The organism is Phyllobacterium pellucidum (assembly GCF_013327855.1).
Taxonomy (GTDB): Bacteria; Pseudomonadota; Alphaproteobacteria; order Rhizobiales; family Rhizobiaceae; genus Phyllobacterium; species Phyllobacterium pellucidum.
Map to the genome: position 1 here is coordinate 284,428 of NZ_JABUMX010000001.1, position 113,455 is coordinate 397,882.

At 58.7% G+C, this 113,455-nt stretch carries 109 protein-coding genes, 3 tRNA genes and 1 pseudogene (2 of these 113 running past the window's edge); 62 read left to right on the forward strand and 51 right to left on the reverse strand.

The window, feature by feature from the left end:
* Both HQ945_RS01360 and HQ945_RS01365 read left to right on the forward strand, forming a co-directional pair.
* A protein-coding gene (locus HQ945_RS01360) for a DUF930 domain-containing protein (RefSeq protein ID WP_113280181.1) crosses the window boundary here: on the forward strand, nt 1-841 show its 3' portion. The gene continues 95 nt to the left of window position 1, outside the view; only the last 841 of its 936 coding nucleotides appear in the window; its start codon lies off the left edge, out of view; the stop codon is at nt 839-841.
* 113 nt (nt 842-954) lie between these two features.
* Entirely contained in the window at nt 955-1,527 is a 573-nt protein-coding gene (locus tag HQ945_RS01365; RefSeq protein WP_036814795.1) for an HdeD family acid-resistance protein, read from the forward strand.
* A gap of 9 nt (nt 1,528-1,536) precedes the next feature.
* Here the strand turns inward: HQ945_RS01365 and HQ945_RS01370 are convergent, their stop codons facing one another.
* Both HQ945_RS01370 and HQ945_RS01375 read right to left on the reverse strand, forming a co-directional pair.
* Nucleotides 1,537-2,214: a pentapeptide repeat-containing protein gene (locus tag HQ945_RS01370; protein WP_162737143.1), complete on the reverse strand. Its 678-nt coding sequence runs from the start codon at nt 2,212-2,214 to the stop codon at nt 1,537-1,539.
* Nucleotides 2,215-2,399: 185 nt separating this feature from the next.
* Nucleotides 2,400-2,810, reverse strand: a complete 411-nt coding sequence (locus HQ945_RS01375; RefSeq protein WP_091949195.1) for a cupin domain-containing protein — start codon at nt 2,808-2,810, stop codon at nt 2,400-2,402.
* 218 nt (nt 2,811-3,028) lie between these two features.
* Here HQ945_RS01375 and HQ945_RS01380 point away from each other — a divergent pair, with 218 nt between their 5' ends.
* On the forward strand, nt 3,029-3,454 hold the full coding sequence (locus tag HQ945_RS01380) for a hypothetical protein (protein ID WP_174207598.1): 426 nt from the start codon (nt 3,029-3,031) through the stop codon (nt 3,452-3,454).
* Here HQ945_RS01380 and HQ945_RS01385 read toward each other — a convergent pair.
* Nucleotides 3,446-4,477, reverse strand: a complete 1,032-nt coding sequence (locus HQ945_RS01385) for an HAD family hydrolase (protein ID WP_425500616.1) — start codon at nt 4,475-4,477, stop codon at nt 3,446-3,448. The two genes, HQ945_RS01380 and HQ945_RS01385, sit on opposite strands and share 9 nt — an antisense overlap.
* 195 nt (nt 4,478-4,672) lie before the next feature.
* Between HQ945_RS01385 and HQ945_RS01390 the strand changes: the two genes are divergently transcribed.
* Complete coding sequence (locus tag HQ945_RS01390) at nt 4,673-5,263, forward strand: ankyrin repeat domain-containing protein (protein WP_027232430.1); 591 nt, start codon at nt 4,673-4,675, stop codon at nt 5,261-5,263.
* Nucleotides 5,264-5,307: 44 nt separating this feature from the next.
* Entirely contained in the window at nt 5,308-5,817 is a 510-nt protein-coding gene (locus HQ945_RS01395; protein WP_027232429.1) for a YHS domain-containing (seleno)protein, read from the forward strand.
* An 8-nt stretch (nt 5,818-5,825) separates the two neighbouring features.
* On the opposite strand, the gene HQ945_RS01400 is transcribed toward HQ945_RS01395, so the two are convergent.
* Nucleotides 5,826-8,042, reverse strand: coding sequence for an adenylate/guanylate cyclase domain-containing protein (locus tag HQ945_RS01400; RefSeq protein ID WP_113280184.1), 2,217 nt, complete (start codon nt 8,040-8,042; stop codon nt 5,826-5,828).
* Between the two features lie 209 nt (nt 8,043-8,251).
* Between HQ945_RS01400 and HQ945_RS01405 the strand changes: the two genes are divergently transcribed.
* The 8 genes from HQ945_RS01405 to HQ945_RS01440 all read left to right on the forward strand — a co-directional run bounded on the left by HQ945_RS01405 (nt 8,252) and on the right by HQ945_RS01440 (nt 16,890).
* Nucleotides 8,252-9,490 (forward strand): adenylate/guanylate cyclase domain-containing protein, encoded by a 1,239-nt coding sequence (locus HQ945_RS01405; RefSeq protein ID WP_228018621.1) that lies wholly within the window; start codon nt 8,252-8,254, stop codon nt 9,488-9,490.
* A gap of 125 nt (nt 9,491-9,615) precedes the next feature.
* Complete coding sequence (ppk2, locus tag HQ945_RS01410; protein ID WP_113280185.1) at nt 9,616-10,536, forward strand: polyphosphate kinase 2; 921 nt, start codon at nt 9,616-9,618, stop codon at nt 10,534-10,536.
* A 187-nt stretch (nt 10,537-10,723) separates the two neighbouring features.
* The gene (locus HQ945_RS01415) at nt 10,724-12,685 is read left to right on the forward strand and encodes an elongation factor G (protein ID WP_027232426.1); all 1,962 of its coding nucleotides are present in this window, start codon (nt 10,724-10,726) and stop codon (nt 12,683-12,685) included.
* Between the two features lie 322 nt (nt 12,686-13,007).
* Nucleotides 13,008-13,472, forward strand: a complete 465-nt coding sequence (rplM, locus tag HQ945_RS01420) for a 50S ribosomal protein L13 (protein ID WP_027232425.1) — start codon at nt 13,008-13,010, stop codon at nt 13,470-13,472.
* Nucleotides 13,473-13,474: 2 nt separating this feature from the next.
* On the forward strand, nt 13,475-13,951 hold the full coding sequence (gene rpsI / locus HQ945_RS01425) for a 30S ribosomal protein S9 (RefSeq protein ID WP_027232424.1): 477 nt from the start codon (nt 13,475-13,477) through the stop codon (nt 13,949-13,951).
* Nucleotides 13,952-14,080: 129 nt separating this feature from the next.
* Nucleotides 14,081-15,034 (forward strand): agmatinase, encoded by a 954-nt coding sequence (gene speB, locus HQ945_RS01430; RefSeq protein WP_113280186.1) that lies wholly within the window; start codon nt 14,081-14,083, stop codon nt 15,032-15,034.
* A 73-nt stretch (nt 15,035-15,107) separates the two neighbouring features.
* Entirely contained in the window at nt 15,108-16,043 is a 936-nt protein-coding gene (gene argC, locus HQ945_RS01435) for an N-acetyl-gamma-glutamyl-phosphate reductase (protein ID WP_113280187.1), read from the forward strand.
* Nucleotides 16,036-16,890 (forward strand): aminoglycoside phosphotransferase family protein, encoded by an 855-nt coding sequence (locus tag HQ945_RS01440; protein ID WP_113280188.1) that lies wholly within the window; start codon nt 16,036-16,038, stop codon nt 16,888-16,890. Before argC ends, HQ945_RS01440 begins: the two co-directional genes overlap by 8 nt.
* Here the strand turns inward: HQ945_RS01440 and arsK are convergent.
* On the reverse strand, nt 16,879-18,093 hold the full coding sequence (gene arsK, locus HQ945_RS01445) for an arsenite efflux MFS transporter ArsK (RefSeq protein WP_113280189.1): 1,215 nt from the start codon (nt 18,091-18,093) through the stop codon (nt 16,879-16,881). The two genes, HQ945_RS01440 and arsK, sit on opposite strands and share 12 nt — an antisense overlap.
* Nucleotides 18,094-18,258: 165 nt before the next feature.
* Between arsK and HQ945_RS01450 the strand changes: the two genes are divergently transcribed.
* Together HQ945_RS01450 and HQ945_RS01455 are read left to right on the forward strand one after the other, a co-directional pair.
* Nucleotides 18,259-18,498 carry a type II toxin-antitoxin system Phd/YefM family antitoxin gene (locus HQ945_RS01450; RefSeq protein WP_027232419.1) on the forward strand — a complete coding sequence of 80 codons (240 nt, stop codon included), beginning with the start codon at nt 18,259-18,261 and terminating at the stop codon, nt 18,496-18,498.
* Nucleotides 18,495-18,878, forward strand: coding sequence for a type II toxin-antitoxin system VapC family toxin (locus HQ945_RS01455; RefSeq protein WP_091922478.1), 384 nt, complete (start codon nt 18,495-18,497; stop codon nt 18,876-18,878). Before HQ945_RS01450 ends, HQ945_RS01455 begins: the two co-directional genes overlap by 4 nt.
* A gap of 4 nt (nt 18,879-18,882) precedes the next feature.
* On the opposite strand, the gene HQ945_RS01460 is transcribed toward HQ945_RS01455, so the two are convergent.
* On the reverse strand, nt 18,883-19,980 hold the full coding sequence (locus tag HQ945_RS01460; RefSeq protein ID WP_113280190.1) for a COX15/CtaA family protein: 1,098 nt from the start codon (nt 19,978-19,980) through the stop codon (nt 18,883-18,885).
* A 158-nt stretch (nt 19,981-20,138) separates the two neighbouring features.
* Between HQ945_RS01460 and HQ945_RS01465 the strand changes: the two genes are divergently transcribed.
* Nucleotides 20,139-20,354 (forward strand): DUF2842 domain-containing protein, encoded by a 216-nt coding sequence (locus HQ945_RS01465; RefSeq protein WP_027232416.1) that lies wholly within the window; start codon nt 20,139-20,141, stop codon nt 20,352-20,354.
* A 13-nt stretch (nt 20,355-20,367) separates the two neighbouring features.
* Here HQ945_RS01465 and HQ945_RS01470 read toward each other — a convergent pair whose 3' ends face one another.
* Entirely contained in the window at nt 20,368-21,387 is a 1,020-nt protein-coding gene (locus HQ945_RS01470; RefSeq protein WP_162737142.1) for a polysaccharide deacetylase family protein, read from the reverse strand.
* A 161-nt stretch (nt 21,388-21,548) separates the two neighbouring features.
* On the opposite strand from HQ945_RS01470, the gene HQ945_RS01475 reads away from it, so the two are divergent.
* A complete protein-coding gene (locus tag HQ945_RS01475; RefSeq protein ID WP_113280192.1) occupies nt 21,549-22,679 on the forward strand; it encodes a GNAT family N-acetyltransferase in 1,131 nt (376 codons plus the stop codon).
* 12 nt (nt 22,680-22,691) lie between these two features.
* Here the strand turns inward: HQ945_RS01475 and HQ945_RS01480 are convergent, their stop codons facing one another.
* A complete protein-coding gene (locus tag HQ945_RS01480; RefSeq protein ID WP_113280193.1) occupies nt 22,692-24,839 on the reverse strand; it encodes a GumC family protein in 2,148 nt (715 codons plus the stop codon).
* Between the two features lie 240 nt (nt 24,840-25,079).
* Between HQ945_RS01480 and HQ945_RS01485 the strand changes: the two genes are divergently transcribed.
* The 5 genes from HQ945_RS01485 to HQ945_RS01505 all read left to right on the forward strand — a co-directional run bounded on the left by HQ945_RS01485 (nt 25,080) and on the right by HQ945_RS01505 (nt 29,973).
* The gene (locus HQ945_RS01485) at nt 25,080-25,625 is read left to right on the forward strand and encodes a polysaccharide biosynthesis/export family protein (RefSeq protein ID WP_091922470.1); all 546 of its coding nucleotides are present in this window, start codon (nt 25,080-25,082) and stop codon (nt 25,623-25,625) included.
* A gap of 7 nt (nt 25,626-25,632) precedes the next feature.
* Nucleotides 25,633-26,778, forward strand: a complete 1,146-nt coding sequence (locus tag HQ945_RS01490; protein ID WP_113280194.1) for a glycosyltransferase family 4 protein — start codon at nt 25,633-25,635, stop codon at nt 26,776-26,778.
* A gap of 63 nt (nt 26,779-26,841) precedes the next feature.
* Nucleotides 26,842-28,383 (forward strand): undecaprenyl-phosphate glucose phosphotransferase, encoded by a 1,542-nt coding sequence (locus HQ945_RS01495; RefSeq protein WP_113280195.1) that lies wholly within the window; start codon nt 26,842-26,844, stop codon nt 28,381-28,383.
* Nucleotides 28,380-29,633, forward strand: coding sequence for an O-antigen ligase family protein (locus HQ945_RS01500; protein WP_175584942.1), 1,254 nt, complete (start codon nt 28,380-28,382; stop codon nt 29,631-29,633). The genes HQ945_RS01495 and HQ945_RS01500 overlap by 4 nt, the downstream gene beginning before the upstream one ends.
* A gap of 88 nt (nt 29,634-29,721) precedes the next feature.
* Nucleotides 29,722-29,973, forward strand: coding sequence for a hypothetical protein (locus HQ945_RS01505; protein WP_113280196.1), 252 nt, complete (start codon nt 29,722-29,724; stop codon nt 29,971-29,973).
* A 13-nt stretch (nt 29,974-29,986) separates the two neighbouring features.
* Here the strand turns inward: HQ945_RS01505 and HQ945_RS01510 are convergent, their stop codons facing one another.
* On the reverse strand, nt 29,987-32,143 hold the full coding sequence (locus HQ945_RS01510; RefSeq protein ID WP_113280197.1) for a mechanosensitive ion channel family protein: 2,157 nt from the start codon (nt 32,141-32,143) through the stop codon (nt 29,987-29,989).
* A gap of 348 nt (nt 32,144-32,491) precedes the next feature.
* Here HQ945_RS01510 and HQ945_RS01515 point away from each other — a divergent pair, with 348 nt between their 5' ends.
* Nucleotides 32,492-32,773, forward strand: a complete 282-nt coding sequence (locus HQ945_RS01515) for a hypothetical protein (RefSeq protein ID WP_027232407.1) — start codon at nt 32,492-32,494, stop codon at nt 32,771-32,773.
* A 351-nt stretch (nt 32,774-33,124) separates the two neighbouring features.
* Nucleotides 33,125-33,802 carry a DUF1194 domain-containing protein gene (locus HQ945_RS01520; RefSeq protein ID WP_113280198.1) on the forward strand — a complete coding sequence of 226 codons (678 nt, stop codon included), beginning with the start codon at nt 33,125-33,127 and terminating at the stop codon, nt 33,800-33,802.
* An 83-nt stretch (nt 33,803-33,885) separates the two neighbouring features.
* Here HQ945_RS01520 and HQ945_RS01525 read toward each other — a convergent pair.
* Nucleotides 33,886-33,962, reverse strand: a tRNA-Pro gene (locus tag HQ945_RS01525).
* Nucleotides 33,963-34,619: 657 nt separating this feature from the next.
* Between HQ945_RS01525 and HQ945_RS01530 the strand changes: the two genes are divergently transcribed.
* From HQ945_RS01530 to HQ945_RS01550, 5 genes are all read left to right on the forward strand, one after another.
* Nucleotides 34,620-35,285: a nitroreductase gene (locus HQ945_RS01530; RefSeq protein WP_091922990.1), complete on the forward strand. Its 666-nt coding sequence runs from the start codon at nt 34,620-34,622 to the stop codon at nt 35,283-35,285.
* 437 nt (nt 35,286-35,722) lie between these two features.
* A complete protein-coding gene (locus HQ945_RS01535) occupies nt 35,723-37,405 on the forward strand; it encodes an arylsulfatase (RefSeq protein WP_091949606.1) in 1,683 nt (560 codons plus the stop codon).
* A 205-nt stretch (nt 37,406-37,610) separates the two neighbouring features.
* Complete coding sequence (locus tag HQ945_RS01540; RefSeq protein ID WP_113281885.1) at nt 37,611-39,683, forward strand: ATP-dependent helicase; 2,073 nt, start codon at nt 37,611-37,613, stop codon at nt 39,681-39,683.
* Nucleotides 39,684-39,822: 139 nt separating this feature from the next.
* Complete coding sequence (locus HQ945_RS01545) at nt 39,823-40,074, forward strand: hypothetical protein (RefSeq protein WP_027232403.1); 252 nt, start codon at nt 39,823-39,825, stop codon at nt 40,072-40,074.
* Nucleotides 40,075-40,089: 15 nt separating this feature from the next.
* On the forward strand, nt 40,090-40,404 hold the full coding sequence (locus HQ945_RS01550; RefSeq protein WP_091918932.1) for a hypothetical protein: 315 nt from the start codon (nt 40,090-40,092) through the stop codon (nt 40,402-40,404).
* A gap of 142 nt (nt 40,405-40,546) precedes the next feature.
* On the opposite strand, the gene HQ945_RS01555 is transcribed toward HQ945_RS01550, so the two are convergent.
* From HQ945_RS01555 to HQ945_RS01580, 6 genes are all read right to left on the reverse strand, one after another.
* On the reverse strand, nt 40,547-41,104 hold the full coding sequence (locus tag HQ945_RS01555) for a MerR family transcriptional regulator (RefSeq protein ID WP_027232401.1): 558 nt from the start codon (nt 41,102-41,104) through the stop codon (nt 40,547-40,549).
* Nucleotides 41,105-41,241: 137 nt separating this feature from the next.
* Nucleotides 41,242-41,562, reverse strand: coding sequence for an integration host factor subunit alpha (locus HQ945_RS01560; protein WP_008128366.1), 321 nt, complete (start codon nt 41,560-41,562; stop codon nt 41,242-41,244).
* Nucleotides 41,563-41,685: 123 nt separating this feature from the next.
* On the reverse strand, nt 41,686-42,657 hold the full coding sequence (locus HQ945_RS01565) for a beta-ketoacyl-ACP synthase III (RefSeq protein WP_027232400.1): 972 nt from the start codon (nt 42,655-42,657) through the stop codon (nt 41,686-41,688).
* Complete coding sequence (plsX, locus tag HQ945_RS01570; RefSeq protein WP_091918934.1) at nt 42,654-43,739, reverse strand: phosphate acyltransferase PlsX; 1,086 nt, start codon at nt 43,737-43,739, stop codon at nt 42,654-42,656. Before plsX ends, HQ945_RS01565 begins: the two co-directional genes overlap by 4 nt.
* A 200-nt stretch (nt 43,740-43,939) precedes the next feature.
* Entirely contained in the window at nt 43,940-44,509 is a 570-nt protein-coding gene (locus HQ945_RS01575) for a YceD family protein (RefSeq protein WP_113281886.1), read from the reverse strand.
* 11 nt (nt 44,510-44,520) lie between these two features.
* On the reverse strand, nt 44,521-45,078 hold the full coding sequence (locus tag HQ945_RS01580) for a ubiquinol-cytochrome C chaperone family protein (protein WP_027232397.1): 558 nt from the start codon (nt 45,076-45,078) through the stop codon (nt 44,521-44,523).
* A 125-nt stretch (nt 45,079-45,203) separates the two neighbouring features.
* On the opposite strand from HQ945_RS01580, the gene HQ945_RS01585 reads away from it, so the two are divergent.
* Nucleotides 45,204-45,731, forward strand: coding sequence for an outer membrane protein assembly factor BamE (locus HQ945_RS01585; protein ID WP_027232396.1), 528 nt, complete (start codon nt 45,204-45,206; stop codon nt 45,729-45,731).
* 78 nt (nt 45,732-45,809) lie between these two features.
* Here the strand turns inward: HQ945_RS01585 and HQ945_RS01590 are convergent, their stop codons facing one another.
* The 11 genes from HQ945_RS01590 to HQ945_RS01640 all read right to left on the reverse strand — a co-directional run bounded on the left by HQ945_RS01590 (nt 45,810) and on the right by HQ945_RS01640 (nt 57,251).
* Complete coding sequence (locus HQ945_RS01590; protein ID WP_027232395.1) at nt 45,810-47,963, reverse strand: sodium-translocating pyrophosphatase; 2,154 nt, start codon at nt 47,961-47,963, stop codon at nt 45,810-45,812.
* Nucleotides 47,964-48,540: 577 nt separating this feature from the next.
* Nucleotides 48,541-49,047 carry a transcription antitermination factor NusB gene (nusB, locus tag HQ945_RS01595; RefSeq protein ID WP_027232393.1) on the reverse strand — a complete coding sequence of 169 codons (507 nt, stop codon included), beginning with the start codon at nt 49,045-49,047 and terminating at the stop codon, nt 48,541-48,543.
* Between the two features lie 2 nt (nt 49,048-49,049).
* Nucleotides 49,050-49,511 carry a 6,7-dimethyl-8-ribityllumazine synthase gene (gene ribH, locus HQ945_RS01600; RefSeq protein WP_027232392.1) on the reverse strand — a complete coding sequence of 154 codons (462 nt, stop codon included), beginning with the start codon at nt 49,509-49,511 and terminating at the stop codon, nt 49,050-49,052.
* Between the two features lie 33 nt (nt 49,512-49,544).
* On the reverse strand, nt 49,545-50,159 hold the full coding sequence (locus HQ945_RS01605) for a riboflavin synthase (protein ID WP_113281887.1): 615 nt from the start codon (nt 50,157-50,159) through the stop codon (nt 49,545-49,547).
* A 10-nt stretch (nt 50,160-50,169) separates the two neighbouring features.
* Nucleotides 50,170-51,267 (reverse strand): bifunctional diaminohydroxyphosphoribosylaminopyrimidine deaminase/5-amino-6-(5-phosphoribosylamino)uracil reductase RibD, encoded by a 1,098-nt coding sequence (gene ribD, locus HQ945_RS01610; protein ID WP_174207600.1) that lies wholly within the window; start codon nt 51,265-51,267, stop codon nt 50,170-50,172.
* A gap of 4 nt (nt 51,268-51,271) precedes the next feature.
* Nucleotides 51,272-51,754, reverse strand: coding sequence for a transcriptional regulator NrdR (gene nrdR, locus HQ945_RS01615; protein WP_027232389.1), 483 nt, complete (start codon nt 51,752-51,754; stop codon nt 51,272-51,274).
* Nucleotides 51,755-51,911: 157 nt separating this feature from the next.
* Complete coding sequence (gene glyA / locus HQ945_RS01620; RefSeq protein WP_027232388.1) at nt 51,912-53,204, reverse strand: serine hydroxymethyltransferase; 1,293 nt, start codon at nt 53,202-53,204, stop codon at nt 51,912-51,914.
* A 281-nt stretch (nt 53,205-53,485) separates the two neighbouring features.
* Nucleotides 53,486-54,763 (reverse strand): L,D-transpeptidase family protein, encoded by a 1,278-nt coding sequence (locus HQ945_RS01625; RefSeq protein WP_027232387.1) that lies wholly within the window; start codon nt 54,761-54,763, stop codon nt 53,486-53,488.
* 329 nt (nt 54,764-55,092) lie between these two features.
* Nucleotides 55,093-55,608, reverse strand: a complete 516-nt coding sequence (gene ldtR / locus HQ945_RS01630; protein ID WP_027232386.1) for a transcriptional regulator LdtR — start codon at nt 55,606-55,608, stop codon at nt 55,093-55,095.
* A 162-nt stretch (nt 55,609-55,770) separates the two neighbouring features.
* On the reverse strand, nt 55,771-56,199 hold the full coding sequence (locus tag HQ945_RS01635) for a DUF6163 family protein (RefSeq protein WP_027232385.1): 429 nt from the start codon (nt 56,197-56,199) through the stop codon (nt 55,771-55,773).
* On the reverse strand, nt 56,196-57,251 hold the full coding sequence (locus HQ945_RS01640) for an enoyl-CoA hydratase/isomerase family protein (protein WP_113281889.1): 1,056 nt from the start codon (nt 57,249-57,251) through the stop codon (nt 56,196-56,198). Before HQ945_RS01640 ends, HQ945_RS01635 begins: the two co-directional genes overlap by 4 nt.
* Before the next feature lie 154 nt (nt 57,252-57,405).
* Between HQ945_RS01640 and hemB the strand changes: the two genes are divergently transcribed.
* From hemB to HQ945_RS01665, 5 genes are all read left to right on the forward strand, one after another.
* Nucleotides 57,406-58,443, forward strand: a complete 1,038-nt coding sequence (gene hemB, locus HQ945_RS01645) for a porphobilinogen synthase (protein WP_027232383.1) — start codon at nt 57,406-57,408, stop codon at nt 58,441-58,443.
* A gap of 79 nt (nt 58,444-58,522) precedes the next feature.
* Nucleotides 58,523-58,993 (forward strand): RDD family protein, encoded by a 471-nt coding sequence (locus HQ945_RS01650; protein ID WP_113281890.1) that lies wholly within the window; start codon nt 58,523-58,525, stop codon nt 58,991-58,993.
* A gap of 70 nt (nt 58,994-59,063) precedes the next feature.
* Nucleotides 59,064-59,477, forward strand: a complete 414-nt coding sequence (locus HQ945_RS01655) for a hypothetical protein (RefSeq protein ID WP_113281891.1) — start codon at nt 59,064-59,066, stop codon at nt 59,475-59,477.
* A 110-nt stretch (nt 59,478-59,587) separates the two neighbouring features.
* Nucleotides 59,588-60,334, forward strand: coding sequence for an arginyltransferase (locus tag HQ945_RS01660; protein ID WP_113281892.1), 747 nt, complete (start codon nt 59,588-59,590; stop codon nt 60,332-60,334).
* 62 nt (nt 60,335-60,396) lie between these two features.
* Nucleotides 60,397-61,296, forward strand: a complete 900-nt coding sequence (locus tag HQ945_RS01665; RefSeq protein ID WP_113281893.1) for a DMT family transporter — start codon at nt 60,397-60,399, stop codon at nt 61,294-61,296.
* A gap of 71 nt (nt 61,297-61,367) precedes the next feature.
* Here HQ945_RS01665 and HQ945_RS01670 read toward each other — a convergent pair whose 3' ends face one another.
* From HQ945_RS01670 to parC, 4 genes are all read right to left on the reverse strand, one after another.
* Nucleotides 61,368-64,511, reverse strand: a complete 3,144-nt coding sequence (locus HQ945_RS01670; protein WP_091918952.1) for an efflux RND transporter permease subunit — start codon at nt 64,509-64,511, stop codon at nt 61,368-61,370.
* Nucleotides 64,508-65,716, reverse strand: a complete 1,209-nt coding sequence (locus tag HQ945_RS01675) for an efflux RND transporter periplasmic adaptor subunit (RefSeq protein WP_027232378.1) — start codon at nt 65,714-65,716, stop codon at nt 64,508-64,510. Before HQ945_RS01675 ends, HQ945_RS01670 begins: the two co-directional genes overlap by 4 nt.
* 26 nt (nt 65,717-65,742) lie before the next feature.
* Nucleotides 65,743-66,456, reverse strand: coding sequence for a TetR/AcrR family transcriptional regulator (locus HQ945_RS01680; RefSeq protein WP_051615122.1), 714 nt, complete (start codon nt 66,454-66,456; stop codon nt 65,743-65,745).
* A gap of 106 nt (nt 66,457-66,562) precedes the next feature.
* Entirely contained in the window at nt 66,563-68,851 is a 2,289-nt protein-coding gene (parC, locus tag HQ945_RS01685; protein WP_113281894.1) for a DNA topoisomerase IV subunit A, read from the reverse strand.
* A 202-nt stretch (nt 68,852-69,053) separates the two neighbouring features.
* Here parC and HQ945_RS01690 point away from each other — a divergent pair, with 202 nt between their 5' ends.
* Nucleotides 69,054-70,250: a hypothetical protein gene (locus HQ945_RS01690; RefSeq protein WP_113281895.1), complete on the forward strand. Its 1,197-nt coding sequence runs from the start codon at nt 69,054-69,056 to the stop codon at nt 70,248-70,250.
* A 153-nt stretch (nt 70,251-70,403) separates the two neighbouring features.
* On the opposite strand, the gene aspS is transcribed toward HQ945_RS01690, so the two are convergent.
* Nucleotides 70,404-72,194 carry an aspartate--tRNA ligase gene (aspS, locus tag HQ945_RS01695; protein WP_027232375.1) on the reverse strand — a complete coding sequence of 597 codons (1,791 nt, stop codon included), beginning with the start codon at nt 72,192-72,194 and terminating at the stop codon, nt 70,404-70,406.
* 150 nt (nt 72,195-72,344) lie between these two features.
* On the opposite strand from aspS, the gene rnd reads away from it, so the two are divergent.
* Nucleotides 72,345-73,505: a ribonuclease D gene (gene rnd / locus HQ945_RS01700; protein WP_027232374.1), complete on the forward strand. Its 1,161-nt coding sequence runs from the start codon at nt 72,345-72,347 to the stop codon at nt 73,503-73,505.
* A gap of 86 nt (nt 73,506-73,591) precedes the next feature.
* A complete protein-coding gene (locus HQ945_RS01705; protein WP_113281896.1) occupies nt 73,592-74,515 on the forward strand; it encodes a DMT family transporter in 924 nt (307 codons plus the stop codon).
* Between the two features lie 44 nt (nt 74,516-74,559).
* Here HQ945_RS01705 and ppx read toward each other — a convergent pair whose 3' ends face one another.
* Nucleotides 74,560-76,071, reverse strand: coding sequence for an exopolyphosphatase (ppx, locus tag HQ945_RS01710; RefSeq protein WP_091918965.1), 1,512 nt, complete (start codon nt 76,069-76,071; stop codon nt 74,560-74,562).
* Nucleotides 76,068-78,263: an RNA degradosome polyphosphate kinase gene (locus HQ945_RS01715; RefSeq protein WP_027232371.1), complete on the reverse strand. Its 2,196-nt coding sequence runs from the start codon at nt 78,261-78,263 to the stop codon at nt 76,068-76,070. The genes ppx and HQ945_RS01715 overlap by 4 nt, the downstream gene beginning before the upstream one ends.
* Nucleotides 78,264-78,462: 199 nt before the next feature.
* Here HQ945_RS01715 and HQ945_RS01720 point away from each other — a divergent pair, with 199 nt between their 5' ends.
* Nucleotides 78,463-78,708: a zinc-finger domain-containing protein gene (locus HQ945_RS01720; RefSeq protein WP_027232370.1), complete on the forward strand. Its 246-nt coding sequence runs from the start codon at nt 78,463-78,465 to the stop codon at nt 78,706-78,708.
* A 29-nt stretch (nt 78,709-78,737) separates the two neighbouring features.
* Nucleotides 78,738-80,009 (forward strand): FAD-dependent monooxygenase, encoded by a 1,272-nt coding sequence (locus HQ945_RS01725; protein ID WP_113281897.1) that lies wholly within the window; start codon nt 78,738-78,740, stop codon nt 80,007-80,009.
* 245 nt (nt 80,010-80,254) lie between these two features.
* Here HQ945_RS01725 and HQ945_RS01730 read toward each other — a convergent pair whose 3' ends face one another.
* The 5 genes from HQ945_RS01730 to HQ945_RS01750 all read right to left on the reverse strand — a co-directional run bounded on the left by HQ945_RS01730 (nt 80,255) and on the right by HQ945_RS01750 (nt 85,579).
* Nucleotides 80,255-81,058, reverse strand: a complete 804-nt coding sequence (locus HQ945_RS01730; RefSeq protein WP_027232368.1) for an amino acid ABC transporter ATP-binding protein — start codon at nt 81,056-81,058, stop codon at nt 80,255-80,257.
* Nucleotides 81,059-81,071: 13 nt separating this feature from the next.
* Entirely contained in the window at nt 81,072-82,226 is a 1,155-nt protein-coding gene (locus tag HQ945_RS01735) for an amino acid ABC transporter permease (protein WP_027232367.1), read from the reverse strand.
* Nucleotides 82,227-82,228: 2 nt separating this feature from the next.
* Entirely contained in the window at nt 82,229-83,425 is a 1,197-nt protein-coding gene (locus HQ945_RS01740; RefSeq protein WP_091918971.1) for an amino acid ABC transporter permease, read from the reverse strand.
* Between the two features lie 102 nt (nt 83,426-83,527).
* Complete coding sequence (locus tag HQ945_RS01745; RefSeq protein WP_027232365.1) at nt 83,528-84,556, reverse strand: amino acid ABC transporter substrate-binding protein; 1,029 nt, start codon at nt 84,554-84,556, stop codon at nt 83,528-83,530.
* 237 nt (nt 84,557-84,793) lie between these two features.
* Entirely contained in the window at nt 84,794-85,579 is a 786-nt protein-coding gene (locus tag HQ945_RS01750; protein WP_091949059.1) for a phosphatase PAP2 family protein, read from the reverse strand.
* A gap of 86 nt (nt 85,580-85,665) precedes the next feature.
* On the opposite strand from HQ945_RS01750, the gene HQ945_RS01755 reads away from it, so the two are divergent.
* From HQ945_RS01755 to copM, 3 genes are all read left to right on the forward strand, one after another.
* Nucleotides 85,666-86,841: a cystathionine beta-lyase gene (locus tag HQ945_RS01755; protein WP_174207601.1), complete on the forward strand. Its 1,176-nt coding sequence runs from the start codon at nt 85,666-85,668 to the stop codon at nt 86,839-86,841.
* A 55-nt stretch (nt 86,842-86,896) separates the two neighbouring features.
* Nucleotides 86,897-87,244, forward strand: coding sequence for a hypothetical protein (locus HQ945_RS01760; RefSeq protein ID WP_091918977.1), 348 nt, complete (start codon nt 86,897-86,899; stop codon nt 87,242-87,244).
* Between the two features lie 87 nt (nt 87,245-87,331).
* The gene (gene copM / locus HQ945_RS01765) at nt 87,332-87,712 is read left to right on the forward strand and encodes a CopM family metallochaperone (RefSeq protein WP_174207602.1); all 381 of its coding nucleotides are present in this window, start codon (nt 87,332-87,334) and stop codon (nt 87,710-87,712) included.
* A 60-nt stretch (nt 87,713-87,772) separates the two neighbouring features.
* Here the strand turns inward: copM and HQ945_RS01770 are convergent, their stop codons facing one another.
* Nucleotides 87,773-88,111 (reverse strand): BRA0787 family protein, encoded by a 339-nt coding sequence (locus tag HQ945_RS01770; RefSeq protein ID WP_027232361.1) that lies wholly within the window; start codon nt 88,109-88,111, stop codon nt 87,773-87,775.
* A 396-nt stretch (nt 88,112-88,507) separates the two neighbouring features.
* Between HQ945_RS01770 and HQ945_RS01775 the strand changes: the two genes are divergently transcribed.
* The 5 genes from HQ945_RS01775 to HQ945_RS01795 all read left to right on the forward strand — a co-directional run bounded on the left by HQ945_RS01775 (nt 88,508) and on the right by HQ945_RS01795 (nt 91,711).
* Entirely contained in the window at nt 88,508-89,341 is an 834-nt protein-coding gene (locus HQ945_RS01775; RefSeq protein ID WP_174207603.1) for an FkbM family methyltransferase, read from the forward strand.
* A gap of 184 nt (nt 89,342-89,525) precedes the next feature.
* Nucleotides 89,526-89,852 carry a hypothetical protein gene (locus tag HQ945_RS01780; RefSeq protein WP_051615116.1) on the forward strand — a complete coding sequence of 109 codons (327 nt, stop codon included), beginning with the start codon at nt 89,526-89,528 and terminating at the stop codon, nt 89,850-89,852.
* 170 nt (nt 89,853-90,022) lie between these two features.
* Nucleotides 90,023-90,508: a hypothetical protein gene (locus tag HQ945_RS01785; protein WP_091918985.1), complete on the forward strand. Its 486-nt coding sequence runs from the start codon at nt 90,023-90,025 to the stop codon at nt 90,506-90,508.
* Nucleotides 90,509-90,727: 219 nt separating this feature from the next.
* Nucleotides 90,728-90,904: a hypothetical protein gene (locus HQ945_RS01790; protein WP_153667724.1), complete on the forward strand. Its 177-nt coding sequence runs from the start codon at nt 90,728-90,730 to the stop codon at nt 90,902-90,904.
* A gap of 624 nt (nt 90,905-91,528) precedes the next feature.
* Nucleotides 91,529-91,711, forward strand: coding sequence for a hypothetical protein (locus HQ945_RS01795; protein WP_091918987.1), 183 nt, complete (start codon nt 91,529-91,531; stop codon nt 91,709-91,711).
* 12 nt (nt 91,712-91,723) lie between these two features.
* On the opposite strand, the gene HQ945_RS01800 is transcribed toward HQ945_RS01795, so the two are convergent.
* A complete protein-coding gene (locus HQ945_RS01800) occupies nt 91,724-92,710 on the reverse strand; it encodes an MlaD family protein (RefSeq protein WP_174207604.1) in 987 nt (328 codons plus the stop codon).
* Between the two features lie 264 nt (nt 92,711-92,974).
* On the opposite strand from HQ945_RS01800, the gene HQ945_RS01805 reads away from it, so the two are divergent.
* The 4 genes and pseudogenes from HQ945_RS01805 to HQ945_RS22750 all read left to right on the forward strand — a co-directional run.
* Nucleotides 92,975-93,874 (forward strand): LysR family transcriptional regulator, encoded by a 900-nt coding sequence (locus HQ945_RS01805; RefSeq protein WP_174207605.1) that lies wholly within the window; start codon nt 92,975-92,977, stop codon nt 93,872-93,874.
* Nucleotides 93,875-94,046: 172 nt separating this feature from the next.
* A complete protein-coding gene (locus HQ945_RS01810; RefSeq protein ID WP_174207606.1) occupies nt 94,047-94,466 on the forward strand; it encodes a hypothetical protein in 420 nt (139 codons plus the stop codon).
* 79 nt (nt 94,467-94,545) lie between these two features.
* The gene (locus tag HQ945_RS01815; protein WP_174207607.1) at nt 94,546-95,004 is read left to right on the forward strand and encodes a hypothetical protein; all 459 of its coding nucleotides are present in this window, start codon (nt 94,546-94,548) and stop codon (nt 95,002-95,004) included.
* Between the two features lie 12 nt (nt 95,005-95,016).
* Nucleotides 95,017-95,269 (forward strand): annotated as a pseudogene (locus tag HQ945_RS22750) (tripartite tricarboxylate transporter substrate binding protein); the annotation flags it as partial.
* 5 nt (nt 95,270-95,274) lie between these two features.
* Here the strand turns inward: HQ945_RS22750 and HQ945_RS01825 are convergent.
* The 4 genes from HQ945_RS01825 to HQ945_RS01840 all read right to left on the reverse strand — a co-directional run bounded on the left by HQ945_RS01825 (nt 95,275) and on the right by HQ945_RS01840 (nt 97,276).
* Nucleotides 95,275-96,654, reverse strand: coding sequence for a glycosyltransferase WbsX family protein (locus tag HQ945_RS01825; protein ID WP_174207609.1), 1,380 nt, complete (start codon nt 96,652-96,654; stop codon nt 95,275-95,277).
* Between the two features lie 38 nt (nt 96,655-96,692).
* Nucleotides 96,693-96,769 (reverse strand) — tRNA-Arg (locus HQ945_RS01830).
* Nucleotides 96,770-96,819: 50 nt separating this feature from the next.
* Nucleotides 96,820-97,125, reverse strand: coding sequence for an ETC complex I subunit (locus tag HQ945_RS01835; RefSeq protein ID WP_027232353.1), 306 nt, complete (start codon nt 97,123-97,125; stop codon nt 96,820-96,822).
* Nucleotides 97,126-97,199: 74 nt separating this feature from the next.
* Nucleotides 97,200-97,276, reverse strand: a tRNA-Pro gene (locus HQ945_RS01840).
* A 350-nt stretch (nt 97,277-97,626) separates the two neighbouring features.
* Here HQ945_RS01840 and HQ945_RS01845 point away from each other — a divergent pair.
* The 3 genes from HQ945_RS01845 (at nt 97,627) to HQ945_RS01855 (ending at nt 101,970) form a co-directional block, all read left to right on the forward strand.
* A complete protein-coding gene (locus tag HQ945_RS01845; protein WP_174207610.1) occupies nt 97,627-100,074 on the forward strand; it encodes an arylsulfatase in 2,448 nt (815 codons plus the stop codon).
* Between the two features lie 6 nt (nt 100,075-100,080).
* Nucleotides 100,081-100,482, forward strand: a complete 402-nt coding sequence (locus tag HQ945_RS01850; protein ID WP_113281908.1) for a hypothetical protein — start codon at nt 100,081-100,083, stop codon at nt 100,480-100,482.
* Between the two features lie 258 nt (nt 100,483-100,740).
* Nucleotides 100,741-101,970, forward strand: a complete 1,230-nt coding sequence (locus tag HQ945_RS01855) for an MFS transporter (RefSeq protein ID WP_113281910.1) — start codon at nt 100,741-100,743, stop codon at nt 101,968-101,970.
* 14 nt (nt 101,971-101,984) lie between these two features.
* On the opposite strand, the gene hdaA is transcribed toward HQ945_RS01855, so the two are convergent.
* Genes hdaA through HQ945_RS01870 form a run of 3 tightly spaced genes read right to left on the reverse strand, consistent with a single transcriptional unit; the run spans nt 101,985 to nt 104,438 of the window.
* A complete protein-coding gene (hdaA, locus tag HQ945_RS01860) occupies nt 101,985-102,677 on the reverse strand; it encodes a DnaA regulatory inactivator HdaA (protein WP_113282068.1) in 693 nt (230 codons plus the stop codon).
* 32 nt (nt 102,678-102,709) lie between these two features.
* The gene (locus HQ945_RS01865) at nt 102,710-103,909 is read right to left on the reverse strand and encodes an AI-2E family transporter (RefSeq protein WP_113281911.1); all 1,200 of its coding nucleotides are present in this window, start codon (nt 103,907-103,909) and stop codon (nt 102,710-102,712) included.
* On the reverse strand, nt 103,896-104,438 hold the full coding sequence (locus HQ945_RS01870) for a CDP-alcohol phosphatidyltransferase family protein (RefSeq protein WP_113281912.1): 543 nt from the start codon (nt 104,436-104,438) through the stop codon (nt 103,896-103,898). The genes HQ945_RS01865 and HQ945_RS01870 overlap by 14 nt, the downstream gene beginning before the upstream one ends.
* Before the next feature lie 173 nt (nt 104,439-104,611).
* Between HQ945_RS01870 and purM the strand changes: the two genes are divergently transcribed.
* Nucleotides 104,612-105,688, forward strand: a complete 1,077-nt coding sequence (gene purM, locus HQ945_RS01875) for a phosphoribosylformylglycinamidine cyclo-ligase (RefSeq protein WP_113281913.1) — start codon at nt 104,612-104,614, stop codon at nt 105,686-105,688.
* A gap of 8 nt (nt 105,689-105,696) precedes the next feature.
* Nucleotides 105,697-106,308, forward strand: coding sequence for a phosphoribosylglycinamide formyltransferase (gene purN / locus HQ945_RS01880; protein WP_113281914.1), 612 nt, complete (start codon nt 105,697-105,699; stop codon nt 106,306-106,308).
* Between the two features lie 30 nt (nt 106,309-106,338).
* Here purN and HQ945_RS01885 read toward each other — a convergent pair whose 3' ends face one another.
* The gene (locus tag HQ945_RS01885; RefSeq protein WP_113282069.1) at nt 106,339-108,444 is read right to left on the reverse strand and encodes a molybdopterin oxidoreductase family protein; all 2,106 of its coding nucleotides are present in this window, start codon (nt 108,442-108,444) and stop codon (nt 106,339-106,341) included.
* Nucleotides 108,445-108,572: 128 nt separating this feature from the next.
* On the opposite strand from HQ945_RS01885, the gene HQ945_RS01890 reads away from it, so the two are divergent.
* Complete coding sequence (locus HQ945_RS01890; RefSeq protein WP_113281915.1) at nt 108,573-109,220, forward strand: glutathione S-transferase family protein; 648 nt, start codon at nt 108,573-108,575, stop codon at nt 109,218-109,220.
* Nucleotide 109,221: 1 nt separating this feature from the next.
* Here the strand turns inward: HQ945_RS01890 and HQ945_RS01895 are convergent, their stop codons facing one another.
* Nucleotides 109,222-110,064, reverse strand: coding sequence for an EamA family transporter (locus HQ945_RS01895; protein WP_113281916.1), 843 nt, complete (start codon nt 110,062-110,064; stop codon nt 109,222-109,224).
* A 309-nt stretch (nt 110,065-110,373) separates the two neighbouring features.
* Between HQ945_RS01895 and HQ945_RS01900 the strand changes: the two genes are divergently transcribed.
* The 4 genes from HQ945_RS01900 (at nt 110,374) to HQ945_RS01915 (ending at nt 113,164) form a co-directional block, all read left to right on the forward strand.
* Nucleotides 110,374-111,234 (forward strand): 23S rRNA (adenine(2030)-N(6))-methyltransferase RlmJ, encoded by an 861-nt coding sequence (locus HQ945_RS01900; RefSeq protein WP_113281917.1) that lies wholly within the window; start codon nt 110,374-110,376, stop codon nt 111,232-111,234.
* 53 nt (nt 111,235-111,287) lie between these two features.
* Entirely contained in the window at nt 111,288-111,725 is a 438-nt protein-coding gene (locus HQ945_RS01905; protein ID WP_027229775.1) for a hypothetical protein, read from the forward strand.
* 22 nt (nt 111,726-111,747) lie between these two features.
* Nucleotides 111,748-112,494 (forward strand): ribonuclease T2 family protein, encoded by a 747-nt coding sequence (locus HQ945_RS01910; protein ID WP_113281918.1) that lies wholly within the window; start codon nt 111,748-111,750, stop codon nt 112,492-112,494.
* 73 nt (nt 112,495-112,567) lie between these two features.
* On the forward strand, nt 112,568-113,164 hold the full coding sequence (locus HQ945_RS01915; RefSeq protein WP_113281919.1) for a glutathione S-transferase N-terminal domain-containing protein: 597 nt from the start codon (nt 112,568-112,570) through the stop codon (nt 113,162-113,164).
* A 55-nt stretch (nt 113,165-113,219) separates the two neighbouring features.
* Here the strand turns inward: HQ945_RS01915 and HQ945_RS01920 are convergent, their stop codons facing one another.
* Nucleotides 113,220-113,455 carry the final stretch of an outer membrane protein gene (locus HQ945_RS01920; protein WP_027229778.1) on the reverse strand. 409 nt of this gene lie beyond the right edge of the window, so only the last 236 of its 645 coding nucleotides appear in the window; its start codon lies beyond the right edge, outside the window; it ends in the stop codon at nt 113,220-113,222.

Genomic DNA, 113,455 nt, shown 5'->3' on the forward strand with positions numbered 1-113,455 from the left:
GGGATTGCCTATGCCCTCGCCGGTCACAACGCCCCCGCAGGAGGTAGACGTGACACTTGTGCCACCTCCGCCGCCACCGGCACCGCCGCACCCCAAGCCCCAGGAGAAGCCGCCTGAAACGGCTAAACCTGCCAAACCGGTCGAGGTGTTCGAATCTGCTGCCGCAAAGACCGACCAGAACGTGAAGGAGCCGCAACCGGCGCCGTCAGCACCGAGTGATCCTGTCGAAGACCCGACTGACAAGCCTGCCGAACCGGAAAACAAGGCCGCTGCGGGTGGCAAGTCCACAGAAGCCGCGCCGAGCGCACCGGACCGGACAAGCCCGGACGGGCTTGCTGCGGCCGATGCCAAGGCAGCCGAGGCGAATGCTGCTGCCGCGCCGAATCCGGCTCCGTCTCCAACCGCGTCTACCGCCCCAAAGCCGGATGAAAGCAAGAAACCGGCTGCGGCCAAGCCTGCGTCGCGACGCGGCAAACTTGTGGTGGCGCGCGAACTCTACTCCGCCGGGGCGCTGTTCGATCCGCGCGTCATGCAGGCGCTCGGGCGGTTGCCGCCGCGACAGCGCATGAAGCAGGTGTGCATGATAGAGGCGCTGGAACAAATCCGCCGGCAGAGGCCGGGAACGGACATACTTGTTCCATTTGGCGCGAGCGGAAGCAGCTATACCGCCACGACACTCGATGCCATCGGTGGTGCGTTCCGCAACGGTTCTAACTGGTACGACCTCGACTTCCATTGCAAGGTCGATAATGAGGGAACCAAGGTGGTCGCTTTCAGCTACGCGATGGGTAGCCTCGTGCCGAAAAGCGAATGGGTCAGGCGGCAGTTTCCTCTCGATTAGATCCTGATGATGGCTCTCCGCACGCACCGTTACTGTTACGTACTTGTTCCGACAGCGTAACCTCGCGAAAGTCGCCACATTTCAGTCGATCAATTTCCATCTGGAGAGCAACGATGTCGATGTCATTGGATCAAGCAGCCGAAGTCTATCGGGAAGCCATGCGGGCGACCGTCAAGCGGTACTCCCTGTGGTATCTGATCGAAGGAATATTGCTCGTCGTTGCGGGCGTTCTGGCGATCATCTATCCGGTGTTCTCATCCGTCGCAGTTATTCTGTTGCTTGGCTGGTTGCTTATTTTCAGCGGCATCCTGCAATGCATAGGGCTGTTCTATGCCCGCCATGTCCCGAATTTCTGGCTGCAGCTCATTTCCGTCTTCCTTGCCGTGCTGATCGGTTTCCTGTTCCTGCGCGATCCGGCGCAGGGTCTCGTTACAGTGACCTTGCTGCTTATCGTCTTCTTCATGATCGAAGGCATATCGAAGGTGGTCTTCTCCCTGACGATCCGGCCCTTCCCGCATTGGGGTTGGGTTCTCGTCAGCGGCATCATAGGCATTCTTCTGTCGCTGTTCCTGCTGATAAGCCTGCCGGTTACAGCGCTCTGGCTCATCGGTTTGCTGCTCGGCATCCAATTGATCAGCGTCGGAGGGGCGCTGGCGCAGCTCGCCTGGAAAGTACGCCATAGTTGAGGCGATTTCTCAGTTGTCGCGATCGTCGGGCGGGCACGGCCATCCCGACGGCGGGTTGAGGCCGGCAGGCAATTTGGTTTTGGCGTCACCGCAGGCGAGTTCGATCTGTCCCTGTTCCAGCCCCTGCGCCGCCGAGAGATCGAGCCCCTCGATCCGCGTCAGATACATGAAGGCATGGTCGAAGATGATCGGTCCTTCAAATGTTGCATGACTAAGGTCTGCCCGAGACAGATTGGCCAGCGAGAAACGTACGCCGGTCAGGACGGCGTCATCAAAATCGGCGCGTCCAAGCTCGGCCTTTTCGAAGTTCGCTCCCGTCAGCTTGGCCTTTGCAAACCCGGATCGTTGCAGTTCCGCACTGGCGAAGTTGGCGCCTTCAGCGGAAATGCCGGTAAAATTGCTGCGGTAGGCCTCGACCTTGGAGAAGTTGGCCTTCTCGGCTGCGGCACCGGCCAGCGAAGCCCGCACCAGTGTCGCCTTTTCCAGGTTTGCCGATTTGAGGTTGGAGTTGCTGAGATCGGTAGAGGCAAAATCGGTGCTGAAGAGCTTGGCACCTTCGAGTTCGCTGCCGGGAATCATGATGTTGCGCTTTGTGCAATCGGTCCAGTCCAAACCCGGCGCTGCGGTGGAACCGCAATCTGCCGCCAACGCAGGTCCCAGCGGCAATATAGTGCAACCTATCAACATGCAGGCGGCGAGGAACGCGCTCCGCCGCTTTACCGGAGCTGAGACTTCCATCACCACTTCCATTGAGACGCTCATACCGCACTCCGATTCTGTCACGCCATGGCAGCCAAGATAGCGCAGCGCATTGCCGAAACCAATTGATCCAACAGGCAAAAGCGCGTTGCCGCCGGGCCATGCGAGTGCTGCTAGGGCACCACCGCATCGAGTTCCGGCAAAAGGACAACGCTTTCCTGCTCGTTTGGATCCGTCCGAGCAATAATTGCCGTGCAAGGCGTGTTGCTGAGATTGGCCGGTAGATGCGGCACGCCTGGAGGAATATAGAAGAGCTCGCCCGCATGGACGACGATGTGTTCCTTAAGCCCTTCGCCGTACCAGGTATGCGCCTCACCCGACAGCATATAGATCGCCGTCTCGTGGGCCTCGTGCATGTGCGCCTTGGCCCTCGCACCAGGCGGGATTGTCAATATATGCATGCAAATTCCCGTCGATCCGACCGTCTCGGCGGCTATTCCTTCAAAGTAATTCAGTCCCTGCTTGCCGCCGTAGGTGTGATGCGGTTTGACCAGCCTGCACGTCGGTTTGGATTTTACGTCCATCATCGCCTCCAAGAGAGGTAAGGGAAAGTCATGCACGTTTTAACCGCCAGCATAGCATGCAATGGCTGGGAAACCGCTGTGAAAACTGCCGTGGTTCACCCTCGCGGGTGATGCGGCGAACCGGCGGTTCGATCAGTATCCATCCGCAAGCCAATGATTCGTCTTACTCATTATGCGTGCCCTGCGTCAGACCCTCGGTTGAATGTCAGGAGAACTGCATGCCGGACAGACACGAATTCTGTCGTATCGAGATTTGCGGTCGCACATTTACCGGTACCGTCCACGCTGACGGTCCATACCTCAAACTGCTCGAGAGCCGCACCTTCGGTTATGGCGCCCCGCTGCGCTCGCATCTGGTGCTGTCGAAGGTCCCAGGGAGGCGCTATTACGCCATCTGCAGAAATTTCGAACCGCTCATATCGCTTCCCCTCTTCCTCGATGAGGATGTGGAACTGCTTGCCAGGGAATTTGGCATACCGATCGATGACAGATCCCGGCACTATTCATTTGAACGCAGCCCGGCCTCGCGAGCGCTGAAGCAATGGTCGTTGCAACACCCTGAAATCGCTCGCGCCTGTTCGGGCCTGACGACGCTCGTCCCTCGCTGGTACCAGGCAGGCCGTCGCCGCCTCGCATCACTTTGACGGCGGGAAAATCACCTTCCAGTCGTTCTTCATGCTGACGACCTGCCAGCCCTTTGTGACTGCTTCATCCCAGCCTTTGTCGAACTTCGCCAGCTTGTCGGTGCGGTCGTAGGCATATTCGCGCTCGGCGTCGTCATGATGGATATAGACCGCCAGCCTCGCACCGCTTCCCGCGGTTGTATATTCAAGCATCTCCCGGTCGCCGTCGGAGTTGCCGATGGCCATGATTGGCCAGCGTCCAATGAAGCGATTGATACCCACGGGCTTGCCGGGACCGTCATCGATGAATTCGACCTTTGGTTCCTTCATCAACTCAGGCTTCCCGTCAGCCCCAAGCTGATATTTAACGACACCGGAGGAACCAATCACCTGCTCGGGCGGCACGCCATAGATCTTGTCGGCAAAGACGCGCATGAACTCAACGCCTCCGCCCGACACGATGAAGGTGCGGAAACCATTGTCGCGCAGGTAGGCGAGCAATTCGAGTTGCGGCTGGTAGACGAGTTCACCGTAGGGCTTTTGACGGACCGGATGTTTTGCCGTGGCAAACCAGTCGGCGACGGTCTTTGAAAATGCCTCTGTACTCATACCGGCGTGGGTCGCCGCCATGATTTCGAGCATGCCTTTCATGCCGGAGGCCTCGACCCCGGCGAGATCGTTGGCAAGAACGGACTTAAAGGGCTCCGTGTCCTTCCACTCGGGATGCTCCGGCGCCAGACGCTTGACTTCGTCCAAGGCAAAGAAAAGTTCAAAAGGCACAGGCTTTTCTGCCCATAGCGTGCCGTCATTGTCGAAGACGGCGATGCGGTCGACGGGCGCTACGAAATCGGCCGAACCATCGGTCGTGACGCGCTTGACGAAATCGACGATGGCTGTGCGGTTTGGCCCATCGTTCCAAGACGGCAGCGGGTCGGACTGTGCAAGGGCTGAACCCGCGTTTAGGAGCAGAAATACGAAAAGAACTGCCCAAACCCTGGCGAGCCCATGAACGCGAACCCATCCCGATTTTGTGAAATTTCCCACGGCGACCCCTCCCGGCAACAGGTAACTTTCACTTATAAACGCTCGCGGCCGGCACAACTGGAAGTACGTAACTGTTACAATACGAACAGCGCCTTTCGGGTGAAGCAAAAGCCTAATCCTTGTCCGGTGGGTATCGCCGTGATAATTTATCGTCATTCCGCTCAAGAGAATCCGAGATAGGGCGGAGGATGTGGGATGAAGATTCTTTATGGTTCCGTTCTAGGTATCCTGCTTGGGATCACAGCCGCATGGGCGGGTCCGCTGCACGATGCTGCCAGGGACGGGGATGTCGCTCGCGCGAAACAACTGATCGACCAGGGCGCAAAGGTGGGCGAACCCGATGAAACGGGCGAACCGCCATTGGTCATTGCTGCATTGAATGGTCGCAAGGATGTGGTCGTGCTATTATTGGAACGTGGTTCCGATATCGAGATCCGTAACAAGGGCGGCCTGACCGCTTTGCACGCTGCTGCCTATGGCGGCCATCTCGACGTGGTGGAATTGCTCGTTTCGAAGGGCGCTGCAGTCAACGATCAGAAGAACTTTTATCACATGTCGCCCCTGCATGCCGCCTCCGAGGAGGGCCATGCAGATATCGTTGCATTTCTCCTGGCGAACAAGGCCGAGGTCGAGGCAACGGAACGGAATGGCTACACGCCTCTAAGCCAGGCGGGCTGGCGTGAACATTGGGATGCAGCCGACCTTTTGATCAAGGCGGGTGCTGTCTGCCAGAAGGCCGACCTTGTCGGCGAGCGGCTTTACGACGAATGCACCAAGCGCAAATAGCGCGACGTTGCGGGCCGTCCAGATTCATGAATTGGAGGATTGGAATGTCAGATCACAGGCGGAGACACGCGATAGCGTTGGCAGCGGCCATTGGCATGCTTTCGTTCGCACAGCCCGTTGTGGCCGAGGAATTCGTCAACACCGGATATTTCGGAGACGTGGCGATAAAAGGGTACGATCCGGTCGCCTACTTCACCCAGCATGACGCCGTGCAAGGCAACCCGCAATATTCATATCATTGGCTGGGCGCGACCTGGCAATTTGCCAACGCCGAAAACCGCGACCTGTTCAAGGCGGATCCCGGCAAATACGCCCCGCAATATGGCGGCTATTGCGCTGACGGCGTTTCCTTCGGCACGGTAACGACCAACATCGATCCCAAGGCATGGCGCATAATCGAGGGCAAGCTTTACATCAGCTACGACCCCGGTACGGCAGAGGGCTTCGAAAAAAGCCCGACCAAGCTTACCGACTCGCAAAAGCACTGGTCGGAGGTCGAGCAGACACTTGTCTCTGAAAAGCAGGACAAGAATTGGGAAGCTCCAGCCAATTAGAGCGTTGGCTATAAGGGCGCCACGGAAAAATACTTCAAGGATTGTGGCGTGACCTGGATATAATCCAAGTCGCGCTCGTCCGTTGTCGTATTGCGGTAAACATAGCCGCAGACGGTGCGGTCGCGAAAATACCCCGGGTATTTTTCGCAAAGCCGGTTGCCCTGAATTTCAACGGCACCCGTGATGTTGGTATTGGCGCTCCGATAGGCGGTATTGCCTGCACTGTCGAAAAACTGGACGAACTGCGTACCGTTCCGGTGCTTGCCTGCCCATTTCTTGTTGTTGACCAGGTCGTTCAACTGGGATTCGCTCAATTGGTCGGCCTGATTTCCCTGGAAATCGAAGGGCCATTGCGGCACCCGCGCGGCCTTCAAGCCGGCAAGATGGTAGTCCAGATCCTCCTTCTGCCAGTAATCGTAGAGATAGCTGTAATAGGTCAGGTTGGCGTCCGGGAAGAGCGCCATCAACTTCGCCTTTTCTTCGGCCGCCGGCGTCAGCTTCCCCTCATCGACATAGGCGGCGGCGAGATATTCGCGCGCCGGCTCCGCCCGGGGAAGAGAATCGCGCGCCGCCTCAAGCAAGGGGATGGCGCGCTCGTTCTCGCGCGAGGTGTAGTAGACAATCCCTGCAAGCAGTTTGAAGCTGGGTTCCGGCGACGGGTCGAGCCGCAGCGCGCGGTCCATTTCCGTCACCGCCTGCCCGCGGCTGCCGGTTTGCGCAAGAATGAGAGCAAGGTTTGCCACAGCTTCGGGGTCATTGGGCTGGGTTGCGACGGCCCGGTTGGCGGATTCCCGCGCCTCCACTTCACGGCCATCGACGAGTTGCAACAGCGCAAGCACGGTATGGGCCCGGGCATTGTTGGGGTCAATCTTCAGTGCCTCGCCAGCCGCATCATAGGCAATCTTGCGGGCAACCGCAGCCGACCAGAGGAAATTGTAGTCGTTGCGCCATACGTCGACGGCGACGCGCGCTATGCCTGCATGGGCGTTGGCAAAGCGTGGATCGAGATCGATCGCCTTCTGATAATATGACAGGGTTCGCCGGTAAGTCTCAACATCCGCATAGAAAAACCCTTCCTGCTCGGCCCGCATGTAATAGTCGTACGCTTCGAGATTGTCGGTGGGGATGCGCGCGAGTTGGTCCCGCTCGCCCTCGCTGAGCTTCACTTCGAGCGCGGATATGATCTTGCCGATCACATCGTCCTGTACGGCGAAGAGATCGGCATATTGCCGGTCGTAGCGCTCGGCCCAAAGGGAAAGTCCCGTTACCGCATCGATGAGCTTGACGTTGATGCGCAGGCGGGTGTCCGCCCGTTGCAGGGTGCCTTCAAGAATATAGTGCACGCCGAGTTCCGAAGCGACGTCCTGTATCTTGTTTGCCGAGGTGCTGACGGCGAACACGGAATGGCGCGCGATGACGAAGAGGCCGGATACTTTCGAAAGTTCGGTGATGAGATCATCCGTCAGGCCTTCAGCAAGATGATCATGTTCAGTGTCTCCGCTGACATTGATGAACGGCAGAACGGCTACCGACGGTTTGTCGGGCAAGGGATAGGCAAAACGCTGCACCGGCGTCGCTGGCCATATCAGGGTCCAGGGCTTGAACCACAGCGCTCCCCCGGCAAGCACAAGCGCAAGGAGCGCGGCCGCGGCAGGCACCCGCCAGTTGAACTTCTTTTTAGGCGCTCCAAGCGTCTTGCCCGCAGCGGATGGATCGAGCACGACACGATAGACGCGCACCGGTTCGGCAATGCTCTTTACCTTCTGTTCGCCAAGAGACACATAGCCGACGGGCAGTCGCGATTTGACGTGATCGTAAGTGGTTCCGGAGATGGCGATGCCCCCAGGCTCGGCAAGTGCCTGGATGCGATCGGCGATGTTGACGCCGTCGCCATGAATATCGTCGCCCTCAACGATGATATCGCCAAGATTGACGCCGATGCGAAAATCGAGGCGATGACCGGCGGGTTCTCCTGCGTTTCTCTTTGCTTTCTCCTGCTGGATCTCCACCGCACAGCGCAAGGCATCGACGACGCTATGGAATTCGACCAGCACCCCGTCGCCCATGGTCTTGACCAGACGGCCGTGGTGCTTGGCAATCTTGGGTTCAAAGACTTCGTACAGATCGCTCTGGAACCTTGCGCGGGTTCCTTCCTCATCGATCTGGCTCAAGTGGCCATAGCCGGCAACGTCGGCGATGAGCACGGCAGCTAGGTGACGTTCCATTTCACCGTTTTTCCCCGGAGCACAATGTCACTCCTTCTCGCATCTTATCGCAGGTAGGAGGCAGAGGCCATTACGCTCAAATGGGTGAGCACGAAGCCGGCCTGCAGGAACAAGGTCGAGCGCTATTATTTACCAGCTCTGCTTTAATCCATCGGTCCGCGCTCTATTTAAGGGTGTAGCCTAGACTAACGATGACGGAGAAATTCACAATGCAAGCCCTATCCACTGTTCCTCCGCTCGTTGGTGACCTGGCCTGGCCCGCCAAACGGCGCAAGGTGCTCGACTGGCTCGTGCATGCAACCCGTGAAGAACGCTTCATCGACAATATTTTCGTCGAGCTGTGCAATCGCCTTATGGAAGACGGCGTGCCGGTCGCCCGCTCGACGCTGCATCTCAGAACCCATCATCCCCAGTGGCTCGGCGCGCGGATTCTCTGGAAGACCGGCTTGGACAAGGCCGATATCCAGACATTCGGCTACGGCATCGAGGAAACCGAACGGTATCGCAACAGCCCGATCGACCAGATCAGGAGTGGCGTGCGCGAAATCAGGTGGCGACTCGAAGAGGATAGCGGGGAAACCTATCCGCTCTATAACGAGTTGCGGTCAGAAGGCCTCACCGACTATATCGCCTGGCCGCTTTACCACACCCTCGGCAAGGAACATGTCGTCACCTTTGCCGCCGACGCGCCGGGCGGTTTCAGCGACGAACACGTGGCCTACCTTACCGACCTGTTGCCTGCCCTCGCACTCGTCAGCGAAATTCGGTTGAAAAATCGCCTCGCGCGTACGCTGCTTGAAACCTATGTCGGTCCGCACGCGAGCGAACAGATTCTTGCCGGCGCCACGACGCGCGGCAGCGGCGTAACGGTCGGCGCTGCCATATTGATCTGCGATCTGCGCGATTTCACCGGAATATCCGATCTCTGGCCGCGCGACGACGTTATCGAATTGTTGAACGGCTACTTCGACGCAATGTCCGAGCCCATCGCCCGCCATGGCGGCGAAATATTGAAATTCATGGGCGACGGGCTGCTTGCCATATTCCCGCTGAGCGATCCCATGGCCTGCCGCAATCTGCTGCAGGCGATCAACGAAGCCCAGACCGCGCTTGCGGCGCTTAACGAGGATCTCGTTGGCAAGGGCCGCAACCCGCTCGGCTATGGCATCGGGGTCCATGTCGGCGATGTGATGTACGGCAATATAGGCTCGCGCAGCCGGCTTGACTTCACTGTGATCGGCCCGGCCGTGAATATCGCCTCGCGCCTCGAGAGCCTGACCAAGGAAATCAAGCGTCCGGTCCTTTTGTCGAAGGCGTTCGTGGAGATGGCCGATTGCGGCAACGAATTCGAAAGTCTTGGCTCGCACAGGCTGCGCGGGCTTGAGCGACCATTCGACGTGTTCGGATTGAAGGAACACGACAAGGCCGCCGTGCTGTCGCCCGCATAGAGGAGCGACAGGGCCTCGCGCCGGTTCACAATTGTTTCAAAAATCCTTCATGAGGGCGTGGCATAACCGACGGCACAGTAGCAAAATGTGCTCCGCCGTCAGTTGGCCAATCCCGGAGAGGCGATATGAACAATTCCAAGGAACATTCCGATGCACAGGACTGGCTTGAAGCTGAGCTAGCCGACACGCTTGACGAGGATTACGAACTGGAACTCTCCGAGCCGGCGCTTTCGGAGGAGATCCGCAAGATTTATCGCAAGTCTCATCCGCCCTCAATTCCGCGCATCGACTACTTCCGTGCCCTGCTCTTCCTGCAGTCGGAACTGATCAAGCTTCAGGACTGGGTGGCTTACCACAAGGAAAAGGTCGTCGTGATCTTCGAGGGTCGCGATTCTGCTGGCAAGGGCGGTGTCATCAAGCGCATTACGCAGCGCCTCAACCCACGTATCGTCCGCGTCGTTGCGCTGCCTGCTCCGTCGGATCGCGAAAAAACCCAGTGGTATTTCCAACGCTACGTGCCGCACCTGCCGGCAGGCGGCGAGATCGTGCTCTTCGACCGTTCCTGGTACAATCGCTCCGGGGTTGAGCGTGTCATGGGCTTTGCTGGTGAAGACCAGGTGCAGGAATTCTTCCACGACGTGCCCGAGTTCGAGCGCATGCTGGTTCGCTCCGGGATCAGGCTGGTGAAATACTGGTTCTCGATCACCGACGAGGAACAGCAGATGCGCTTCCTTATGCGCATCCACGACCCGCTGAAACAGTGGAAACTTTCGCCGATGGACCTAGAGTCGCGCGTTCGCTGGGAATCCTATACCAAGGCCAAGGAAGAAACTTTCGCCCGCACCAACATTCCCGAAGCGCCGTGGTACATCGTCGAGGGCAATGACAAGAAACGCGCACGGCTCAACTGCATCGATCATCTCCTCAGCCGCATCCCCTACGAGGAGGTGCCGCACGAGGACATCGCCCTTCCCGAGCGCGTGTTCAATCCGGACTACGAGCGCAAGGTCCTGCCGCCCGAACTCTATGTGCCGGCGAAATATTAGAGCGCTTCTCTTGTTTAGATGGAAACATTTCGGTTTCTCGAACGGCGGCACACTCCACCAAGCAAGGAACGCCTCGAGCCGGGTCAGGCAACCATCTAAATCAGCGCGTGTCCCTAGCGATTTTGGCCCGTGTAGGGCATCATCCTTCCAGCGGAGATTTTGTGATGCTGGCAGAGGGAGGATCGCCATGCGCTGCTTTACGGTACTCGGACCTTCGCAAACTGGAAAATCCACGCTCGTGGACAAACTCGGCTCGCTTGAAGGTTCCCCACGAAAATCTGTTTCTCCTTATGGACTTGGCCTGACGGAATTCGAGTTCGGTGGCGAGGCGTGGTGCGCGCTGGACACGCCCGGATCAGGCGAAGCGATTGCTCATGCCCACCACGCTCTTCTCGCCAGCGATGCCTGTATCCTGTGCGTTTCAACCAACCCGGAAGAAGCCGTCCTTGCTGCGCCATACCTGCGCGCGATCGAAGCGTCGGGTACGCCTTGCATCCTTTTCGTCAACAAGATGGATGAGCCGCGCGGGCGACTGCGGGACGTTGTCGCCGCGCTGCAGGATTACTCCAATCACACACTCATCCTTCGCCAGATTCCCATTCGCGAGGGCGACAAGATCGTCGGCAGTTGCGACCTGATTTCCGAGCGCGCATGGCGCTACCGCGAAGGTCAGCCATCGTCGTTGATCGAAATCCCTCCAGACCTCATCGAGCGCGAACATGAGGCGCGCGCCGAACTGCTTGAACACCTTTCCGAATTTGACGACTGGCTGCTTGAGGAATTGATCGAAGACCGTGAACCGGCAACGAATGCCGTCTATGCGATCTCCTCGCGGGTCCTGCGCGAAAACCGGATCATTCCGGTGCTCGTCGGGGCCGCAAGCCACAGCAACGGCATCATGCGCCTGATGAAGGCGCTCCGCCATGAAGCGCCGCAGGCTGACGTGCTGCGCAAGCGGCTATCGGCAGGGGGAAGCATTTCCGAAAGCGCTCTGGTCGCCGTCGGGTTTCACGCCTACCACCGCCAGAATGTCGGCAAGACCGTTCTCGTGCGCGCTTTCACCGACGGTTTGAAACAGGGCACCATGCTTGCGGGCGCACGGCTCGGCCCGGTGCAGGATCCGGGCACCGGAAAGCCGATTGCCTCGGGTGCCGCGTCGGCGGGTGATGTCTTTGCGACGGTCAAGTCGGATCACCTGCCCGTCCCCTCGCTGCTTGGCGCGGATGCAGCCGTCGACGCCCCGAACTGGACCAATGCACCCACGCCAATGATGGAGCGCATACTGGTTCCAAGCAGCGAACGAGATGAAACCAAGCTCTCCGAAACACTGGCAAAATTGGCCGAAACCGATCGCGGCATCAAGGTTGCCCAGGAAGAAGGAACCGGTGCGCAATTGATCAGTTCCCAAGGGCCCGTCCATCTGCGTGACATTTGCCGGACCTTGGCCGAAGTCTTCCACGTGGATGTCAGCGAGAAGCCACCGAGCCCGGTCTACCGCGAGACGATCTCGAAATCATCGGATGTCCACTATAGGCACCGTAAGCAGACGGGCGGCGCCGGACAGTTTGCCGACGTGAAGTTGAGCGTCAGGCCCAATGGGCGCGGCGAAGGCTTCAGCTTCGCCGAAACGGTCAAGGGCGGCGCAGTGCCACGCAACTTCATACCGGCGGTCGAGGCAGGTGCGCGGGAAGCCATGGACAAGGGTCCCCTGGGGCTGAGGGTCATCGATGTCGGTGTAACGCTCACTGACGGCCAGCACCATTCGGTCGATAGTTCCGAATTCGCCTTCCGCGCGGCCGGAAAGATGGGTGTGCGCGATGCGCTTGCCCAGGCTTCGTCCGTACTGATGCAGCCGATCTATCGGGTCGAGATCAAGATCCCCTCGATCTATTCCGGAAGCCTGGTGCCGATCATATCGTCCTTCAAGGGACAGGTGCTCGGGTTCGACCGCGACGACAAGGCCAAGGGTTGGGATATATTCCGGGCCCTCATTCCGGGCAGCGCCCTCGATGAACTTGCGCGCACATTGCGCTCGGCAACGCAGGGCATCGGGACGTTCGCCAAGACATTCGACCATTTCGAGGAAATGTACGGCAAGGAAGCGGATGCGATAATCCAGGCGCAAGGCGCGCACGCGAACGAGCATTGACTGGCGGGTTGCGTGCCTGCTGCAAGCGCTGGCGGGCACGACCCCAACCTGGCGCATTTCAGCTTGGGGCGGGCACCGCGAGAGCCAAAAAATATGCGGTAATATAGTACCTTTTTTCTAACATATTGTTTTTTAACACTGTTTTGCTAAATATGGCGAAATCTAGTGCTTGACGTGTTTGCCGGGGACCTATATTGAACCTCTCGACTGCGGTGGGTCGTTTCCCGCCGCTTTTCATTGTTGCCGGAATTTTCGAATTTCGCGCAACGCAAGCAACAAGAAAAGCCTTCCTTCGTGAAGGATGATCTCAAGGACGAACACAATGGCTACCTTCTCTCAGAAGCCGGCAGAAGTGACGAAAAAGTGGATCCTGATTGACGCCGAAGGTCTCGTCGTCGGCCGTCTCGCCACTCTCGTCGCCAACCGCCTGCGCGGCAAGCATAAAGCAACCTTCACCCCGCACGTTGACGATGGCGACAATGTCATCATCATCAATGCCGACAAGGTCGTCTTCACCGGTAAGAAGTTCACCGACAAGGTTTACTACTGGCACACCGGCCATCCCGGCGGCATCAAGGAACGCACTGCCCGTCAGCTCCTCGAAGGCCGTTTCCCGGAACGCGTCGTCGAAAAGGCTGTTGAGCGCATGGTTCCCCGCGGACCGCTCGGCCGTCGCCAGATGAAGAACCTGCGCGTTTACGCTGGTTCCAACCACCCGCACGAAGCTCAGTCTCCCGAAGTCCTCGACGTCGGCGCGCTGAACAGCAAGAACAAAAGGAGCGCATAAGAATGGCTGAGCTCAATTCGCTCGAAGCTCTCGGCACCATTGCCGCCAGCACGCCTGCCGCAGCGCCGGTCCATGTCCAGAAGCTTGACGCAAAGGGTCGCGCCTATGCGACCGGCAAGCGCAAGGATGCGGTTGCCCGCGTCTGGATCAAGCCGGGTTCCGGCAAGATCGTCATCAACGACAAGGAATACGGCAAATACTTCGCACGTCCGGTTCTGCAGATGATCCTGCAGCAGCCGATCGTTGCTGCCAACCGTGCCGGCCAGTACGACATCATCGCCACCGTTGCCGGCGGCGGTCTTTCCGGTCAGGCCGGTGCCGTTCGTCATGGCATTTCCAAGGCCCTCACCTACTTCGAACCCGCTCTGCGCGGCGTTCTGAAGAAGGGCGGCTTCCTGACCCGCGACAGCCGCGTTGTCGAACGCAAGAAGTACGGCAAGGCCAAGGCCCGTCGTTCATTCCAGTTCTCGAAGCGCTGATCTCGGCACTTCAATTGGACAAGAACAGAAAGCGGGCCTTCGGGTCCGCTTTTTTGTTGCGGTCGCCGGCATATGACGGTTATCGAGTAAAAGCTTTGCCTAGCCCCACTGCCCTGCCTGGAGAATTCAATGCCATCGAAATCCATCGACCACGCCTTCACAGCGCGCGCATTGACTGGCGCGGCGAGCGATCCGACCCATGCGGGCGCACTCTCCTTCATGCGTCGCCGCTATACGAAAAACCTCAACGGCGCGGAAGCGGTGGTGTGGGGCATCCCCTTCGATTCGGCGGTCTCCAACCGGCCGGGCGCACGCTTCGGTCCGCAGGCGATCCGTCGCGCTTCGGCGATTTTCGACAATGACCCGCAATATCCGTTCCATCGCGATCTCTTCGCTGATCTTGCCGTCATTGACTATGGCGATTGCCTGCTTGACTACGGCAACCACCAGAAGACGCCCGCTACCATCGAACGCGAAGCCGCGAAGCTCATCAAGTCTGGCGCCTTTCTCGTTTCGCTCGGCGGCGATCATTTCGTCACCTGGCCGATACTGAAAGCCCACGCAGCGAAGTACGGACCGGTCGCGCTCGTGCAGTTCGATGCGCATCAGGACACCTGGTACGATGATGGCAAGCGCATCGATCACGGTTCTTTCGTCGGGCGCTCCGCGCGCGAGGGCGTGATCGACGCCGCCCATTCGATCCAGGTCGGCATTCGCACCCATGCACCGGACGATTGCGGCCTGAAGATCGTCTATGGCTACGAGGTCGAGGAACTCTCGGCTGCGGAGATCGCCAAAGCGATCATCGCGCGCACCGCCGGCAAGCCGGTCTACCTCACCTTCGACATCGATTGCCTCGACCCGGCCTTTGCACCGGGCACCGGAACTCCCGTTGCCGGCGGACCGTCTTCGGCTAAGATCCTCTCGGTGCTGCGGCATCTGACGGAACTCAACATCGTAGGCGCCGACGTGGTCGAAGTCGCGCCCGCCTATGACCATGCGGATGTAACGGCCATCGCAGGTGCCACAATCGCGATGTATTACCTTGGTATGCTGGCGGAGAAAAAAGCGCGACGAGGCTGATTGCGATCAGCTTAGACATTGAATCCGCTTTTCTCGCCAACTATCTGAATTCAAAGCTTCCAAGGGCAATGACATGAAACCCAAGATCTTCATCGACGGCGAACACGGCACAACAGGTTTGCAGATCAGGACGCGCCTTGCTGGCCGCGACGATCTCGAGGTCCTGTCGATTCCGGAAGCCGAACGTCGTAACCGCGATATGCGGGCCGACTACCTGAAGGAGGCCGACGTCGCCATATTGTGCCTGCCGGACGACGCTTCGAAAGAAGCCGTCTCAATCCTCGAGGGGCACAATTCGACCAAGATCATCGATACCTCGACGGCACATCGCGTGCATCCCGACTGGGCTTACGGTTTTGCCGAGCTCGACCGCGCGCAGCGGCAGAAGATCGTCGACGCCCGGCTCGTCGCCAATCCCGGTTGCTATCCGACCGGAGCGATCTCGCTGGTGCGCCCGCTGCGTGATGCCGGCATTCTACCCGCCGACTATCCGGTCACTGTCAACGCAGTTTCCGGCTACACCGGTGGCGGCAAGCAGATGATTGCGCAGATGGAGGACGCGGCCAACCCGGACCATATCACGGCCAACAATTTCCTTTACGCCATGCCGCTCAAGCACAAGCACGTGCCGGAACTGCAGATGCATGGCCGCCTCGAGCGCCGTCCTCTGTTTTCGCCCAGCGTCGGACGCTTTCCACAAGGCATGATCGTGCAGGTGCCGCTGTTCACAGCCGACCTCGATGGCAATCCTTCACTGGCCGACATCCACGCGGCGCTTGGTGCCCACTATGAAGGCCAGGATATCGTCCAGGTCGTTCCGTTTGCCGAGAGCGTGCAACTTGCACGGCTCGATGCCGAAGAACTGCGCGACACGGACATAATGAAATTGTTCGTCTTCGGCTCGGAGGATCAGGGACAGGTCAATCTGGTTGCGCTCCTCGACAATCTCGGCAAGGGCGCATCCGGCGCGGCCGTGCAGAACCTCGATCTCATGATCGGCCATGGGTGATACGGTGAATGAGACGTTTCCCGCCGAGTGGAACGTCTCCTCCCCTGAACTCCTCGCCGAAACGCCCACAAGCCGCATTACCAAGGTGCGGCTCCCTGATGGAACGCCGGCCATCGTCAAGGCTTTGACGCCGATCGGCCTGAAGGACGAGCTGCCTGGCGTTCATTACCTCGACTGGCACGACGGCAGCGGTGCGATCCGCGTCCTTGCGATCAAGGACAACCTGCTGCTGCTCGAATATGCCGGCCGACGCACCCTTCTCGACCATCTCAACGAATTTGGCGATGAAGCGGCGACTGCTATCGCCGTCGAGGTGTTGCGCAAACTCCTGGACACACCGCACGACGACCGAGCTTTCGCGACCGACCTCATCCCGATCCGCCGGCAGTTTGCGAGCCTCTTTGCCAAGGCGAAAAGCGACCACAGCAATGGCATCGACAGCCTGTTCGTGGAGGCGGCACGGATCGCAGACGAGTTGATGAACAAACCAATGAACGTGCAGCCGCTGCACGGCGATGTCCACCACGAAAACATTCTCTTTGGCGACAGGGGTTGGCTGATCATCGATCCCAAGGGCCTTCTCGGCGATCCGATGTATGACGCGGCCAACATGTTCTACAACCCGCTGGATCGTCAGGATCTGAGAGCAAGCGAGACGCGCGTCGCGACCATGGCGCGGACGTTTTCGCGCGCCTTCGATCGCGACATTCGCACCATTCTCGGTTATGCCATGGCCCACGCGGCACTTTCCGCCTCCTGGCACACGGAAGATCAAAATTTCGAGGAGGCCGAGCGCAGTCTGGCCGTCGCGCGGGCGGTACGGAGTGTACTCACTTCACTGGTATGAACGGCGTACAAGGCGCGCGACCATCAGGAAGGTGACGACACCGCAACATCCGACAAAGGCGGCAATGGCGAGCGCCGCATGCGGACCAAACTGCTCAAGGATAAACGCGAAAATAAAGGGCGCCGTTGACGACACAGTCAGGCGCGCAGCGGTGATCTTGCCGAGAATTTCGCCGTAACCTCGATGCCCGAACAGGGCGAGTGGGAGCGTTCCCTGGACAATGCTGTTCAGTCCCGAGCCCATGCCGAAAAGCATCGCGAACAATACTGCGCCGGCGATCAGCGGCACCGGCGGCGGCAGGAGCAGCATGAGGAATGCAAGCGGGATCAAGGCCGTGGAGAGGATAGCCACGGCGAGCGCCGAGAACCGATGACCGAGCACCATGTTGACGAGACGGCTTGCAAACTGAGACGGCCCGAAGATCGTGCCGACCAGCACCGCTGACGTGCCGAGCCCCACCGCCGCCAGAACAGGAACGAGGTGCACAAGCATAGCGGAAAGGGCAAAACTTCCGAATGAGAAGCCGCTGGCAATGAGAATGAGGGCAGAACGGCGGCTTGCCAGAGGCAAGGAGCCGGCATCGAAGGTTGCAGGATCAGATGACGCCTCCGGTCTCAGCATCGGCGATCGTCTGGTCATCTGGGATAGCCAGAAATGGATCGGAAAACAGATGCAGAGCTGGAGGCCGGCGTAATACAGGAAGATTTCGCGCCAGGTGAACCATTTCAAGAGCCCTGTCGCCAAGGGCCAGAACAGCGTCGAGGAAAAACCGGCAATGAGCGTCAGTAGCGTAATTCGGCGAGGAGCCGCTTGCGGATCGATCTGCACGAGAACCGCAAAGGCCGTGTTGTAAAGAATGAACGGCGTGGCGATGCCCGTCGTCACCAACGCAGGAGCAAAGATGCTCCAGTTTGGCGCCCAGGCGCAGACCAGCAATGACACTGCGGCAGCAAGCGAACCAAGCGTCATGACCCGCCCCGCGCCCAAACGATCGGCCCAGCGTCCCGACCAGGGTGAAATGATGCCACCGATGAGCAGCGTCCCGGAGAATGCAGCGAACAGCCATTCGCGCGAGCGCGCAAACTCCTCGCCCATCGCCGGCGCCAGAATGCTGAAACTGTAATAGAGCGTGCCGTAGCTGATGATTTGCGAAACGCCGAGAGCGCTGACAGCGGCCAGTGAGCGTCTCGCACTTAGGGTCATTCTATTCGTTTCCACATGTTGTCCCGCTTCTTGCGAGCGGCAGCCAAGAACTACACTGAGTCCCGTTCGCGGAAAACGGTTCCGTACAAAATCTCGTGCCTGACCAACTTGACCAAGCGCCCTATGGGCCTTACATTGGTCAAGTTAGTCAAGAGGAAGCCGCCAATGAACAAAGTCAATCTGTATGACGCAAAAACCAATCTTTCCAACCTTGTTGACCGTGCAGCGGCTGGTGAAGAAGTGGTGATCGCCAAGAACGGCGTGCCATTGGCCAGACTGGGACCATTGCCGAAACAGAAACAGTCACGGCACCCGGCAAAGGCACTCGGAATATCCTATATCGCGGAGGATTTCGATGCTGTGGATGATCAGACTGTCGAGCTCTTCAGTGGCGGCAACGCATGAACCTTCTGCTCGATACCCACGTGCTTCTCTGGTGGGATGCCGGGGCCTCAGAGATGGGCGCTACGGCGCGAGCGGTCATCGCAAACCCTGATAATACAGTCTATGTAAGCGCAGCATCCGTTTGGGAAATCGCAATCAAGAGCGCCAAGGGTAAATTGCGCTTCAACGGCTCAGCCCACGCCGCCATCGAAGCTAACGGCTTTTTGCCGCTGTCTATGTCGACCGCACACGCAGAATTGGCGGGCCGGCTCGAATGGGCCCATGCCGATCCGTTTGACCGCATGCTCGTGGCACAAGCCCAATCGGACGGACTGATCCTGCTGCACGCCGACGCCGTCATCCACGAATTCCGCGAAGTCGCACAACTCTGGGCGCGATGATCAGCTATCTTCCCGCGATTACCTCGGTCTCATGTGGATAGCTGCCCTTTGTGGCGCGCCAGTGCGCGACCGAAAACCCGAGCAGAACGATTGCAAAGCCTTGATGAAGAAGGCCAAGGCCGATTGGCACCATCATCAAGAGCGTCGTGATGCCGATCGCCGCCTGCAGCGCGACAATCACCGCGAGAAGCACGGCGCGGCGTGCATGGGTCGTGCCCGGTGCACTGCGGCTGACTGAGACGGCCTGCCAGATCGCCACGAGGAAGACGAAATAAGCAAAGCAGCGATGGACGAACTGCACCGTCTTCGGATTCTCGAAGAAGTTGTGCCAGATCGGCTGGATCGGGAAAAGATCGCCCGGAACCATCGAGCCATCCATCAACGGCCAGGTGTTATAGGATAGTCCCGCGTCGAGACCCGCGACGAGCGCACCAAGATAGATCTGGATGAATACCAATACGACAAACCAGCCGGCAAAGCGCTGGATCGCGCGCTCCGCCGGGGCTTCGGAATATACGGCAAGACCCCGCGCCACATACATTACCGCCGCAAAGATGATGCAGGCGAGCGTCAGGTGAGTGGCCAAACGATATTGGCTGACGTCGACGCGGTCTACGAGCCCGGACGCTACCATCCACCAGCCAACCGCACCCTGCAGCGCGCCGAGGGCGAGGATACCGACCATGCGCGGCTTCAGGCGGCGCTCCAGACGGCCGGTGAGCCAGAAGAAGGCGAGCGGCAAGGCGACCAGAAAGCCGACGCTGCGTGCGAGAAAGCGATGCGCCCATTCCCACCAGAAAATCTGCTGGAACTCGGAAAGGCTCATGCCCTTGTTCAGCCGTTCGTACTGGGGAATCTGGCGATACTTGTCGAATTCTTCGATCCACTGGTCGTGACCGAGGGGCGGAATGATGCCGTGGATCGGCTTCCATTCTGTGATCGAAAGACCGGAGCCGGTCATGCGCGTGGCTCCGCCGACGATGACGATCGTGGCGAGGACAATAAGGACCAGATAAAGCCAGATCCGCACGTACTGGCGGTTGCGAGCTTCGCGATCCTGAATGAGGCTGATCGCGCCGGCGCTGATTGTCTGATCGGTCATCGCATACTCCTGTCGGTCGCGGATAGGTGCCGCATAAAGGTGGCGAAGACAAGCTGGGTTCGCGCGACACGCCGTCGCGTTTTTCCAGTATGGCGGGCTTTTTGGCTTTCCGATCCGGTTTTTAGGCGCTACAGGAAGCGCTGAACTTGGAGAATGCGATGCCGGTCCGGCTGAAGAAACTTATTGGTACATTTCTGCTCGTGGCGCTGGTATGCGTCTACGCCATCATCGCGACGGTCTTCGCGGTTGCCCTCCTCGCCAATGCCAGCCCCTGGATCCATCTCCTCTATTTCTTTGGCACGGGGATATTGTGGGTCGTCCCGGCAATGTTCATCATCAGCTGGATGGAAAAGGCGCCGAAGAAGAAGGCCTGAGCCTGGCGCGTCCTTAATCGCCCTGCACAACCCTGCGACCGGCATTGGCAATGGGTGTCGTCACCCCGCTCATCATCGTCTGGGCATAGACGAGTTTCTGGAAGCGACCGTTGATCGATATGCGTGGCAGTGCATGCAGATTGGTTCGATGTTCGACATGGATCGTGCCATGGCGCGTCGTCACCGCCGAAACGAAGCGCTCGTCCTTCGCTATCTCGGCTTCACGCCGGCCGGCCGCCTTGGCGGACCCGTATGGAAACGCGAAGTGGACAGGGCGCTTGCCGAGATGATCGCCGATCATATCCGCCGATTGGCGCATTTCCTGGGCCACCATGCGGGGGGTCAGACGCTTGAGATTGTAGTGGTGCACCGTGTGGCCGCCGATCGTGCACAAGGGATCGGCCGAAATTTGCTGCAATTCCTTCCAGGTCATGACGTCCTGATCTGCCGCAACGCCGCACAATATACCGGCTTCGGTGCACATTTCGCGCAGGACCGGCAATTGCTCCAGTTCCGTCAATGTATATGAGAAATATCGCATAAGGCCATGAAAAGCCGCGCGTTTCTGAAGGACCGTGGAGCAGCGCCACTCCGGCCCGCCCGGCACCTTGATGTGTGTCGTCTGCGCGACCAGCTTTTCAACGACTTCCCACCAGAGCACTGCTGCGCCTTCAATAAAGCCCGGCGCCACATAGACCGTAAATGGGACGTGATACTTCTGGAACACGGGATATGCATGGTTGAGATTGTCGTTGTAGCCATCGTCAAGCGTTACCGCGACAAAACGCCGATCGCTGCGAACGCCGTTCTGAACGCGATCGGCCATCTGGTCCATCGACACGAACTCGGTGCCCTCCGCTTTCAGCGAGACAAGAATCTCGTCGAGAAATTTCGGGGTGATGGACAGCGAGCGTGTTACACCGAGCGGACTTATGCAATCGGGACGGACGCGGTGCAGCATGATGATCGAACCAAGCCCGCCAAAGCGATTGCGCGCGCCTTGCGCGAAACCACTATGCCAAGCCAGTCGCATCACGGCTTTGCGTAATAAATCAGCCGTGTGGACCATTCTTTCACCAATTTACGCTAATCAAGAATAATCGGAGGGTTGTTTTCAGGAATTCATGCAACCTAAATGTTTAAAAAATACTGATCAATGAGTCCTCTTTAACTTTCTCCCCGACGGAAAACAATATGGCTCCTTCCCGGCTTGTGCCTCGAATCGTTGTCGATGCCAGCGAAGCAACGACTTTATGGAATGCCTTTGCAGGTGAACTTCTCGCGGGTGCTGCGCAGACTGCACACTGGTTCTCCTGCTGGCAATCATCCGCCAATTCCGATTGTCTCGTTGCGGCACTTTTAATGGACGGCGCCCCTGTACTCCTCCTGCCGCTGGAGGTCGAGCGACGAGGAAGCTTGCGCATTGCGTGCTATGTCGGCGGACCCCACGCAAACTGCAATTTTCCCGCACTTTTACCCACGCTCTCGATCACTCAAGACGATCTCAACGGTCTCTTTCAGGCGTTGCACAGGGCGAGGCCCGACATCGACATCGTTACGCTGTCACGCCAGCTCCCCGAGCTTGCCGGGGCTGCCAATCCACTTATGCAGTTGCAACATCGCACAAACCCCAATATCAGCCTCGCCATCCGGCTTGATGGCAGTTTCGAGACCGTCCTCAACCGCCACAATTCAAAGCGAAAGATGAAGAAGCATCGGCACGTGGTCCGGCGCTATGACGACGCAGGGGGCTTCAAGATCGTCACGGCTGCCAGCGCCGCCGAAAGCAGGAACATGCTCGACGATTATTTTGCCTGGAAGTCTGATCGCCTGGCGCGGGCAGGCATCACGAACACCTATGAGCCGAAGGGCGTTAAGGAGTTTTTTCACCACTTGTTTGCCGACGAAACAAATGCCGCCTCGCCGCGTTTTCAGTTGCGGGCTCTGGAAGTCAAAGGCAAATATCGGGCGGTTCTCGGCAAATCTCACGCCAAGGGAATGACCTTCATCGACTTCGTCGGGATCGCCGACGACGAACTCGTCAGTACGAGCCCGGGTGAATTCCTGTTCTATAAGGATATCGAGGAAAGCTGCGGCGCTGATCTCGCCATCTATAGTTTCGGCATCGGGGACGAGCCGTACAAGCGCAGCTGGAGCGAAATCGAGACGCCAACCTACGACAATGACATCAGCTTGACTGCCAAGGGACGCTTGTTCTCGCTCTATCTCGGTGCACGCGGCTCAGTGGTGCGCCGGATCAAGCAGAACGAAAAAGTCTGGGCGATGGTCAAGACGGCCCGCGCGAAGCTCCGCGGCCAATCCTAGCAGGGCCGAGCGCTAGGCAGAGCGAACAATCCTTCCGCCATCGAGCCGCAACTGTTCCTTGTTGAATGCGGTCAGAAGTTCCGGCTGCAGGAGCTTGGCGTCAAACACCGCCTTTGCTGTCGCCACCACATCAGGATCATCGGGGTCGACGACGCAGAGGATAAGCTCGGTGCCGTCGGCTATGATATGTTTCAACTCCTTGACGGTGGCCGCACCACCATCGATCACCACAAGATCATATGCCGATTGCAAGGCATTGAGGATCATGGGCAGGCGACCCACCGATTGCATCGCCTTGGCCGGGTCGTGATTGCCAAGCGGAATGACCTCGGCCTGCGAATAGTGATCGGGGTGGATCACATCGCTGAAATGCTTGTCGGATACGAGCAGATTGGTGATGCCCGGAAGGTTCTTCTCATCGAGCATGGAACGGCCAATCTCGCCGGAGCCGGTCATGTCGATGAGGATGACCCGCACGCCGCGGTCGGCAAGCTCGCGGACCAGCAGTATGGTGAGGGCCGAAGCTTCATCACCCTCCGGGGAAACAACGACCGCTCGCGCCGCCCCACTTGCCATCAGCCGGGCGGCCACATTGGCAACTCCGGAATGGTCCGCTTGAACCGGAACAGTGAGTGCCTCCTTCGCCGGAGGTTCGATTGCTGGCCGCGGGGTTTCTTCCGGCCCTGAAATCGCGAGCGTCGCCGGACTGAGCGGGAGTGCGGGAGGCACGGGTTCCGGGAGGGCCTCCCGCGCACTGTAAGCAGGGCGCAGGGCCGCTCCGGTAAACAGCGCATGCAGCAGGGTGAAAATGCTCAGCAACAGCAGCGAGGCGACGAATGCCGCAATGGTCATTGGCATGATCTTCGGAAAATAGGGCTCAATTGGCCGGTCGGCCCGCGAAAAAATGCGGGCATCCGCAGGCATCGAGCTGCGGTCGATCCGCGACGAGGCCTCGCGGTAGCGGGTCAAGTAGGATTCGAGCAATTGCCGCTGGGCTGTGGCCTCGCGCTCAAGCGCGCGCAACTCCACCTCTTCTTCGCCGGCCCTCGACGATTGCGCCTTCAATTCATCGAGCGAGCGGATCAGTTGGGCTTCGCGCAGGCGCGACGTCTCAGCCTCGCTTTCGAGCGAGCCCTGAACCTTGCGGGCTTCCAGCCGGATCTGCTGGTTGAGATCGGCAAGCTGCGAGCGCAATGCCTTGATGCGCGGATGTCCGCTCAGAAGCGTGGATGACTGGTCGGCAATGTCATTGTTGAGTTGCACCTGCCGCTCGCGCAGCCGCTGGATCAGGGGCGATGCCATCACGTCTGGCAGCGTTTCGACAGCTGCACCATTGGCAAGCGCCGTACGCACGCTTTCGGCCTTTGCTTCGGTCGCAGCGCGATTGGCACGAACACGCGACAATTCCGAGGAAAGCTCGGATAATTGCTGCGTTGCAAGCACGGCATTGTTCTGGCCGATAAGGAGATCGGACGAACTGCGGAAAGCTGCGACTTTGGCCTCGGCTTCCTTAACGCGCTTGCTGAGATCGTCGATTTCAGGTTGCAGCCAGCCCGTGGCGTCTTCGTTCGATTGCGACTTCGATGCCTGCTGAGTGGCAATATATTCGTCGGCAATGGCGTTGGCGACCGCGGCAGCGAGCGCCGGGTCCTTTGACGAAAACTGGACGACGATGACGCGTGAGTTCTGTACTGCATAGACGACAAGCCGATCGCGCACGCCCTGAAGAATATAGTCGTCGCGGGTCTCTACGTCCGGGTTCTTGCCAATACCCACCTCGCCGAAGAAGCGTCCGATTGCCGATGGCTCGGCTCCAGCGGAAAGTTCGGGATTCTTGCCGAGGTCGAGCTTGACGATGACGCGCTTCAGGAGATCGGAAGAATTGATCACCTCGACCTGGCTCTTGATGCCCTCCTGATCGATGACCGCCCGATCGTCCGCCTGCTGCGTCGTCGGACGGGTGAATATCGACTCCCGCGTCTCGATGAGTATCCGTGTTTCCGCCCGATATTTTGGCGAAACGGACGACAAGGCAGCAAATGCCAACCCCGTCAGCAGAATTGAGCCGAGGAGGATGCGCCACTTGCTTCGCCAAAGGCTGGCGAACAAGGCACCTATATCAATGTCTACATCGTTACCGACAGTGCTCGCCCCGGCCATTCATGCAACTCCACTTCGATCGGCGACATGGTAAATGCCTATGGTAACCAGCGCGTTAAGAATATCTGCTGCGAATGCATGATCAAATTGAGGCATACTATTCTTAAGCACATGAAGCGCCGGCCTTTGCCGATATTTTACCAGCCATTAACCCTAATGAATTGATAATCCCAGCAAGAATCGAGAATTCTCGTTGCAACTGTCGTTAGGGTTCAGGCCGTGTCCAGCAAACAGATCTTAATGGTCGCCATTGGCGTGCTATCGATGACGCTCGGTGGATGCGCCAGTTACCGGCCGGCTCCCCCTGCTTTCAACGCAGCGATCAACAAGCCGTACGTCTTGGATGCCGGCGACCGCATACGTCTGACCGTCTTCGATCAGGAGGGTATCACCAATACCTATAGCGTAGACCAGGCCGGCTATATTTCGGTTCCGCTTGTCGGCAGCGTTCCTGCCCGCGGCAAGACAATACAACAGATAGAGGCGGCGGTTGCCGCCAAACTTCGCAAAGGCTTCTTGCGCGATCCTGACGTGGCAGTGGAGATCGACCGATATCGTCCTGTCTTCATCATGGGCGAAGTCGGCGCAGCTGGCCAATATTCCTACGTTCCCGGCATGACCGCTCAAAAGGCGATTGCCGCTGCCGGCGGGTTCACGCCGCGCGCTAACCAGGCGGATGTCGACATTACTCGTCAGATCAATGGCGAGAGCCTGACCGGCCGCGTCATCATTTCCGAACAGGTGCTGCCCGGCGACACGCTCTACGTGCGCGAACGGTTCTTCTGATCCTGTCATGACGAACGAGAAATCGCTGCGGATTGTCCACTGCTTTCGCGCTCCCGTCGGCGGGATATTCCGTCATGTTCGCGACCTCATCGATGCGCAGGTGGCCGCGGGGCACAAGGTTGGCGTCATCTGTGACGCGTCCACTGGCGGCGCCTTCGAGGAAGCGCTGCTCGACGAGATGCGCGGCAAGCTTGAACTTGGCCTCGAGCGGATCGCCATGCAACGCCAGATCGGTCCCGGCGATGCCATTGCCGCGTTCCGCACCTACAAGATCATCGCCAGGATGGCTCCCGATGTCCTCCATGGCCACGGCGCAAAAGGCGGCACCTATGCGCGCCTTTTCGGATCGATGCTGCGGCGGTTTACCGGCACGAAGGTCGCGCGCTTCTATTCGCCTCACGGCGGGAGCCTCCATTTCGATCCGGCAACCATGCAGGGCCGCGTCATTTTTCGCGTCGAGCGGCTGCTGGAACGGATGACAGACCGGATCATATTCGTGTCTGCCTATGAACAAGGCGTCTATTCCAAGAAGATCGGTGTCCCGCGCTGCGGACATGCACTGATCTATAATGGCCTCAAGGACAGCGAGTTCGAGCCAGTCCCTTTGGACGGCGATGCGGCGGACTTCCTTTTCATCGGCGAGATTCGCGAACTGAAAGGACCGGATATTTTTGTAAGCGCGCTGGCGCAGGCGAGCGCCGCATCCGGGCACACGTTGAAAGCCGTCATGATCGGAGATGGCAACGACCGCGCCGCCGTAGTCGAGCAGGCGCAAAGGGACGGTTTGGGCCCGCACATCCGCTTTCTCATGCCCATGAAGGCGCGCGAAGCCTTCAGGCTGGCAAAGGTAGTGGTCATTCCCTCCCTTGCTGAGGCCCTGCCCTATATTGTGCTGGAAGCACTCGCCGCCGGTCGTCCTGTCATTGCCAGCCGGGTTGGGGGAATTCCTGAAATCCTTGGCGAAACGTCGCGCGCGCTCGTCGAGCCGAACGCCGAGGCGCTGGCGAAAACCATGACGCGCGCCATCAGCGATCTTCCTGCTTTCAAGGTGCTGCTTCCCGATATACACGCCCTTCGCGAGAAATTCGGCGTAGCAAACATGGCCGCACGCCTGGAGGCTGAGTACTTCTCAGCGCTTGCAACACAAGATTAGTTTCTTTTCTGTATTTCAGGGCGATCCGTGCTAATGAGGGCCGCTACAACTTCAGGGTCAATCATGAAAGACAGAAAAGCCGACCACGGGTTTTCGCGCGATGCTGTGCGCAGCGTTGCTTCGCGGCCCGCCAAGCCGGTCGAGGAGAAGGCTAAACTGAGCCCCATCGCTCACGCCATTGCCTCCCAATATGCGCGCAATACCAATTCTCCCGTCATGATCAGCGGTGTCATGCGCATGATCGAATTCGCAATCATTGCGTTTGTCGGTTTTGCCGTCTTCGTCATCTATGTCGGCTCGCCTGCGAATTCGTTGATGCACTACACGGCGGCGATATTCGCAACGGCAACGCTAAGCATCCTCTTTCTCGAGTTTGCGGACAGCTACCAGCTTGCGGTCATGCGCGATCCGTTTCATACGATCGGCCGCCTTGTCTTGAGCATTTCCGGTGCTTTTGCCCTGATCTCGCTGGCTGGTTTCTTCCTCAAGGTCTCCGAGGATTTCTCGCGCCTCTGGTTCGGGGCCTGGTACGTGACGGCGCTCGTCGCCTTTGTCGGTTTTCGCCTCGTGATGTCGAGGTTGATCCGCCGCTGGGCCCGCAACGGCAAGATGGAACGCCGCGCGGTGATCGTCGGCGGCGGCAAGCCTGCCGAGGAGCTTATCCGGTCGATCGAACAGCAGCCATACAATGACATTCGCATCTGCGGGGTCTTCGACGATCGCGACGCCAAGCGCTCGCCTGCCGTCGTCGCGGGCTATCCCAAGCTCGGCAATATTGCCGAACTCATCGAGTTCGCCCGTATCGCCCATATCGACATGCTCATTGTTTCGCTGCCGATCACGGCCGAGGCGCGCGTCCTTTCCCTCTTGAAGCAATTATGGGTGCTCCCGGTCGATATCCGGCTTTCCGCGCACAATAATCACCTGCAGTTCCGCCCCCGCGCCTATTCCTATATCGGCTCGGTCGCGATGATCGATCTCTTCGACAAGCCGATCAACGATTGGGATTCGGTGGCAAAACGTGCCTTCGACATCTTCTTCAGCCTGTTGGGACTTATCATATTCAGCCCCGTAATCATTGGCACGGCGATCGCCATCAAACTCGAGAGTAAGGGTCCGGTGATTTTCAAGCAGCAGCGGCACGGCTTCAACAACGAGTTGATAGAGGTGTGGAAATTCCGTTCGATGTTCACCGACATGTGCGATCCGACCGCCCGCAACGCCGTGGTGAAGGACGATCCGCGCGTGACCCGCGTTGGCCGTTTCATCCGCAAGAGTTCGATCGATGAATTGCCGCAGTTCTTCAATTCGCTGATGGGCACGCTCTCGCTCGTCGGCCCGCGGCCGCATGCCGTCTATGCCCACACCCGCAATCTTCTTTATCATGAAGTCGTCGACGGTTACTTCGCCCGCCACCGGGTGAAGCCCGGCGTCACCGGCTGGGCCCAGATAAATGGCTGGCGCGGCGAGGTCGATTCCGATGAAAAGATCAAGATGCGTACCGAGTTCGACCTCTACTACATCGAAAACTGGTCGCTCTGGTTCGACCTCAAGATCCTGTTCCTGACGCCGATCCGCCTCCTCAACACGGACAACGCCTATTGAGCGCAATCACAACCCCGAGTGAAGCTGACAAGGCGAAGCACGCGCTAAAGAACCGCGCCCTGATCGGGCTTATCTCGACGTTTGCTGTAGGGCTTGGGGTGTTTCTGAGCGGCTTCGTCATCGACGAGCCGGCGCCCTATGAACTCTATATGGCAGGGCTTATCGGCATTTGGGCGTTGTTCGGCCTTCGGCTGTCCCGCACCGTTGCCGTGCTGCTGGCGATCCTTGTGGTATTCAATGTCGGCGGCGTGATTTCCATGGGCCAGATGCCCGAACTGAAGACAGCGCCAATGTATATTGCCGTATCGCTGTTTCTTTGCATTACCGCAGTTTTCTACGCCGCCATCATCAATGCCAATGAACGAATCCTGTCGGTGATGTTCAAGGCCTACATTCTTTCAGCCGTATGCACATCGCTACTCGGCATTCTCGGCTATTTCGACGCGTTTCCCGGCGCGGACATATTCACCCGCTACGGCCGCGCCATGGGCGCATTTCAGGACCCCAACGTCTTCGGGCCATTCCTGATGCTGCCGCTTGCCTGGCTGGTTCACGGCGTTCTGGTCGGTGATCTGCGAGCCTTGCCCGTCCGGCTCGTTCCGATCCTGATCATTACGCTCGGCGTGTTCCTTTCCTTCTCGCGCGCGGCCTGGGGCATGGCGGTGTTCATGATCGCAGGCGTTGCCTTCGTCCTCTTCATTCGCAATCCCAGTCCGAAATTTCGCCTGCGGATCATCGTCCTTGCCGGCCTTGCGGTCGTGCTCGTTCTGCTTGCCGTCCTCATCGCCCTGCAGATACCAAGCGTCTCCGAGCTCTTCACGGCGCGCGCGCAACTGGTCCAGGATTATGATGAAGCCCAGTTCGGACGCTTTGCCCGCCATTGGTATGGGCTGTTGATGTCGATTGATCGCCCGCTCGGCATAGGTCCGCTCGAGTTCGGCCCAATCTTCGGCGAAGACACGCACAATATCTGGCTGAAGGCTTCGCTCGACTATGGCTGGATCGGCTTCATCAGCTATCTGACCCTGACCATGCTGACGCTCGGATTTGGCCTTCGAATTCTCTTTCGCGAGCGGCCGTGGCAGCCCTATTTGCTGTGCGCCTACCTCGCCTATGTCGCCCATGTGGCAATCGGCAATATCATCGACACCGACCACTGGCGCCATTTCTGGCTGCTTGTCGGCATTATCTGGGGCTGCGTCGCGCTGGAAACGCGCTACCAGAACCGAAGGTCGAGTTTTCCGGCATAAGGCTGTGGCAATTTAAACATTTTGATTTATAAATCTTCTCCAGGCGTTCGGGGGGAAATGAGACGCCAATATCGAGGGTGGACCGCCGTTGACCTTTTTCGACGATGACAATCCTAACTATTCGAAAGTGGACGGCGAACTCATGCAGTTCGCCCTCGACAATGCCGCCAAGAGGCTCGGACTTTCAGACAAGAATGATCCCGAGCTCAATACGCTTGCACGTTTCGTCAGGGCGGCATTCATCATCGGCAACCGCAACGCAACGGCAATGGCTGAATTTGCGGTCGATGCCGTCATTATGCGGCGCAAGCGTATCGGTGCAGACACTATTGCGCCCTGAACCGAACTAAGCTTCAGCCTTCCCCTTCAGCTGCCTTCGCCGCCTCTGCCGCCTTCTTGCGGTTCAACGTGTCGCGGGCGGCCGCGGCGGAGGTCGCGGAGTGATCCTCGTTTCCGGCAACCTGGACGGTCGGAGAAGCGAAACCAATGCCATTTTCGGCAAAGGCTTCGCGGATCATCGCATAAGCGCGGCGGCGAATCGTGGATTGATGCCCCGGCTTGGTCATCATGGCAAAGCTTAAGTTGATGCCGTAGTCGCCGAATGCTTCCACGCCCTTCATCTTTACGGTTTCGATTATCTGTGGACCCATTTCCGGATCGTCGAGCAAGGCAGCCCCTACCCCCTTCACCACCTTTTTGACCTTGGCAATGTCCGTGTCGTAGTTCACGGATATCAGGAACTTGTCGATCACCCAGTCGCGGCTCATGTTCTGCACCGCGCCGAGCGTGCCGAAAGGAACCGTGAAGATCGGACCCCTGTGGTGTCGCAGCTTTACCGAACGAATGCTGAACGACTCGACAGTGCCCTTGTAGCTGCCGCTCTGGATATATTCGCCAACACGAAACGCATCGTCGGTCATATAGAAGACGCCGCTGATGACATCCTTCACCAGCGATTGCGAGCCAAATCCGATGGCGACGCCAAAGATGCCGGCACCGGCGATCAATGGCCCGATCTCGACGCCGAGGCCGGAAAGCACCATCATGACCGCGATAGTCACGATCAGCACGGCGAGGAAATTGCGCAGGATCGGCAGGAGTGTCAGCAGACGGCCGCTGCGGGCAAGCTCGGCCTCATCGCCCCCTTCGATGCGTGCACGTTCGATACGCCGATTGATCAGGCCCTTCGCCAATTGCCAAAGAAGATCGGCGGCAAGCAGAATGACGACGCCGCTCAAGACCCCACGAATGAGGCGTGTAGCGCTTTCGTCGCCCATCAGGCCGCTTGCGCGGAACCTTGCAACCGATGCGAGCCAGGCGACCGCGATGATAATGACGATGGCTCGCGCGCCGCGCTCCATGAGCACTTCGAAAATCGCACTGCGCGACTTGGCCGCCTCTTCATCGCTCCCGAAGAAGGAGCGAACGATGGCGCTCGTCGCCCGCAAGATCGGGGGAAGCACGAGCGCGTAGATACCGACCCAGAGCAAAAGGCCCAGGCCCGCGATCCAAAGCAGCCAAAGGACGCACAAGTAGAAGGTGAGCAACCATTCCTTTAAACGATAGACCTTTGATTCCGTTTGCGTTTCCGGGCGGCGCCATACTGCTTCGATCCCAATTGCAAGCAGACCAAGGCCGAGAATGTAGACCAGAAGACTTCGAACGTTCGGCGTGAAATTCAGAACGTCCATCAGGCCGGCCAAAGCCCAACCGGCGAAGAAAATGAAGGCAAATGCACCGACGCGCGGATACCAGAATTTCGCCTTGACGTCGTCCATGGGGATCAAGCGCAGTTGCGGGTGCACGCCGTCGCTCGCATAGGCGCGGTGCGTGCCGAGAAGGACCGCCGTTATCTGCATGATGGCGCGCCAGGCGATGAGCGCAATCAGCAATGGTAGAACCAACTGGGAAAGCAGTGGCGGCCAGGTGAAAGCAAGAAATGCGCCGACGCTGGCGATTGCAAAGACAACGAGCGGCGCAATGGCGATGAATATCGCCTTGCCGATTACGTGATGGCGCGCGGTGGTACGGGCCTCGGTGACGTTGGCAAGGCTGCGTTCATGGGCACGGCCAACCAGGCGTCGGAAAATAAACTCGGCGCCGAATCCAAGCGCGGCAAAGCCCGCGAACAGAACGAGGATGGCCCCCGGTCCGCGACCATGCACTTCGGTCATGATCGTGTCGCTGGCTTCCTCGAACTCACCCGGCACTTCCGGAATAGCCTCGCCGATCCCACGTAAATGCGCGCGGATCGCGTTGGACCACTTCATGAAATCATTCGCCGACGCGCCCATCGACCCTTCCGTTGCCGGCGCGGCATTCTTTTTCTCGAGCCACGCCTTGACCTCGGGATCATCGAGGAGCTTCAAAATCTGTTCGACTTTCGCTGGAGGCGGCGCAGGCGCTGTCTGCGCGCGGGCAGTTGCGGCACAGCCTATGAAGGCGATCAGGCCCAGTGCAAGGAGCGCGGCCGCTCTCGCAGCCCATACCCGAAACACGACACTACCCATCAATCCGCCCCCAACAAAATTTCTCTCACTATGCCCCACAATATGCCGAACTGCCTTACGAATAAATTGCTGTATCAATGCACCCGAGCGAACCCGGAATCGCCCGCCGAAGCGGTCATGCTGGCAAGGGAGATCAGCCATCAATTGCCGGGCCCGCTCGGGTGGGGCAATCGGAGGGAGGCACCCTGGTTGCCCGTCCGATGTTCGGTCAAATAAAGTGCCGCGTCAAAGTTGTTACAGTAACATCGTTGCAATTCGGCATAGTGCCGAGCATCTTCTTGGCGACGGCAATAGCCTGTTCGGTCGGATCTCCACCTGAATAGATCCACTTTTGCTTGGGGTTAGAGCATGAAATTCATCTTTGCGGCTCTCGTTGCTTTCTTCTGCATCGCAAACCTGGCTGAGGCGCAAACGATGGAAAAGAACATGCTGGAGCGCCGGACCGCCCGCGCGATCCGCAACGCGGGATTCTGGTGCGATCAGGTATCGAACGCCTATGTCGACAAGGTATTGTCTTCGACGGGCCCGACGGTCGTGCGCGTCACCTGCGACGACAAGACCCGGTTCGAGCAATATAAGTTGACGATGACCAAGGACAACAAGATCGCGAAGATCGAAGTCTGGAAGTAACGCCACGTCGAAGCGACGGCCGACGCTAATGGAGGCGAATCAAGCCGTCTACGTTCCCCCGGGGCTACATGCCCGCCGTGCGCAACAACATCAGGATCGATACCCATAGGACCAGCATGCTGGTGAGACCGATGACGTAGTAGTTTGGTGAGTGTTCCATGAGAGCGCTTGTACAATGCCGAGGTTTTTAAATTGCTAAATCGCACCACTACAATTTGAACCACTCATAATTTTTTTGCCGACTTGTCCAAATGCGTCGCCCGCCCCTTTAACCCATTTGGGGGGAGAGTGTTCGTCCATCGTGCATGTTACGATGACGGCTTCCGTCAGAGCGCACCACGGGGGTGGTCCATGCATAAGGCGTTGCTCTTTGCGGTGGTGACCTTGGCTGCCATCGTCACTTCTTCGCGGTCGCACGCATGCGTCGATACCGCGCTGGTGCTGGCGGTCGATGGCTCAGGCAGCATTAGCGACGAGGAATACGAATTCCAAAAATCCGCGATCGTCGCTGCGTTCCGGGACAGGCAGGTCCTGTCTGCCATAAGGGCATCCGGCACCGTGGCGGTTGCAGCGGTCTTTTGGGGAGACGGCGAGTTTCCAGCGCAGATCATCGACTGGGCCGTCATGGACGGCATCAAGCCTTCGCAAAAGTTTGCCGACGAGATCGAGAAAAGCGAGCGGGTGGTCTTCGGCAACACCGATATAGGTGACGGTCTTTGGGTCGCGCTCGAGCTCCTGTCGGGATCGCATGCGTGCGCGAGACGGCGGATCGTAGATATTTCCGGCGACGGCATGGAAACGACGAGACCCCGACGGAGGCGCTCGGTTTCCCTGCTTCAGGCACGCCAACGTGCGCAGGAGATGGGTGTTACCATCAATGCTCTGGCGATCTCCGATGAAGAGACCGATCTTGCGGATTATTACAACGACCGGGTCATCCTCGGGTCCGAGCGGTTTGTGATGAACATACGAAAATTCGAGGATTTTGCGCGAGCGATCAGACTCAAACTCATCAGGGAATTGTCCTGACCTGCCGCGCGGAATTGCCGACAACATTCATGCGGCGAAATCGCCCGTGGGGACGAGCTGCTCAACACCTATTGTGGAGATAATGGTCGGAGTGGCGGGATTCGAACCCACGACCCCTTGACCCCCAGTCAAGTGCGCTACCGGGCTGCGCTACACTCCGAACCGCTGAAAGCCCTAGATTACTGGACTTTTTTTAGCAATACCCCAAACGTAAGAAAAAGAACAAACTGCACACTAATGCACGCCGTGGAATAGACCGGCACCAAATGTCCCACGACGCTCCAATGGGACGCCGTGCATGATCGCTACCTTCTCCACCAAGAATCCCTCGGCATCAGGTTGTGTGGATCGTCGTGAGCCGACAGAATCCCATCTCCGAATCACTTTGCCCCAAGACCCCAACAGCCATGCAGCCACCTCGAAAGCGGTATCGCCCCAAGCCCGACAAGCGCGATCAAGCGACCAGGATCTCCGATTTTGTCTCCAGCCTTAGATCAGCCAATCCGAAGCTGACTTCACGGGACATAGCATCCCTTCTGGATATTTCGCCCTTTCATCCTCCATCCGCGGACAATTGGTCTTCAACTGCGGTGATGAAAATAATTCGGCAGCTTGAACTGGGCCAGGCTGACAACGCCAGGGCGTAAGAACATAGAAGCCCCTAATGTTGGCGATGCTCGATAGGACCAAGGGTGGGTGGCGATGCCCTCACACGCATGAGGTCGCTAAACGTTTGATCTAGGCCTCCCAGACCACGGTGTGACTACAACCTCCATTGCAAAAAAAGTAAAAAACGCATCGCGTTATGGAGGCGATCATGGATGTGTATGAGGCAGTTGCAACCCGACGAGCGGTGCGCGGATTCAAAGACGAGCCTGTGTCGAGGGAATTGCTCGAGCGCGTGCTGTCCGCCGCGGCGTGGGCTCCGTCTGGATCGAATATCCAGCCGTGGAATACCTATGTGATGACCGGCGCGCCGTTGGCTGAACTCAAGACCGACGCCGTCGAGCGCGTGGCCCACGGCGACCCGTGGGACGAGCGACAGTACGAGATGTACCCGTCCGTGTTGAAGTCCCCCTACGCCGAGCGCCGATCCGCCTTCGGCAAGGAGCGCTACAGCGCGCTCGGTATTGCGCGCGAGGACTGGGAGGCGCGCCAGCGGGCAGCCATTGCCAACTGGAACTGCTTCGGTGCGCCGGCCGCGCTGTTCTGCTATATCGACCGCGATCTGGGCCTGCCCCAATGGGCTGACGTCGGCATGTATCTGCAGACCGTGATGCTGCTGCTCCGCGCCGAAGGACTGCACAGTTGCACGCAGATGGCGTGGTCGCAGGTTCGCGAGTCGGTCGCGGAGGCCCTGTCACCTCCGGAAGGTCTCATCCTCTTCTGCGGCATGTCGATAGGTTACGAAGACCCCACGGTGAATTACCCCCGTACAGGCCGCGCGCCACTCGCCGAGACGGTCACGTTCGTCGGCGGTTAGTTGCTTACATCACGTACGCGACCCCTTCGTGCTCGAGCCCGACGGGAGGCTGGCGTTTCGACGCGTTTGCGGATTATCTAGGGCGCCTGGAGCAGCTCGCGGTCCGCCAGACGTATACTACTGTAAATTACTTCCAAACCAGCCACACCGGCGTCATGGTGCTGATTACGCGCGAACAAATGCCCCGCAAGGCAGTATCGGGCTTTGCCACCGTCGCGTGAATGATCGAAGACAGCTTTATTCTTTTCCCAGGCCCGGCTCGCATAAAACGCCACCGGGAACAGAGACGCGCGCGCGGCACGTGGCTCACATCGCCATTGTCAGCTCTATCACCGCGTTTTGCGTCGAACTTGTCCTTTCAGCGCCTTGGCCATCCTGCAATGGCCCTTCGAGGGAGTAGAAGAATGAGAACGACACTGAAGAGCATGACGGCAGCGATAGCTGTTGCCGGTGGCCTTTTGGCTGGCACGGCGGCGGTACACGCGCAGGACGCCAAACCCAATATCCTTTTCATCATGGGGGACGATATTGGCTGGATGCAGCCGAGCATCTACCACCGCGGTCTGATGGTTGGAGAAACGCCCAACATCGATCGCATCGGCAATGAAGGCGCAATGTTCACGACCTACTACGCCGAGCAGAGTTGCACGGCAGGACGCAACGCCTTCTTCACCGGAATGCACCCGTTGCGAACGGGCATGATACCGCCACAACTGCCCGGCAGCCCGTCTTACCTCAAGCCAGGCACTCCATCGCTTGCATGGTTTCTACGCGACCTCGGCTACAACACGGGTGAGTTCGGCAAAAACCACCTTGGCGATCATACGGACGCCTTGCCGACAGCGCACGGTTTCCATGAATTTTGGGGCTATCTCTATCACCTCGATGCCATGCAGGGGGTAAGTTTCCCTGATATCAACAAGACCCCGACCGAGCAGACGATAGCCCCGCCCTGCCGGAACACGCCAATCCCTGGTCTCAAGGAAGACCCAGCTGCGGTCGATCCGAAAACGACGACGTGCTTGATGCCGCCACGACCCGTACTGGCTTGCAAATCCTCGGATGGCACCGGCGCCAACCAGACCTGCACCGACGAGGGCCCGCTGACACTGGAGCGCTCGAAGACGGTCGACGAGGAAATATCGAGCCACGTCATCGATTTCCTTGATCGCAACGATCCGAAGAAGACCAACAAGCCGTTCTTCGTCTGGTACAACCCCGCGAGAATGCACATAACCACCGTGCTTTCCGACAAGTATCTCGGGATGGTCGGCGAACCCGGCGGCAAGGACTGGGGTGTAAACGAGGCAGGCATGAAGCAGATGGACGACAACATCGGCTACGTGCTCAAGAAGCTCGAGGAAATGGGACAACTCGATAATACGATTGTTGCATTCACCACCGACAATGGTGCCGAAACGATCACCTATCCTGACGGCGGTACTACACCCTTCAAGGGTGGCAAGCTGTCGACCTGGGAAGGCGGGATGCGGGCGCCGCTCGTTGTGCGCTGGCCTGGCCACATCAAGCCCGGCACGGTGAAAAACGACATGTTCGCTTCCCTCGACTGGTTGCCGACCCTCGTTGACATTGCTGGCGGTCCTAAAGGCAATGAATTGAAGAGCGAAATCGAGAAGGGAACATATCCCGGGATTACCAAGACCACACTCGATGGCGTCAATCAGCGCGACTATCTTGAAGGAACGTCGGACAAGTCGGCCCGCGATACATTCTTCTACTATTCCGGCAAAGACCCGTCAGCCGTCCGCTACAAGAACTGGAAGATGTACTTCGCGATGGTATCCGATGCTCCGCAGGGATTCCTGACCGGTGTCATTCCGTATAGCTGGACACAGGTCGTCAATATCAAGCGCGACCCGTTCGAAACCTCTGTCGGCGATCAGATAAAGACGCTTTTCGGTATGGGCGGGGCAATCTCGGCTCCGGCGACTGCCTACGTCTACGACTGGAACATGCTCCCGATCGGCCAGGCATTGTGGCTCAAGGAACTCCAGAGCTATATCGACTTCCCGCCAATGCAGGACCCGGCGAGCTATAACCTCCAACAGGTGATCCAACAGGTTCAGGCGATGAAGCAAGCGCATCATCCAAGTGAATGACACGAATAATGCGGACGTCCCCTAGGGGCCGTCCGCATTCGGCGATTAGCCACTTCGGCTCAATTCACCTTTGCCGTCGATATTCTCGCGACTGCACGCCAAACGCGAAAGTTCTTCATTTGTTCGCAGGCCAAGCTGGAGTAGTCTTGCGCAACGACTCACCGCTGCCGCAACGCAGCCGACCGGCCTGCCGCAATGAGGGACTATGGGCGCTGCCTATCTGGAGAAACTTAACCCCGAACAGCGGCTTGCCGTCGAATATGGAACAGACTTGCTTCCATCGACCATTGGCGGGCCGTTGCTTGTCATTGCCGGCGCCGGATCCGGTAAAACCAACACGCTTGCCCACCGCGTGGCGCATCTCATCGTCAAAGGTACCGATCCAGGGCGCATTCTTCTGATGACCTTCTCACGCCGGGCTGCCTCAGAAATGGCGCGACGGGTAGAGCGTATCTGTACGCAGGTGCTGGGCGCAAATGCCGGAGTCTTGACCGACGCGCTGGCCTGGGCGGGCACGTTTCATGGCATTGGCGCGCGCCTGCTACGCGATTATGCCGAACAGATCGGCCTCAATCCCGATTTCACGATCCACGACCGTGAAGACAGCGCCGATCTCATGAACCTTGTTCGCCACGAACTCGGTTTCTCTAAGACGGAAAGCCGTTTTCCGACCAAGGGAACATGCCTTGCCATCTATTCGCGCGTCGTCAACTCGGAGGTACCGCTCGCTGAGGTGCTGCAGGCATTCTTTCCCTGGGTGGCCGGGTGGGAGAAACAGCTGCGCGAGCTCTTTGCCGCCTATGTCGAAGCCAAGCAGCTGCAGTACGTACTCGATTATGACGACCTGCTGCTCTACTGGGCGCAAACCGTCGGCGATCCGATGCTCGCGGAAGATATGGGCTGCCGTTGGGATCACGTTCTCGTCGATGAATACCAGGACACCAACCGGCTGCAGGCCTCGATTCTTTTGGCTTTGCGGCCGGCGGGCGTCGGCTTGACCGTCGTTGGCGATGACGCGCAATCGATCTATTCATTTCGCGCAGCGACCGTACGCAACATCCTGGATTTCCCTGCCACCTTCACCCCGCAGGCGAGTATCGTCACCCTTGACCGTAACTATCGCTCGACCCAGCCGATCCTTGCCGCAGCCAACGGCGTGATCGATCTGGCGCGGGAACGCTTTACCAAGAACCTCTGGAGCGAGCGCGAGTCGGCGGAGCGGCCGCGCATGGTGACCGTCAAGGACGAGGCGGACCAGGCCCGCTACATCGTCGAACAGGTACTCGAAAATCGCGAAACGGGAACCTTGCTGAAACAGCAGGCCGTGCTTTTCAGGACGTCGCACCACAGCGGCCCATTGGAAGTCGAACTGACGCGCCGCAACATTCCTTTCGTCAAGTTCGGCGGCCTCAAGTTCCTCGACAGCGCCCATGTGAAGGATATGCTTGCCTTGCTGCGTTTTGCACAAAACCCACGCGACCGCGTTGCGGGCTTCCGGCTTATGCAGATCATCCCAGGCGTCGGCCCGACCTCGGCGCGCCGCGTTCTCGATGAAATGGCCGAGCAGCCCGATCCGCTCGGCGCGCTCGCGCAGATCGCCCCTCCTCCCCGTGCGGGCAATGACTGGTCAGCTTTCGTCAATGCGCTGAACGACTTGAAGCGCGGAACGACCGGCTGGCCTGCCGAACTCGAGCGTGCGCGCGCCTGGTACGAACCGCATCTCGACCGCATTCACGAGGATGCCGAAATACGCAAGACGGATTTGCTGCAACTCGAACAGATCGCCGCGGGCTATGCGTCTCGCGAGCGTTTCCTCACGGAACTCACCCTCGATCCACCGGATGCGACGAGTGACCAATCGGGCGTCCCGCTGCTTGACGAGGACTACCTTATCCTGTCGACGATCCATTCCGCCAAGGGGCTGGAATGGAAATCCGTATTTATCCTCAATGCTGTCGATGGCTGCATTCCGTCCGACCTTGGCGCTGGAACGACGGCCGAACTCGAGGAAGAGCGCCGCCTGCTCTATGTGGCGATGACGCGCGCCAAGGATAGCCTCCACCTCATCCTGCCGCAGCGTTTCTTCACGCACGGCCAGAATTCACTCGGCGATCGTCATGTGTACGCATCACGCACGCGCTTCATCCCGGCAACGTTGCTGCAGTATTTCGAGAATCGGCCGTGGCCGGTGCACAACCGGGATCAGGAGGCGCGCGCCAAGGATGTTCGCAGCCAACGTGTCGATGTCGCCGCAAAAATGCGGGCAATGTGGCGGTAGGTTTCCGTCCTCGACGTTAGGTTGATGCGCTGTAAAATCCAGGGATGAAAGAGCAAAACGACCGGCACGCAGGCAATTAGCGCGGAACATTCGCGAGGCGCGGTCGTTATAGCTGTGTCAGTAATAGGAGCTCCCAAAAATGGCAATGTTTTCAAAGAATGCGGACGATATTCAAGGTGATGTCGAGGCGCAGATCGCTGCCCTGCGCAAGGAAATTTCCAAGATCTCCGCAAGTCTTCCCGATTTGACCAGCGAACGATTTGATGAAGTAAAGCGCATTGCAACGAAGCAAGCGAAACATGCAGCCGCCACAGCGCGCGAAAATCCCGTGGCTACCATCGCAATCCTGGCTGGCGCAGCGGTGCTGGTCGGCTTGCTCGCTCGGCGATAGAAGGACCGAAGCGCCATGGATGAAACAACCATTGAGAATGAGGCGGACAAGGTTCGCCTCAAGGCCGAAATTGCCGAGTTGAAGCGCGATCTTGCCGCCATCACCAAGACCTTGGCTGACAAGGGCGTGGAGCTGCTCGACGATTTTAGCGACGACGATGATGACGACGAGACATCGACGCTCGACGATCTGCGGGAGCGCGGTCGCCGTGCTGCTATCGGACTCGGGCATAAGGCGCGGCAGATCGCCGATACGCCGACCCAGAACTCGGTTTCAACGCTGATGATCATCGCCGGACTTGGCGTCATCATTGGTATGCTGGCGCGTTAAAAAATTATGAGGGTTCTTCGGAACCAATCCGCCAGATAGGCATTTAATAGGTGCTGGTTCCCAACCAGCAAGGCCGCACCCCACGGCCCAACCCCCAAGTCCCAGCTTTCATTCCGATGAAAGCTGGGCTTTTTTTGTGGGCTTATCGAACCTGATCGAGCAGACGTTTGCACTCCAAGAGGTCGAACAAGGTCTCCTGCAGAAGCGTGCGGTTGTCCTTGGAGAGGCGCTTGCCATCGGCCGCAACAGGCCCTTCCTCCTCGCCCTTGATCAGGCCGAAGAGCCGGCGCCCGTGGGCCGCAGGTTTCGGCGTTCCCATGACCGCGGCTTCCTCCGCAGCATCGACCCGATCCTGTTCGGCTGCTAGCGCTTCCTCCTGGCGGGCATTGGCCTGCTTTTGCTGGCTTATTGCTTCCGCTGCCGCCGTATCGCCGCTGCCAAGCGCAATGATGAACTGCGTTCCGTTTTCACGTAGAAGACGCTGCACGCCCTTGATCGTATAGCCCTGATCGTAAAGGAGGTGGCGGATGCCCTTGAGGAGGTCCACATCGAGCGGACGGTAATAGCGCCTGCCCCCACCGCGTTTCATCGGCTTTATGTGTGTGAACCGCGTTTCCCAGAAGCGCAGGACATGCTGGGGCAGATCGAGATCTTCCGCGACTTCGCTGATGGTTCTGAATGCGTCGGGGCTTTTGTCCATGTTTTCACCCTTTCAGGAGAAAATCTGATTCGACCTCCATTTTCAGCGATTTGCAATGCATAATTCAAGCGGAACGCGAGACTACCTCACAGCAATCTCGCGTAAAAGGACGCTTAAAGTTGCGGAATCGCCCGAATTCAGGCTGATTTCTTTTTGCGTGTCTGGTGGGAGCGGAGAATCCGCTGCTTGAGCACGTTGGATGCCTTGAACGTCATTACCCTGCGCGGCAGGATCGGGACTTCTTCCCCGGTCTTCGGATTGCGCCCGATGCGTTCATTCTTGTCCCTTACCTGGAACGTGGCGAACGACGACAATTTAACTGTCTCGCCACGAACAATTGCGTCACATACCTCATCGAGGATTGTTTCGACGAGTGAAGCTGACTCCGTTCGCGAAAGTCCTACCTTGCGGTAGACCGCCTCGGCCAGATCAGCACGCGTAATGGTCTTACCCCCCATACGATCTCAAAGCTCTCGTTTGTTGCAAATCTACCAGGTGATAGCGGAAGTTATAGGATGAAAACCGATCGGGCAAGCAGCTTGGAAGAGTTCGTCGACCAATCCACGGACCCGGTCGTCCTGCTACCAGCGTAGCAGAACTGCACCCCACGTAAAGCCCCCGCCCATGGCCTCGAGCAGCACGAGATCGCCTTGCTTGATACGCCCGTCCGCAACAGCCGTCGCGAGTGCTAAGGGTACTGAAGCGGCTGATGTATTTCCGTGCCGGTCAACCGTGATGACAACCTTTTCTTCGGCCAGATGCAGCTTCTTTGCGGAGGCGTCGATGATGCGCTTGTTGGCCTGGTGCGGCACGAACCAGTCGATGTCCTCGGCAGTAATTCCTGCCTCGGAAAACGAGGCTTCGATCACGTCCGTGATCATGCCGACCGCATGCTTGAAGACCTCCCTGCCCTCCATCCGCAGGTGGCCGACAGTCTGGGTCGTCGACGGTCCGCCATCGACGTAAAGCTTGTCCTTGTGCGAGCCGTCGGAGCGCAAATTGGCCGTCAGCACGCCGCGATCGGAGGTAAGCCCACGGCCTTCATTGGCCTCAAGGATGATGGCACCGGCGCCGTCACCGAACAGCACACAGGTCGTGCGGTCATTCCAGTCGAGGATGCGCGAGAATGTCTCGGAGCCGATCACCAAAACGCGCTTTGCCATGCCGCCGCGAATATAGAGGTCGGCTGTTGCAACCGCGTAGACGAATCCGGAGCAGACCGCCTGCATGTCGAATGCAAAACCGTGCGTCATGCCCAGCCGGGCCTGGATATTGACCGCCGTAGCCGGAAACGTGTTGTCGGGAGTCGATGTTGCGAGAATGATGAGATCGATATCTGCCGGCGTCATGCCCGCATTATCGAGAGCGGCGCGCGCTGCTGCCTCGCCCAGCGATGCGGTGGTTTCACCCTCACCCGCAATGTAGCGCTGCCTGATGCCGGTGCGCTGGACGATCCATTCGTCCGAAGTTTCGACAATGCCTTCGAGATCAGAATTCTTTACCAGGCGCGCCGGCGTGGCCGCCCCTATACCTTTAACAACGGAACGGATCATTTACTTCCCTGTTCTATTTCAACCTCGGCGTCGCTTTCGGTTTCATCCTTGAAAGCCACACCGACCGGGCTCTTATGGAAATGGGTAAGATCCGCCGCGATCTTGTCCAGAAGCTTGTTGTGCGCCATGTCATAGCCGACGTCGATCGCCGAAGCAAAGCCGAGAGCATCGGTACCGCCATGGCTCTTGATGACGACGCCGTTGAGACCGAGGAAGACGCCGCCATTGGTCTTGCGCGGGTCCATCTTCTCCCGCATGCGATCAAAAGCGCCTTTGGCAAAAAGGTAGCCGATCTTGGCCATCAGCGTGCGGTTCATCGCATCGCGCAGATACTGCGTATATTGCTTGGCCGTACCTTCAGCGGCTTTCAGGGCTATGTTACCGGCGAACCCCTCGGTCACGACGACATCGACCGTACCCTTGCCGATATCGTTGCCTTCGACAAAACCGTAATATTCGAGCGTCGGCAAAGGTATCTCGCGCAGGATGCGCGCAGCATCCTTGACGTCGTCCTGTCCCTTGATCTCCTCAACGCCTACGTTGAGCAGGCCGATCGTCGGACGCTTGATTTCAAAAAGCGACCGGGCCATCGCCGCGCCCATGACCGCATAATCGACGAGTTGCTGAGCGTCGGCGCCAATCGTTGCGCCAATATCGAGTACGATGCTCTCGCCCTTCAGGGTCGGCCAGATACCGGCAATCGCCGGACGCTCGACATTCGCCATTGTACGCAGGCAGAATTTCGACATGGCCATCAGGGCGCCGGTATTGCCGGCCGAAACGCAGACATCCGCCTCGCCGGTCTTCACCGCCTCGATCGACCGCCACATAGACGATTTCCAACGCCCGTTGCGCAAGGCCTGGCTCGGCTTTTCATCCATGCGTACGGCGACGTCGCAATGATGCAGGGTCGATGCATTGGACAATGCCTGGTGTCGGGCAAGGATCGGAGCCACCTCCGCTTCACGCCCAAAGACCACGAACCTGATGTCAGGATGGCGCTCCAGCGCCGTTGCCATGCCGGGGATGACGACCTCTGGACCGAAATCACCGCCCATGGCGTCAATGGAAATTCTGATCACTCTCGATTGTCCTGTCTGGTTCAGCGCCTGTGCATGGCGTTCTTTGAAAAGACTCGGGGAAAATAGACATTTTGCGTAGGCGCACAACTGATTTCTGCCCAATCATAGGCGCGCTCGATCCACTAAGCTTGAATACTCGTCCCAATCCTTGGTCTTGTCTCAACTCCCTGACACCATCTACCCGCAGGATGAGATAGCGATCAAGTCTTCTGTTTCCAATCCTTGAGAGCCGCAAACGGGTTGGCTGGCTTTACGTCTTCCTCATCGTCCGATCCGACGTCAACAACGAGGGGCGGCGCAGCCTCCACGCCCTCCTTGCGCGGATAAGGATCGACAGCCAATTCGAAGAATTCTTCTGCGATTGCCCCAACGTCGAGCTTATCGCCGGAAAATGTCTCAGGTATGTCGGGGCCATCCGCACTGATAATCAGTTCGCCATTCTCATCGAGCGGAAGACGTGCGAGTCGCGAATTCTCCGGTACGAAGAGCGTGTCGATGTCCGTATCGATCGTCGTTTCGATCGGCTCTAGCGTCACGACGCAAGCCTGGACGATTTCCGCCTGTACCTTCCCGCGAACGCGGATCCCATCCTTCTTCCACGGTACGACCTGCAGGTCCGCCTTGAAGGATTTAACATCTTCCAACTCGTGAAAATCGCGCATGGCGTCACGCTCTTTCTTATCCGCCTCGATTTTGACGTTGAGGCCTTTCTGCGGAAGCCGCTGCACTGAGACTTGATAACTTAGGGTTCCATCCGAGTTTCTCGACATCGCATTTCCTCCTATCGAAGCGGCGTATCGTCGGTGCTGGCATCAGGAAACGTAACCCTGCCGGCCACGATATCATCATCCGATTGCCCATCGAGGTGGCGTACCGTGCGTTCGACATAGGCGGCTAGCGCGGGCGCGCCTGTCCAACCCTCACTGTCCGGACGCACATTGCGGGCGAGCGCCGCGATGAGCGCCGGATGGTCATTCGTTTCCAATGCGCGATCATACGACTCGATGCGCCCATAGAACATGCGCGCAAGTTTCTTCATGCGCTTCGGCACACCGGAATCACCGATGCCCAGTTCGCGCAGCGAATGGTCGACATCGCGGAAGAATTCGTCGGTAACCTCCTGGCCAACGGGCTTCAGCGCGGGGACCCTGTCCTTGATGCGGCGCATGAACAGGAAAACATGCAGCGACAACATCTCGTAGCGTCCGAGCGGAGTATCCGGCACTTCAAGGTCAGAATAAAAATAGGGCTGCCGCGCCGCTGCCACGATCGCGTCGTAGAGGGCAATTGTAATCGCCTCATTTGCTTTGGCCTTGCGGCTAAATAGACTGAGAATCATAGAGTTGTGCCTTGACTTGAGTCTTCCTCGCAGCACTTTTGCCGTGTTGCATCGGAGTTCAAGGTGGTTTACCGAGTTTCTGCGGGCAGCGAAAGACTTGCGCCCAGATTCAAATGGAGATGTCGTTGCTGCAGCGGATTTTCAAGACCGAGCGTACGCGTGAGTGCGTTCTCGTTGGAACACTTATTTTGGCTGCCGGGGTGTCCGGCTGCAACACTGCCGCCCTCAAGCTCGCACCGACAGAGACCTTGACGCAAGGCTATGTTCTCGACGAGAAGGCGCTCGAATTCGTGCCGGTTGGCTCAAGCCGCGAACAGGTCATCCTGTCGCTTGGCAGCCCGTCGACCACGGCGACCTTCGACAATGAAGTCTTCTATTATATTTCGCAGAAGCGTCAGCGTTCGGTTGCCTTCATGATGCCGCGCGTGACTGACCGGCGTATCCTTGCGGTCTATTTCGACAAGGATGGCAAGGTTTCCAGCATCTCCAATTATGGTCTGCAGGACGGCAAGGTCTTCGACTTCATCTCGCGCACGACCCCGACTGGCGGCAAGGACCTCTCCTTCCTCGGGCAGATGCTGCAGGGCGTCAGCAAGACTCCAAGCGCGCTGCCGAGCGCCGGCCGCACGCCAACCGGCGGCGCCCCGGACTGATCCGGCGACCACGCTCTACGAGGCCCAAAGAAAACCCGCGAAGAAGCTTCGCGGGTTTTTCGTTTTCGCTGGCAGGTGTCAGTGGGCTAGCACTGCAAGTAGCAGCAAGGCCACGATGTTGGTGATCTTGATCGCCGGATTGACGGCGGGACCCGCCGTATCCTTGTATGGATCGCCAACGGTATCGCCGGTGACGGACGCTTTATGTGCCTCCGAGCCCTTCATGTGGCGGGTGCCGTCCTTGCCGACAAAGCCGTCCTCAAACGACTTCTTGGCATTATCCCAGGCACCGCCACCCGAGGTCATCGATATCGCAACGAAGATGCCGTTGATGATGACGCCGAGCAGCGAAGCACCGAGCGCGGCAAAGGCGGAAGCCTTCGAACCCGATATCAGCAGCACGCCGAAGTAAACCACGAGCGGCGCAAGCACCGGCAGCAGCGAGGGAACAACCATTTCCCGGATCGCCGCCTTGGTCAGAATATCGACCGCACGCGCATAGTCGGGCCGTTCGGTGCCGAGCATGATGCCTGGCTTTTCGCGGAACTGGCGACGCACCTCCTCGACCACCGATCCCGCCGCACGGCCGACTGCTGTCATTGCAATGCCGCCGAAAAGGTAGGGAATGAGACCGCCGAAGATAAGGCCTGCGACGACATAGGGATTGGAAAGGTCGAAGGAGACCGCCCCGATGCCCTTGAAGTAGCTGAATGCAGTTGCGCCTTCCTTGTTGGCTTCGCTGATGAAGTATTGAAGGTCGTTGCTATAGGCTGCAAACAACACCAGCGCGCCAAGGCCGGCAGAGCCGATGGCGTAGCCCTTGGTGACGGCCTTCGTCGTATTGCCTACGGCGTCGAGAGCATCGGTGGATTTACGCACGTCCGGATCGAGGCCCGACATTTCGGCGATGCCGCCGGCATTGTCCGTTACCGGGCCGAATGCATCGAGCGCAACGATCATGCCGGCAATGCCGAGCATCGCCGTCACCGCAATACCGGTTCCGAAGAGGCCTGCGAGCTGATAGGTGGAGATGATGCCGCCGACAATGACGAGCGCAGGCAAAGCGGTCGACTCAAGCGAAACAGCCAAGCCCTGGATCACGTTGGTGCCGTGACCGGTGATCGATGCCTGGGCGATCGAATTCACCGGACGCTTGTTGGTGCCGGTATAATATTCGGTGATGACGACAATCAGGCCGGTTACGACGAGACCGATAATACCGCAGAAGAAGAGGTTCGTGCCGGTGATAGCTCGCCCGGCCACGGTGCCAAACTCGCCCCAGCCGACGGTCATCGACGTTGCGACGGCGAGGCCGACGATCGACAAGAGCCCCGTCACGATCAGGCCCTTGTAGAGGGCACCCATGATGGAGTTGTTGGCGCCGAGCTTTACGAAGAACGTGCCGGCAATCGAGGTGATGATGCAGGCGCCGCAGATGGCCAGCGGATACAGCATGACCTGCCCGAGAACAGGTGTCGCGCCGAAGAAAATCGCGGCAAGCACCATCGTTGCGACGATCGTCACGGCGTAGGTCTCGAAGAGATCGGCAGCCATACCGGCGCAGTCGCCGACATTGTCACCAACATTGTCGGCAATCGTTGCGGGGTTGCGCGGATCATCTTCGGGAATTCCAGCTTCAACCTTGCCGACGAGGTCGCCGCCAACGTCTGCACCCTTGGTGAAGATGCCGCCGCCAAGGCGGGCGAAGATCGAAATAAGGGAAGCGCCGAAACCAAGCGAAACGAGGGCGTCTATTACCGCGCGATCAGCTGCAGGAAGGCCGAGCGGACCGGTCAGGACCCAGAAATAGACGGAGACGCCGAGAAGCGCGAGCCCGGCAACGAGCATGCCGGTGATTGCGCCCGATTTGAAGGCGATCTCGAGACCGGCAGCCAGACTGCGGGATGCAGCCTGTGCCGTGCGCACATTGGCGCGGACGGAGACGTGCATGCCGATGAAGCCGGCAAGGCCGGAAAGCACCGCGCCGATCAGGAAGCCGATGGCGGCCGTCGCGCTCAGGAGATACCAGACGGCGACAAAGACGACGATGCCGACAATGGCGATCGTGGTGTACTGACGTGTGAGATAGGCCTGTGCACCTTCGCGGATCGCACCGGCGATTTCTTGCATGCGCGCATTGCCCTGGTCCGCCGCGAGCACCGATTTGGTGGCCCAGATAGCGTAAACTATAGACAGCAGACCGCAGGCAATGACCAGAAATAGTATTGTCATGCCACTCCCTCAGATTTTGACCGGAAAACCCCTCCCCGGGTCAGGTTCGGTACGGCACGCGAAATCTGCCAGGCCGGCAGAGACGCGACCGTATGTGTAAGGAGTAACGAAGCAAATGCGAAACCGTCAAGGTCTTTCGCAACTTAGCGGAATGCGAGACGAAAGTAGGGATTGCGAACAGTAGGGGGAGTGATCAATCTTAACAAAAGAATTCATTTGAATGAGTTGGCCTTGAACGTGATCTATAATGAACGCGTGAAGTTATTTGCGACCTTTTTAAATGGCCTCGGTGTCGCGATTTTCGCGGTCGGTGGATTCGCTCCACTCGTTTCGAGTCTGAACGGCACAATCGGACCGACAAGATTTCTCGCATTTGTCAGCGCAATTTGTGTTGTGATCGCATTCACCCTACATTACTTGGCGAGCACTTTCCTCACGAGGATGAGACCATGACGACGCTGCAGATGCTTTCGTTCTTCATAGCGCCGGTCAGCGCCGTGCTCTTCGCCCTGCTTGCGTTCTACGTTGTCGATCGCAACCAACGGCGCAAACCGCGCGACCGCTGAGGGCCGCACCTCTACCGCTGCGGGCCCTTTACGCCCTTGCTTGCACCGCGAATCTCAAATGCCAGCCGATCGAGAACGGCGTTGACCAGCTTCGGCTCATCCTCATTGTAGAACGCCTTGGCGATGTCGACATATTCGGAGACGATGACGGCCGTCGGCACGTCGACCCGGTCCTTCAATTCCCATATCCCGGCGCGCAAGATGGCGCGAAGCGTCGAATCGAGCCGTGACAGGGGCCAGTCTTCAAGCAGTGCCTGATGTATGAGCGGATCGAGGACCTTCTGCTCGGCGACGACACCTGAGACGATACCGCGAAACCACTGCGGATCTGCATCGAGATATTGGTTGCCGTCCACTTCCTTGCCCAGGCGGTGCGCCTCATATTCGGCAACGACCTCGAGAACACCCGTACCGGCAACGTCCATCTGGTAAAGGGCCTGCACGGCGGCAAGGCGGGCAACGCCACGCTTGTTGGCGGTCTTTGCGGCAGGGCTATGCCCGTCTTTGGCGGAAGGCATCGTCAGGCTCCAAGCTTTTCCTTGATGGCGATCATGGTCAGTGCAGCGCGCGCCGCGAAGCCGCCTTTGTCGCCTTCGCCGCGCTTTGCACGCGCCCACGCCTGTTCGTCATTCTCGACCGTGAGAATGCCATTGCCGATGGCAATGCTTTCATTGACGGAAAGATCCATCAAGCCGCGCGACGATTCATTGGCAACAATATCGAAATGGTACGTCTCACCGCGAATAACCGTCCCGAGAGCGACGAAGCCATCATACTCCCTGCCGCCTTCGACGGCAGCATCGAGAGCAAAAGAAATGACGGCCGGAATCTCCAGTGCACCCGGCACGGTGATTACCTCATAGGTCGCGTTCGCCTCGTCGAGGGCGCCCTTGGCGCCAGCCAGCAGCGCGTCGGCGAGATCGTCATAGAATCGTGCTTCCACGATCAATAGATGTGGCGCATGCGCCTGACTTTTGGACATGATTGCTCCAACGGAAATGAGGTGGCGTTGGTCCTAGGCCGATTTCGGGTATTCCGCAAGTCGTGCGGCGTATCTCGCCATCTGATCGATCTCGATATTGACCTTGTCGCCAACCTTGCGCTCGCCCCAGGTCGTAACTTCCAGCGAATGGCGGATAAGGAGCACGTCGAACTCGTTGCCATTGACGCCGTTGACGGTCAATGACGTGCCGTCCAGGGCAACCGACCCCTTCTGCGCTATGAAACGCGCGAGATGCCCGGGAACCCGAAGCGTGAACCGGACGGCATCGCCCTCGTCTTCGCGCTTGATGAGTTCCGCCATGGCATCGACATGCCCGGAGACGAGATGTCCTCCCATTTCATCGCCAAGTTTCAAGGATCGTTCCAGATTTATACGCGAGCCGGTTTTCCAGCCGGCTATGCTGGTAAGGCGCAGCGCCTCTTCCCAGGCCTCGACTTCGAACCAGCGGGCATTCGAACCTTTTTCCGGCAAGGTGGTTACAGTCAGACAGACGCCGGAACAGGCGATCGATGCGCCGATTTCGATCGTCTGGGGATCATAATTGGTTTCAACGCGCAGCAGCACGCCCTCGTTGAGCGGCTTTACCTGACCGATCCGGCCGACATCCGTTACAATACCTGTGAACATTCATGTTTTCCTAGGTCGATCTGACATATTCGCGATAGCGGTCTTCCCCAAAGCGAAATTCGTTCAGCTGCTTGAAATCACGCGCGATATGGGGGTTGAGATCAGGACCTGCAACCCCCGCCTCACTACCAATCACAACCGCGCCCTCAAAGAGCGCAATTCTGTCAACGAGGTTCTCATCGAGCAGCGACGTCGCGACAGCCGCTCCACCCTCGACCATCACGGTTGAAAGCCCCTGGGCAGCAAGGTCTTCCAGGAGTTCCGGCAGGGCGGTTGCGCCGCAATCGGTCTCGGTCGCCAATATCCTGCAGCCTGCGGCAGCGAGCGCCCGGCGCTTGGCTGGATCAGCATCCGCCCGCGCCGCAACCCAGACAGGAACGTTCGCGGCCGTTCGCACAAGTTCGCTGTCGACCGGCAGACGCAGATGGCTGTCGAGCACGATGCGGATCGGCGAGCGCGCTTCAAGGCCGGGGAGACGGCAGGTCAATTGCGGATCGTCGCTCAGTACTGTGCCGATGCCGACGAGAATAGCGTCGGATTCAGCCCGCATCAGATGCACCTGCGCGCGTGCAACGCTGCCGGTGATCGGCACCTGCGCCTCGCCCGCGCGACCGATGTAGCCGTCGCTGGAAAGGGCAAGTTTCAGAGTCACTTCGGGGCGTTTCCTCGCTGACCGAATGAGGTAGCCTGCGAGGTAGTCTGCCGCCTCCGCCGCCATGACGTTTTCCTCCACTTCGATACCGCCCGCGCGCAGGATGGCATAGCCCTTTCCCGATACCCGGTCGTCAGGGTCGGTGGCTGCAGCAACGACGCGGGTCACACCGGCCGTTACCAGCGCGTTGGCGCAGGGCGGCGTCTTTCCGTGATGGGCACAGGGCTCGAGGGTGACATAGGCGGTTGAGCCGCGGGCTCCCTCGCCAGCTTCGGCCAAGGCTTGCGTCTCCGCATGCGGGCGTCCACCAATTGCGGTTACCCCACGCCCGACGATCACGCCGTTCTTGACGATGAGGGTGGCTACCGATGGGTTGGTTCCCGTAAGGCCCTGATGCGTGCGCGAAAGGCGTATCGCCGCTTCCATATAGCGGCGGTCAAGCTCGGATGCCGCCATTTGTTCAGTCTTCCTCGACCCGTTCGGCAACCGTGTCGCCAGAGGTGATCTCATCGATCACATCGTGGAAATCCCTGGCTTCGCGAAAATTGCGGTAGACCGAGGCAAAGCGGATATAGGCGATGTCATCGATGCCTTTCAGCGCATCCATGACCAGCCGCCCGATTTCGTCGGACGCGACCTCCGGTTCTCCCGAACTTTCGAGTTGGCGTACGATGCCGGAGACGGCACGCTCGACGCGATCGGGATCGACCTGACGCTTGCGCAGCGCAACTTCCACTGAACGCATGAGCTTGTCCCGGTCGAAGGCAACCTTGCGGCCACTCTTCTTGATGACCGTCAGATCGCGCAACTGCACGCGCTCAAAGGTAGTGAAGCGACCACCGCAGACCGAGCAGACACGTCTTCTCCGGATCACCGCTCCGTCTTCTGCAGGACGGGAATCTTTCACCTGGGTGTCTTCGGATTGGCAATAGGGACAACGCATCGACGAGCTTTCTGAACAACTTCATGTTCGCAAGAGACAGAGCTCGAAGATAATGATTTTCTTGCGAAGTTAAAAGCGGTCGGGCGGAGAGGACTGTGAACGGACCGTTCGATCCGCCACGTTCCCCCCGCCCATCCATATCAATCCGGCGCGCGCCTTAGCCGAGGTAGGGGTAAAGCGAGAAACGGTCGGTCAACGATATGACCTTCTGCTGCACGGCTTTTTCCACGGCGGCATTGCCCTCATCGGAATTCGCGACCTTGAGACCGTCGAGCACTTCGGAAATGAGATTGCCGATTTCGGTGAATTCGGCCGGGCCAAATCCGCGTGTCGTGCCGGCAGGCGTGCCGAGACGAACGCCCGACGTCACGAACGGCTTTTCCGGGTCGAACGGAATACCGTTCTTGTTGCAGGTGATGTTGGCGCGGCCAAGCGCGGCCTCGGCGCGCTTGCCGGTCGCATTCTTGGGACGAAGATCTACGAGCATCAGATGGTTGTCGGTACCGCCGGAAACGATGTCGAGCCCGTTCTTCTTCAGCGTCTCAGCAAGCGTCTGCGCATTGGTAACGACATTCTTGCCATAGGTCTTGAAGTCCGGCTTCAGCGCTTCGCCGAAGGCGACTGCCTTGGCGGCGATAACATGCATCAGAGGCCCGCCCTGCAAGCCGGGGAACACGGCGGAATTCATCTTCTTGGCTATCTCGGGATCGTTGCAGAGGATCATGCCGCCGCGAGGACCGCGCAGCGACTTGTGCGTGGTGGTTGTTACAACATGAGCGTGCGGAAGCGGCGAAGGGTGTACGCCGGCAGCAACGAGACCCGCGATATGCGCCATGTCGACCATGAGGTAAGCGCCGATGGAATCGGCGATCTGGCGGAAGCGCTGCCAGTCCCAGACCCGTGAATAGGCCGTGCCGCCCGCAAGGATAAGCTTGGGCTTGGTCTCATGCGCCTTCTTCTCGATGGCGTCCATGTCGAGGAGGTGATCGTCCTCACGCACGCCGTAGGAAACGACGTTGAACCACTTGCCGGACATGTTGACCGGCGAGCCGTGGGTAAGGTGGCCGCCAGAATTGAGATCGAGACCCATGAACGTGTCGCCGGGCTGCAGCAGCGCCAGGAACACGGCCTGGTTCATCTGGCTGCCGGAGTTCGGCTGAACGTTCGCGAATTCGCAGCCGAACAACTGCTTGGCGCGCTCGATCGCAAGTTCTTCGGCAATATCGACAAATTGGCAGCCGCCATAATAGCGCTTGCCCGGATACCCCTCGGCATATTTGTTGGTCATAATCGAGCCCTGGGCTTCGAGCACGGCACGGGAGACGATGTTTTCCGAGGCGATCAGCTCGATTTCATGCCGCTGACGACCAAGTTCCTTGCGGATTGCGCCGAAGATTTCCGGATCGATCTCTTCGAGCGGTGCGTTGAAAAAGGTATCTGCGTTCGACATGGTGTCTCAACCTCATTTGCCGGTGGGAACAGTTACGTGATTGCGGCGCATTATCATACTTAAACCGGCAAGGCCAATGGCCGGGAGACGAAAAGCAATAGCCGGAAACCGCCATGGGTATGGAAATGAGGTAGGCCCGCTCAATCCGGGCTTTCGCCAAGGTCGATTCTCGGGACAAGCCAGAAGGATGACGGAGAGTTGGGCACGAGAATTCACATTGCCTTCGTCAGAAAAAAGACCGCCCGAAGGCGGTCTTTTCCAGTTATCCAGAGGTCAATCGCTCAAGTATTCGTGCCGATAGAAAGCGCGGCCTGTCCGTCGCGCTCGTAAATATCGTCGCGCAAGTGAACGACCCCGTCGCCGGTCGACCACGCTGTCACGTAGACGAAGTGCAGCGGCACCGGGTTACTGACGTTGATCGGCGTGTTGACGCCGGTCTTGATGGTCGCTTCCATCGTCTGGCGATCCCAGCCCGCCGTATCGCGCAGCAACCATACGTTCAGATCGCGCACGTTCTGTACGCGGACACAGCCGGACGATTCGAAGCGCATCAACTTGTTGAATACGCCCTGCTGCGGCGTGTCGTGCATATAGACGGCATAGGGGTTCGGGAAATTGATCTTCGTCGACGACATGGCGTTGATCTTGCCCGGATCCTGGCGGAACATCAGCTTGACGGCATCATCCGTATTCCAGTCGACCTGTTCCGGCGGAACTTCCTGACCCTGCTGGTCGAAGAGGCGAATCTTGTTGCGCGTCAGATAAGTCGGGTCCTTGCGCATCAGCGGAATGATGTCTTTTTCGATGATCGACTTCGGCGCGGTCCAGTAAGGATTGAGAATGACCTCGTGGATCTTGGAATCGAGGATTGGCGTCTGACGGTCGATCTTGCCGACGATTGCGGTATGGCGCTGGACGACGCGGCCGCCCTCCACTGCCTCGAGCTGCGCAGCCGGAATGTTGACCATGACGTAACGCGGGCCCTGGTCGGCGGCGGCCAAAGTGCGAACACGTTCGAGGTTGGTCTGCAGCTGTCCGAGGCGGATATCGGCGGGGACATTCATCGCAGCCAGCGAATACTGCCCCATGACGCCATCGGCAGGCAGACCGTGCCGGGCCTGGAAGCGCTTAACAGCGGCATCAACATAGGTATCGAACGAATTGGAGATGCCTGCGCTCTCCGAAAGGTCGCCTGCGATCATCAAGCGCTTGCGCATGACAGCGACCGAAGGGTCGACGACGCCAAGCTGCAGCTTGACCGTGGTATCGACGCGCGGCCAACCGCCATTGCTAACGATCTGGTTATAGGTGTTGATGGCGTTTTGGATGAAGGAGGCCGTCTCCGGGCTTGCGATCGGCTGGAAGCTTGCGACCTTGCCCTTTGATGTCGAGCGAGCGTCGAACTGATCATCCCAGTTGCCGCGGCGCGGCGCCGCCAGAATCTCGCCGATATCGCTTTGCTGGGCGAATGCCGACGTTGTTGCCGCGGCGAAACCAGCAGTTGCCACGCCTCGCAGGAATGCGCGGCGATCAATTGCCGATGATCCGAATTTCTTCATATTGTGTCCAACCCTTGGAAGTACTGCGGCCAATGCCACCTGCAACGCAAGATGAGCGGTTACGATTATCCAGAATTACCAGCAACTACTTTAACAAACAGCAATTTTAACGCTGATCGCGCAATCGTGATGCCGACCACGCCTCTCCAGCTGTCCGCCGTATTTCGCTGAGCATGCAATGACTTCGTCGATTTCCACGCCATTATGGCGGATTAATGACCCTAGGCCATGGGAAACGCACTGACTTGAAGAACCCCACAGAACAATGGTCAAAGCCCGCCCTCGCATGCAGCGAAGCCGGGCTTTTGCAGTGGAGACACTGTTAGAGCTTACATGCGGTAGGCGATGCTGTCGTTCCAGAAGCGATCGAGACGCTGGAGAGCCTTGTTCATCGACTGGAATTCTTCCGCCTTGATGCCGCCGACATGTTCGATCGACGCGATATGGCGCTCGTAGAGACCTGCCACCAGTTCCGCGACTTCCGTCCCCTTGTCCGTCAGGCTAACCCGAACGGAGCGACGATCGGTGCGGGACCGTTCATGCGAGATGAAGCCGAGCTCGACCAGTTTCTTCAGATTGTACGAAACGTTCGAGCCGAGATAGTAGCCGCGGCTGCGCAGTTCGCCGGCCGTCAGTTCAGCATTGCCGATGTTGAAAAGCAGCAATGCCTGGATAGCGTTGATGTCGCTGCGGCCGTTACGGTCGAATTCATCCTTGACGACGTCAAGCAAACGTCGATGCAAACGTTCTACCAACTGAAGTGCTTCAAGATAAAGTGTCCGCAACGCAGTATCACTGGGTGTCGAACGCTGGTTCTCACCAGACTTTCTCTGTGTGTTGTTCATAATACCTGCCTCACTGTTGTTTCGGTGTATTTTTCTCACCGTTGAGGCAACACTATCGAATACGCATAAAATTCGACTTAAAACACAGACTTAACAGTACCTTACCTCGGCTCAATCAATTTCAGGCTTAATGAAGACTTACGCCTCGGCTTAAAAAGCGCCCTATCGCCTGGGCTTGGCCTGGCGTCTTTTCTGCACGAACAGCAGGATCCTGAAGGCGATGTAGAGAAGGGCCACGCCGCCGTGGATGATGGCAATCTGAGGCTTGTAAAAGAAATATCGGGAGAAAGTCGTGAACATCAATGTTTCGCCGAGCGCGGCGACGAACCAGATGACCGGGCCCCAGGAGACCATCATCCAGAGCCCTGTCGCTGCCACCGGATAGAGCACCGCGAGCGATACCGAGGCGACTTTCCATTGCCACGGCATAAGGTCGAAGCGCCACAGCATGCCCTCGTAATAACCGCTGATCTGCGCCCAATACCCTATGCCCGCCACGATACAATAGATGGCGACAAGCCGCAGGAACCAGACAAAGCCCAGTTGCGTCAGCGTCGGGTCGAATGGCAGATGCGTCGGCCTCTCGTTCATGCCAGCTTCAGTTCACGCTCACCGAGGAGGGCGAAATAGGCGTCCACCATCTCCGGGGTCACCTCGTCAATCGAGGCCGGCTGCCACACGGGTGCATTGTCCTTATCGACCAGAAGCGAGCGGACGCCTTCGTAAAAATCATGGTTTTCGAGCATGCGCGACAATATCCGGTACTCCATCTGCATACATTGATCCATTTCAAGATGCCCGCCCTCGGCGATCTGCCTGAACGTCACGTGCAGGCTGGTCGGAGAACGGGTCTTGATAAGATCAAGGATCTGCTGCGCCCATTCGTTTCCGTTGACCCCTGAGGCGGCAAGCCGGATGAGGCAGCCGCCCAAGGTCTCCGAATCGAAGAGCACGCCGATCATATCGCGCGTTTTCTCGGGTGTTTCATAGTCCGGGTTGATGGTTTTTCCCCGTAAAGCCACTTCGGGCTTGCCGGTCCTGATCAGGCTGCGCCTGACCCTCTCCTTGTCTTCGGCCTTGATCGCGTGGGTAGCGATCCCGCTCTGCAGGCAGTCGCCCTGCCGGATTCGATTGCCCGTCAGTGCGAGATATGTGCCGAAATGTTCGGGAAGATGCGGGAGGAAGGCGCTGCCGCCGACGTCGGGGAAAAAGCCGATGCCGACTTCGGGCATGGCAAAGAGGACATTCTCGGTGACGACCCGGTGCGAACCGTGCACCGATATTCCGACGCCGCCACCCATGACGATGCCGTCGATCAGGGAAACATATGGCTTGGGAAAATGCCGGATATAGGCATTGAGGCGATATTCGTCGGCGAAGAACTCGTAGAGCGGCTCTCCCGCCTTGCCGGCGTGATAAACCGCAAGAATATCGCCGCCCGCGCAAAAAGCCCTGCCCTCGCCCTCGACGATCACGCAATCGACGTCGGAATCGGTCGACCAGGCGACAAGGGCGCGGTGCATCGCATTGACCATCGTCTGCGTCAGTGCATTGAGGGCTTTCGGCCGTGTAAGCCGGACGAGCCCTGCCTTGCCGCGTCTTTCGAACAGCACCTCGCCCGCCCCACCAAAGTCGATTTCCATTCGCCCCTCCAAGCTTGAGCATGCGAGGTTAGGAAACTCAAGCGTGCCGCGTCAATGGATCCCACATCACCCCAAATATCTTGGTAGACGGCTGCTTCCCTGTTAGAACCATTACAAACAGAGGAAATGCCCGCTATGGCGGGTCAAGGCAACAATGAACAAATACCCAGCTTTCGCGGGCCCCCAGGGCCGGACCGTGGATGAAATTACACAAGGCCGCCGCCTGCGCCGGATGCGCAAGGCCGATTGGTCGCGGCGGCTCGTTCAGGAAAACCAGCTGACAGTCAACGACCTCATCTGGCCAATCTTTCTGTGCGAGGGCGAAAACCGGCGCGAAGACATTGGCGCGATGCCGGGGGTCCAGCGCTTTTCGGTTGACATGGCGGTTCGGGAAGCGGAGCGCGCGGCAAAACTTGGCATTCCGGCAATCGCCACCTTTGCGAATATCGATCCGGCGCTGCGCGACGAGACGGGCTCGGGCATTCTCGACCCCGACAATCTCATCAATCGCGCGACCCGCGCCATCAAGGATGCTGTGCCGGAAATTGGCATGATCACCGACGTTGCCCTCGATCCCTTCACCAGCCACGGGCATGACGGCATCCTGCGCGACGGCATCATCGTTAATGATGAGACCGTCGAACAGATCACCAAGGGGGCCGTGCTTCAGGCGGCAGCCGGGGCCGATATCATTGCGCCGTCGGACATGATGGACGGCCGTATCGGCGCCATCCGCGAGGCGCTCGACCACAACGGCTTCCAGGATGTCGCCATCATGGCCTACGCGACCAAGTTTGCATCGGCCTTTTACGGGCCTTACCGCGAAGCCATCGGAACGTCCGGCCGGCTCAAGGGCGACAAGAAGACCTATTATATCGATCCCGCCAATACAGACGAGGCAGTGCGCGAAGCGGAACAGGACCTGGCTGAGGGTGCGGATTCACTGATGGTCAAGCCCGGCCTTCCCTATCTCGATATTATCCGCCGGCTGAAGGATGCCTTCGCGATGCCGACGTTCGCCTATCAGGTGTCGGGCGAATACACTATGATAAAGGCCGCGGGCGCCAATGGCTGGATCGACGAAGAACGGGTCATGATGGAGACGCTGCTTGCGTTCAAGCGGGCGGGCTGCGACGGAATTCTCACCTATTTCGCCCCGATCGTTGCCGAACGCCTAAAGGCCGGCGCCTGACTGCTCCTTGATTTTTCATTCCCGAGTTCCCAATTTCAGCGCAACGGCATTCTGTCGCCGGTTTGAAACGGAAAACGAAATGAACACCGAAACGCTTGATGGCGAAATCGTAACCAGCCGCCTTGATGACTGGCGGCTCTATCAGGGCGTGCGGACGAGCCGCGCCTTCGCCTTCCTCATCGACTATGTGATCGTGTTCTTCCTTTGCATTCCGGTGGCGATCCTCATTGCAATTCTCGGCGTCGCGACGCTCGGCCTTGGCTGGACGCTCTACGGCATCATGTTCCCCACCGTCGCCCTCGCCTATGTGGCAACGACCCTTGGCGGGCGACGTCAGGCGACCAAGGGCATGCAGATGATGGGCATCAAGCTCGAACGGCTCGACGGCCAGAAGGTCGATGGCCTGCTCGCCGTCGTCCATACTGTGCTATTCTGGGGCCTCAACGTGGTGTTGACGCCGCTCATCCTGCTCGCAACATTCTTCCTCGACCGTAAGCGAACTGTGCACGACCTTCTTCTTGGGACGGTTGTCGTCCGCGCGTACAGCTAATTTCGAGGCTCGTTTAGCCGTAATAATTCAGGGCCTTCGCTTTTCGAGGGCCGCTTTCAAGGTAGTACAAATGATGAAAATGCGTTTATCCGCGCTCGCTTTTGCGGCGCTCGCAATCTATGGACTCGGCACGATTCCGGGCATGGCCGCATCGCCGGCCGGCCGCTATTGCGGTGAAATGATTTCAGACGGCGACTATCGCGACGTCGAGACGATATTGAACGTCGACAAGGCGGGCCACATCAACGGCACCTATGAAGCCGGCGATTCCGCGGGGCGGCTTGTTGGCAAGCTTGCCGAAAAGGACGATGGTACCGGAACCTCGCGGTCGCTGATCTGGACCGACAAATACGGAACCGGCCGGCTCGACCTTCATTTTTCCGATGATTACAAGCAATTCAGCGGACGTTGGGGTGCATCGAAGGACGGCAGATTCGATGCTGTCAGCCACAGCTGGACCGGCGGCGCCTGCGGTGCGAACTGAGCAATACTACAGGGACGAAGACTTTCATTGCTGAATACAATATTATTCAATTGACGTTTCGGACGGTCATACGATTCTATTAGCTATTGAAGACCGTCCCAGGGCATGGAATGACGCACCAACCACAGCAGTCACCACAGTTTTTCCTGACAGCACCTTCGCCCTGTCCCTATCTGGAGGGGCAGCTGGAGCGCAAGGTCTTCACGCATCTTGTCGGCGGGCGCGCCAGCGAGCTCAATGATCTCCTGACGCAAGGCGGCTTCCGCCGCTCGCAGAACATCGCCTACCGTCCTGCCTGCGAAAACTGCCGCGCCTGCGTTTCCGTGCGCATCCTTGCCGGCGAGTTCAAGCAGGACAAGTCGATGCGCCGCGTCTGGAATCGCAACCGCGACCTGATCGGCAATATTCACCACGCGGAGCCCTCCACGGAGCAATATGCTCTGTTCCGGCAATATCTCGATGCCCGCCATAACAAGGGCGGCATGTCGGAGATGTCGGTTCTCGACTATGCGATGATGATCGAGGACACGCATGTGCCGACGCAGATCATCGAATACCGACGCCGCGGTCCGGACTCATTCATTACCAAGAAGGGCGAAGGCGAACTTATTGCCGTCGCGCTCACCGATATCATGGGCGATGGCCTGTCGATGGTCTATTCGTTCTTCAATCCCGAACATGCCACCCGCTCGCTTGGCACGTTCATGATCCTCGATCATATCCAGCGCGCCGCCGCCGCCGGACTTCCCCACGTCTATCTTGGCTACTGGGTGGCGGGCTCGCGCAAGATGCAATACAAGATTCGCTACAAGCCCCAGGAGCATCTCGGCCCCAAGGGGTGGGAACGCCAAGACTGATCGATCCAGCCTGCCCTAACACTGCCCTGGCATGCGGCAAATAAACAATTCGGAAACGCCGCATGTCCCAGCTTCACCTCGACCATCGCAAGGGTTTGCTCATAACTGGCCTTGGCGGCCTTATCCTGACGGCAGACATTCCGCTATTGCGGCTTGGCGAGGGAGAAACCTGGTCGACATTGTTGCTGCGCAGCGCAACGACCTTCATCAGCGCCTTCCTCATCTGGCTGATCTGGAGCCTTGCGACGGGAAAGTGGCGGCCGATTGTTCCGGGCGCCGTCGGTTATGTCGTCGCCGGTCTCTACGGCCTGACCTCGATCACCTTCATGATTGCCGTCTACAATACCAAGACAGCAAACCTCGTGTTCATTCTTGCGCTCAACACGGTGTTTTCGGCGCTCCTGTCCTGGATTTTCCTGAAGGAGCGGCCGAAACCGGCAACTTTTGCAGCCATGTTCTTCATGCTGGTCGGCGTCAGCATCATCGTTCGCGAAGGGCTTTCCTCCGGCCACCTCTTCGGCGACCTGGTCGCCCTGCTCTCGACCTTCATCCTGTCATCCGCAATCACGGTCAGCCGTGCCTCGGGCAAGGACATGGGATTTGCCGCGATCATCGGCACTGCGCTGCCCATGGCGGTGGCGGCGTTCATGGTTGCCCAGAACGGCTATTCGGTTGCAGTCCCGGGCTGGATCATATTCAACGGCGCTGTCGTGACGACGCTGGCATTCCTTTGTCTTGCCACCGGCCCGAAGTTCATCTCCGGACCCGAAGTCGCGATGTTCTATCTGCTTGAAACCGTGCTGACGCCGATCTGGGTGTGGATGATCTTTGCCGAGCGGCCGAGCGATCCGACCCTTGTTGGCGGCCTGATTATCATCACCGCCCTCGTCTGCCACTCGCTCTGGCAGATGTACCACAGCCGCCGAATAGCGCGATTAGGAGCCCTGCGGCATCCGGTGTGATCTAAGCGACTATGCCCTGATTTTGAGAATTATCCCGTCGCTTCCGCAGATATCGGACTGCTGCCGCATCGTTACTCCGCAGCCTCAACGATAATCGGCCGCGGTCCTTGCACGTGAACCAACTCGCCGTGTGCAACAGTCTCAGGCTCGTCGGGCTTGTTGGGGCGGAACGACCATTGGAAGGCGCGGCCCATCCAATGGCTGGCATCGTCCATGATCGTATAGAACGATGGAACGAAGACCAGCGACAGAACCGTTGAAACCAGAAGACCTCCGATAACGGCAATCGCCATCGGCGCGCGGAACTCACCACCATCGCCGAAAGCCATGGCGGCGGGCAGCATGCCGGCAGACATGGCGATGGTCGTCATCACAATCGGGCGGATGCGCTTGCGTCCGGCATCGATGATTGCCTCGTTGCGGGCAACGCCATGCTTGACCTCCTCGACCGCGAAATCGACGAGCATAATCGCGTTCTTGGTCACGATACCCATCAACATCAGGATACCGATGACCACCGCCATCGATACGGAATTGTTGGTGAGCAGCAGCGCCACCGCCACGCCGGCGATCGACAGAGGCAACGACATCAGAATGGTGAAGGCGTGGAAGATACTGCCGAAAAGCAGGATCAGCACGACGAAGACGAGCATGAGGCCCATGATCATCGCATCGCGGAACCCGGCAAACACCTCACCCATGACCTCTGCGTCGCCCGTCTCCTGTATGCGCACGCCCTGGGGCATGGACTTCGCAGCCGGGAGGTTCTTGACGATATCGAGCCCCTCGCCGATCTCCTTGCCGCCCGCCATATTGGCGCCGACAACGACGCGGCGCTCGCGGTTGAAACGCTCGATGGAGGACGGTCCCTGGCCAAAGCTGATATCGGCGATGGATTCGAGCGGCACCACCACACCCGCCGGGGTCGTCACTGTCTGCGTACTGAGGATCGAAAGATCGCGGCGCGCTTCCTCGGTCAATTGCACGCGGATCGGGATCTGCCGGTCACCGATCGTGTATTTGGCAAGGTTCGCATCGAGATCGCCCAGCGTCGCGACACGCAATGCGTCCGACACCTGCGAGGTCGAAATGCCAAGTTCGGCGAGCTTGTCCATGCGCGGCGTAACGATGATTTCCGGCCGGTCGAGCGCGGCAGTCGACGATACCGCCTGGAAACTGCCTGTCGCGGTCATCCCGCTCTGCAGCAGGCGGGCCTGCTCGCTGACCTTATCGCCATCGCTGCCGATAACGCCGACAGCAAACTCGCGCTCGCCACGATCATTGACGAAATTCGCCCTGAGATCAGGCACTTCCGACAGTTTATTGAAGATATCGACCTCGATCTGCTTCTGGGTCCGGTGCCGTTCGCTCTTGTGGCTGAGCTTGACGATCATCGTTGCACGGCGCGTATCGAGCGAACCCGTCGGCGACGAGCCACCGGTCACATAGGTTTGCTGGACTTCGGGAATCTCGCGCACCTTGAGCGAAGCAGCGTCGGTCACGCGCAGCGTCTCGTCGATCGGCGCGCCGGGCGGCAGTTCGAGACTGACGGCGACCCGCGCCTCGTCCTGTGGCGGAACGAAACCGGAGGGCAGGAAGCCCATTGCCCAGATGGCGAGCGCGAAAAGTCCAATGCCGCTTACCAGCGTCAGCCAGCGATAGCGCAAGGTTACGCCGAGGAACCGCGTATAGCCGCGTATCCAGCCGGCTTCCTTGTCGCCATGATGCAGGCTCTTGCCGTCGCGCAGCAGATAGGCCGTCATCATCGGCGTCAGCAGGCGGGCGACGAGCAACGAGAAGAATACGGCGACTGCGACCGTCAGGCCGAACTGCTTGAAATACTGCCCGGCAATGCCGCTCATGAAGCTGACCGGCGCGAAGACGGCAATGATCGTCACCGAAATCGCGATCACGGCGAGGCCGATCTCGTCGGCGGCTTCGAGCGATGCCCTATAGGGCGACTTGCCCGAGCGCATATGGCGGACGATGTTCTCGATCTCGACGATGGCGTCGTCAACGAGGATACCGGTGACGAGGGTGATGCCGAGCAGGCTGATAAGATTGAGCGAGAAGCCCAGCATGTCGATCGCCCAGAAGGTGGGTATGGCCGACAGGGGCAAGGCGATCGCGGCAATCAGCGTCGCCCGAATATTCCGCAGGAACAGGAACACGACGATGATCGACAGCAGCGCCCCTTCGACCAGCGAACTCATCGCCGATTCATAGTTTCCATAGGTGTAGTTCACCGAATTGTCGATGATGCTGAAGCGCGCGTCGGGATACTTCTCCTTCAATTGATCCATCCGCGCCTGCACGAGCGCATAGACATCGGTATCGCTGGCGCCCTTGGCGCGGAAAATGCCGAGGGACACAACGGTCTGGTTGTTGACCCGGGCAAAGGATTTGGGCTCCTCGAAGGAGTCGCTGACGGTGCCGAGGGCATCGAGGCGCACCGAACGGCCGCCGGCGAGCGGAATTTCCACGGCCCGCAGGTCGTCAAGCGTACGCGATGCACCAAGGGTGCGGATCGTCTGCTGCATGGTACCGAGATCGCCGCGCCCACCGGTCAGGTCGGCATTCATCGATTTCAACGCGCGGTTCACGTCCCAGGCGGTAACGCCAAGCGCCGTCAGCCGGTCAGGATCGAGCGACACGCGGATTTCCCGGGTAACGCCACCATAGCGCTCAACGCGGCCGACTCCCTTGAGGCCCTGAATATCGCGGATGATCTTGTCATCGACGAACCAGGACAGTTCTTCCGATGTCATGGTCGGCGCCGAGACAGCATAGGTCAGGATCGACGATCCTTCGACATCGACCGAATTGATGATCGGTTCCTTGATCGTCGCCGGCAGGTCGTCGCGAATGCGCGAGACGGCATCCTTGACGTCATCGAGTGCCTTTTGCGTGTCGACTTCGAGCCGGAACTCGACAAGCGTGGTGGAATTGCCTTCCGTCAAATTGGTGGTGACGTTCTTTACGCCCGTTATATTCGCGACCGAGTCCTCGACGCGCTTGGCGATCTGGGTTTCAAGTTCCGTCGGCGCGACGCCGGGGTCGGTGACGGAAACCGAAATCAGCGGCACGTCAATATTGGGGAAGCGCGTGATCGGCAGTTTGGCAAAAGCCATCAGGCCGAGAACGACAAGCACCACGAAGAGGAGGATCGAGGGAACCGGGTTTCGGATCGACCAGGCAGAAATGTTCCAGTTCATTTGATGGCCCCCGTGGCCTCGTCGGTAACGCGAACCGGCGTTACGCGGTCGCCATTGGCGACGAAGGTTCCAGCGCGGGCCACGACTTCCTCGCCTTCCGCCAATCCCTTGAGGACTTCGACGGCGCGGTCGTTGCGAATGCCCAGTTCCACCGTCCGGCTTTCGATGACGCCGTCCTTGACGACCTGCACAAGCGCGGTGCGGCCATGATAGACCACGGCGGAGAGCGGAACATTGATGCCGTCGCGACGTGTGAGTTCGACCACGGCGCGGGCGAAATTACCGGGCCTGATCGCCGGGTTCTTCTCAAGCGTGATCTTCACCGAGCCAAGGCGCGAACTTGCATTGATTTCCGGCGAAATGAGGCGCACGCGACCGGACACCGATTCTTCCATGCCCGAGACGCGGACCGAAACCGGCATCCCCTCCTTGAGGCGAGGCAGATCGACTTCCGGAATATTGGCTGCGACTTCGAATTGGGCGTCGCGCGCAATGCGGAACAAGGGTCCTGCATTGAAGGAAACAATGCCGCCAAGCAGCGCATTCCGGCTGAGCACGACGCCGGCGGTCGGTGCCTTCACGTCGGCCTTTTCCAGACGCAGGAGAACATCGCGCTTCTGCGCGGCGACAAGCTGCAACTGCGACTGGGTGGCGACCAGCGCCTGACGGGCGGTGTTGAGACGGGCATTGGCGCTGTCGTGCGCGTTGGTCGCGTTGTCGAGCTCCATCTTAGAGTTGATGCCCTTGCTGGAGAGGGCACGTGCGCGCTCCAGCGCTTCCATGGCCTGGCGCACGGCAATCTCCGCATCGACGATCTGGGCCTCCGACTGCGAAATCGAAGCGTCGGCCTGAGCCCGCTGGGCATCGATCTGTGCAAGCTGTATCTGCAGCGCCGACTTGTCGAGGCGGGCAAGAATGTCGCCCTCCTTCACCACGTCGCCCTGATCGGCGTTGAGTTCGAGGACGAGCAGGCCGGCAACATCGGTCCCGACCGCAACCTCCTGGCGCGGCACGATGGTGCCGTTGACGGTGATGGTCGAGACCATCTCGCTCTTGCCCGCGGGTATGACATTGATGACCGGCGCTTTAGTCTCGGGGACGGCGGCAGCGGCTTTTTCTTCAGCCATCGCGCCCGCCATGGCGGACAGGGAGAGGCTCGACACGAGAGCCAGGGAAACAAGAACTTTTTTGCTGTAACGGCTCATCGGGAAAACTCGAGTTGGAGCGATCTTCAAATCTTAGAACTTGTCGGGCGCAGCATCGCTACCGCGAGCGCACGGAACACGGGCTCCAGCGCCTCGACCGGGAGGCCCTGGGCCGGAAAGTTGCGCATGATGATCCCCTCGCCCATGGCGGCCAGCGATGCGACTACCAGATCCATATCGGCGATCGGATCGATTTCGCCCCGCGCCTTGGCAGCTTCGAGGGCTGCATGCAGCTTTTCGCGCATCATCCCTTCGTGCAGTTCGCAGGTTGCCGCGACGGTTTCGTTTCGCATCGCCTCGGCCCGTACCTCGACAAAAAGACGCGCGCTGGAATCGGCCGGGCCCGGACCGCTATCGTTCAGCGACATCTTGCGCACATGGTCGGTGCCGACCTGGGTAATCGCATCGATGATATTGTTGGACTGCAGCATGCGATCGAGGATCTCATTGCTCTGCTGGCGATGCATCGCCGCGATCGTCTCGATAATTGCTTCCTTGGAAGGAAAATAGCGGTAAAGCGCACCCGGGCTCATGCCTGCCTCCGAGCATATATCGTTCATCGACGCGCCACGGAAGCCAGAACGGATGAAACAGCTCATTGCGGCGTTGAGAATACGCTCCTCCTGCGCTTCGCGATTGCGCGCGCGCTTGCCGAAGAGTTTCGCCACGAAGCAATGAGAGCCTTCCGCGTCGTCGTCGGAAGCGCTCCTTGCCTGCTTGGGCAGAATTTGATCAACCATCGATTCACCGAAATGAGAGAGAACGTTCTCTCTCATTTATATGAACGCTATGTCGCCGTCAATATGCGAGAGATCACTCTCGTTTATCAAGACAGTGGCCTTTTGGTCAAGCGAACTTGCCGGAGCGCGGGAAACCCTTCGGCACCATCCGCCCGGCGGTTGCGCGCGGGCCGATCCACTCAAGGAGTTCGGTCTCGCTTCGGCTGAAGGTACGCTCGGCCGCGTCCTGCCAGGTCAGGCCCTGCGCCATGGCGAAGATGCGGATATCGGACACGCCGCCATCCTTGTAGCGCTGCAGCCGTACACCCTTGCCCCGTCCGAGTTCGGGCACTTCCGACAGCGGGAACACCAGCATCTTGCGGTTTTCGCCGACGATGGCAACCGTATCGCCAGTAACCGGAATGCAATGGCGCGCCTCGTCCGGCGCCTTGACGTTCATCACCTGCTTGCCCTTGCGGGTATTGGCGATCACCTCGGCCTCGGGAACGACGAAACCATTGCCGACATGCGAGGACAGCAGCAGTTTGCGCTCGGGGCTATGCACGAAGGCCGTGACAATGTCCTGGTCGTTCTCCATGTCGACAATGATGCGGATCGGCTCGCCATGGCCGCGCCCGCCCGGCAGGCTGTTGGCTCCGATGGTGTAGAACTTGCCGCCGGTGGTGAGGACAAGAATGCGGTCCGTTGTTTCTGCATGGAAGGCAAGCTTGAGCTTGTCGCCTTCCTTGAAGGTCAGCGCCGAGAAATCGGCAAGGTGCCCCTTCATGGCGCGCAGCCAGCCCTTTTCAGAGACGACGACGGTGACCGGCTCCTTCTCGATCATCGCATGATGGATATCGGTCAGGTCGTGCTGCGGCGCCTCCGCGAATGTGGTGCGACGCTTGCCGAGCAGCGTATCCGGCGCATATTTTTTCTGCATTTCCGAGATTTGCCAGGAAATGGTCTGCCACTGCTTGGGCTCGGAACCGAGGAGTTGTTCGATTTCACGCTTTTCGGCGGTGAGACCGTCAAATTCCTTGCGAATCTCGAACTCCTCAAGCTTGCGCAGCGAGCGAAGCCGCATGTTGAGGATGGCTTCGGCCTGAACGTCGGTGAGTTCGAAGCGCCTGATCATCTCCTGTTTCGGCTCATCCTCCTCGCGAATGATGCGGATGACCTCGTCGATGTTGAGATAGGCGATAAGCATGCCGCCAAGGATTTCGAGACGGCGTTCGATCTCGCCGAGCCGGTGGCGGGAGCGCCGGATAAGCACATCCTTGCGGTGTTCGAGCCACTCCTTCAAAACGTCGCGCAACGACAGGACATTCGGCACCTTGCCGTTGGACAGCACGTTCATGTTCAAGGGGAAACGGGTTTCAAGTTCCGTCAGCCTGAACAGCGATTCCATCAGGATGTCCGGATTGACACTCCGGCTCTTCGGTTCGAGGACAAGGCGCACGTCCTCGGTGGATTCGTCGCGCACATCGTCGAGCAGCGGCAATTTCTTGGCAATCAGGAGTTCGGCGATCTTCTCGATCAGCCGTGACTTCTGTACCTGATACGGAATCTCGGTGATGACGATATTCCACGTGCCCCTGCCCTGATCCTCAACCTCCCAGCGGGCACGCAGGCGGAAACCGCCGCGACCGGTCTTGTAGGCGTCGAGAATGGCATCCGGTGTTTCGACGAGAATACCGCCGGTCGGGAAATCGGGACCGCGCACCTTGGTCTTGAGCGGGTCCTCCTCCTCCACGGTCGACATCAGGTCCTCGACGCTCGCGTCCGGATGCTTGATCAGATGCAGCGCGGCCGCGCAAAGCTCCGAGACATTATGCGGCGGTATCGACGTCGCCATGCCGACGGCAATGCCGGACGAGCCGTTGGCGAGCAGATTCGGGAATGCGCCTGGAAGGACGATCGGTTCCTCGTCCTCTTCATTATAGGTTGGCCGGAAATCGACCGCGTCCTCGGTAATGCCCTCAAGAAGCAGCATGGCGACATCGGTCATCCGCGCTTCGGTGTAGCGCATCGCCGCCGGGTTATCGCCGTCGATATTGCCGAAATTGCCCTGGCCGTCGACGACCGGATAGCGCACGGCGAAATCCTGCGACAGGCGCACCAGCGCATCATAGATCGACTGGTCGCCATGCGGGTGGAATTTACCCATGACTTCGCCGACGATACGAGCGCACTTGGCATAGGACTGGTCCGGCGAAAGGCGCAGAAGCCGCATGGCATGCATGATGCGGCGATGCACCGGCTTCAGCCCGTCGCGCACGTCCGGCAGCGCGCGATGCATGATCGTCGAAAGGGCATAGGCGAGATAGCGCTCCTCCAGCGCCGCCTTCAGATCGACCGGCTCGATATTATTGTCATTGTCATCGCCATTATCTGGCGGAATCACGCTTTTTCCCATGTCAATGGGTTATCAACTCGCCGATTCGGCGGCAAGCAATGATTCGCCAAGATCACAGCCAGTTGGCCTTGCCGGATGCACGGCTCTTGCTTTCGATCTGCAAATCTGACCTTCTCGCCCTTTAACAGCAAAGCTCCTCGGTGATGGCCATAGTTTTGCCGCTGCTGCACGCTTCGAATATGGGAACAGAAGGGATCAACTCATGGCTTCAATGCATCTGAATTCCAGCCTGCGCGTCCTCGGCGCCACCTCTGCTCTCATGATCATCTTTGCCGGATCGGCCTATGCGGTCGATGGAAATGCTGTCGCAGGACGTCTCAAGGCCGTCTATGCCGAACAGGGCGGCACCTTCGACTATGGCAGCGTGGAAACGAACGGCTCGACTGTCGTCCTGAAGGATACAAAAGTATCGACTGCGGGCGTCAAGGAGAGTTTCAGCGCCGGCGACGTGACGTTGACCGACGTCTCCGATGCGCCCGGCGGTGGTTTCAAGATTGGCTCGCTGACAATCCCGGACATCAACTTCACCCCTGAAGGCGAACCCGGCAGCAAGGTCAATGTCAGCGGCATCAGCCTTGCTGGAATCACCTTGCCGCCTGAAGGCTCAACCGATCCGCTCGCCAAAATCCTTCAATACGAAAAGGCCGAGATCAAGCATTTCGACGTCAACGCAAAGGGCAAGGACGTCTTCAACGCCGACAATCTGACGGTCACCGTGTCGCCAATCACCGCGTCTAGCCCGGTCACTTTCACCTCCAACGTGGAACGCTTCAAGGCGGACCTGTCGACGGTGGAAGACCCGAAGACGAAAGACGCCCTCAAGGCGCTCGGCTATGAGACGCTCACCGGCAAGATCGACATGAGCGGCAGTTGGAACATGGCCGATGGCCGGCTCAACATCGAAAAGATGGACTATATCGCCGACAATGCCGGTACACTCGGCATCAAGCTCGACATTTCCGGCTATACGCTCGATTTCATCAAGGGCTTGCAGGAAGCCACCAAGAACATGGAAGGCAAGCCCGATGATGCGCAGGGCATGGCCATGCTCGGCCTCATGCAGCAACTGAGCTTCAACAGCGCTGCGATCCGCTTCGACGACGCGTCGCTCACTTACAAGGCACTTGATTATGTCGCCAAGCAGCAGGGCGCCAAGCGTTCTGATCTGATCAATCAGGCGAAGATGATCATTCCGATGGCTGCAACGCAGTTGAAGAATGCCGATTTCGCGCAAGCGCTCGCCCAGGCGACCAGTACCTATCTCGACAACCCGAAAACGATCGAAATCAAGGCGATGCCGGCAAAGCCCGTGCCCTTCGCCATTATCGCGGCGGGCGGCATGGCCGATCCGAAATCGCTGATCAAGACGCTCGGGGTGACGGTCACCGCGACCGAGTAGCATTTCGTGACGGGGATCCTCGGGACAAGGGCCCGGGGACCCAGGTTCCGTAACGCTGAAACGCAACGTTCGCCGAGGGCTCTTGTGGCATAGCAAAAAGCCCGGCATTGCTGCCGGGCTTTTCTGTATTCAAAACCACTTAGATGAGGTGTTTTAAACCTCTTTCTTCACCGGATTGAGGCGAATGTGCAGGTCGCGCAGCTGCGCTTGTGACACTTCCGAAGGTGCGTTCATCAGAAGGTCGTAGGCCTGCTGGTTCATCGGGAACATGGTGATCTCGCGGAGGTTCTTGGCGCCGACGAGCAGCATGACGATACGGTCGATGCCGGCCGCCATACCGCCATGCGGCGGAGCGCCATACTGAAATGCCCGGTAGAGCGCGCCGAAACGCTCTTCCACCGTCTCGCGCGAGTGACCAACGGCCTCGAACGCCTTGACCATCGTCTCCGGCAGGTGGTTGCGGATGCCGCCCGAGGCAATTTCGAAGCCGTTGCAGACCATGTCGTACTGGAACGCCTTGATCGTCAGCGGATCCTGGTGTTCCAGCGCATCGATGCCGCCCTGCGGCATGGAAAACGGGTTGTGGGCAAAATCGATCTTCTTTTCTTCCTCGAGCCATTCGAAGAAGGGAAAATCGACGATCCAGCAGAGCTTGAACTGATCGCGATCGACGAGGTTGAGCTCCTCGCCCGCGCGGGTGCGGGCCGCGCCGGCAAAGGAGACGAACTTTTTCGGGTCGCCCGCCACGAAGAACACGGCGTCGCCCTCGCCGAGGCCAAGCTGCGTGCGGATGGCTTCGGTACGTTCCGGCCCGATATTCTTGGCAAGCGGTCCGGCGCCTTCCAGCGCCTCGCCTTCCTTGCGCCAGAAAATATAGCCGAGGCCGGGCTGGCCTTCACCTTGCGCCCACGAGTTCATGCGATCGCAGAATGCGCGCGATCCGCCGGTTTTGGCTGGTATGGCCCAGACCTCGACCTTCGGATCATTGGCAATCATGTTGGCGAAAACCTTGAAGCCCGAGCCGGCAAAGTGCTCGGTGACGGCTTCCATCTCGATCGGGTTGCGCAGATCCGGCTTGTCGGAGCCGTATTTGCGCATGGCGACATCGTAGGAAATCCGCGGGAATTCCTGCGTTACCGGCTTGCCATTGGCAAACTCCTCGAAGATGCCGCGCAGCACCGGTTCCATCGTCGAAAGCACGTCGTTCTGCTCGACGAAGCTCATCTCGATATCGAGCTGGTAGAATTCGCCCGGCAGGCGGTCGGCGCGCGGGTCCTCATCGCGGAAGCACGGTGCGATCTGGAAATAGCGATCGAAGCCCGACATCATGATGAGCTGCTTGTATTGCTGTGGCGCCTGCGGCAGGGCGTAGAAGTTGCCGGGATGTATGCGGCTCGGAACGAGGAAATCGCGCGCGCCTTCCGGCGAAGAGGCGGTCAGGATCGGCGTCGAGAATTCCGTAAAGCCGATTTCCGACATGCGGCGGCGCATCGCCGAGATGATCTTCGTGCGCGCCATGATGTTCTTGTGCAGCGTGTCACGACGCAGGTCGAGGAAGCGGTACTTCAGACGGATGTCTTCGGGGTAGTCGAGCTCGCCGAAGACCGGCAGCGGCAGTTCCTTGGCAGCCGACAGAACTTCGATCTCGCGGGCGAAGATTTCGATCTCTCCGGTCGGCATGTTCGGGTTGATCGTATCGTCGGTACGGGCCTTGACCTCACCGTCGACGCGGATAACCCATTCGCCGCGCACGGTTTCCGCCAATTTGAATGCTGGCGAATCCGGGCTCGCAACGATTTGCGTGAGACCATAGTGGTCGCGCAGGTCGATGAAGAGAATGCCGCCGTGGTCGCGGACGCGATGGACCCAGCCGGATAGACGAACAGTCGAACCAACGTCCGATTTACGCAAGGCTGCGCAGGTGTGGCTGCGGTAACGGTGCATGGTATGTGCCTCTGAATTTATGCTGGTTGCCGAAAAGCGTGGGAAATGCCCCGGCATGAGCCAAGAATTTGGGCGGACAAGCGCATTTTGAGGGTGATTTGTCAAGATCGGGGCGGAGACAAACGCATTCTCATTCGCTATAGAAAATTTATGAGCATGATTACAACCACCGACCAACTTGAACAGGCTGTCGCGGCCCTTTCGCAATCCGATTTTGTGACCGTCGATACGGAATTCATCCGGGAGACCACCTTCTGGCCGGAACTCTGCGTCATTCAGCTTGCGTCGCCCGATCATACTGCGATCGTCGATGCCCTGGCGCCCGGGCTTGATCTTGCTGCCTTTTTTCGGCTGATGGCCGATGAGAAGATCGTCAAGGTCTTCCATGCCGCGCGCCAGGACATCGAAATCATCTTCCACCTCGGAAATCTCATCCCGCATCCGGTTTTCGACACGCAGGTTGCGGCCATGGTATGCGGTTTTGGCGATGCGATTGCCTATGATCAGCTGGTTCAGCGCATCGTCGGGGCGCAAATCGACAAATCGTCACGCTTTACCGACTGGCGTCGCCGCCCGCTCTCCGAAAAGCAGCTCGACTATGCGCTCGCCGACGTGACGCATCTGCGCGACATCTATCTTCATCTGAAGCAGAGCCTTCAGGAAGAGGGCCGCACCGACTGGGTGCTCGACGAGATGAAAATCCTGACGGCGCGCGAAACCTACGACATGCATCCGGACGATGCGTGGAAGCGGCTGAAGATGCGCCTGCGCAAGCCGCAGGAACTCGCAGTTCTGCGCAGTGTCGCGGCCTGGCGCGAACGCGAGGCGCGCGAGCGCAACGTGCCCCGCGGGCGCGTGCTCAAGGACGATGCGATTTATGAGATCGCGCAGCAGCAGCCGCGCGATGCGGAGGCGATGTCACGCCTCAGAACGATCCCGAAAGGCTGGGAACGATCGAGCATGGCGACCGGCCTTCTCAATGCGGTGAATCTCGCGCTCGACCTGCCGAAGGAAGACATGCCGCGCCTGCCGAAATCCGTGCAGTCGCCGGAAGGCGCCGGTGCTGCCGCTGAACTCCTCAAGGTGCTTTTGCGCCTTGTCACCGAGGAGCATGGTGTCGCCGCGAAGGTGGTTGCGACAACCGACGAGATCGACCGGATCGCCGCCGAGGGCGACGTCGACGACATTCCGGCGCTGCAGGGCTGGCGGCGCGAGGTTTTTGGCGAAAAGGCGCTGCAACTGATCAACGGATCGCTTTGCCTTAAATTCGAAAACAGGAAGATTCGGGCCGTTCCCTGGCCAGAAGAGTAAGCGATGGTTTGGCCGTGATCGTAGCATCGCTTTGGCGGTGCAGCTAACGTCCCGGCATGATCACATCACATATTAGGCAACCACGCATGTCCAGTCCCGCCGTTTCGACCACCCCGCCGCTTGCCAGAGAGATTGCCCTTCTCGCGGTGCTTGCCACGCTGTGGGGGGCTTCCTATACCTTCATCAAGATCGGCGTGGAAACCATTCCGCCCGTTACATTTATTGCCGCGCGCACCTTGATTGCCGGAGCGCTGCTGCTCGCCATCATCAGGATGCGTGGTCTCGCACTGCCGCGTGAACCGGACGTCTGGAAGCGCTTCTTCATCCAGGCCTGCATCAACAGTGTCATCCCCTTTACCCTGGTTGCCTGGGCGGAAATCACCGTCGACGCCGGTCTTGCGACGATCCTCAATTCGACGACCCCGATCTTCACGTTCCTGCTCACCGTGCTCATCACACGGCACGAACCTGTGACCGCCCGCAAGGTGTTCGGCGTCACTGCTGGCGTCGTTGGCATCAGCCTGATCATCGGCCTCGAGGCCTTCAACGGCCTCGGCAAGGAACTTGTCTCGCAACTCGCAATTGTCACGGCGACGATTTCCTATGCGTGCGCAGCTATTTTCGGTCGCGGCTTCAAGGGGATGGACCCGATGATGCCTGCGGCGGGCTCGATGATATGCGGTGCGGTCATGCTCATACCCTTGAGCCTTGTCGTCGACCATCCGTGGACGATCGTCCCGTCGACCGCGTCGATTGCAGCCCTGTTTGGCCTTGCGGTTTTCTCGACCGCCCTCGCCTTCGTGATCTTCTTCCGCCTCGTCCATACGCTGGGATCGGTCAGCACAACGTCGCAAGCCTATCTGCGCGTGCCGATCGGGGTTGGAATCGGCGTCCTCTTTCTCGGCGAAAGCCTGAGCTCGACCGCCTGGCTTGGGCTCGTCTGCGTCATTGCCGGGGTCGCAGCCATGACCCTGCCCTCGCGCAAGAAGCCAACGGCCGCGCCGATCTAGCAGTCAACCGCCGATTGCCCTGCAGTAAAGGTCGGCTCCGAGAACTAGGAGCCGATCGTCATACGGATGTTTTTACCGGTAAGTTTTGCCAATTGCTGCAGCCGGCCCTCCGGCACATCGCCGATAAGGTCGGCCTTGGACTTGTGAACGACGAGATCGATGCCGTTTGCCGTCGCCTTCCAGGACAAGTAAGGCACCACCCCGGCCATCGAGGCCGAGAAGGGGTAGACGATGCGCATGACCGCCGCGAGGATGCGCGAATATTCGAGCAAGCGCGGCGTGGCAATCGCCGCGAGGTCCGGATCGGCGACGCTGTTGGTAATGCCTTCATGGCGGAAAAAATTGGCAAGAGCGATATAGGCGCGGCCGGGGTGATCGATACCGATAAAGGCGGCGTTGGAAATCATGTTCAAGGCCTGCGAGCCGCGATAATCCGGATGGGCGCGCCAGCTGATATCGGCGACGAGACAGGCAGCACGCCGATATCGGCTTTCATCCTCGGTCTCGTCATAGCCTAGCGCGGCAAAGGCGCCACCGGTCCATTCGGCAAGCTCGCGCGCATAGGCAGGCGAGCGGGCGCGAAGCACCGCCAGTTCATCGGCCGCCGAGATGAGCGGGTCTTCCAGTTGCTCGCTTTCGGAAAGCAGCGAATAGAGAAATCCCTCGCGCACCCCAAGCGCCGAGAACACAACCTGGGCCGGACGCATCAGCTTTATGGTTTCGAGCAGCGCAATTGCGCCATAGGAAAGCAATGAGCGGCGGTTTTTCGAGACGTCCTCTATGCCGCGCATATAATCGAGATCGCCGGCGGCGACGAGCTTGAGGAAGCGCTGCGCCTCCTCGAACGGAATTTCGTAGTGATGCATGACATGCAGCGGATAGTGCGTCGCGCTCATATGCAGCTTGGCGAGATTTCGCCAGGTGCCGCCGACGGCATAGAAGGTGCGCCCCTTGCCATTGGCCAGAAGCTTGGCAGAAGCCAGATACTTCCGTGCTATCGTCACTGCTGCGGTGAGATCACCATCGGCCATGTCCTGCAGGCGCAGGCCGCCAAGCGGAAGTGTGATCCCGTCGCCGATCTGACGCCCCTTGACGTCGACGAGTTCGAGACTGCCGCCCCCAAGGTCGCCGGCAATCCCGTCCGGATCGTGAAATCCCGAGATGATGCCGAGGGCCGAATAATACGCTTCCTCGCGTCCCGAAAGCACCCGGACCGGTTCTTTAAGCAGCGCCTCGGCTTCCTTGATGAACATCGAGCCGTTCTCGGCCTCGCGCGCTGCGGCCGTTGCGAGAACGTCGAGCGAAACCGCTCCCGCCTGATCGGCCAGGGCACGGAAGCGGCGCAGCGCACGCAGCGCGCTTTGCACCGCCTTGGCATTCAGCTTGTGTGTCTTGACCAAACCCTTGCCGAGACCGCAGAGAATCTTCTCGTTGAACAGCACAGTGGGCGAGCGGTTGACGCCTTCATAAACGACAAGGCGCACTGAGTTCGAGCCAATGTCGATAACTGCGGCCGGCTGGCGCCCCTGTACGCGTCCCTGTGCAGCGGAGATCATGCAGCCTTGTTTCTTTTCGAGCGCTTGCGATGGGCAATCAGTCGAGGTGCCGAGGATTTCAGAGACTTGCCACGGCCGGAAAGGCTGGGATTTGTCATGAAGTATTCCTGCGCGTTGAAAGCTTCTTCACCTTCGGCCGGCTCAATCCGGCGCGACGTTCCGTCTGCTAGTAACTCGTAACTCTGCTGGTTGTCGAGAACGTTGGCCAGCATAATCTGTGAAAGAACCTGTTGATGCACAGTTGGATTGGTGATGGGCACCAGCGTCTCCACGCGGCGGTCGAGATTGCGTGTCATCATGTCGGCCGAACCGAAATAGACCAGTGCTTTTTCGGACGGCAATCCTTCGCCGTTGCCGAAGCAGAAGATGCGGCTATGCTCGAGGAAACGGCCGACAATCGATTTCGCACGAATGTTTTCCGAAAGTCCCGGCACCTGCGGGCGCAGGCAGCAAATGCCGCGGACGACCAGGTCGATTTCGACGCCGTGCTTGCTCGCCTTATAGAGCGCGTCGATGATCTCGGCGTCGACCAGCGAATTCACCTTCATCCAGATCGAAGCCGGACGTCCGGCCTTGGCGTGCTCGATCTCTTCGGCGATGTGCTGGAGGATGCGCGGACGTAGCGAAATCGGCGAAACGGCAATGCGCATTTCACCCGATGGCGGCGTATAGCCGGTGATGTAGTTGAAAATCTGCGCCACGTCGCGCCCGATGGCCTGCTCGCAGGTAAAGAACGAGAGGTCGGTATAGATCTTCGCCGTGATCGGATGATAGTTGCCCGTGCCAAGATGCACGTAACTGCGCAGCCGATTTTCTTCACGCCGCACCACAAGCGACATCTTCGCATGCGTCTTCAACTCGATGAAGCCGAAGACCACCTGCACGCCGGCGCGCTCCAGGTCTCGCGCCCAACGGATATTCGCCTCTTCGTCGAACCGCGCCTTGAGTTCGATCAATGCCGTCACCGACTTGCCGCTTTCTGCCGCATCGATAAGCGCGCGCACGATCGGGCTGTCGTTCGATGTGCGGTAGAGCGTCTGCTTGATGGCGACGACATCGGGATCGGCGGCGGCCTGGCGCAGGAACTGGACAACGACATCAAAGGATTCGTAAGGATGGTGAACGATGATGTCCTTCTCGCGGATCGCCGCAAAGCAATCGCCGCCATGTTCGCGGACACGCTCGGGGAAGCGCGGATTGTAGGGCACGAATTTGAGGTCGGCCCGCGGTATGCCGACGATTTCCGACATCATGTTGAGGGCGAGCAGGCCTTCGAGCACGCTGATGCGATTGTCCGGCACGCCAAGCTCGGTGGCAACGAAGCTGCGCAGCGATTCCGGCATTTCGTCGTCGAACTCGATGCGGATCACCTGGCCGCGGCGGCGGCGCTTCAATGCACTTTCGAAGAGGCGCACCAGATCCTCGGCCTCCTCTTCCACCTCGATATCGCTGTCGCGAATGATGCGGAACGTGCCTGCCCCCTTGATTTCGTAGCCGGGAAACAGCCGGCCGGTGAAGAGGCTGATTGCATCCTCCAGTGTCAGAAAGCGGAAATGGCCGCTCTCGTCGGGAATCTGGATGAAACGCTTCAGCGCCTGCGGCAGGCGCAGCAGCGCCGTCATCGGGCGATTGTCGCTGCTGCGGCTAAGCAACATGGCGATGGTAAATCCGAGATTGGGGATGAATGGAAACGGGTGCGCTGGGTCGATGGCGAGCGGGGTCAGCACCGGATAGATGGTTTCGAGGAAGTGATCTTCGAGCCACGCCTGTTCGGCGCTGGTCAGCCGGTCCGGCCGCACGATCTCGATATTTTCCTTCAGCATTTCGGCGCGCAGTTCCGTCAGCCTGATCTGCTGCGCGGCCTGGAGGCGTCCAACCTCTTCGAGCACGAAATCGAGCTGTTCCTGCGGGGTGCGCCCGTCGTCGCTGCGATCGGAGACGCCGGCACGAACCTGACCGGCCAGCCCCGCGATTCGAACCATGAAAAACTCGTCGAGATTCGCGGCCGAGATCGACAGGAAACGCAGCCGTTCGAGAAGGGGCTGGTGCGCGTTGTGGGCTTCTTCGAGCACGCGGCGATTGAACTGCAGCCAGGAGAACTCGCGATTGACGAACCGATCGACGCTTTTCGGCAGATCGGGCAAATCGACGCTCTCGACCGGTTGCGGAATGAGGGGCGCCTGTTCGTTCATAATTATTCTCCAATCAAATGCTCGCTGCCACTATACGGGCACCGGAATATACGGTCATGTCTCAACGGCAAACTAATGCGGTGTTTTGACAGATTGTTTGCAAGCGTCTTGAAATCGCATTCAGGATGATACAAACCCTAGGGAAAGAGAAGTCAATTGCGCCAAGGCGCGTTGAGCGGCGAGTCGTCAGGAGCGAAATATGGCTGGACACAGCATCCCTCATTTCCAGAACAGCGCTGGTCATGCAGCGATCAGCATCGGCGTGAAGGAATTCATGTGTGTCGGCGCCAATCCTCCATTCGATCACCCGCACGTATTTCTGGATCTTGGCGACGATAACGAAAAGGTCTGCCCCTATTGCTCGACGCTTTACCGCTACGATCCCTCGCTTCCCGCCGAGGTGACGGTGCCGGAAGGCTGCATCTACGTCGATAGGGCTGCTTGAACCCGGACGGAGAAACTGGTTCCATCCGGATGTCCTCTGGCCCGACCCTGATTGATCTCAAGACAGAACGTAACAGGCGAATTCCCAATCCTGACCAGATCATTATTGCGGGGGCCGGCATTGCCGGCCTGACGCTCGCGCTTGCCCTGAGCGACAAGGGTTTTTCGGTTCAGATATTCGAGAAGAGTGCGACACTTGCCGAGATCGGCGCAGGCCTGCAGCTTTCACCCAATGCGACGCGGCTGCTCGATCGCCTTGGTGTGCTGGAACGGCTGAAATATGCCTCCGTCGAGCCGCAGGCCATCTGCCTGCAGGACGGGCGAAGCGGCGCAAATCTGCTGCATCTGCCGATCGGCGAAACGGCAAGACAGCGTTGGGGCGCGCCTTATATCGTTTGCCACCGCGCCGACCTGCAAAATGCGTTGCTCAACGAGGCCCGCAACCGTCCCAACATTGCGATGCAGCTGCAATCGACGGTGACGCAATACAAGTCGGACGCCGAAGGCATTTTGGTTCGGGTCCAGTATCATGACCGTATCGAAGAACATCGCGGGGCGCTGCTCGCCGGTGCCGATGGCGTATGGTCGGACATGCGCACCGCTCTGTCGGACACCGACCGCGCCCGTTACACGGGAACGATCGCCTGGCGTTCTTCGGTCGCGGTCGATCAATTGCCGCCCGCCTTTGCTGCGCTGATGCCTCCCGGCACCAATGTCGTGGCCTGGACCGGCGCCAATGCCCACCTGATCGCCTACCCCATTCGCTCCGGACAGGTGATCAATTTCGTGGCCGTTGCACCGGATCGAAACATTCGCCGCCGCTGGGACGACCAGCGGACCAACAATGCCAGCCAGGATTTCATCCGCGCGTTCGCAGCGTGGAATCAAGGGATTTGCGACCTGATGCGGGCCGGCCGGCCCTGGACGCCTTGGCGGCTGTTTGCCATGAAGAAATGCCAGTTCAAGATCGAGGAGCGCGTGGTCCTCATCGGGGATGCCGCCCACGCCATGACGCCCTATGCGGCACAGGGCGCGGCCATGGCCATTGAAGACGCCTGCCTGCTGGCGGCTGCGCTTGCCACCGACGGCAAGAAATGGACGACTGCGCTTGATCAGTTCAGCAAGGCACGATCCAAACGGGTCGGTGCAGTGGTGCGACGCGGCGCATTGAACCAGCTTGCCTACCATGCAAGAGGTCCGATTGCGCTTGCACGCAACGTCGTCTTTCGCAATCGGCCAGCCGATAAGTTCGTCGAGGGCTTCGACTGGCTCTATGGATTTGATCCGGAGAAGCGTGGCTGATTATTCGGCGGCCGTTGTGGCACGGCGCTTGAGCTGCCGGTCCCCGTCATTCCGGGGCTCTTGACCCGCAGATCCACTCACGCGATATCTACCCGCAAAAGGAAGAATGGATCCTCGGGACAAGTGCCCGAGGATAACGGCGGAGGCCCCAAGGATGACGGCGGAGATGCCCGGGACGACCGCTCAGAGCGATGAAACAAATCAAAGCGGCGGCCGTGAGGCCGCCGCTTTCAACATTTGTCTCGTCAGTGCAGGATCTGGCTGAGGAACAGCTTGGTGCGCTCGTGCTGCGGATTGTCGAAGAATTCCGCTGGCGCGTTCTGTTCGACGATCTGGCCCTGATCCATAAAGATCACCCGGTTGGCGACCTGGCGAGCAAAACCCATTTCGTGAGTAACGCACACCATGGTCATACCCTCTTCGGCGAGTTGCACCATCGTGTCGAGCACTTCCTTGATCATTTCCGGATCGAGCGCCGAAGTGGGCTCATCGAACAGCATGATGCGCGGGTTCATGCACAGCGACCGGGCGATCGCCACACGCTGCTGCTGGCCACCGGACAACTGGCCCGGATACTTGTTGGCCTGTTCCGGAATCTTGACGCGCTCGAGATAGTGCATCGCGACCTCGTCCGCCTTCTTCTTCGGCATCTTGCGCACCCAGATCGGCGCGAGCGTGCAATTCTCGAGGATTGTCAGATGCGGGAACAGATTGAAGTGCTGGAAGACCATGCCGACTTCGCGGCGGACTTCGTCGATCTTCTTCAAGTCGTTCGTAAGCTCGATGCCATCGACGATGATCTTGCCGCTCTGGTGTTCTTCAAGGCGGTTGATGCAGCGGATCATGGTCGACTTGCCCGATCCCGAAGGACCCGCAACGACGATACGTTCGCCGCGCATGACCTTGAGGTTGATATCCTTGAGGACGTGGAAATCCCCGTACCACTTGTTCATGTTGATGATATCGACGGCCACGTCCGTCTTCGACACGTGCAAGAGCGATCGGTCGACGTGTATTTCATTGGGGTCAACAACGTTTTCGGTTGTCATTATGCGGTGCTCCTCAGCGTTTATGTCCTTTGTCGAGCCGCTTTTCCATGAAGATGGAATAGCGCGACATCCCGAAACAGAAAATCCAGAATACGAAACCGGCAAAAATCAGGCCGGAGATGGGGGTCTGCGGTGATGCCCAATTGGCATCGGCGAAGTGTTGCTTCACGGTTCCCAGCAGGTCGAACATGCTGATGACCGTTACAAGGCTGGTATCCTTGAAGAGGCCAATGAACGTGTTGACGATGCCCGGGATGACCAGCTTGAGCGCCTGCGGAAGGATGATGAGCCCGGTCTTCTGCCAATAGCTCAACCCCAGCGAATCTGCGCCCTCATACTGGCCCTTGGGAATTGCCTGCAGACCGCCGCGCACCACTTCCGCCATATAGGCCGAAGCAAAGAGCGCAACACCGATCAGCGCACGAAGATATTTGTCGAAGGATACCCCCGGCGGCAGGAACAGCGGCAGCATATAGCTTGCCATGAACAGCACGGTGATGAGCGGGATGCCGCGGATCGTCTCGATGAATATGACGCACAGCATCTTGATCACCGGCATCTTCGAGCGCCGTCCGAGCGCAAGCGCTATGCCCAGCGGCAGCGATACTGAAATGCCGACGAAGGATAGCGTCAACGTTACCAATAGTCCGCCCCAATTGGCCGTCTCCACATAAGGCAAGCCGAACCAGCCGCCGACAAGCAGGAAAAAGGCAACGATCGGGAAGATGAAGAAGAAGACGATCGCGTTCGCAACCTTGTACGGGGCCTTCGGAATGAGCAGCGGCACGAGCAGCAACACAAACAGGATCGCGACGATATTGACGCGCCAGTGCTGATCGATCGGATAGGGCCCATACATGAACTGGCTGAAGTTCGCGTTCACATAGGCCCAGCACGCGCCTGACCACCCCTCAGGCTGGATGCCGCCCTGCGCCACCGTGGAGCAGACCGACCGGTCCGGACCGGACCAGACGGCGTTTACGAACAGCCAGTTGATGATACCGGGCAGGAACCATGCGATCACGAGCAGCGCAAATACGGTCAGAGCCGTATCCATCGGCGTCGCGAAGAGATTGATTCTCATCCAGCGGATAATGCCCCGCTCGCCAAGCGGCGGGGTCTGCTCCTGCAACATTTCGGTGCGAACGTAGCTCAGATTATTATCCATGATCAGCGCTCCACCAGTGCCACTCTGGCGTTGAACCAATTCATGAAGATCGACGTCAGAACACTGATGCCGAGATAAACCACCATCCAGATCGCAACCACTTCAATCGAGTGTCCCGTCTGGTTGAGGATCGTACCGCCCACCGCCACGAGATCGGGATAACCGATCGCAACAGCCAGAGACGAGTTCTTGGTGAGATTCAAATACTGGCTCGTCAGCGGCGGAATGATGATGCGCATCGCCTGCGGAACGATGACAAGCCGGGTCGTTGGACCAGCACGCAGCCCGAGCGCATGGGAAGCCTCGGACTGACCCTTGCCAACGCCGCGAATACCGGCGCGGACGATCTCGGCAATGAAGGACGCCGTATAAAACGACAGCGCCAGATACAGCGACATGAATTCCGGGCCGATTTGCGCGCCGCCCTTGAGATTGAACGAGCCAAGGACGGGATAGTCGAACGACAGCGGAAAACCCTTGATCAGCAAGGCGAGCAGCGGGAGACCGACGATCAGAGCAAGTGCCGTCAGTCCAACCGGAAATTGCTGCCCGGTGACCATCTGGCGCTTGCGCGCCCAGCGCTTTACGAGGAGCGCGCCGACGATACCGACGATGAGGCCCACGCCGGCAAGCCATGCGCCTTCGCCAAACACCGGCGACGGAAAGAAGAAACCGCGATTATTGAGGTAGGTATTGAACGGCAGATGGATGCTCTGGCGCGCCTGAGGCAGCACCGAGAGAACGCCGAGATACCAGAAGAAGATGACCAGCAGCGGCGGAATGTTGCGGAATATCTCCACATAAACCGTGCAGATCTTGCGGATCAGCCAGTTATGCGACAACCGCCCGATACCGATGACGAAGCCGATGATCGTCGCAGTTATGATGCCTACGAAGGCGACCGTGATCGTATTGAGGATGCCGACCCAAAGCGCCTTGATATAGGTGGAATCGCTCGAATAGGCCAGATACGGGCTGCTGCTAATGTCGAAACCGGAACGGCCGTCCAGAAATCCGAAGCCAGACGCCAGATTAGCGCGCTGAAGATTGGTGATGGTATTGTTGATAATCCAGTAAATAAGACCCGCGATGACGACAACCGTCAGTACCTGAAAAACAAGTCCGCGAACTTTCGGATCGTAAAGAAGCGACGCCTTGGCGCTCGATCTTCCGACAGGCGTTATGTCCTGCGATGCCATTGACCCCTCGATTCATTCGTTTTTATTCTTATTATTATTGTTTTATGGTCGAGGGCGAGGAGGCAATGCCCCCTCGCCCCATGTTATTTGAGCATGAGTTAATCAGCGGATCGGCATCGCGTATTGCAGGCCGCCCTTGCTCCATTGTGCATTGATGCCGCGGGCAATCTTGAGCTTGCTGCCCGAGCCGATGTTGGTCTCGAAGACTTCGCCGTAATTGCCGACTGCCTTGACGATGTTGACCACCCAATCGTTGGTGAGGCCAAGGTCCGTCCCGAGCTTGGTATTGGCTTCCTGGCCGAGAACGCGCTTGATTTCCGGACTGTCGCTCTTCGTCAGTTCCTCGACATTTGCCTTGGTGATGCCGAGTTCTTCGGCGGTCAGCAGCGCAAAGTGCGTCCAGCGAATGATATCCGCCCACTGATCGTCGCCCTGGCGTACGACCGGACCAAGTGGCTCCTTCGAGATGATCTCGGGAAGAACGACATGGTCGTCCGGCGCCGAGAGCGTCAGGCGGATGGAGTAAAGGCCGGACTGGTCGGTAGTGTAGACGTCGCAACGGCCGGAATCATAAGCCGCGTTGACTTCTTCGAGCTTCTCGAACACGACGGGATTATATTCCATCTTGTTCGCCTTGAAATAGTCAGCGAGGTTGAGCTCAGTTGTGGTGCCGGCCTGCACGCAGACCGAAGCGCCTGAAAGCTGCAGGGCCGAGTTGATGCCCGACAGCTTCTTCGAGTTGATCATGAAGCCCTGGCCGTCAAAATAGTTGACGCCGGTGAAATCAAAGCCCTGCGTATCGCGGCTGAGCGTCCACGTGGTGTTGCGGATCAGAACGTCGATTTCGCCGGACTGCAGGGCCGGGAGACGATCCTTCGCCGAGAGAGGCGTAAACTTTACCTTGGTTCCATCGCCAAAGATCGCAGCAGCGACCGCGCGGCAATAATCGACGTCGAAACCGGACCATTCGCCCTTGTCATTCGGAGCGCCGAAGCCGGCAAGACCGGTATTGACGCCGCACTGGAGGAAGCCCTTCTTCTTGACGTCGTCGAGTGTGCTGGCGGAGGCAGCGGTCGCCAACAGAACGAGCGCCGAAACAGCAAGCGTGCCCTTCAAAACAAGATTTTTCATAACAAGTGTACCCTTTGGTTGTATTGCCCTTAGTTCCCAGAGAGGAAAAGTACGATATTGGCAGGTAACCCCCATACCCAAAAAGGGCCCAATACCTCTCCCATTCACCGCTGCATCGAAGGCCATTCTGTCTGTTTGGTCAAGGTACAATCTTTGCTTGAGAATATTGCAAAACAGGCCGTTAACCTGCCCTCAAAGCGATTATTCTGATTATTCGCTGTGCAAATCGCGATCCGCTCACCAAAAATTGTCGCGAAAGCGGATTTTGGGCCAGAATCGCCCGTCAGAAACAAAGGCAGTGCGGCGCCCTGAAAGGAACCTTGCAAGGGCAACCGTCAGTAGAAAGCCGACGCTGTAGCCGGCCACGACATCGGTCGGATAGTGGGCGCGCACCAGGATGCGGGTAAATGCGATGAACATCGTTGCGAGGATGATCGCAATCCGCCAGCGCGGAAACCACAATGCAAGCACCGCGCCGACGGCACCCATGGTCGTCGAATGGCCCGACGGAAAACTTGCGAAATCATATCCCGACACAAAGGGCGAGAAGGCATTTGGACCCAGCGTATCGATGAATTTCGGCCGGGCGCGTCCGATCAGAAACTTTGCGATATTGGTGAAAATACCCGAAAGAGCGATCGCCCAGAACGCGAATGTCGCTTGCGAATAGATCAAGCCGAACTGAACTCTTCTTGTCCGGGCAAGGCCCCACCAGTCGATGCCGATAAGGCAAACTGCGACGGCAAACGCTGGAATCAGATACCACTGAGAAAGACCAATGTCGGTCAGGTGACGCGCCTCGCGCAAGCGCCCGTGCGATGACAGCGTGCGCGACAGCCACTCATCGTAGGGGTGCAGCAAGAGAATGACGAAGACGATCATGACCGCAGCCATGGTCATTCCTTGCGTCCAGGCGGGTTCGGTCGCCGGATAAGCGGGCGCATTCATGCGGCGCAGAAAGCGGATGACGGACTGGCCCGCGCGCACGAAGCCGGAGGGGCGGTCCTGAAGCTGATCCGTCATATTTCCTTTCGACGCTCCCTGTTGCAACCGGCGCGCTGCCGGATTATCGACTTCTCACCAGACAGACAAGATGTGGAGACGAACTCATGGACAAGCAACCGGGTAAGCCGGCGAAACTGGGCATCAATACCAGATTGGCACATGGTGGATACGATCCGCACGACTATCATGGCTTTGTCAATCCGCCCGTCGTCCATGCTTCGACGGTGCTTTTCCCCGACGCTGAAACCATGGCGGGCCACAGGCAGAAATATACATACGCAACGCATGGAACGCCGACAACGGATGCGCTTTGCCGCGCAATCGACGAACTCGAGGGCTCGGCAGGAACATTGCTCGTCCCTTCAGGACTGGTTGCGGTAACGCTCCCCCTCCTCGCGTTTCTTGCCCCTGGCGATCACCTGCTGATGGTCGATTGCTGCTACGGCAATACAAGGCACTTCTGCAACACGATGCTGAAGCAGTTCGGTGTCGAGGTCGAATATTACGATCCGCTCATCGGTGCGGGTATCGAAAAGCTGATCAAGGCGAACACCCGCGTTGTCTTCACCGAATCGCCGGGTTCCAACACGTTCGAAGTACAGGACATTCCGGCTGTCGTGGAAAAGGCACATGCTGCCGGCGCCATTGTGATGATGGACAATACCTGGGCAACGCCGCTCTATTTCAGGGCGCTCGATTTCGGCGTCGACATAACGATTCACGCAGCAACGAAATATCCATCAGGACATTCCGACATATTGATGGGAACGGTTTCCGCCACCGAGGCATGCTTCAAGAAGCTCGACGCTGCCTATACCGCCCTCGGACTCTGCGTCGGCGGTGATGATGCCTACCAGATCCTTCGGGGTCTGAGGACCATGGGCGTGCGCATGGAGCGGCATGCCAAGAGTGCGCTCGAAATTGCCAATTGGCTGGAGCGGCAGGACGGTGTGGTCGAAGTCCTCCATCCGGCGCTTGAAAGCCATGCCGGCCACGCGCTCTGGAAACGCGACTTCGGCGGCGCCGGCGGCGTGTTCTCAATCGTCATCGCTGGCGGGGTGAACCAGGCGCACGCCTTCCTCAATGCGCTGAAGATATTCGGTCTCGGCTATTCCTGGGGCGGCTATGAGAGCCTTGCCGTCCACGTCAACCTTGGCGGGCGGGTCATCACCGGAAAAAACTATGCCGGTCCCTTGATCCGCCTCCAGATCGGGCTCGAAGACCCTGCCGATCTGATTGCGGATATCGAAAATGCGCTTGCGGCAGCAAGAACAGCGTGAACGACGTGAAGAGAAGTGATTTCAGTTCATGCGGGGTTCTTGTTAGAACGACCGGATGAAACGCTTCGCTGCGATCTTCGCGCTGATTACTGCGCTTTGCATTGGCTGGGTGCCGGTATTCGCCGCACCCGGACGGCTCGCTGCGGAAATCGGGACGCAGCACCACGGTTTGGAGACGCCAGCGGCCCGTCACCTCGATCACCAGCGCAAGTGTCATGGGCAAAACCATTGCGTGCAAGACCCCGCGCCGCATCTGGCCGCTTGCGCCGCCTGTATCGGCGTTCCAGCAACGGCACTCATGGTTTTAGTTGCCGCAAAGCCTCGAATCGTCATTCCACGCGACCGGCAACTGCCGCTCGTCAACGGCATACCCGCGCCCCTGCCACGTCCCCCCAAGCTCTGATCGTAAACACTTTTCGCAATTGACGCGCAGGTGAGCCGGGCCAAAGCCTCGCGCATGATTTCTGCTGGCCCAAGGAAAGTTACAACAATGAACAGAGTATTTACGACAGCGCTGGTTCTCGGCATGTCCTCCGCTACGCCCGTTGTCGCCCAGGACCACAATACGCACGGGAAGATGCAGCATGAGATGTCCGCAAAGCCCGCCGGCGATCAGAGTGCCCCGTCGAAAGCCTTTGCCGCGGCCAATGCCAAAATGCACGAGGATATGGCGATCGAGTTCACGGGAAAGGCCGACGAGGATTTCGTGCGGGGAATGATCGCGCACCACCAGGGTGCAATAGACATGGCGAAGATTGAACTCGAATACGGGAAGGATGCGGAAATCCGTAAACTCGCTGGCGAGATCATCGCGGCACAGGAGGCGGAAATCAAACAGATGAAAAGCTGGCTGGCCAAAAACGGCGGCTGACGCTTCAAAAAAATCACCCGCCGGCGAGACCGGCGGGTGACCACATTCTTTGACTTGAAACTAGATACGCATCTCATAGCTCGCGGCGCGCTTTTGCAAGCACAGTTGCCAGAGACTATAGGCGGCATCGGCATAGGTCGAAGTGCCCACCTTGAATTCAGCTGAACGCAACGGCAATAGATCTTCAATGACGTCCAATGTGCGTGCCGGAAGAATGTCCGTGCAAGTCCACAGGCGGCGGAACACGGTACTGATCGCGACCCGCTTCTCGTTAACGTCAATTACCGGTTCATCAGTGCCGAGTTCCCAGTCCTCAAGTGCATCGATCGCGTCTTGGAAGGCGTTTTGCAATATGATCGGCGCGTGGCCGTCGTGAAGTGGGTGCAGCAAACCAGGCATTCCTGTCTCCTCACTCTTTTGGTTGCACGACCGGGGGCTCCCGGAAGTAGAATCATAAGGGCGGAACGACGGTTTCAGCAAGCGCAAACTGCGATACCATACTAAATTACTAGGCATATCGGATTAAATCCAGATTTCCCGACAGTTTTAACCTTCTTTTCTCATCTATTGTATAAGGGAAAGCGTGCATGTTATTGATTAAAAACATTTCCGCCATTTGTCCAATTTAACGACGCCCCCCCCCGCTGGGCCGTGAACGGCGAAATGAGAACCCGTTTCCGGCCAGGAATCACTGCCCGAATTGATCAATTAGAACCATTTGACGATGGAACCGAACTTAAGTAAGAATTTGATCATTGCTTTTTTCTTTTTTAGATTTTTTCGGATTTAAAGGTCATGTATTTCGATGAATACGTGGAGCTGATATCCACATCTATTTTTACTTTCCAGAGAAAGAAACCTCGCCTTGGCCCACTGACGGCGCTGCGGTTGTTTGCGGCCGAATTTCTTCGGTCGTCTGGCGGGCGCGGAATTGATAAACTACCGAGCGCTGTCCAGGCCGCCCTCGAAGTGCGGTGTCACGGCGACGTAGCCATGGTGTGCCGGATACTCGATGGAGTTGGCGCGTTGCGCCGCAATTCCACCGTGCTGGAACTCGGCGCCGGCCGCGGTGACACCACAAGCGAACTCGCCACGTGCGGTGCATTTACGCGTGTGCTGGCGGTTGAGCCGGAACCCGAAAATTTCCGTGCGCTCGTTCGAAAGCTTGCCGACAATAATCTCGATGGGGTTGTAGACAAGATTCCCTGCGCCGCCGGCATGATCGATGGCATGATCAATTTCCATGTTAACCGAACGGACAGCCTCAAGAGCAGCGTCAGGCAAAAACATGCATCGGACATGCCGCTGCGGACCACGGTCAACACGGCCCAAACTATATTGGACGATGCGCGTGTCCCCACAAACCAGTTGGGCCTCGTCTGGATCGACATTGAGGGTTACGAGACGATGGCGTGCCTTGGCCTTCTCCAGGTCATGCGGCAGAGCATCCCCATTTACGTGGTCATGTCACCAAATCCGGCCCAACCGGGCCAGACCGCAAGTTTTTTGCGCTTTCTTGCAACTCATTACCATCGCTGTGTTGTATTTGACGACGAAAGCGCGCGGATAACCACGATAATGGATATTCCGACCAATCGCGTCGGCCAGCGCGTTCTGATTGTCGACTGAGCTCGATCATGGTGCAGCCGCCTCGGCATCACCCCCGGCGGTTGCTGGTCGAGCGGTCGCCATTCAGTATGTCGCGCACTTCATGACGTCTGCGTTGCGCGAGATTTTGGACACCCATCTTGCCAAAACATCGCCATTAGCCCATTCATGTCCGCGCTGCTTCGCGATCGGGGATATTTGACTTATGACGATACGGCACCTTCAGGTGATCACCCTTACCGTAGTTCTTGCCGGTTGCGGCAACATCCAGGGCCAACTCGACAACGAGAAGATTTCGTCGCTGAACTACGATACGACAGACTGCGCGGCTCTGATCGCTCAGCGCAACCAGAAGATGGCCGAGGTCAGCCGCCTGACAAATGGCGCCGGCTACCAGGACCCCAATATCATCGTGGGTCTTGGGCCCTTCCTTCCCGACTATCGCACCAATAACCAGAAGCAGGCCGGGCCGCTGCAGGGCCAGGTCGATTCGATGACACGTTCGATCGACCGCAGGAAATGTGCCGGTTAACCTACCCCCTTACTGAAAAAGCAAGTCTCCTGCCAGCATCCACGCTTAAATATTGAGAACTACACTCATATTTTTGAAGAAGATGCGTCCGATTTACTTTTGTTTGTAAAAATTGTTTCGTTGTGTGAAGTTGATTCCACGCCATACAATCACGAGTTGAGGGGACCATCATGATTCTGGGTATGACGCCATTTACCTTGTTCCACGTGATCTTGAGCCTTATTGGCATCGTGACAGGACTGGTCGTCCTGTCGGGCCTGCTCAAGTCGGAGAACTGGCCGGGCTGGACCTTTATCTTCCTGCTGACGACGGTCGCCACGAGCGTGACCGGATTTCTGTTCCCATTCAGCGGTTTCACCCCGGCGATTGGCGTCGGGATCATCTCGATGGTATTTCTTATTCTGGCAATCGCCGCCCTCTATGCATTCCGCCTCGCGGGATCGTGGCGCTGGGTCTATGTGGTATGCGCGATCGTGTCGCTCTACCTCAACGTTTTCGTCCTTGTCGCGCAATCGTTTCAGAAGATCCCGGCCCTTAACGCACTCGCGCCCACGCAGTCGGAACCGCCATTCGCAATCAGCCAGGGGATCGTGCTTGTACTTTTCATCATCGCCGGGTTTCTTTCGCTGCGGCGGTTCCATCCGCTGCAAGCTTGAAAAATGCACTAAAAGAGCCGGTCTAGGCTGCTTGACCGGCATCCTATTCTTGTTTTTCACGGCATGTTGAATAACAAACGCAGAATGTGACTGCCGCCAACATTGATCTTAGTTGTATAAGCACGAAACTAGGCGTACACATATCGGCTTAGGCGACAATTAAGCTTTCAGCCTTCCGACCAACGGAAGGTAATTTGCTCTTCTCCAGGGAGTGACGAAATGGGCGACGTGACGCTTCATCTGCCCCATAATGCCAGTTGTGCGAGCCAACAAATTCTACAAAAAGTCCGCGAAGAGATGCCAAAGAAGCCCGCAAGCCCCAATAAGCTTTCGGATATTTTGAGGCGCGCCAAGGGTGGTTTCACCCATCGCAGGTTCAAACAGCACACGGCATGACGACAATGAAAATTTAAAATATTTGACCTGCCGGCTTGCTGGCAGGTCAAAATTGCGTGCTTCCCGCTAAGACGTGCCGGGTTGCTTACGATGGGCGAGTGCGGGGCATTCGAAGCCCGCCACCCCAATCATTTCAATACACGTTTGTCTCTGCAACCATAGGGTCGTATGACTTCGGCATTGACCCGTTGAAGTTGCAGCTCTGCCAGACCTTGCTATTATCGTTGCGATTGTTATGTCGCGCGGCTCAGCAGGCGCAGCCTTGACGCAGTGGGTTGACGTTGACGTTGCTCGTGCGCCCGGATTTGCTTGGTGGCGATAAACTTTCGAACTAGTGCATATTTCCGCTTTTGATCTAACGACGTAGCCTGAATTGTTGAATTGTTTTCAACCTGCCGCCGTGGCTTGATGCGACCTGAGCCGCATTCATTAGTTGGCTCTAAGTCCTCTTAATCACTGTGTCACGGGCAGATGTGGGAGGCACCAATGGATGAGGAGGATGAACGGAAGGAACGAGAGGACTACGCGCCCTACCTCACTTCAATCTGGGGTTACCTCATCATTTTTCTGATCATCATACCAGTAGTCTTGTATCTGGGCCGTCAGTTCGGAAGGTGAGTAGTTGTGCCGTTTATCGCATTGAAGAAGAGGGCAAAGACCCCCGCAGCGAATATTCCAGCCACATTCGATGACAACACGCGCTGCTTTGACGGTGAATTCAAAGCCTATCTCTATTGGCCGCTCGCGGTCGTGCTGATTGCGATCGCTGCGACCAGCTATATCGCCGGAATGTATTACGCCTCGTGAGCGTGCCAGCGCTCAGCGCGGAGCCTCGAATTCCGGAACCTTGCTGTCCTCACCGAAAAACAGCTTCTTGGGATCATCTGCAAAATCCGAAACCGCCCTGTCGATGCTGTCGACCGATCGGCGGCTCGCCGAAATGAATTTCTGCACCTCCGGCAGCTTCGTGCCGGTGAAACTGCCGATGTTCTTCAAGATGGACGCCAATTGAGCATCCAGGGTTTTGGCCTGCTGTTGATAGGCTTCAAGCTTGGCGCGTGCGTCGCTGACGGCACTGCCTTTTTCATCTGACAATTCGCGATCGACCTTCGCCAGGGCATTGTCGATTTTCACGGAGGCTTCGTTGATGCGGGCGATCACGTCACGCGCATCATGCGTGATCTCATTGAGGCTTTTTGCACGCTCGCCATATTTATTGATCAGATCGGTACTGGCAGCCAACTTGTCTGTCGCCGCCTTGGCCTGGTTGATGCCTTCGACAAATGGCCCTCGGGTGTCCGCAAAGTATTTCTCGGTCGCCGTCGTTGCCTTGTCGACGCGGTCAATCCAGTCCTGCGCGGTCTGAACCAGCGTTTTCAACGATGTCGGGTCAATGTCGACGCGCGCAACAGTATCCTCCTTTTCCGCCTCCTCCAGAAGCTTCGGCTCATAGGCCTTGCCGCCTTTCAACTCGATATAGGCGCGGCCTGCCAGCAATTCGAACGCTAGCGTCGCAACCGTCGAACGCGTAATCGGCGTTGTCGCATCGACATCGGTTTGGACGATCACGGCGTCCGGATTGGTCGAATCGATATACAATCGACGCACCTGCCCGACCTTTAAGCCATTGAAATAGACCGGACTATTGGCAGCGAGGCCAGTCACGGATCCGGGGACCCTTATTTCTAGCGTGGCAGTCTCGCGCGTCTCTCCATAACGCCCGATCCAGTAAAAGAAACCGAATGCGAGGAAACTCACCGCAAGCAAGAATATAGCTACAAGAAAATAGTTGGCCTTGGTTTCCATTGAAATTCCGGAATGAACACAGGTTCAGAAAATTGATCTTCTCATTACCGCCTCATGTCGCGGCAAATCAATGGCGTTCAGCCTTAAAGCGTACCAATGCACGCATTGATCGAGGTGTTGGTTGTGACGAATGTCGAATTGGCGAAGTTTGGCAGCCGTGCCGGGAGCAGCAAACCGGGCCCGGCGCTTCGGCACGTATGGCGCTCGCCCAGCGTTCGGATTAACTTGAATATCCAGGAAGGCACTTTCGGATATTGTCGAACAATGATGAAGCTCGAGGGGATTGCAACCTTTGTCGCCGTGGCCGAAGCAGGCTCGATCAGTGAGGCCGCCCGCCGGCTGCGGCTATCTAAATCGATCGTCAGTGAAAGGCTTGCCGAGCTTGAGCGTCAGATCGGGGCTGTGCTCCTGCATCGTACGACGCGCAGTCTCGCCCTGACCGAGGATGGCGCGGCCTTCCTCGAGCGCGCGGCACGCATCACCCGGGAGGTGGAGGACGCGGCAACCGACATGGCTGAGCGCCGCGGCCTGCTGGTAGGCCCGTTGCGCATTTCCGCACCCGTAACTTTCGGGCGCATGCATCTCGGCCCTGCCCTTTTCCCGTTTCTCAAAGCGCATCCCGATATCGAGCTTTTTCTCGATCTCGACGACCGCCGCGTCGACGTGGCGTCCGATGGTTACGATGCCGTCATCCGCCACGGTCCGATTGCCGATTCCCGCCTCATCACCTGGCGCTTGGCGAGTAGCCAGCGCGTGCTCGTCGCATCGCCCGCTTACATCGAAAGGTATGGAACCCCGGATTCGATCGAATCGCTCGACCAGCACAAAGGTATTTTTTATGCAAATCGCGGCGTGGCCGATTGGAGTTTCCCAACGAACGGCGCCGCGACGACGGTTCGTGGCCGGATCGGGCTCAGGGTCAACAATGGCGACACGATGCGCGATGCCGCCATTGCCGGGATCGGGATAGCAATGCTGCCGAGCTTCGTCGCCGGCGAAGCGATCAAGGCCGGGCAATTGCAGATTATCGATATCGGCGTGGCGGCGGCGGCCGAACACATCTATATCGCCCATCCCGAAGGCCGCACGCCTTCGGCTAAGCTGAGGACGCTTGCCGACCATCTGCGCAAGGCGTTCGGATCCCCGGCCTATTGGGACTGTTGAAACCATTCAGCCTGCGTTCAGCAGGTCGATCGTACAAAGATCACACTAGAAATAATGGGACCGAAGGTTCTTGACTGGACGGCGAGCCGTTGCACTTCGCGCTGGAACTTTTTCCGGCGCGCAGTTGTTGAACAGTGATAGAATAACGGGTCCGTATGGGAGGTAGACTTCTATGTCCATCAGATATTTGACGCTGGCTGCAGCAGCGGGTCTCTCTGCGGTTTTTCTTTCGGGCTGCGTCGAGACGACAGGTCCTTATTACGGCGGCTATGGCGGATATGGCGGCTATTACGGGACGACCGTCTATAGCGGATTTTATGATGGCCCCGGTTATAACGGCTACCGCTATAACCCTTACCGGAATGACCGCTACAGGTACGATCGCTACAGATACGATCGCTCCCGTTACGATCGCAATGGCAATGACGACCGCCGCCATTACAGCAACAGCGACAACAACCGCCCGAACGTCAACCCGCCATCAAATCCCCGTCCGTCCTCGAATAACGACGGCGGTTACGGGGACCAGAAGATCTACCTGCCGCGCGGCGGCGACGCCTATATGGGTGGGTCGGGACGGTCGCACCAATAAGGTCAGCGATGACGCAGCGCATCTTGCGACAATTGGCGGGATTGGTCCAAAAGCAGGAGGCGAAAACGGGGGAGCGATAATGTCCGATGCCTTGCTCGAGCGCTTGATCCCTTTTATCGGAGAGTGGCGCACGGACGCAACCATTGGCGGCAAGCCCATGGCCAGCGGTCATACCCGCTTTGAATGGCTGGCCAACAGGCAGTTCGTGATCCAGCGGGCCGACGCGGAGATGGCGCCGAGCCTTCCGCGTGAATGGACGGAAAACTCTCCGTTTCCTATCACGTCCATCATAGGGCTCGATGATGCGACCGGGCTTTTCACGATGCTTTACACCGATGCGCGGCACGTACACCGCGTCGTCAACATGATGGTGGCTGACGGCGTGTGGAAGCTTTGGCGCAATTCCCCGGGTTTCTTTCAACGCTATGTCGGTACGTTCGACACCGGAGGAAACACGATTAAAGGTTCGTGGCAACGCTCGCAAGACGGCACGTACTGGGCGCACGACTTCGATCTCGTATATCGCAAGGTCGGGTAATTAACCGAAGTCGTGAACGTAGCAGGCAATTGCGATCCAAAGTCGTATGCCTTCCACGCGCCAGCAGCGGCAGGTAGTTTCCCGGATCCATGTGGTCACGCTGGTCCCGCCGTTTGCTGCGGGGGGTTCGACGGATGTTGTTGCCCGCGTGATCGCGGCCAAGATGTCCGGTCTGCTTGGCCAGCAGGTTATTGTCCACAACATGGACGGCGGCGACACCAGCCTTGGCGCGAGCTTCGTGGCACGCGCCGAGCCGGATGGCTACAAGGATCACGCATTGATCTTTTGGAATATTGTCTTGACCGTGCGGTGCAGCCAAGGCCATCTCACCAGTATGCCGGACAATTTCCGGGTGAACTGGCTGGGAGGCCGGTAGTCTGAAAGTTTCTCGGCAATCGTCCTGGCGTCGGTGGCAGGGTCTGAGTCCAGAAAGGCATGGGTCAGAGTATCGATCGCAGAGGAGCGCGCGGCCTCGATAGACTGTTCTGCTGCGTCATCGCGCTTGTAGAAGGACGATCCGCGCGTTTCTTCAAGATACGACAATCCCCACTTCTGGTCGGGCTCGAGATGACATCCCTCGCCCCACTCGTTCCAAGCATTGATGAAGATGAAATTGTCTTCGCCCGTGTCAAACTCGGTTCGCGTATAGGCCCGCAAATAGCGCAGCCATCTGCCATAGAGTGACGGGTTGGAATTTATTATTGTCGTTGCCGTGTTCTGGCGACGCGCGGTGTTGTCCCAGCTTGGAATAATTCCACGATAAAGCCGAAACGCGGGCACCGGCCGGTTGACGCTTTGGGCCACCATCTTGCGGTAGTCGACAAAGCGGCCGGAGAACTCCGGATTGGTCGTGACCGGTGACCGGTCGGGCCGGCTTTCCGAACCGATGAATTTGTGCGGCGGGAATTCGACCAGTGCATCGGCCCCGCACACTTCAGGCGCCGAGATATCATAAAAATCCACCGCGGCAATGTGCAGGTCCGGAAACCCCTGCCGCTTCGCAAACTCGCGCCAGGCGGCAAAACTCTTCTTCGGGTTTGGAATTTCCTTGGCGTGATAGACGACAAGCAGCGGTTTGCCGTCGATCTTGATATAGCGATCGTCCTTGAAGTAATCGATGAGGCTTGCGATGAAGGCCTCATCGTCGCCTTCGGCATATTTCTGTTCGAGAAGCACGCTCCTGGCGTCGCCGTCCCAGGTGCGGGTCCAGTTTTCGTTGGCCCAGCAGAGGCAAAACTTAATATCGATGTCCGATTTGAGAAAGTTTTCTGCGGGACGTTCAAGAATGCGTCGTCCGCTGAACCAGTAATGGTAAAAGCAGAAGCCGTGGATGCCATATTTGCGCGCCAGAGCAGCCTGTTCAGCGATGGGTTCCACATAGGACAGATCGTAGAAGCCGAGCTCGCGCGGGATATGCGGCTGGTAATGGCCGTCGAAATTGGGCCGGCCACGCGCAACGTTGGTCCACTCGGTAAAGCCCGGACCCCACCAAGCGGAGTTTTCCTTCACCCGATGAAACTGGGGCAGATAGAAGGCGATCAGCTTGGAAGTGTCCGTGGATTCTGTGAGAGCGCGGCTGCTGTCTGAAACATCCCGGCCCACCGGATTGGCAGCAGATTCAGAACGCTCGGGCTCAAAAAGGCGGTTCATTGGCTACCTCGTCCTCGTGCTCGCCCGGGCACTAATTTTGGCGATCCCGGCTGGATTCGAACCAGCGACCGTCGGCTTAGAAGGCCGGTGCTCTATCCAGCTGAGCTACGGGACCGTTTGGTATCGGCGCGCCCATCCCGGCGGACAGGCGCAAAATTCAGTAAATCAATGCGTCCAGGGCTGCTTGCGGTCGAAGCGAAAGTTTTCCGAATAGGAGACGGCGCGGCGGCGCGTTTCCTTGGGTTCCAGTACCGTGAAAGCGATGCCGTTTTTTTGCGCGTAGGCAATCGCCTCTTCCTTGGTCTCGAAAGTCAGGCGAATCTGGCTCTTCATGTCGCGCGACGAGGTATAGCCCATCAACGGCTCAACCTTGCGGGGCTGTTCCGGCTCGTATTCGAGCGTCCAGGTGTCGGCTTTCGCCTTCCCTGACTGCATGGCTGTTTTTGCTGGACGATAAATGCGCGCTGCCATCGAAGAATCCCTTTGTCTGCAATGCCGATATATTACAGGCTTTTGCCGAACTCCAGCAGCAACTTCACTGAAAATGGTCGGAGCGGCAGGATTCGAACCTGCGACCCTCTGGTCCCAAACCAGATGCGCTACCAGACTGCGCTACGCTCCGTCCGTTCTTGGACGCTGAGTTCCCTATTGTCTTAGCTTCGATAACGCAAGAGCCGAAATCAAGAAAACGGTCTAAAACGAAATAAACGGGTTGCAGTGGCGCGTTGTGCCGCCAAAAGCCCTTACCACGGTGTCAGTCTGAAGCACAAAATCAGACAATGGAATCTGAACTGACAGGGCGTACAACGTCGAACTGTAGGTTACAGTAATGTACTTTACATGCCACTTGGCGACGCCGACACTCCACGCGTTGCAAGTATCACGGAATGGGGTGCGGCCCTGTGGCGCAATCGCTTCAGGTGATTGCCCCCTCACGAGGACCTTGCTTCGCGTGGCCAAGAGGAGGGTTCCATGCACTCTCGCTATCTGCACGTCTCTCGCGCCTTCATTGCCGCCATTGGGTTTACCGCCCTGACTGGAATCGGTTACCCGACAGCTTTCGCGCAATCGGTGGTCGGGCAAGCGGGTTCGCCGGGGGCCACGACCACGATCGACGGCAAGCAACTTCCCCCACCACCCCCGAAATTCGGCGGGGTGATCAAGGAAAAGGCCGCGGATTCGCAACCCTGGTGGGCGCCGCGCGTCGTACCCCCGAAAGGCGCGCCCAACATCCTCCTGATCATGACGGACGACCAGGGCTTTGGCGCTCCAAGCACCTTTGGTGGCGTCATACCGACGCCTGCGATTGACCGGATCGCCAATGCCGGACTGCGTTTCACCAATTTCCACTCGACGTCGCTGTGTTCGCCGACACGGGCGGCATTGATAACGGGCCGCAACCACCACTCAGTCGGTGCGGGGGTGGTCGGCGAAATAGCCACCGGATATCCGGGCTATGATTCGATCATCCCAATCGAGAAGGCGACGATCGGCACAATCCTCAAGGAGAATGGGTACGCGACGTCGTGGTTCGGAAAAAACCACAACACGCCCTCCTACCAGTCGAGTCAGGCAGGTCCATTTACACAGTGGCCGACAGGGATGGGCTTTGATTATTTCTACGGGTTCGTCGGCGGCGACGCCAGCCAATGGCAGCCGAACCTCTTTCGCAACACCACGGCCATCTATCCCTTCGAAGGCAACCCCGGCTGGAACCTCGAAACGGCAATGGCCGACGAGGCCATCCAATATATGAAGCAGTTGAAGGAAATCGCGCCCGAAAAGCCGTTCTTTGTCTATTACGTGCCCGGCGCCACGCATGCCCCGCACCACCCGACGCCGGAATGGATCAAGAAGATCAGCGGCATGCACCTGTTCGACGAGGGCTGGAACAAGCTGCGCGAGACCATTTTCGCCAACCAGAAGCGCCTCGGGATCATGCCTGAAAACGCCCGGCTGACGCCTTGGCCGAAGGAACTGCCCGAATGGGATTCGCTTGGATTGGAGGAGAAGAAGCTCTTCATCAGGCAAGCGGATGTCTATGGAGCATACCTTGCCTACGCCGATAACGAGATTGGCCGGGTTATTCAGGCCGTCGAAGACCTCGGCGAACTGGACAACACGCTGATCATTTATATCGGTGGCGATAACGGCGCGAGTGCCGAGGGCATGCTCAACGGCACGCCCAACGAGTTCACCACCTTCAACGGCGTCGACGTGCCCGTAAAAGACCAGTATCTCTGGTATCCGTTCTGGGGATCAGAGCGAACGTTCCCGCATTATGCCGCGGCCTGGGCATGGGCGATGGATACACCATTCAAGTGGGTCAAACAGGTGCCATCACATTTCGGCGGCACCTCACAGGGCGTCGCCATGTCCTGGCCCGGCCACATTACGGACGTCGGCGGTATCCGCCGCCAGTTCCATCATGTCATCGATATCGTGCCGACCTTGCTCGAAGCGACCGGCATTCCGATGCCCGACACGGTCAACGGGATCGAGCAGCGCCCCATAGAGGGGACGAGCATGGTGTATACATGGGACAAGGCAAACGCCACCGCGCCGACCCGGCACACGACGCAGTATTTTGAGATGCTCGGCAATCGCGCCATTTACGACAATGGCTGGGTCGCGGCGACAACGCCTGCAACCCGGCCATGGGAACTCAGCACCGCAACGCCGCCCGATGTGATATCCGGTTATAAATGGGAGCTTTACAATGTCGACGAGGATCCGACCCAGTTCAACGATCTTGCGGCAGCCATGCCGGACAAGCTCAAGCAACTCCAGGACCTGTTCTATGCCGAGGCAAAGAAGTATGACGTCCTGCCGCTCGACAATTCGACGCTTTCGCGATGGAATACGCCGCGGCCAAGTCTCACGGCGGGCCGAACCGAATTTACTTACTCTGGCGAACTAAGCGGCGTTCCGGCGAGTGCCGCGCCAGGTACGCTCAACAAATCCTACACCATCAGTGCTGACGTGGAGATACCCGCGGGCGGTGCCGAAGGCATGATCGTCACCGAAGGCGGAAGGTTCGGCGGCTACGGTCTGTTCCTGAGCAAAGGCGAATTCGGCGTCGGTCGCGGCAAGGTCGTGTTTCTCTACAACCTTCTCGACCTCAAGCGGACGATGTGGGAAGGCCCGGAACTGGAACCCGGCAAGCACACAATTGTCTTTGATTTCAAATCGGACGGTAAAGGTCTCGGCACGGGCGGGACCGGCGTCCTTTCGGTAGACGGCAAGGAAGTTGCCAGGAACACGATGGATCACACCATTCCGGTTACCTTCCCCGAGGATGAGAGTTTTGATGTTGGCCTCGATACCCGCACCGGAGTTGCGCTCGTCGAATACCGCTACGATTCCCCGTTCAAGTTTACGGGAACGATCGACAAAGTGACCTTCAAGCTCGGGCAATAAATCACAATGCCGGGGCGCGTAAATCGCAAGCCGCTTCTTTCCGTGATGGCTGTTGCCGAGGGCGCGACGGGAGTGGCGCTGCTGGTTGCGCCTGCAATGCTTGTCGAACTGCTCCTCGGCACCGGCCTTGATGCGACCGCTGCCACGGTCGCACGTGTAGCCGGTGTTGCGCTGCTCGCCCTTGGCATTGCTTGCTGGCGGGCAAGCGCCGACGCGGCGAGCGATGCCGCGCGCGGGCTGGTCGCGGCCATGCTTGTCTATAATTTCGGTGTCTCCGCGGTTCTGATGCTGGCGGCGTTCCGCCATGGACTATCCGGCATCGGCCTCTGGCCAGTCGCTATCGCCCACATTGCGATCGCTGGCTGGTGTCTCGCATTTATTTTGGCACCTCCCCGCGAGAGCGCTTGAGCGTAGTGGGCAACAGATAATCAAAGCGATTGAGACTTTTGTTCAATTGACGATGAGCGTGCCCGCTGGTAGCGGTGATATCATGAAAATCGCAATGTTTATCGTCGTGGTTAGTAGGCGCATGGGCAGGATGGCGTAGCCATCCGGCGAAAGCTCCCCATGCGCGTTCCAAGGGCTCCCTGACGGGGCTTTTTTTGTGCCCTGAATCTGGCCCTGCCCCGTCAAATCCACTTTCCCCTTTTCGCGACGGATCAAGCCATGACGAGCACCAGTCCTGCCTCCAATGCACCCATAAATTTCACAGAGAATGCCAAGATCAAGCCGCCGCCCATCGCGATCCTGATTTTCCTGACAGCTCTGGCGGCGCTGCCGGTGAACATGATGCTACCATCGCTGCCGAATATTGCCGCTGCGTTCAAAGCGGATTTCGCGCTGGTCAACCTGTCGGTGGCCGGATACGCCATCGCCACTGCACTCATCGAACTCATCGCTGGCGCGGTATCAGATCGCTATGGTCGCCGACCGGTGGCCTTAGCCTCGATCTGCATCTTCATTGTCGCCTCGATCGGCTGTGCCTTGGCCACGAATATCGGTGTATTTCTGATGTTCCGGGCGATGCAGGCATCCATAGCCGCGTGTTTTTCAATCGCCCTCGTGATGATCAAGGAGACCACGCGAGAAGGACGTGCTGCAAGCAGATTTGGCTACCTCGCCATGGGCTGGGCGATTGCACCAATGTTGGGGCCGTCATTGGGCGGGATTCTGGATCAGGCGTTCGGGTGGCGAGCGAGCTTCATTTTGTTCGCAATGTTAGGCGCAGTCGGGCTCGGTCTATCAGCATGGGGTTTGCCTGAAACCGCCTCGGTACGACCCCACCGTAACCACTTGGAGGCCTATGGCCAGCTCCTCGGCTCGGCAAGGTTCTGGGCATACACGTTGTGCATGGCCGCCTCAATGGGGACGCTCTATATCTTCTTCGGCGGGGCGCCGTTGGCCTTTGGACCCTCCGTCGGTCGGTCGAGTGCGACATTAGGCATGTATATGGGAATGGTGCCTTTTGGGTTTATCCTCGGCAGCTATTTGGCTGGTCGCTATGCTTTCCACAACGGGACGGCCACGACGCTTGTCTTCGCGCGCCTTATCACGTGCATGGGTCTCGCCGCGGGGCTAGCACTCTCGTTGGCAGGCGCTGCCCACAGCGTTGCGTTCTTTATTCCATGCATGTTCGTCGGTGTCGGGAATGGGCTTACCATGCCCGCCGCCAATGCGGGGGTTCTGTCCATTCGAGCCGAACTTGCCGGCACCGCTGCGGGGCTCGCGGCTGCAATCGCACTGGGCGGTGGGGCACTTATTGCGTCAGTGGCGGGGTTGTTTCTGTCGGAACCGGTTTCAGTACAATTGCTGCTGGGTCTGATGCTCGCCTCGGCGTCGCTGGCGCTGGTTGCGGCACTCTATGCAGCACTTATCGATCGTGTCTGGGCTCGGTAAGACCACCTTCGACCCTAAAGATCGAAAGCGGTCTGCCCTTCGTCGATAGCCGTCACCAGGCTGGCGGCGAGCGCGCGGGTTATCTTCGATTTGCGCTCAAGAGCTGCCCTGTCCAGCCGCTCGACGATCCGATTTGCCGTCGAGAGCGATCGCTCGATATGGCTTACAAGAAAGCCGATTAGGCTGGGTTCGACGGCAATCTGCCTGTCGGCGAAAAGCTTGTAGAGGACGCCGGACAACAGCATGTCGTCGGGCTCGCCGATTTCCACTGTCGTCGCCGCCTTCAGGCGCGAGGCAAGGTCCGGCAACGTCACCTGCCAGTTGGCCGGCCATTTGCGCGATGTCATCAACAGGCTCGAGCCGCTCTGCCGGACGTTGTTGATGAGGTGGAAGAGACCGGCTTCGTCAATTCTACCGTCGCCAATATCGTCGATGAGGAATGGACCCGCCTCACCCGCAGCGGCGCCGATCCGTCGCGGATCGACGACGAGGGCATTGGCCTCGGCCTTCCAGATTGCAGCAAGATGCGTCTTGCCCGAACCGGTCGGCCCGGCGAGTACCACGACCGGCGCAATCCATTCCGGCCAGCGATCGACGATATCCACGGCCGCCATGTTGGAGGAGGACACGATCAGGTCGTCGCGGGAATATCCCGGCTCATGGCCGAGATCGAGCGGAAGTTGGCGGGGCGAAGTCGTGCTGGTCATGGCGATGAAATACAGCCAGCCCTCCTGCCCTGTCACCTCAATAGTTTGGGCTCATCGGATTTGGGGTAGTCGCCTGTGTAGAGCGGGGATTGTTTATAGCGTCCGATCATGAACCGCACGAGAACGCCGATGGCAGCGGCGGTCGGTACGGCGATCAGCATACCGGTGAAGCCAAGGAGCGTTCCGAATGCGAACAGCGCGAACATGAGCCATACGGGATGCAGGCCGACGGACGAACCGACGAGTTTCGGCTGAAGAATATTGCCTTCGATGAACTGGCCGACGCCAAAGGCGATGGCGACGCCGAGAATATGGCCCCATTCGGGCCAGAACTGCACCATGGCCACGCCGAGCGCAACGACAAGGCCGACCAGCGATCCGACATAGGGAATAAAACTGATCAGACCTGCAAAGAGGCCAATAAGAAGGCCGAAGTTCAACCCGACAATGGTGAGACCAACGGCATAGATGACGCCGAGCAGGAGGCAGACGGTGCCCTGGCCGCGAACGAACCCGGCGATCGCCTTGTTCATGTCGCGGGCAATGGCACGTATCGTATAGACGTGCTGGCGCGGGACCAGATTGTCGATCTTGGAAACCATCCGGTCCCAATCAAGCAGCATGTAGAATGCCACGACGGGCGTCACGACGAAGAGCGCAAAGACATCGATCAGCGTCTTGCCCGAACTCCAGATCGATTGCAGCAGCGTGGTCAGGAAACCCGCGCCCTGCTGCAGCAGCGAATCGAGGCTGTTGCGGATCACCGAAGCGTCTACGCCGATGAAATTCTTCAGCCACTGAGAATCGCGGTTGGCGATCAACTCCTGCAGGCGCGCCACGTAACTTGGCAGGCGCGCGATGAAATCGCTCATCTGCGAAGCGAGAACGGGCACGAGGATGATGAGGAGCAGCGCGAATGTCACGATGAAGAGGACAAGGATGACCACCGTCGCAAGCAGTCGGGACAGGCCGAGCCGCTGCAGCCGGTCGGCCACGGGATCAAGGAAATAGGCCAGCACCATGCCTGCCACAAATGGCAGCAGGATCGAGGAGAACATATAGAGGAAAAGGCCGAGGAAAAGGAGAGCGGCTGTCCAGAACACCGCCTGACGGCGCACGCTGCTGGCAAGCGTGTTGACCTCAACTTCCACATGGATGTCACGATCGGGGATCTCGACCGGGATCGCCTGTGTCTTGGTCGTGACTACGCCCTTGCTTTCAGTCTTTGTCATATCCAGCCATGTGTTTTGTCCAGGCGACGAGATAGGCAGTCGCGGAAGCTACGGTCAAGAGGGCAACGCCCCAGGTGAGCACGGCGCGGATGCCGGCAAATGAATAATCAAATGTAATATCGGCAAGCGTCACCGCGACGAGTATGATCTGAAATACGGTATTCGCCTTCGAGACCAGTAATGGATGCATTGCGACCGGCCTGTCAATGACAGTGCCGAGCACCACGGCTCCAATAATGAAGATATCTCGTGAAACGACAATGACGACGAGCCAGACCGGCAACTCCTTGAGGAAGCCAAGGACTACATACAGCGACACGAGCAATACCTTGTCGGCGATCGGATCGAGATAGGCGCCAAGGTCGGATTTCTGGTTGTAGCGGCGCGCGATGAACCCGTCGACACCGTCCGAAACACCGGCAACGATGAATCCAGCAAGAGCTGCTCCGACGTAGCCGGACAACAGCGCCATGACGATGAACGGAACCAGAATAAAACGGAAGATGGTGATGTAGTTGGGAATGGTCACGCGTCTTCCTCAAGGCATGCATCTCTGCTCTACATGGCGCGATGAACGCTGACGCTCAAGTGCTCGCGCGGGGCAAAGTGTCAATAAGTGGCGTTTTCTCCGCCACTGCCGGCATAAGTTCTTGCAGCCACGCGTAAGTCGTGCCATTTCGCCATCAAAATCTGGAGCTGACGATGAGTGACAAGAACCAAGCCGGCAAGAATGGCCTCACCTATGCGCAGGCAGGCGTCGACATCGATGCCGGCAATCTGCTCGTCGAAAAGATCAAGCCGATCGTGCGCTCGACGCGGCGGCCGGGCGCCGACGGTGAAATCGGCGGTTTCGGCGGCCTTTTTGACCTCAAGGCGGCAGGTTTCACCGATCCGGTCCTGGTGGCGGCCAATGACGGCGTCGGCACCAAATTGAAGATTGCCATCGATGCCGGTGTCCACGACACGGTCGGCATCGATCTCGTTGCCATGTGCGTCAACGATCTCGTCGTGCAGGGCGCCGAGCCGCTGTTCTTTCTTGACTACTTCGCAACCGGCAAGCTCGACCCCGATCAGGGCGCGGCGATCGTCAGCGGCATCGCCGAAGGTTGCCTGCAGGCCGGCTGCGCACTTATCGGCGGTGAAACGGCGGAAATGCCGGGCATGTATCGCGACGGCGACTATGACCTTGCTGGATTTGCCATAGGCGCAGCCGAGCGCAATGAACTGCTGCCGTCCGGCGACATTGTCGAAGGCGACGTCATTCTCGGACTTGCCTCTTCCGGCGTTCATTCCAACGGCTTTTCGCTGGTGCGCCGCATAGTCGAACTTTCCGGGCTCGGCTGGGATGACAATGCACCGTTCAAATCCGGTACGCCGCTTGGCGAAGCATTGCTTACGCCGACGCGCATTTACGTAAAGCCGCTCCTTGCCGCCATTCGCGAAACAAAGGCGATCAAGGCGCTCGCCCATATCACCGGCGGCGGCTTTCCGGACAATATTCCCCGCGTGCTGCCAAAGCACTTGACCGCCAGCATCGATCTTTCCGCCATCAAGGTTCCGTCCGTATTCTCCTGGCTCGCCAGCACCGGCGGCGTCGAGCGCGATGAAATGCTGCGTACCTTCAATTGCGGTATCGGCATGATCGCAGTCGTCGCGCCTGAGAATGTCGACGCGGTACTCACCGCATTGAAATCGCAGGGCGAAGATGCTGTGCGCCTCGGGACTATGGTGGCCGGTGCCGACCGGGGCGTCGTCTACCAGGGTAAGCTGGCGCTGTGAGCGCCGGAATGCAAAAGAAGCGGGTGGCGATCCTGATTTCCGGGCGCGGCTCCAATATGAGCGCGCTTATCGAAGCAGCAAAGGTGCCCAACTATCCGGCGGAAGTCGTTGTCGTCATCGCCAACAAGGCCGATGCCGCCGGGCTCGCGGCAGCGCGCGCCGAAGGGATCGAAGCGATCGCCATCCCGCATCGAGATTTTATCTCCAAGGCCGAGCACGAGGCCGCGGTCTCCGCCGCGCTCCATGCGGCCAACGCCGATGTTGTCTGCCTTGCCGGCTATATGCGGCTGATTTCGCCGGAATTCGTGAGGCAATGGGAAGGCCGGATGCTCAACATCCACCCTTCCCTGCTGCCGCTGTTCAGGGGCCTTCACACCCACGAACAGGTGCTTGCATCCGGCATGCGCGTGCATGGCTGCACCGTGCATTTCGTCACCGAAGGCATGGATGAGGGTCCGGCCATCGCCCAGACCGCAGTTGCCGTAAAGACCGGCGACACGCCGGCGACCTTGGCGGAGCGCGTTCTATCCGTCGAGCACGAAACCTATGCTCGTGCACTTGCGCTGGTTGCCAGCGGCAAGGCTACGATGCACGAAGGGCGCACAGTTTTCAGCGACTAGGCTTCGCTTTTCCGCAAGCGCGCGGCCGGTTCAGGCCAGCCGCACCCAAATCTTGTTGTCGTGAAAAGCCGCGCCGCCATTGGGAGCCGGTGAATCGGCGCCGGTCAGCACGTTGATGCCCTCGCCGCGTTCGAAGGCGGAATTGGCGAAGATGCCTTCCGAGATAACGACGCCGCGCTTCGTCCGCGCTTCGACGCGAGCGTGCAGAATGACTTCGCCGCGTTCATTGCCGATCTCGACGCGTGCGCCATCGATAATGCCGAGCGCCGCAGCGTCTTCCGGATGAATCAGAAGTTCGGGACGCTGTTCCTTGGCGGTCGAGGTCGGTGTTTCAGAAAAAGTCGAATTGAGGAAGTTATGCGCGGGCGATGTCGCCAGCCGGAACGGGTGCTTTTCATCGGCCACCTCGATCGCTTCCCAATAGTCCGGAAATGTCGGCAGCGTGCTGTAAGGCCCCTGCAGCCCCATGGATTGCGGCGGACGGTTGGGCGACGGGCCATTCACCCAATCCGGCCTGAAGCGAAACTTGCCGTCCGGCCAGGCAAAGCCCTTTTCGTAATGCGCGGTGTCGAAGTCGGGCTGAATGTCGAGCCAGCGCATGGCCTTGAGCGCGTCAAAGCCCGGCAGATTGCTCGCCGCCATCATATTGTCGATGAGGGTCTTTGCATCGAGATCAAAGCCCGGCAGGTGCGCGACGCCGAGCCTCTTGGCGAGTTCATTGATGACGAAAAGGTTGGGACGCGTCTCGCCGGGTCCGTCGATCAGTTTTGGACCAAGCACGATGTGCTGCTGGCCGCCGCCGCGATAAATGTCGTCATGCTCCATGAACATCGTCGCTGGCAGCACGACATCGGCGAGCTTTGCCGTATCGGTCATGAACTGCTCATGCACGGCCATGAAGAGGTCATCGCGCAGCATGCCCTGTTTCACCAGCCTCTGCTCGGGCGCGACATTGGCGGGGTTCGTATTCTGCACCAGCATCGCGGTGACAGGAGGTCCGCCATAGAGCGCCGATGCATCTCCCGTCAATGCGGGGCCGATGCGGGACTGGTCGATGTGGCGGATCGAGGGATCGGCAAAGGCCCGCCCCTCGATCTCGCGCTTGTCCATACGGAAAATGCCGGAATTGGAATGGAAGCCGCCGCCGCCCTCATATTTCCAGGCGCCGGTCACGGCCGGGATCGACAGCGCCGCATGCATATTGACCGCGCCGTTGCGCTGGCGGGCAAATCCATAGCCAAGGCGGAAGAACGTCTTCTTGGTCGTGCCGACGAGACGGGCGAATTCTTCGATTTCTGCAACTGAAAGGCCGGTGATCGTCGCGGCCCATTGCGGAGTCTTATCCTTGAGATGCCGTTCAAGCCCTTTCGGATCGTCCGTATAGGCATTGAGATAGTCCCAATCGGCGAATCCATCGCGGAAAAGCACGTGCATGACGGCGCAGGCGAAGGCTCCGTCGGTGCCGGGCTTCAGCACGAGGCCGAGATCGGCCTGCCGCACCGTCGCCGTCTCATAGATGTCGATGGCGACGATCTTTGCGCCGCGATCCTTGCGGGCGCGCACGGCATGGGTCATGACATTGACCTGTGTCGCTGCGGCATTCGTGCCCCATATGACGACACAATCCGACTTTGCCATCTCGCGCGGATCGACGCCGCCAAGCTTGCCGGTGCCGGCATAAAAGCCGCTCCAGGCGAGATTGGTGCAGATACTGTCGAACTGGTTGGTATATTTCTTGGCGTGGCGCAGGCGATGAATCGAGTCGCGCTGCACAAGCCCCATCGTGCCGGCGTAGTAATAGGGCCACACGGTTTCCGAGCCGTACCTTGCCTCGGCCTTGAGGAACCGTTCGGCGACGAGGTCGAGCGCAGCATCCCAGCTCGCCTCCTTCCACAGCCCATCGCCTTTTGCGCCAGCACGGATTATCGGCTTCAAAAGCCGCTCCGGATGGTGGATGCGCTCGGCATAGCGGGCGACCTTGGCGCAGATGACGCCGGCCGTATAGCTATTTTCCTTGGCGCCGCGCACCCGCCCGATATGGCCCGTGTCGAGAACCTCCACATCGAGCGCGCAGGTCGACGGGCAGTCGTGGGGGCATGCGGAATGGCCGGTACGAAGAAGGACAGCTTTGTTCATGTTCGATCCATAGCGCAAAATCACATCCGCACAAATGCCGCTTTTTGTCTTGGTGACAAGCTTGACCGCGTCCCATCATCGTTGTTAGTTAAGCAACTACTTTAGTAATCATCAAAGCGGAGGAAGAAATGTCGCTGACGCTGTATTTTCACCCCTTGTCATCCTTCTGCCAGAAGGTTCTGACGGCACTCTACGAGAAGGACATCGCCTTCGAAAAGCACGTCGTCAATTTCATGGATGCGGCGGAAAACGCACGCTTCACCGAGATTTGGCCGATCCGCCAATTTCCAGTGCTGCGCGATACGGCACGCGGCAGGATAATCCCGGAGTCGAGCCTGATTATCGAATATCTCGACCAGCATTATCCCGGCAAAGTGCAACTATTGCCGGAGGATCGCGAGGAAGCTTTCGAGGCGCGCAGACTTGACCGGTTCTTCGATCTGCACGTGCAGGTACCAATGCAAAAGACCGTGACGGACAAGCTTCGCCCCGAGGGCCAGAATGACAGTTTCGGCGTCGATGAGGCAAAAGCAAAACTCAACACGGCCTACGGCGTGCTTGAAAAGGAACTCGGCGGCAAAACCTGGGCGACGGGCGAGCGTTATACAATGGCCGATTGCGCGGCCTCGCCGGCGCTGTTCTATGCCAACATGTCCGTGCCGTTCGGCGCCGAATATCCTGGTGTCGCGGCCTATCTCGACAGGTTGATGCAGCGGCCGTCTTTCGCGCGCGCCGTGGAGGAAGCAAGGCCCTACTTCGATATGCGGCCCGAATAGGTCAGGCGAGCCGCATGACTGCCGCGCCAGCCGCGATCAACGCCACGGCGGCAATACGTTTCGGTCCAACGCGCTCGTGGAGAACCAGCGCGGAGATTGCAACAGCGAAAAGGATGGAGGTCTCGCGCAATGCCGCGACCGTCGCCACCGGCGCCATCGTCATCGCCCAGAGCGCGAGGCCGTAGGAGCCAAGCGTTCCGACGCCGCCGATGGTGGCAAGGCGTATGCGCCTGGTGAAATGCGGCCAGAGTTCGCCGCGACGCATCACCACGGTCCACAAGAAGAGCGGTACAGCATTGAGGACGAAAACCCACATCGTATAGGAGGCGGGCGCGCCGGAATGGCGCACGCCGATGCCGTCGATGAGCGTATAGGTGGCGATGACGAAGGCATTCACGAGCGCAAACATCGTCGCGGCGCGATTGGCGGAAGCCCGCCGCCTCGCCTCCAGCGCCAGTGCGAGGACGCCGCCGCAAATCAGCGCGATGCCTGCCCATTTCTGCACCGAAAGCACCTCGCCAATCAACGGACCGCTGGCAATCGCTACGATCAGCGGCGCCGTGCCGCGCATGATCGGATAGGCCTGGCTCATATCGCCGCTGCGATAGGCAGCCGCGACGAGGATGAGGTAGATCACCTGCGCGACGCCCGATGCGGCGAGAAACGGCCAGCTCTCCCGCGCTGGCGGCGGCAGGAATGGCAGGCAGATTGCTGCGATGAGGCCTGCCGAAGTTACAACGACGACCGTGTTGAGAAACTTGTCGCCTTCGGATTTGACGACGGCATTCCAGCTCGCGTGCATGAACGCGGCAAAAAGCACAATGAGAATGACGGTCCCGGACATGTTGCTAACCCGTAGCACGCCAGCGATACGAGTGTGCCCTGCGGCCCTATAGGACAGATTTATGACATTTGGCAAATTGGTTGCTTGAAAGCACAGGTTCAGGGAAATTGAAGGTTTGCATTCGGCCTTTTCCCGGGTCCTCGGGACGAGCCCGTGGATGACGGCAGCGATGGTGGAAGCGGCGGTGGTGGCTGGATCACGGCAATGATTGTGGATCCGCGCCCTGCCCCAGGCACGCGAAGCACCAAAATGAGGCAGCGGTCACACCGGATACTTGCGAGCGGCAGGACATCGTGAAACAAGCAGCGCATGAACTATCGCCACGCCTATCACGCCGGCAACTTCGCGGATGTGGTCAAGCACATCATCCTGACGCGGCTGGTGCTTTACCTGCAGCGGAAGGAACAGGCGTTTCGCGTCATCGATACCCATGCAGGGATCGGTCGCTACGACCTTAAGGGTGTCGAGGCCGGCAAGACCAATGAATGGCAGAACGGCATTGGCAGGCTGCTGGAGGCAAAGTTCGATCCCGACGTCGCCGCGCTCTTGTCTCCCTATCTCGACATCGTCCGGTCCGAAAATACCGATGGAGCGATGCGGCACTATCCCGGCTCACCGCTCATCGTGCGCCACTTGCTGCGGCGCCAGGACCGGCTTTCCGCCCTCGAACTGCACCCACGGGATGCCGAGCAGCTCGGCGACCTCTTTGCCGGCGACGTGCAGGTGCGCGTAATCGAGCTCGACGGCTGGCTCGCCATGGGCGCGCATCTGCCGCCGAAGGAAAAGCGCGGCCTCGTCCTCGTCGATCCGCCATTCGAGGTTGCGGGCGAGTTCGACCGGCTGGTCGACAGCCTTGCCAAGGCACACAAGCGCTTTTCCGGTGGAACCTTTGCGCTGTGGTACCCGGTCAAGGACCGCCAGGAAGTCAGGCGTTTCGCGGAAGCGCTGCGCGATACCGGCATTCCCAAGATCCTGCGCACGGAGCTTATGATTCGCGCGCCGTCAGCCGAGCCGCGGCTCGACGGCACCGGCATGATCATCGTCAACCCGCCTTTCACGCTGGAAGCGGAACTGCGCATTCTCTTTCCGGCGTTGTCAAAAATCCTCACTGAGGAAAAAAATGCAGGCTTTACAGTCGATTGGGTACGCGGGGAACAAGTTGACGCTTGACCGGAGGCAACTGCTGGTCGAAATTGCGGCAAAGATTAGTGGAGAGTACATACATGGCACGCCTATCACCCCTCCTTGCGGTTGGCTTTGCGGTCAGCGTCGTATTGTCCTCAGGGATCCCGGTTAGGGCAGCGGACTACGTTCAGGGCGGCTACGACGATACCTGCGGCCAGGCAAGTGTGCTCAACCGCATCGTGAACCGGTTTGCCTATCAGGTGCGGCACGTGCCCAACCTGCCGCAGGTCGGCATACAGAATTTCAGCGATGTTCGCATGACGCGCTTTGAGCCGAGTCGCGAGCCCGAACTTGCCGCCGTCGAGCGCCACTATTGCAAGGCGACCGCGCATCTGAGCGACGGCGTCCAGCGCCCGGTCTGGTACGTGGTCGAGGACGGCATGGGCTTTGTCGGCATCGGCAACAATGTCGAGTTCTGCGTGGCCGGGTTCGATCGCTGGCACGTCTATGACGGCCAGTGCCGCACGCTGTACTGAGCCGCCGAAACCCCGTTAGGTGATGCCGATCGGCAAATGGGCCGGCTACGCACTGTTTGCGGCACTGCTCGCGATTTCAGTTCTCACCTATCTGCGCGAACAGAATGCGCCGGAAATCACCGGCGGGGCGCCGGTCCCCGAAATCTCGGAAGACGCGCAACGATCCACTCCCACGGACGCAAAGCCAGTCGCCATAGGTTCGGCGTTCGATTTTTATGTCCTTGCCCTCTCCTGGTCGCCGAGCTACTGCGCGGCGGAGGGCGCGAAGGCCAACCGCCAGCAATGCAGTTCCGGCCGCCCCTACGGCTTTGTGGTGCACGGCCTGTGGCCGCAATATGAGCAAGGCTATCCCGAGGATTGCGACACTGCGGGGCCACGCGATGTGCCTTACGCGTTAGCGAAGCAGCTTTCGGACATGATGCCTTCTGTCGGGCTCGTCACGTACGAATGGCGCAAGCATGGCGCTTGCAGTGGCCTCAGCCAGCAGGACTATTTCGCCGTGATGCGCAGCGCGGTGGACCGGGTGTCGATCCCCGGAGCATATCGCCAGCCGACGGCGCGCCCGCAAGTCAATCCTCTCGTTATCGAACAGGCATTCATATCCGCCAATCCCGGCATGCCGAAAGCGGGCGTCGCCGTGACATGCGACCGTGATTATCTTCGCGAAGTGCGCATCTGCCTGACCAAGGATCTGAATTTCCGGGCGTGCCCTGAGGTTGACCGTTCGAGTTGCCGGCAACGCGCCGTCGCAATGCCCGCTGCCCAATAATCGGGACCGCTTTGCGAAAACGCTCGCGGCGTTTACGTTTCACCATCGAATCGCAACACGCTGGAGCGTCATCGTGACGAAAGTTCTCTATTCCCCCGCCTCGCCCTATAGCACCAAGGTTCGCATGGCCGCGCTTTATTCCGGCGTGCCGATCGACAGCGTACTCGTCGACAGCAATGCCGAGCCGGCCGAACTGATCGACGCCAATCCGCTCGGCAAGATACCGACGCTCATCCTCGATGATGGCAAGGCGATCTTCGACAGCCGGGTGATCACGCAATATCTCAACCGTCTGTCCGGCAACAAGCTTTTCCCCCGCAACGCGGAAAAGCGCCTTGAGGCCGAACAGCTCGAATCGATAGCCGACGGGCTTTGCGATGTACTGCTCGCACATGTCTATGAAAGACGGTTTCATCCGGAAGAGAAAATTCATCAGCCATGGCTCGATCGCCAATGGGGCAAGGCGGTGCGCGTGCTCGATCACCTCAATGCCGCGCCGCCGCGCCTGGGAAAGAAGGTCCATGGCGGGCATATCGCGCTCGCGGCGGCCCTCGCCTATGCAAGCCTGCGCTTCGAGGGCAAATGGGAAAAGGGCCGCTCCAAATTGAAGCGCTGGCAGAAGCGCTTCGAGGAGTTACACCCCGAACTTGCGGCCCTGCTGCCGAAATAGCACAAAAAAAGGGTCGGACAGTTGCCTGTCCGACCCCTTTCTTCATCCGGCTGGCTTAAAACTTGTAACCAACGCCAACGCGGACTTCGTTTGTGGTCAGCTTGCTCGAAACGTCGCTGAGGCCACCAAGATCGTAGTCCTTGCGTCCGAAATCGTTGTAACGATATTCGACGCGGCCAACGATGTTGTTGGTGATCTTGGCTTCGGCGCCTGCGCCGACCGTCCAGCCGAGCAGCGTGTTGGAATCGCTGCCGGTATCGGCCGAAAGCTTGCTGTTCGTCACGGCAAGAC

Coding starts and splice junctions, on each gene's coding strand:
- HQ945_RS01365 (WP_036814795.1), top strand. CDS start 955: ATGTCGATGTCATTGGATCAAGCAGCCGAAGTCTATCGGGAAGCCATG.
- HQ945_RS01370 (WP_162737143.1), bottom strand. CDS start 2,214: ATGTTGATAGGTTGCACTATATTGCCGCTGGGACCTGCGTTGGCGGCA.
- HQ945_RS01375 (WP_091949195.1), bottom strand. CDS start 2,810: ATGGACGTAAAATCCAAACCGACGTGCAGGCTGGTCAAACCGCATCAC.
- HQ945_RS01380 (WP_174207598.1), top strand. CDS start 3,029: ATGCCGGACAGACACGAATTCTGTCGTATCGAGATTTGCGGTCGCACA.
- HQ945_RS01390 (WP_027232430.1), top strand. CDS start 4,673: ATGAAGATTCTTTATGGTTCCGTTCTAGGTATCCTGCTTGGGATCACA.
- HQ945_RS01395 (WP_027232429.1), top strand. CDS start 5,308: ATGTCAGATCACAGGCGGAGACACGCGATAGCGTTGGCAGCGGCCATT.
- HQ945_RS01400 (WP_113280184.1), bottom strand. CDS start 8,042: ATGGAACGTCACCTAGCTGCCGTGCTCATCGCCGACGTTGCCGGCTAT.
- HQ945_RS01405 (WP_228018621.1), top strand. CDS start 8,252: ATGCAAGCCCTATCCACTGTTCCTCCGCTCGTTGGTGACCTGGCCTGG.
- ppk2 (WP_113280185.1), top strand. CDS start 9,616: ATGAACAATTCCAAGGAACATTCCGATGCACAGGACTGGCTTGAAGCT.
- HQ945_RS01415 (WP_027232426.1), top strand. CDS start 10,724: ATGCGCTGCTTTACGGTACTCGGACCTTCGCAAACTGGAAAATCCACG.
- rplM (WP_027232425.1), top strand. CDS start 13,008: ATGGCTACCTTCTCTCAGAAGCCGGCAGAAGTGACGAAAAAGTGGATC.
- rpsI (WP_027232424.1), top strand. CDS start 13,475: ATGGCTGAGCTCAATTCGCTCGAAGCTCTCGGCACCATTGCCGCCAGC.
- speB (WP_113280186.1), top strand. CDS start 14,081: ATGCCATCGAAATCCATCGACCACGCCTTCACAGCGCGCGCATTGACT.
- argC (WP_113280187.1), top strand. CDS start 15,108: ATGAAACCCAAGATCTTCATCGACGGCGAACACGGCACAACAGGTTTG.
- HQ945_RS01440 (WP_113280188.1), top strand. CDS start 16,036: ATGGGTGATACGGTGAATGAGACGTTTCCCGCCGAGTGGAACGTCTCC.
- arsK (WP_113280189.1), bottom strand. CDS start 18,093: ATGACCCTAAGTGCGAGACGCTCACTGGCCGCTGTCAGCGCTCTCGGC.
- HQ945_RS01450 (WP_027232419.1), top strand. CDS start 18,259: ATGAACAAAGTCAATCTGTATGACGCAAAAACCAATCTTTCCAACCTT.
- HQ945_RS01455 (WP_091922478.1), top strand. CDS start 18,495: ATGAACCTTCTGCTCGATACCCACGTGCTTCTCTGGTGGGATGCCGGG.
- HQ945_RS01460 (WP_113280190.1), bottom strand. CDS start 19,980: ATGACCGATCAGACAATCAGCGCCGGCGCGATCAGCCTCATTCAGGAT.
- HQ945_RS01465 (WP_027232416.1), top strand. CDS start 20,139: ATGCCGGTCCGGCTGAAGAAACTTATTGGTACATTTCTGCTCGTGGCG.
- HQ945_RS01470 (WP_162737142.1), bottom strand. CDS start 21,387: ATGCGACTGGCTTGGCATAGTGGTTTCGCGCAAGGCGCGCGCAATCGC.
- HQ945_RS01475 (WP_113280192.1), top strand. CDS start 21,549: ATGGCTCCTTCCCGGCTTGTGCCTCGAATCGTTGTCGATGCCAGCGAA.
- HQ945_RS01480 (WP_113280193.1), bottom strand. CDS start 24,839: ATGGCCGGGGCGAGCACTGTCGGTAACGATGTAGACATTGATATAGGT.
- HQ945_RS01485 (WP_091922470.1), top strand. CDS start 25,080: ATGGTCGCCATTGGCGTGCTATCGATGACGCTCGGTGGATGCGCCAGT.
- HQ945_RS01490 (WP_113280194.1), top strand. CDS start 25,633: ATGACGAACGAGAAATCGCTGCGGATTGTCCACTGCTTTCGCGCTCCC.
- HQ945_RS01495 (WP_113280195.1), top strand. CDS start 26,842: ATGAAAGACAGAAAAGCCGACCACGGGTTTTCGCGCGATGCTGTGCGC.
- HQ945_RS01510 (WP_113280197.1), bottom strand. CDS start 32,143: ATGGGTAGTGTCGTGTTTCGGGTATGGGCTGCGAGAGCGGCCGCGCTC.
- HQ945_RS01515 (WP_027232407.1), top strand. CDS start 32,492: ATGAAATTCATCTTTGCGGCTCTCGTTGCTTTCTTCTGCATCGCAAAC.
- HQ945_RS01520 (WP_113280198.1), top strand. CDS start 33,125: ATGCATAAGGCGTTGCTCTTTGCGGTGGTGACCTTGGCTGCCATCGTC.
- HQ945_RS01530 (WP_091922990.1), top strand. CDS start 34,620: ATGGATGTGTATGAGGCAGTTGCAACCCGACGAGCGGTGCGCGGATTC.
- HQ945_RS01540 (WP_113281885.1), top strand. CDS start 37,611: ATGGGCGCTGCCTATCTGGAGAAACTTAACCCCGAACAGCGGCTTGCC.
- HQ945_RS01545 (WP_027232403.1), top strand. CDS start 39,823: ATGGCAATGTTTTCAAAGAATGCGGACGATATTCAAGGTGATGTCGAG.
- HQ945_RS01550 (WP_091918932.1), top strand. CDS start 40,090: ATGGATGAAACAACCATTGAGAATGAGGCGGACAAGGTTCGCCTCAAG.
- HQ945_RS01555 (WP_027232401.1), bottom strand. CDS start 41,104: ATGGACAAAAGCCCCGACGCATTCAGAACCATCAGCGAAGTCGCGGAA.
- HQ945_RS01560 (WP_008128366.1), bottom strand. CDS start 41,562: ATGGGGGGTAAGACCATTACGCGTGCTGATCTGGCCGAGGCGGTCTAC.
- HQ945_RS01565 (WP_027232400.1), bottom strand. CDS start 42,657: ATGATCCGTTCCGTTGTTAAAGGTATAGGGGCGGCCACGCCGGCGCGC.
- HQ945_RS01575 (WP_113281886.1), bottom strand. CDS start 44,509: ATGTCGAGAAACTCGGATGGAACCCTAAGTTATCAAGTCTCAGTGCAG.
- HQ945_RS01580 (WP_027232397.1), bottom strand. CDS start 45,078: ATGATTCTCAGTCTATTTAGCCGCAAGGCCAAAGCAAATGAGGCGATT.
- HQ945_RS01590 (WP_027232395.1), bottom strand. CDS start 47,963: ATGACAATACTATTTCTGGTCATTGCCTGCGGTCTGCTGTCTATAGTT.
- nusB (WP_027232393.1), bottom strand. CDS start 49,047: ATGCCTTCCGCCAAAGACGGGCATAGCCCTGCCGCAAAGACCGCCAAC.
- ribH (WP_027232392.1), bottom strand. CDS start 49,511: ATGTCCAAAAGTCAGGCGCATGCGCCACATCTATTGATCGTGGAAGCA.
- HQ945_RS01605 (WP_113281887.1), bottom strand. CDS start 50,159: ATGTTCACAGGTATTGTAACGGATGTCGGCCGGATCGGTCAGGTAAAG.
- ribD (WP_174207600.1), bottom strand. CDS start 51,267: ATGGCGGCATCCGAGCTTGACCGCCGCTATATGGAAGCGGCGATACGC.
- nrdR (WP_027232389.1), bottom strand. CDS start 51,754: ATGCGTTGTCCCTATTGCCAATCCGAAGACACCCAGGTGAAAGATTCC.
- glyA (WP_027232388.1), bottom strand. CDS start 53,204: ATGTCGAACGCAGATACCTTTTTCAACGCACCGCTCGAAGAGATCGAT.
- HQ945_RS01625 (WP_027232387.1), bottom strand. CDS start 54,763: ATGAAGAAATTCGGATCATCGGCAATTGATCGCCGCGCATTCCTGCGA.
- ldtR (WP_027232386.1), bottom strand. CDS start 55,608: ATGAACAACACACAGAGAAAGTCTGGTGAGAACCAGCGTTCGACACCC.
- HQ945_RS01635 (WP_027232385.1), bottom strand. CDS start 56,199: ATGAACGAGAGGCCGACGCATCTGCCATTCGACCCGACGCTGACGCAA.
- HQ945_RS01640 (WP_113281889.1), bottom strand. CDS start 57,251: ATGGAAATCGACTTTGGTGGGGCGGGCGAGGTGCTGTTCGAAAGACGC.
- hemB (WP_027232383.1), top strand. CDS start 57,406: ATGAACAAATACCCAGCTTTCGCGGGCCCCCAGGGCCGGACCGTGGAT.
- HQ945_RS01650 (WP_113281890.1), top strand. CDS start 58,523: ATGAACACCGAAACGCTTGATGGCGAAATCGTAACCAGCCGCCTTGAT.
- HQ945_RS01655 (WP_113281891.1), top strand. CDS start 59,064: ATGATGAAAATGCGTTTATCCGCGCTCGCTTTTGCGGCGCTCGCAATC.
- HQ945_RS01660 (WP_113281892.1), top strand. CDS start 59,588: ATGACGCACCAACCACAGCAGTCACCACAGTTTTTCCTGACAGCACCT.
- HQ945_RS01665 (WP_113281893.1), top strand. CDS start 60,397: ATGTCCCAGCTTCACCTCGACCATCGCAAGGGTTTGCTCATAACTGGC.
- HQ945_RS01670 (WP_091918952.1), bottom strand. CDS start 64,511: ATGAACTGGAACATTTCTGCCTGGTCGATCCGAAACCCGGTTCCCTCG.
- HQ945_RS01675 (WP_027232378.1), bottom strand. CDS start 65,716: ATGAGCCGTTACAGCAAAAAAGTTCTTGTTTCCCTGGCTCTCGTGTCG.
- HQ945_RS01680 (WP_051615122.1), bottom strand. CDS start 66,456: ATGGTTGATCAAATTCTGCCCAAGCAGGCAAGGAGCGCTTCCGACGAC.
- parC (WP_113281894.1), bottom strand. CDS start 68,851: ATGGGAAAAAGCGTGATTCCGCCAGATAATGGCGATGACAATGACAAT.
- HQ945_RS01690 (WP_113281895.1), top strand. CDS start 69,054: ATGGCTTCAATGCATCTGAATTCCAGCCTGCGCGTCCTCGGCGCCACC.
- aspS (WP_027232375.1), bottom strand. CDS start 72,194: ATGCACCGTTACCGCAGCCACACCTGCGCAGCCTTGCGTAAATCGGAC.
- rnd (WP_027232374.1), top strand. CDS start 72,345: ATGAGCATGATTACAACCACCGACCAACTTGAACAGGCTGTCGCGGCC.
- HQ945_RS01705 (WP_113281896.1), top strand. CDS start 73,592: ATGTCCAGTCCCGCCGTTTCGACCACCCCGCCGCTTGCCAGAGAGATT.
- ppx (WP_091918965.1), bottom strand. CDS start 76,071: ATGATCTCCGCTGCACAGGGACGCGTACAGGGGCGCCAGCCGGCCGCA.
- HQ945_RS01715 (WP_027232371.1), bottom strand. CDS start 78,263: ATGAACGAACAGGCGCCCCTCATTCCGCAACCGGTCGAGAGCGTCGAT.
- HQ945_RS01720 (WP_027232370.1), top strand. CDS start 78,463: ATGGCTGGACACAGCATCCCTCATTTCCAGAACAGCGCTGGTCATGCA.
- HQ945_RS01725 (WP_113281897.1), top strand. CDS start 78,738: ATGTCCTCTGGCCCGACCCTGATTGATCTCAAGACAGAACGTAACAGG.
- HQ945_RS01730 (WP_027232368.1), bottom strand. CDS start 81,058: ATGACAACCGAAAACGTTGTTGACCCCAATGAAATACACGTCGACCGA.
- HQ945_RS01735 (WP_027232367.1), bottom strand. CDS start 82,226: ATGGATAATAATCTGAGCTACGTTCGCACCGAAATGTTGCAGGAGCAG.
- HQ945_RS01740 (WP_091918971.1), bottom strand. CDS start 83,425: ATGGCATCGCAGGACATAACGCCTGTCGGAAGATCGAGCGCCAAGGCG.
- HQ945_RS01745 (WP_027232365.1), bottom strand. CDS start 84,556: ATGAAAAATCTTGTTTTGAAGGGCACGCTTGCTGTTTCGGCGCTCGTT.
- HQ945_RS01750 (WP_091949059.1), bottom strand. CDS start 85,579: ATGACGGATCAGCTTCAGGACCGCCCCTCCGGCTTCGTGCGCGCGGGC.
- HQ945_RS01755 (WP_174207601.1), top strand. CDS start 85,666: ATGGACAAGCAACCGGGTAAGCCGGCGAAACTGGGCATCAATACCAGA.
- HQ945_RS01760 (WP_091918977.1), top strand. CDS start 86,897: ATGAAACGCTTCGCTGCGATCTTCGCGCTGATTACTGCGCTTTGCATT.
- copM (WP_174207602.1), top strand. CDS start 87,332: ATGAACAGAGTATTTACGACAGCGCTGGTTCTCGGCATGTCCTCCGCT.
- HQ945_RS01770 (WP_027232361.1), bottom strand. CDS start 88,111: ATGCCTGGTTTGCTGCACCCACTTCACGACGGCCACGCGCCGATCATA.
- HQ945_RS01775 (WP_174207603.1), top strand. CDS start 88,508: ATGTATTTCGATGAATACGTGGAGCTGATATCCACATCTATTTTTACT.
- HQ945_RS01780 (WP_051615116.1), top strand. CDS start 89,526: ATGACGATACGGCACCTTCAGGTGATCACCCTTACCGTAGTTCTTGCC.
- HQ945_RS01785 (WP_091918985.1), top strand. CDS start 90,023: ATGATTCTGGGTATGACGCCATTTACCTTGTTCCACGTGATCTTGAGC.
- HQ945_RS01790 (WP_153667724.1), top strand. CDS start 90,728: ATGGGCGACGTGACGCTTCATCTGCCCCATAATGCCAGTTGTGCGAGC.
- HQ945_RS01800 (WP_174207604.1), bottom strand. CDS start 92,710: ATGGAAACCAAGGCCAACTATTTTCTTGTAGCTATATTCTTGCTTGCG.
- HQ945_RS01805 (WP_174207605.1), top strand. CDS start 92,975: ATGATGAAGCTCGAGGGGATTGCAACCTTTGTCGCCGTGGCCGAAGCA.
- HQ945_RS01810 (WP_174207606.1), top strand. CDS start 94,047: ATGTCCATCAGATATTTGACGCTGGCTGCAGCAGCGGGTCTCTCTGCG.
- HQ945_RS01815 (WP_174207607.1), top strand. CDS start 94,546: ATGTCCGATGCCTTGCTCGAGCGCTTGATCCCTTTTATCGGAGAGTGG.
- HQ945_RS01825 (WP_174207609.1), bottom strand. CDS start 96,654: ATGAACCGCCTTTTTGAGCCCGAGCGTTCTGAATCTGCTGCCAATCCG.
- HQ945_RS01835 (WP_027232353.1), bottom strand. CDS start 97,125: ATGGCAGCGCGCATTTATCGTCCAGCAAAAACAGCCATGCAGTCAGGG.
- HQ945_RS01845 (WP_174207610.1), top strand. CDS start 97,627: ATGCACTCTCGCTATCTGCACGTCTCTCGCGCCTTCATTGCCGCCATT.
- HQ945_RS01850 (WP_113281908.1), top strand. CDS start 100,081: ATGCCGGGGCGCGTAAATCGCAAGCCGCTTCTTTCCGTGATGGCTGTT.
- HQ945_RS01855 (WP_113281910.1), top strand. CDS start 100,741: ATGACGAGCACCAGTCCTGCCTCCAATGCACCCATAAATTTCACAGAG.
- hdaA (WP_113282068.1), bottom strand. CDS start 102,677: ATGACCAGCACGACTTCGCCCCGCCAACTTCCGCTCGATCTCGGCCAT.
- HQ945_RS01865 (WP_113281911.1), bottom strand. CDS start 103,909: ATGACAAAGACTGAAAGCAAGGGCGTAGTCACGACCAAGACACAGGCG.
- purM (WP_113281913.1), top strand. CDS start 104,612: ATGAGTGACAAGAACCAAGCCGGCAAGAATGGCCTCACCTATGCGCAG.
- purN (WP_113281914.1), top strand. CDS start 105,697: ATGCAAAAGAAGCGGGTGGCGATCCTGATTTCCGGGCGCGGCTCCAAT.
- HQ945_RS01885 (WP_113282069.1), bottom strand. CDS start 108,444: ATGAACAAAGCTGTCCTTCTTCGTACCGGCCATTCCGCATGCCCCCAC.
- HQ945_RS01890 (WP_113281915.1), top strand. CDS start 108,573: ATGTCGCTGACGCTGTATTTTCACCCCTTGTCATCCTTCTGCCAGAAG.
- HQ945_RS01895 (WP_113281916.1), bottom strand. CDS start 110,064: ATGTCCGGGACCGTCATTCTCATTGTGCTTTTTGCCGCGTTCATGCAC.
- HQ945_RS01900 (WP_113281917.1), top strand. CDS start 110,374: ATGAACTATCGCCACGCCTATCACGCCGGCAACTTCGCGGATGTGGTC.
- HQ945_RS01905 (WP_027229775.1), top strand. CDS start 111,288: ATGGCACGCCTATCACCCCTCCTTGCGGTTGGCTTTGCGGTCAGCGTC.
- HQ945_RS01910 (WP_113281918.1), top strand. CDS start 111,748: ATGCCGATCGGCAAATGGGCCGGCTACGCACTGTTTGCGGCACTGCTC.